General features: G+C 50.8%; 108 protein-coding genes and 1 rRNA gene. 15 read left to right on the forward strand and 94 right to left on the reverse strand.

The features are described 5' to 3' along the window. The 3 genes from ACFVSO_RS10270 to ACFVSO_RS10280 form a co-directional block, all read right to left on the reverse strand. Positions 1 to 577 (reverse strand): 16S ribosomal RNA (locus ACFVSO_RS10270); the annotation flags it as partial. An 834-nt stretch (positions 578 to 1,411) separates the two neighbouring features. Further along, positions 1,412 to 1,606 (reverse strand): S-layer homology domain-containing protein, encoded by a 195-nt coding sequence (locus ACFVSO_RS10275; RefSeq protein ID WP_387474245.1) that lies wholly within the window; start codon positions 1,604 to 1,606, stop codon positions 1,412 to 1,414. Between the two features lie 43 nt (positions 1,607 to 1,649). Further along, positions 1,650 to 1,841, reverse strand: a complete 192-nt coding sequence (locus ACFVSO_RS10280) for a hypothetical protein (protein ID WP_387472890.1) — start codon at positions 1,839 to 1,841, stop codon at positions 1,650 to 1,652. A gap of 828 nt (positions 1,842 to 2,669) precedes the next feature. Between ACFVSO_RS10280 and ACFVSO_RS10285 the strand changes: the two genes are divergently transcribed. The 6 genes from ACFVSO_RS10285 (at position 2,670) to ACFVSO_RS10310 (ending at position 9,815) form a co-directional block, all read left to right on the forward strand. Next, complete coding sequence (locus ACFVSO_RS10285) at positions 2,670 to 4,106, forward strand: PTS mannitol transporter subunit IIBC (protein ID WP_387472892.1); 1,437 nt, start codon at positions 2,670 to 2,672, stop codon at positions 4,104 to 4,106. A 72-nt stretch (positions 4,107 to 4,178) separates the two neighbouring features. Continuing rightward, a complete protein-coding gene (locus ACFVSO_RS10290) occupies positions 4,179 to 6,242 on the forward strand; it encodes a BglG family transcription antiterminator (RefSeq protein WP_387472894.1) in 2,064 nt (687 codons plus the stop codon). Continuing rightward, a complete protein-coding gene (locus tag ACFVSO_RS10295) occupies positions 6,239 to 6,670 on the forward strand; it encodes a PTS mannitol transporter subunit IIA (RefSeq protein ID WP_387472896.1) in 432 nt (143 codons plus the stop codon). Before ACFVSO_RS10290 ends, ACFVSO_RS10295 begins: the two co-directional genes overlap by 4 nt. Next, a complete protein-coding gene (locus ACFVSO_RS10300; RefSeq protein WP_387472898.1) occupies positions 6,670 to 7,833 on the forward strand; it encodes a mannitol-1-phosphate 5-dehydrogenase in 1,164 nt (387 codons plus the stop codon). Before ACFVSO_RS10295 ends, ACFVSO_RS10300 begins: the two co-directional genes overlap by 1 nt. After that, the gene (gene ptsP / locus ACFVSO_RS10305; RefSeq protein WP_387472900.1) at positions 7,830 to 9,542 is read left to right on the forward strand and encodes a phosphoenolpyruvate--protein phosphotransferase; all 1,713 of its coding nucleotides are present in this window, start codon (positions 7,830 to 7,832) and stop codon (positions 9,540 to 9,542) included. Before ACFVSO_RS10300 ends, ptsP begins: the two co-directional genes overlap by 4 nt. Positions 9,543 to 9,554: 12 nt before the next feature. Next, positions 9,555 to 9,815, forward strand: coding sequence for an HPr family phosphocarrier protein (locus ACFVSO_RS10310; RefSeq protein ID WP_387472902.1), 261 nt, complete (start codon positions 9,555 to 9,557; stop codon positions 9,813 to 9,815). Positions 9,816 to 9,999: 184 nt separating this feature from the next. Here the strand turns inward: ACFVSO_RS10310 and ACFVSO_RS10315 are convergent, their stop codons facing one another. The 3 genes from ACFVSO_RS10315 to ACFVSO_RS10325 all read right to left on the reverse strand — a co-directional run bounded on the left by ACFVSO_RS10315 (position 10,000) and on the right by ACFVSO_RS10325 (position 13,617). Further along, positions 10,000 to 10,944, reverse strand: a complete 945-nt coding sequence (locus ACFVSO_RS10315; RefSeq protein ID WP_387472904.1) for an alpha/beta fold hydrolase — start codon at positions 10,942 to 10,944, stop codon at positions 10,000 to 10,002. A gap of 216 nt (positions 10,945 to 11,160) precedes the next feature. Beyond that, the gene (locus ACFVSO_RS10320; RefSeq protein ID WP_387472906.1) at positions 11,161 to 12,342 is read right to left on the reverse strand and encodes a multidrug effflux MFS transporter; all 1,182 of its coding nucleotides are present in this window, start codon (positions 12,340 to 12,342) and stop codon (positions 11,161 to 11,163) included. Between the two features lie 621 nt (positions 12,343 to 12,963). Next, positions 12,964 to 13,617 carry a GNAT family N-acetyltransferase gene (locus ACFVSO_RS10325; protein WP_387472908.1) on the reverse strand — a complete coding sequence of 218 codons (654 nt, stop codon included), beginning with the start codon at positions 13,615 to 13,617 and terminating at the stop codon, positions 12,964 to 12,966. 195 nt (positions 13,618 to 13,812) lie between these two features. Between ACFVSO_RS10325 and ACFVSO_RS10330 the strand changes: the two genes are divergently transcribed. After that, positions 13,813 to 14,694: a deoxyribonuclease IV gene (locus ACFVSO_RS10330; protein ID WP_387472910.1), complete on the forward strand. Its 882-nt coding sequence runs from the start codon at positions 13,813 to 13,815 to the stop codon at positions 14,692 to 14,694. Positions 14,695 to 14,897: 203 nt separating this feature from the next. Here ACFVSO_RS10330 and ACFVSO_RS10335 read toward each other — a convergent pair whose 3' ends face one another. Together ACFVSO_RS10335 and ACFVSO_RS10340 are read right to left on the reverse strand one after the other, a co-directional pair. Continuing rightward, the gene (locus tag ACFVSO_RS10335; protein WP_387472912.1) at positions 14,898 to 16,877 is read right to left on the reverse strand and encodes a GTP-binding protein; all 1,980 of its coding nucleotides are present in this window, start codon (positions 16,875 to 16,877) and stop codon (positions 14,898 to 14,900) included. A 98-nt stretch (positions 16,878 to 16,975) separates the two neighbouring features. Beyond that, a complete protein-coding gene (locus ACFVSO_RS10340; protein WP_387472914.1) occupies positions 16,976 to 17,881 on the reverse strand; it encodes a phosphotransferase family protein in 906 nt (301 codons plus the stop codon). Positions 17,882 to 18,164: 283 nt separating this feature from the next. On the opposite strand from ACFVSO_RS10340, the gene ACFVSO_RS10345 reads away from it, so the two are divergent. Beyond that, positions 18,165 to 19,094: a tyrosine-type recombinase/integrase gene (locus tag ACFVSO_RS10345; RefSeq protein ID WP_387472916.1), complete on the forward strand. Its 930-nt coding sequence runs from the start codon at positions 18,165 to 18,167 to the stop codon at positions 19,092 to 19,094. Positions 19,095 to 19,381: 287 nt separating this feature from the next. On the opposite strand, the gene ACFVSO_RS10350 is transcribed toward ACFVSO_RS10345, so the two are convergent. From ACFVSO_RS10350 to aroA, 33 genes are all read right to left on the reverse strand, one after another. Next, positions 19,382 to 23,461, reverse strand: a complete 4,080-nt coding sequence (locus ACFVSO_RS10350) for a discoidin domain-containing protein (protein ID WP_387472918.1) — start codon at positions 23,459 to 23,461, stop codon at positions 19,382 to 19,384. Positions 23,462 to 23,603: 142 nt separating this feature from the next. Further along, the gene (locus tag ACFVSO_RS10355; protein ID WP_387472920.1) at positions 23,604 to 25,148 is read right to left on the reverse strand and encodes a response regulator transcription factor; all 1,545 of its coding nucleotides are present in this window, start codon (positions 25,146 to 25,148) and stop codon (positions 23,604 to 23,606) included. Positions 25,149 to 25,783: 635 nt separating this feature from the next. After that, positions 25,784 to 26,320 (reverse strand): flavodoxin family protein, encoded by a 537-nt coding sequence (locus ACFVSO_RS10360; protein ID WP_387472922.1) that lies wholly within the window; start codon positions 26,318 to 26,320, stop codon positions 25,784 to 25,786. Between the two features lie 58 nt (positions 26,321 to 26,378). After that, a complete protein-coding gene (locus tag ACFVSO_RS10365) occupies positions 26,379 to 27,632 on the reverse strand; it encodes an ATP-grasp domain-containing protein (protein WP_387472924.1) in 1,254 nt (417 codons plus the stop codon). Between the two features lie 162 nt (positions 27,633 to 27,794). After that, positions 27,795 to 29,024 carry an MFS transporter gene (locus tag ACFVSO_RS10370; RefSeq protein ID WP_387472926.1) on the reverse strand — a complete coding sequence of 410 codons (1,230 nt, stop codon included), beginning with the start codon at positions 29,022 to 29,024 and terminating at the stop codon, positions 27,795 to 27,797. Next, complete coding sequence (locus ACFVSO_RS10375) at positions 29,014 to 29,961, reverse strand: transketolase family protein (RefSeq protein WP_387472928.1); 948 nt, start codon at positions 29,959 to 29,961, stop codon at positions 29,014 to 29,016. The genes ACFVSO_RS10370 and ACFVSO_RS10375 overlap by 11 nt, the downstream gene beginning before the upstream one ends. Next, entirely contained in the window at positions 29,958 to 30,761 is an 804-nt protein-coding gene (locus ACFVSO_RS10380) for a thiamine pyrophosphate-dependent enzyme (RefSeq protein ID WP_387472930.1), read from the reverse strand. The genes ACFVSO_RS10375 and ACFVSO_RS10380 overlap by 4 nt, the downstream gene beginning before the upstream one ends. After that, positions 30,718 to 32,607, reverse strand: a complete 1,890-nt coding sequence (locus tag ACFVSO_RS10385; protein WP_387472932.1) for a M20/M25/M40 family metallo-hydrolase — start codon at positions 32,605 to 32,607, stop codon at positions 30,718 to 30,720. The genes ACFVSO_RS10380 and ACFVSO_RS10385 overlap by 44 nt, the downstream gene beginning before the upstream one ends. After that, positions 32,607 to 33,659, reverse strand: coding sequence for an N-acetyl-gamma-glutamyl-phosphate reductase (gene argC / locus ACFVSO_RS10390; RefSeq protein WP_387472934.1), 1,053 nt, complete (start codon positions 33,657 to 33,659; stop codon positions 32,607 to 32,609). The genes ACFVSO_RS10385 and argC overlap by 1 nt, the downstream gene beginning before the upstream one ends. Continuing rightward, positions 33,656 to 34,978 (reverse strand): DegT/DnrJ/EryC1/StrS aminotransferase family protein, encoded by a 1,323-nt coding sequence (locus ACFVSO_RS10395; protein ID WP_387472936.1) that lies wholly within the window; start codon positions 34,976 to 34,978, stop codon positions 33,656 to 33,658. Before ACFVSO_RS10395 ends, argC begins: the two co-directional genes overlap by 4 nt. Continuing rightward, positions 34,975 to 35,637 carry a degT/DnrJ/EryC1/StrS aminotransferase gene (locus tag ACFVSO_RS10400; RefSeq protein WP_387472938.1) on the reverse strand — a complete coding sequence of 221 codons (663 nt, stop codon included), beginning with the start codon at positions 35,635 to 35,637 and terminating at the stop codon, positions 34,975 to 34,977. Before ACFVSO_RS10400 ends, ACFVSO_RS10395 begins: the two co-directional genes overlap by 4 nt. Before the next feature lie 20 nt (positions 35,638 to 35,657). Next, positions 35,658 to 36,563, reverse strand: a complete 906-nt coding sequence (locus ACFVSO_RS10405; RefSeq protein ID WP_387472940.1) for a RimK family alpha-L-glutamate ligase — start codon at positions 36,561 to 36,563, stop codon at positions 35,658 to 35,660. 9 nt (positions 36,564 to 36,572) lie between these two features. After that, positions 36,573 to 36,746 (reverse strand): lysine biosynthesis protein LysW, encoded by a 174-nt coding sequence (locus ACFVSO_RS10410; protein WP_387472942.1) that lies wholly within the window; start codon positions 36,744 to 36,746, stop codon positions 36,573 to 36,575. 151 nt (positions 36,747 to 36,897) lie between these two features. Next, positions 36,898 to 38,580: an ABC transporter substrate-binding protein gene (locus ACFVSO_RS10415; protein WP_387472944.1), complete on the reverse strand. Its 1,683-nt coding sequence runs from the start codon at positions 38,578 to 38,580 to the stop codon at positions 36,898 to 36,900. Positions 38,581 to 38,675: 95 nt separating this feature from the next. Beyond that, positions 38,676 to 39,599 carry an ABC transporter permease gene (locus tag ACFVSO_RS10420; RefSeq protein WP_387472946.1) on the reverse strand — a complete coding sequence of 308 codons (924 nt, stop codon included), beginning with the start codon at positions 39,597 to 39,599 and terminating at the stop codon, positions 38,676 to 38,678. A gap of 15 nt (positions 39,600 to 39,614) precedes the next feature. Next, positions 39,615 to 40,565 carry an ABC transporter permease gene (locus tag ACFVSO_RS10425; RefSeq protein ID WP_387472948.1) on the reverse strand — a complete coding sequence of 317 codons (951 nt, stop codon included), beginning with the start codon at positions 40,563 to 40,565 and terminating at the stop codon, positions 39,615 to 39,617. A gap of 25 nt (positions 40,566 to 40,590) precedes the next feature. Next, a complete protein-coding gene (locus tag ACFVSO_RS10430; protein ID WP_387472950.1) occupies positions 40,591 to 41,604 on the reverse strand; it encodes an ABC transporter ATP-binding protein in 1,014 nt (337 codons plus the stop codon). Continuing rightward, on the reverse strand, positions 41,601 to 42,617 hold the full coding sequence (locus ACFVSO_RS10435) for an ABC transporter ATP-binding protein (RefSeq protein WP_387472952.1): 1,017 nt from the start codon (positions 42,615 to 42,617) through the stop codon (positions 41,601 to 41,603). The genes ACFVSO_RS10430 and ACFVSO_RS10435 overlap by 4 nt, the downstream gene beginning before the upstream one ends. A gap of 252 nt (positions 42,618 to 42,869) precedes the next feature. Then, positions 42,870 to 44,201 carry an LLM class flavin-dependent oxidoreductase gene (locus ACFVSO_RS10440; protein ID WP_387472954.1) on the reverse strand — a complete coding sequence of 444 codons (1,332 nt, stop codon included), beginning with the start codon at positions 44,199 to 44,201 and terminating at the stop codon, positions 42,870 to 42,872. Continuing rightward, positions 44,180 to 44,716, reverse strand: a complete 537-nt coding sequence (locus ACFVSO_RS10445) for a GNAT family N-acetyltransferase (protein WP_387472956.1) — start codon at positions 44,714 to 44,716, stop codon at positions 44,180 to 44,182. The genes ACFVSO_RS10440 and ACFVSO_RS10445 overlap by 22 nt, the downstream gene beginning before the upstream one ends. Before the next feature lie 66 nt (positions 44,717 to 44,782). Next, positions 44,783 to 45,265: a DinB family protein gene (locus ACFVSO_RS10450; protein ID WP_387472958.1), complete on the reverse strand. Its 483-nt coding sequence runs from the start codon at positions 45,263 to 45,265 to the stop codon at positions 44,783 to 44,785. Beyond that, complete coding sequence (locus ACFVSO_RS10455) at positions 45,262 to 46,449, reverse strand: amidohydrolase (protein ID WP_387472960.1); 1,188 nt, start codon at positions 46,447 to 46,449, stop codon at positions 45,262 to 45,264. The genes ACFVSO_RS10450 and ACFVSO_RS10455 overlap by 4 nt, the downstream gene beginning before the upstream one ends. A gap of 33 nt (positions 46,450 to 46,482) precedes the next feature. Further along, positions 46,483 to 47,490 carry an LLM class flavin-dependent oxidoreductase gene (locus tag ACFVSO_RS10460; RefSeq protein WP_387472962.1) on the reverse strand — a complete coding sequence of 336 codons (1,008 nt, stop codon included), beginning with the start codon at positions 47,488 to 47,490 and terminating at the stop codon, positions 46,483 to 46,485. Between the two features lie 15 nt (positions 47,491 to 47,505). Then, a complete protein-coding gene (locus ACFVSO_RS10465) occupies positions 47,506 to 48,258 on the reverse strand; it encodes an amino acid ABC transporter ATP-binding protein (protein ID WP_387472964.1) in 753 nt (250 codons plus the stop codon). Beyond that, on the reverse strand, positions 48,255 to 48,965 hold the full coding sequence (locus tag ACFVSO_RS10470) for an amino acid ABC transporter permease (protein WP_387472966.1): 711 nt from the start codon (positions 48,963 to 48,965) through the stop codon (positions 48,255 to 48,257). Before ACFVSO_RS10470 ends, ACFVSO_RS10465 begins: the two co-directional genes overlap by 4 nt. Beyond that, the gene (locus tag ACFVSO_RS10475; RefSeq protein ID WP_387472968.1) at positions 48,962 to 49,747 is read right to left on the reverse strand and encodes an amino acid ABC transporter permease; all 786 of its coding nucleotides are present in this window, start codon (positions 49,745 to 49,747) and stop codon (positions 48,962 to 48,964) included. Before ACFVSO_RS10475 ends, ACFVSO_RS10470 begins: the two co-directional genes overlap by 4 nt. Before the next feature lie 52 nt (positions 49,748 to 49,799). After that, entirely contained in the window at positions 49,800 to 50,600 is an 801-nt protein-coding gene (locus tag ACFVSO_RS10480; RefSeq protein ID WP_387472970.1) for a transporter substrate-binding domain-containing protein, read from the reverse strand. A gap of 183 nt (positions 50,601 to 50,783) precedes the next feature. Further along, entirely contained in the window at positions 50,784 to 51,692 is a 909-nt protein-coding gene (locus ACFVSO_RS10485; protein WP_387472972.1) for a LysR family transcriptional regulator, read from the reverse strand. Between the two features lie 267 nt (positions 51,693 to 51,959). Continuing rightward, positions 51,960 to 52,424 carry a GNAT family N-acetyltransferase gene (locus ACFVSO_RS10490; protein WP_387472974.1) on the reverse strand — a complete coding sequence of 155 codons (465 nt, stop codon included), beginning with the start codon at positions 52,422 to 52,424 and terminating at the stop codon, positions 51,960 to 51,962. 132 nt (positions 52,425 to 52,556) lie between these two features. After that, positions 52,557 to 53,024, reverse strand: coding sequence for an SRPBCC family protein (locus ACFVSO_RS10495; protein WP_387472976.1), 468 nt, complete (start codon positions 53,022 to 53,024; stop codon positions 52,557 to 52,559). Positions 53,025 to 53,224: 200 nt separating this feature from the next. Further along, the gene (locus tag ACFVSO_RS10500; RefSeq protein ID WP_387472978.1) at positions 53,225 to 53,806 is read right to left on the reverse strand and encodes a nucleotidyltransferase family protein; all 582 of its coding nucleotides are present in this window, start codon (positions 53,804 to 53,806) and stop codon (positions 53,225 to 53,227) included. Positions 53,807 to 53,903: 97 nt separating this feature from the next. Beyond that, the gene (locus tag ACFVSO_RS10505) at positions 53,904 to 54,980 is read right to left on the reverse strand and encodes a hypothetical protein (protein WP_387472980.1); all 1,077 of its coding nucleotides are present in this window, start codon (positions 54,978 to 54,980) and stop codon (positions 53,904 to 53,906) included. Positions 54,981 to 55,035: 55 nt separating this feature from the next. Then, the gene (gene aroA / locus ACFVSO_RS10510; RefSeq protein ID WP_387472982.1) at positions 55,036 to 56,391 is read right to left on the reverse strand and encodes a 3-phosphoshikimate 1-carboxyvinyltransferase; all 1,356 of its coding nucleotides are present in this window, start codon (positions 56,389 to 56,391) and stop codon (positions 55,036 to 55,038) included. Positions 56,392 to 56,498: 107 nt separating this feature from the next. Here aroA and ACFVSO_RS10515 point away from each other — a divergent pair, with 107 nt between their 5' ends. Beyond that, positions 56,499 to 57,383 carry a LysR family transcriptional regulator gene (locus ACFVSO_RS10515; RefSeq protein WP_387472984.1) on the forward strand — a complete coding sequence of 295 codons (885 nt, stop codon included), beginning with the start codon at positions 56,499 to 56,501 and terminating at the stop codon, positions 57,381 to 57,383. Here the strand turns inward: ACFVSO_RS10515 and ACFVSO_RS10520 are convergent. The 3 genes from ACFVSO_RS10520 to ACFVSO_RS10530 form a co-directional block, all read right to left on the reverse strand. Then, positions 57,380 to 57,835, reverse strand: a complete 456-nt coding sequence (locus tag ACFVSO_RS10520; RefSeq protein WP_387472986.1) for a GNAT family N-acetyltransferase — start codon at positions 57,833 to 57,835, stop codon at positions 57,380 to 57,382. The two genes, ACFVSO_RS10515 and ACFVSO_RS10520, sit on opposite strands and share 4 nt — an antisense overlap. After that, positions 57,835 to 58,356, reverse strand: a complete 522-nt coding sequence (locus ACFVSO_RS10525; RefSeq protein ID WP_387472988.1) for a hypothetical protein — start codon at positions 58,354 to 58,356, stop codon at positions 57,835 to 57,837. The genes ACFVSO_RS10520 and ACFVSO_RS10525 overlap by 1 nt, the downstream gene beginning before the upstream one ends. 88 nt (positions 58,357 to 58,444) lie before the next feature. Further along, on the reverse strand, positions 58,445 to 58,921 hold the full coding sequence (locus tag ACFVSO_RS10530) for a GNAT family N-acetyltransferase (protein WP_387472990.1): 477 nt from the start codon (positions 58,919 to 58,921) through the stop codon (positions 58,445 to 58,447). A gap of 165 nt (positions 58,922 to 59,086) precedes the next feature. On the opposite strand from ACFVSO_RS10530, the gene ACFVSO_RS10535 reads away from it, so the two are divergent. Next, positions 59,087 to 59,629, forward strand: coding sequence for an NADPH-dependent FMN reductase (locus ACFVSO_RS10535; protein WP_387474247.1), 543 nt, complete (start codon positions 59,087 to 59,089; stop codon positions 59,627 to 59,629). 67 nt (positions 59,630 to 59,696) lie between these two features. On the opposite strand, the gene ACFVSO_RS10540 is transcribed toward ACFVSO_RS10535, so the two are convergent. The 10 genes from ACFVSO_RS10540 to ACFVSO_RS10585 all read right to left on the reverse strand — a co-directional run bounded on the left by ACFVSO_RS10540 (position 59,697) and on the right by ACFVSO_RS10585 (position 75,272). After that, entirely contained in the window at positions 59,697 to 61,391 is a 1,695-nt protein-coding gene (locus ACFVSO_RS10540; protein ID WP_387472992.1) for a TolB-like translocation protein, read from the reverse strand. A gap of 159 nt (positions 61,392 to 61,550) precedes the next feature. Further along, complete coding sequence (locus ACFVSO_RS10545) at positions 61,551 to 62,840, reverse strand: MFS transporter (protein WP_387472994.1); 1,290 nt, start codon at positions 62,838 to 62,840, stop codon at positions 61,551 to 61,553. A gap of 122 nt (positions 62,841 to 62,962) precedes the next feature. Further along, positions 62,963 to 64,723: a glycoside hydrolase family 2 protein gene (locus ACFVSO_RS10550; protein WP_387472996.1), complete on the reverse strand. Its 1,761-nt coding sequence runs from the start codon at positions 64,721 to 64,723 to the stop codon at positions 62,963 to 62,965. 52 nt (positions 64,724 to 64,775) lie between these two features. Then, entirely contained in the window at positions 64,776 to 65,588 is an 813-nt protein-coding gene (locus ACFVSO_RS10555; RefSeq protein ID WP_387472998.1) for a carbohydrate ABC transporter permease, read from the reverse strand. 15 nt (positions 65,589 to 65,603) lie between these two features. Continuing rightward, on the reverse strand, positions 65,604 to 66,503 hold the full coding sequence (locus ACFVSO_RS10560) for a carbohydrate ABC transporter permease (protein ID WP_387473000.1): 900 nt from the start codon (positions 66,501 to 66,503) through the stop codon (positions 65,604 to 65,606). Positions 66,504 to 66,601: 98 nt separating this feature from the next. Continuing rightward, a complete protein-coding gene (locus tag ACFVSO_RS10565) occupies positions 66,602 to 67,924 on the reverse strand; it encodes an ABC transporter substrate-binding protein (RefSeq protein WP_387473002.1) in 1,323 nt (440 codons plus the stop codon). Between the two features lie 218 nt (positions 67,925 to 68,142). After that, positions 68,143 to 69,750, reverse strand: a complete 1,608-nt coding sequence (locus ACFVSO_RS10570) for a response regulator transcription factor (RefSeq protein WP_387473004.1) — start codon at positions 69,748 to 69,750, stop codon at positions 68,143 to 68,145. Then, positions 69,743 to 71,566, reverse strand: a complete 1,824-nt coding sequence (locus tag ACFVSO_RS10575) for a cache domain-containing sensor histidine kinase (protein WP_387473006.1) — start codon at positions 71,564 to 71,566, stop codon at positions 69,743 to 69,745. Before ACFVSO_RS10575 ends, ACFVSO_RS10570 begins: the two co-directional genes overlap by 8 nt. A gap of 92 nt (positions 71,567 to 71,658) precedes the next feature. Beyond that, complete coding sequence (locus tag ACFVSO_RS10580) at positions 71,659 to 74,127, reverse strand: family 43 glycosylhydrolase (RefSeq protein ID WP_387473008.1); 2,469 nt, start codon at positions 74,125 to 74,127, stop codon at positions 71,659 to 71,661. Positions 74,128 to 74,204: 77 nt separating this feature from the next. Further along, positions 74,205 to 75,272, reverse strand: a complete 1,068-nt coding sequence (locus ACFVSO_RS10585) for a GntR family transcriptional regulator (protein ID WP_387473010.1) — start codon at positions 75,270 to 75,272, stop codon at positions 74,205 to 74,207. A 284-nt stretch (positions 75,273 to 75,556) separates the two neighbouring features. Between ACFVSO_RS10585 and ACFVSO_RS10590 the strand changes: the two genes are divergently transcribed. Then, positions 75,557 to 77,152 (forward strand): discoidin domain-containing protein, encoded by a 1,596-nt coding sequence (locus tag ACFVSO_RS10590; RefSeq protein WP_387473012.1) that lies wholly within the window; start codon positions 75,557 to 75,559, stop codon positions 77,150 to 77,152. Between the two features lie 57 nt (positions 77,153 to 77,209). On the opposite strand, the gene ACFVSO_RS10595 is transcribed toward ACFVSO_RS10590, so the two are convergent. The 4 genes from ACFVSO_RS10595 to ACFVSO_RS10610 all read right to left on the reverse strand — a co-directional run bounded on the left by ACFVSO_RS10595 (position 77,210) and on the right by ACFVSO_RS10610 (position 83,402). Next, positions 77,210 to 79,174: a peptidoglycan D,D-transpeptidase FtsI family protein gene (locus tag ACFVSO_RS10595; protein ID WP_387473014.1), complete on the reverse strand. Its 1,965-nt coding sequence runs from the start codon at positions 79,172 to 79,174 to the stop codon at positions 77,210 to 77,212. A 44-nt stretch (positions 79,175 to 79,218) separates the two neighbouring features. Further along, positions 79,219 to 79,767: a GNAT family N-acetyltransferase gene (locus ACFVSO_RS10600; RefSeq protein ID WP_387473016.1), complete on the reverse strand. Its 549-nt coding sequence runs from the start codon at positions 79,765 to 79,767 to the stop codon at positions 79,219 to 79,221. Positions 79,768 to 79,909: 142 nt separating this feature from the next. Then, the gene (locus ACFVSO_RS10605) at positions 79,910 to 81,889 is read right to left on the reverse strand and encodes a M28 family peptidase (protein ID WP_387473018.1); all 1,980 of its coding nucleotides are present in this window, start codon (positions 81,887 to 81,889) and stop codon (positions 79,910 to 79,912) included. A gap of 178 nt (positions 81,890 to 82,067) precedes the next feature. Continuing rightward, on the reverse strand, positions 82,068 to 83,402 hold the full coding sequence (locus tag ACFVSO_RS10610) for a lytic polysaccharide monooxygenase (protein WP_387473020.1): 1,335 nt from the start codon (positions 83,400 to 83,402) through the stop codon (positions 82,068 to 82,070). Between the two features lie 694 nt (positions 83,403 to 84,096). On the opposite strand from ACFVSO_RS10610, the gene ACFVSO_RS10615 reads away from it, so the two are divergent. Next, positions 84,097 to 84,357: an SDR family oxidoreductase gene (locus tag ACFVSO_RS10615; protein ID WP_387473022.1), complete on the forward strand. Its 261-nt coding sequence runs from the start codon at positions 84,097 to 84,099 to the stop codon at positions 84,355 to 84,357. A gap of 46 nt (positions 84,358 to 84,403) precedes the next feature. Here ACFVSO_RS10615 and ACFVSO_RS10620 read toward each other — a convergent pair whose 3' ends face one another. The 10 genes from ACFVSO_RS10620 to ACFVSO_RS10665 form a co-directional block, all read right to left on the reverse strand. Further along, positions 84,404 to 86,323 carry an outer membrane protein assembly factor BamB family protein gene (locus ACFVSO_RS10620; RefSeq protein ID WP_387473024.1) on the reverse strand — a complete coding sequence of 640 codons (1,920 nt, stop codon included), beginning with the start codon at positions 86,321 to 86,323 and terminating at the stop codon, positions 84,404 to 84,406. Between the two features lie 385 nt (positions 86,324 to 86,708). After that, positions 86,709 to 87,635 carry a Gfo/Idh/MocA family protein gene (locus ACFVSO_RS10625; protein ID WP_387473026.1) on the reverse strand — a complete coding sequence of 309 codons (927 nt, stop codon included), beginning with the start codon at positions 87,633 to 87,635 and terminating at the stop codon, positions 86,709 to 86,711. Further along, positions 87,632 to 88,834, reverse strand: a complete 1,203-nt coding sequence (locus tag ACFVSO_RS10630; protein WP_387473028.1) for a M20 metallopeptidase family protein — start codon at positions 88,832 to 88,834, stop codon at positions 87,632 to 87,634. Before ACFVSO_RS10630 ends, ACFVSO_RS10625 begins: the two co-directional genes overlap by 4 nt. Next, complete coding sequence (sdaAA, locus tag ACFVSO_RS10635; RefSeq protein WP_387473030.1) at positions 88,831 to 89,724, reverse strand: L-serine ammonia-lyase, iron-sulfur-dependent, subunit alpha; 894 nt, start codon at positions 89,722 to 89,724, stop codon at positions 88,831 to 88,833. The genes ACFVSO_RS10630 and sdaAA overlap by 4 nt, the downstream gene beginning before the upstream one ends. Beyond that, entirely contained in the window at positions 89,721 to 90,404 is a 684-nt protein-coding gene (gene sdaAB, locus ACFVSO_RS10640; RefSeq protein ID WP_387473032.1) for an L-serine ammonia-lyase, iron-sulfur-dependent subunit beta, read from the reverse strand. The genes sdaAA and sdaAB overlap by 4 nt, the downstream gene beginning before the upstream one ends. Before the next feature lie 30 nt (positions 90,405 to 90,434). Next, positions 90,435 to 91,505, reverse strand: coding sequence for a dihydrodipicolinate synthase family protein (locus ACFVSO_RS10645; RefSeq protein WP_387473034.1), 1,071 nt, complete (start codon positions 91,503 to 91,505; stop codon positions 90,435 to 90,437). Further along, positions 91,506 to 92,522, reverse strand: a complete 1,017-nt coding sequence (locus ACFVSO_RS10650) for an SDR family oxidoreductase (RefSeq protein WP_387473036.1) — start codon at positions 92,520 to 92,522, stop codon at positions 91,506 to 91,508. Positions 92,523 to 92,632: 110 nt separating this feature from the next. Further along, complete coding sequence (locus ACFVSO_RS10655) at positions 92,633 to 93,952, reverse strand: GTP cyclohydrolase IIa (RefSeq protein ID WP_387473038.1); 1,320 nt, start codon at positions 93,950 to 93,952, stop codon at positions 92,633 to 92,635. Between the two features lie 67 nt (positions 93,953 to 94,019). Next, entirely contained in the window at positions 94,020 to 94,832 is an 813-nt protein-coding gene (locus tag ACFVSO_RS10660; RefSeq protein WP_387473040.1) for a GNAT family N-acetyltransferase, read from the reverse strand. 139 nt (positions 94,833 to 94,971) lie between these two features. Continuing rightward, positions 94,972 to 95,373 (reverse strand): GNAT family N-acetyltransferase, encoded by a 402-nt coding sequence (locus ACFVSO_RS10665; protein ID WP_387473042.1) that lies wholly within the window; start codon positions 95,371 to 95,373, stop codon positions 94,972 to 94,974. Between the two features lie 198 nt (positions 95,374 to 95,571). On the opposite strand from ACFVSO_RS10665, the gene ACFVSO_RS10670 reads away from it, so the two are divergent. After that, a complete protein-coding gene (locus tag ACFVSO_RS10670) occupies positions 95,572 to 96,297 on the forward strand; it encodes a MerR family transcriptional regulator (RefSeq protein WP_387473044.1) in 726 nt (241 codons plus the stop codon). Between the two features lie 45 nt (positions 96,298 to 96,342). On the opposite strand, the gene ACFVSO_RS10675 is transcribed toward ACFVSO_RS10670, so the two are convergent. From ACFVSO_RS10675 to ACFVSO_RS10695, 5 genes are all read right to left on the reverse strand, one after another. Further along, positions 96,343 to 96,570 carry a helix-hairpin-helix domain-containing protein gene (locus ACFVSO_RS10675; RefSeq protein ID WP_387473046.1) on the reverse strand — a complete coding sequence of 76 codons (228 nt, stop codon included), beginning with the start codon at positions 96,568 to 96,570 and terminating at the stop codon, positions 96,343 to 96,345. A 41-nt stretch (positions 96,571 to 96,611) separates the two neighbouring features. Continuing rightward, the gene (locus ACFVSO_RS10680; protein WP_387473048.1) at positions 96,612 to 97,796 is read right to left on the reverse strand and encodes an MFS transporter; all 1,185 of its coding nucleotides are present in this window, start codon (positions 97,794 to 97,796) and stop codon (positions 96,612 to 96,614) included. A 181-nt stretch (positions 97,797 to 97,977) separates the two neighbouring features. Beyond that, entirely contained in the window at positions 97,978 to 98,292 is a 315-nt protein-coding gene (locus ACFVSO_RS10685; protein ID WP_387473050.1) for a hypothetical protein, read from the reverse strand. A 44-nt stretch (positions 98,293 to 98,336) separates the two neighbouring features. Next, complete coding sequence (locus tag ACFVSO_RS10690) at positions 98,337 to 98,492, reverse strand: DUF6376 family protein (protein WP_387474249.1); 156 nt, start codon at positions 98,490 to 98,492, stop codon at positions 98,337 to 98,339. Beyond that, on the reverse strand, positions 98,486 to 98,785 hold the full coding sequence (locus ACFVSO_RS10695) for a DUF6376 family protein (RefSeq protein WP_387473052.1): 300 nt from the start codon (positions 98,783 to 98,785) through the stop codon (positions 98,486 to 98,488). The genes ACFVSO_RS10690 and ACFVSO_RS10695 overlap by 7 nt, the downstream gene beginning before the upstream one ends. Positions 98,786 to 98,952: 167 nt before the next feature. Between ACFVSO_RS10695 and ACFVSO_RS10700 the strand changes: the two genes are divergently transcribed. Beyond that, on the forward strand, positions 98,953 to 100,173 hold the full coding sequence (locus tag ACFVSO_RS10700) for an oxalate decarboxylase family bicupin (RefSeq protein ID WP_387473054.1): 1,221 nt from the start codon (positions 98,953 to 98,955) through the stop codon (positions 100,171 to 100,173). Positions 100,174 to 100,240: 67 nt separating this feature from the next. Here ACFVSO_RS10700 and ACFVSO_RS10705 read toward each other — a convergent pair whose 3' ends face one another. From ACFVSO_RS10705 to ACFVSO_RS10730, 6 genes are all read right to left on the reverse strand, one after another. Continuing rightward, a complete protein-coding gene (locus ACFVSO_RS10705; RefSeq protein WP_387473056.1) occupies positions 100,241 to 100,789 on the reverse strand; it encodes a hypothetical protein in 549 nt (182 codons plus the stop codon). A gap of 151 nt (positions 100,790 to 100,940) precedes the next feature. Then, a complete protein-coding gene (locus tag ACFVSO_RS10710) occupies positions 100,941 to 102,092 on the reverse strand; it encodes a serine hydrolase domain-containing protein (protein WP_387473058.1) in 1,152 nt (383 codons plus the stop codon). Between the two features lie 160 nt (positions 102,093 to 102,252). Next, positions 102,253 to 102,810, reverse strand: a complete 558-nt coding sequence (locus ACFVSO_RS10715; protein WP_387473060.1) for a YfiT family bacillithiol transferase — start codon at positions 102,808 to 102,810, stop codon at positions 102,253 to 102,255. A gap of 147 nt (positions 102,811 to 102,957) precedes the next feature. Next, a complete protein-coding gene (locus ACFVSO_RS10720) occupies positions 102,958 to 103,842 on the reverse strand; it encodes a prenyltransferase/squalene oxidase repeat-containing protein (protein ID WP_387473062.1) in 885 nt (294 codons plus the stop codon). Positions 103,843 to 103,874: 32 nt separating this feature from the next. Beyond that, on the reverse strand, positions 103,875 to 104,807 hold the full coding sequence (locus ACFVSO_RS10725; RefSeq protein WP_387473064.1) for a helix-turn-helix transcriptional regulator: 933 nt from the start codon (positions 104,805 to 104,807) through the stop codon (positions 103,875 to 103,877). 76 nt (positions 104,808 to 104,883) lie between these two features. Then, entirely contained in the window at positions 104,884 to 105,852 is a 969-nt protein-coding gene (locus ACFVSO_RS10730; protein WP_387473066.1) for an NAD(P)H-quinone oxidoreductase, read from the reverse strand. Positions 105,853 to 105,935: 83 nt separating this feature from the next. Here ACFVSO_RS10730 and ACFVSO_RS10735 point away from each other — a divergent pair, with 83 nt between their 5' ends. Continuing rightward, positions 105,936 to 106,124: a hypothetical protein gene (locus ACFVSO_RS10735; protein WP_387473068.1), complete on the forward strand. Its 189-nt coding sequence runs from the start codon at positions 105,936 to 105,938 to the stop codon at positions 106,122 to 106,124. Positions 106,125 to 106,181: 57 nt separating this feature from the next. On the opposite strand, the gene ACFVSO_RS10740 is transcribed toward ACFVSO_RS10735, so the two are convergent. The 15 genes from ACFVSO_RS10740 to ACFVSO_RS10810 form a co-directional block, all read right to left on the reverse strand. Beyond that, positions 106,182 to 106,904, reverse strand: a complete 723-nt coding sequence (locus ACFVSO_RS10740; protein ID WP_387473070.1) for a YebC/PmpR family DNA-binding transcriptional regulator — start codon at positions 106,902 to 106,904, stop codon at positions 106,182 to 106,184. A gap of 158 nt (positions 106,905 to 107,062) precedes the next feature. Beyond that, positions 107,063 to 107,713 carry a carboxylesterase family protein gene (locus ACFVSO_RS10745; RefSeq protein WP_387473072.1) on the reverse strand — a complete coding sequence of 217 codons (651 nt, stop codon included), beginning with the start codon at positions 107,711 to 107,713 and terminating at the stop codon, positions 107,063 to 107,065. Further along, positions 107,710 to 108,354 carry an HAD family hydrolase gene (locus tag ACFVSO_RS10750; RefSeq protein WP_387473074.1) on the reverse strand — a complete coding sequence of 215 codons (645 nt, stop codon included), beginning with the start codon at positions 108,352 to 108,354 and terminating at the stop codon, positions 107,710 to 107,712. The genes ACFVSO_RS10745 and ACFVSO_RS10750 overlap by 4 nt, the downstream gene beginning before the upstream one ends. A 25-nt stretch (positions 108,355 to 108,379) precedes the next feature. Next, positions 108,380 to 108,976: a class I SAM-dependent methyltransferase gene (locus ACFVSO_RS10755; protein ID WP_387473076.1), complete on the reverse strand. Its 597-nt coding sequence runs from the start codon at positions 108,974 to 108,976 to the stop codon at positions 108,380 to 108,382. A gap of 153 nt (positions 108,977 to 109,129) precedes the next feature. Next, entirely contained in the window at positions 109,130 to 109,666 is a 537-nt protein-coding gene (locus ACFVSO_RS10760) for a hypothetical protein (protein WP_387473078.1), read from the reverse strand. Continuing rightward, positions 109,641 to 110,135, reverse strand: a complete 495-nt coding sequence (locus tag ACFVSO_RS10765) for a GNAT family N-acetyltransferase (RefSeq protein WP_387473080.1) — start codon at positions 110,133 to 110,135, stop codon at positions 109,641 to 109,643. The genes ACFVSO_RS10760 and ACFVSO_RS10765 overlap by 26 nt, the downstream gene beginning before the upstream one ends. Before the next feature lie 14 nt (positions 110,136 to 110,149). After that, entirely contained in the window at positions 110,150 to 110,989 is an 840-nt protein-coding gene (locus ACFVSO_RS10770) for an FG-GAP repeat protein (protein WP_387473082.1), read from the reverse strand. A 314-nt stretch (positions 110,990 to 111,303) separates the two neighbouring features. Continuing rightward, the gene (locus ACFVSO_RS10775; RefSeq protein ID WP_387473084.1) at positions 111,304 to 112,002 is read right to left on the reverse strand and encodes a class I SAM-dependent methyltransferase; all 699 of its coding nucleotides are present in this window, start codon (positions 112,000 to 112,002) and stop codon (positions 111,304 to 111,306) included. Positions 112,003 to 112,037: 35 nt separating this feature from the next. Then, positions 112,038 to 112,439 carry a GNAT family N-acetyltransferase gene (locus ACFVSO_RS10780; protein ID WP_387473086.1) on the reverse strand — a complete coding sequence of 134 codons (402 nt, stop codon included), beginning with the start codon at positions 112,437 to 112,439 and terminating at the stop codon, positions 112,038 to 112,040. A 24-nt stretch (positions 112,440 to 112,463) separates the two neighbouring features. Beyond that, positions 112,464 to 112,763 (reverse strand): antibiotic biosynthesis monooxygenase family protein, encoded by a 300-nt coding sequence (locus tag ACFVSO_RS10785; protein ID WP_387473088.1) that lies wholly within the window; start codon positions 112,761 to 112,763, stop codon positions 112,464 to 112,466. Between the two features lie 43 nt (positions 112,764 to 112,806). Further along, positions 112,807 to 113,457 (reverse strand): AAA family ATPase, encoded by a 651-nt coding sequence (locus ACFVSO_RS10790; RefSeq protein WP_387473090.1) that lies wholly within the window; start codon positions 113,455 to 113,457, stop codon positions 112,807 to 112,809. Then, entirely contained in the window at positions 113,426 to 113,929 is a 504-nt protein-coding gene (locus ACFVSO_RS10795) for a GNAT family N-acetyltransferase (protein WP_387473092.1), read from the reverse strand. Before ACFVSO_RS10795 ends, ACFVSO_RS10790 begins: the two co-directional genes overlap by 32 nt. Positions 113,930 to 113,935: 6 nt before the next feature. Continuing rightward, positions 113,936 to 114,652, reverse strand: coding sequence for a metallophosphoesterase family protein (locus ACFVSO_RS10800; RefSeq protein WP_387473094.1), 717 nt, complete (start codon positions 114,650 to 114,652; stop codon positions 113,936 to 113,938). Further along, entirely contained in the window at positions 114,649 to 115,137 is a 489-nt protein-coding gene (locus tag ACFVSO_RS10805; protein WP_387473096.1) for a GNAT family N-acetyltransferase, read from the reverse strand. The genes ACFVSO_RS10800 and ACFVSO_RS10805 overlap by 4 nt, the downstream gene beginning before the upstream one ends. A gap of 34 nt (positions 115,138 to 115,171) precedes the next feature. Next, on the reverse strand, positions 115,172 to 115,339 hold the full coding sequence (locus ACFVSO_RS10810; RefSeq protein ID WP_387473098.1) for a hypothetical protein: 168 nt from the start codon (positions 115,337 to 115,339) through the stop codon (positions 115,172 to 115,174). Positions 115,340 to 115,343 lie beyond the last annotated feature (4 nt).

The following is a 115,343-nucleotide window of genomic DNA, read 5'->3' on the forward strand; positions in this document are numbered from 1 at the left end:
GCCCAATAATTCCGGACAACGCTTGCCCCCTACGTATTACCGCGGCTGCTGGCACGTAGTTAGCCGGGGCTTTCTTCTCAGGTACCGTCACCTTGGGAGCAGTTACTCTCCCAAGCGTTCTTCCCTGGCAACAGAGCTTTACGATCCGAAAACCTTCATCACTCACGCGGCGTTGCTCCGTCAGGCTTTCGCCCATTGCGGAAGATTCCCTACTGCTGCCTCCCGTAGGAGTCTGGGCCGTGTCTCAGTCCCAGTGTGGCCGATCACCCTCTCAGGTCGGCTACGCATCGTCGCCTTGGTGAGCCGTTACCTCACCAACTAGCTAATGCGCCGCAGGTCCATCTGTAAGTGACAGATTGCTCCGTCTTTCCCGAATCAGTCATGCGACCGATTCGCGTATCCGGTATTAGCATTCGTTTCCGAATGTTATCCCAGTCTTACAGGCAGGTTACCTACGTGTTACTCACCCGTCCGCCGCTAACCCCACGTTTCCGAAGAAACGTTAGGTCCGCTCGACTTGCATGTATTAGGCACGCCGCCAGCGTTCGTCCTGAGCCAGGATCAAACTCTCCATAAAAGTTAGTTTGAAATGCTCATTACGTTGTTGCTTCGAAGTTCTTCACACTGACCAAGGTCAATGTGAGCTCTTCTTCTATCTATTAATTCCTTAGAATTAACAGGGCAGTTTCGCTCGTTGTTCAGTTTTCAAAGAACAATCTCTTTCGTATCCGCCGTTTGTATCTCGCGGCCGGACTAATAATATAACATGGCTGTTTCACAATAGCTACAGGTAATTAATTACATATGTGTAGGAACGATATTTCTCAGAACAACTCCAATTTTAGTTTTTTAAAATAATATAGCTTGGTGAAGACATATTCATATAAAACGAGTGAGGCTATGCCTGCCTCTATTCCGAACGATCAGGAGCCATAGTTCATGAGCAATTCCACAACCAGAAAGTTGAGAACTTGTCAGCACTAGAACCTGCGAATGCAAAAGGCGTTGACTAAATGAGTATTGGATCGGTATTCAGGTTGCTCGAGCTGGTAGTATAACAAACGATATCCATCCATAACCGACCAATAAGAAGAGATAGGACGAGCATTTTCCTCGCCTGTAATACGCTAGATTTTTCATAACTTTCATGTTGATTGATGGGTTCCGTACCCCAAATCATGCCTAACCCCGTTCGCAGTCAGTAGCCCTGGAAGATCTGCATCATCCCGCAGACAGCAGCATAATTTCGGTCGCTAGTCAGACGATCCAGCCCTGTAGCGGATGATAGTTGTAGTTCTGTTAATTATGCATCCTGTTTTGATTCAAACTAATGTTATGCACCCACTTTTGTTTCAACGGTCAGTATTCTTGTTGTCCCAAGACAAAGAATGAAACCCGTCAAATTAGAGTTTCATCCTTTTCCAATAAAATGAGACATTGATTTGGGGTCATTTGATTTTTTTTCGATAGCTTTTAATATGACAGTTACCGATTCCGCCCTGGTTGCATGGGCTTGGGGTTTCATCGTGTTATCCGGATAACCGGCAATCATTCCATGCTCTACTGCGACAACGACCGCCTTCTGTGCCCATGTAGAAACGCCCAGTGGCCATTCAAATCGTTAAAGTGAACTCCATATTCATTTTCCGCTACAGGTTTCGAAATACTGCAAATTTGGTAAAGTGGTCGGTTGTACCGCTTACGACACCCTTCTCCCATTCGATCCCGATAGTATTCAGTTCTATCCATTCATTCGTTTCTTCATTGAACCAGTAAAGGCTGATTTCAACGTTATCGTCTCGAAGTGATGGAGAGAGATATCTCCCTCTCATTGCTCTCATTCCATTCGCTTCACCTTTCATTGCCGGTTTTACCCCGCCTTTGTTGATAGGTTTGTTTCAACTTCAACCTATCCCCTAATTATAAATGAATTCATAGATCATGAAATCTAACGGCGGTTATCGCTATAAAATGTACGATGGATATGGCGTCAGTAGGGCGCTCTTCAACTATACTCTTTGGAAGGAGCGAATATATCTGAGGCAAACACAAGATATATCCATAATAATGAAGTCAACTTGTTTCATTATTTAACCATATTAATCATCACCCGCTTCATTACCATTTTCCTGTCAGCCACAAAACGGACTCACCATCAATCATAGTGAATGTCCCAACATATTTGGCTCTACTCCCCCGCTTTATCCATCTGCGCATATGAGTGTTCAATCAAATCCAAAGTCTCGATATGCTGAATAACATTGGTGCATAGCGTAACAATAATGAACAAAAGGATCAGGCCGATACTCACTTTCCCTTGGTCCAGCTGCATGACGAACCGGGCGGCCAAATGGAAGAAGTATGGCGCTTAGATTAAAAGTAAATAAAGGATATATAGGGCCGCTCCTCTCATAACGAACGGTTGTCTCTGATATGTCCTTCCTATCGCTTGCATATGTTCAATACTAGCTGCAAAATGCCGCTATAATGCGCTTTCATCTTAAATTATTCATGCTTTTTTTTGCGCCATCATAACATATTGTCAACAGCTTTCATGACGAAAGCTGCTTTTCATTTGATTGAACTTGAAAACGCTTACGTATTATGATGACTACAGCTTCAAGAAAGCATTTATGAATAATTAACCCTATTAAGGAGGTCAACTGATCATGAGTCAACAACAGCACTCCGCTTCCGAGCAAGGCGGTGCCAAAGTCGCTATTCAGAAATTTGGACGATTCTTGAGCGGCATGGTTATGCCTAATATCGGCGCTTTTATTGCTTGGGGCTTGATCACGGCCCTGTTCATTCCAACCGGATGGTTCCCGAATGAAAGTCTGGCGACACTCGTCGGACCGATGATTACCTATCTTCTGCCGATTCTGATCGGCTATACCGGCGGCCAAATGATTCACGGCACGCGCGGTGGTGTCATCGGCGCTGTGGCTACGATGGGGGTTATTATCGGCTCAGACATTCCGATGTTCCTCGGAGCCATGATTATCGGCCCGCTGGCCGCATGGATACTTAAAAAGTTCGATCAGTCGATCGAAGGCAAGATTCCTTCCGGCTTCGAGATGCTGATCAACAACTTCTCCTCCGGGATTATCGGCGGACTTCTGGCGCTCGGTGCCTACAAAGGCATTGGCCCGGTAGTCGAGATGATCAGCAAAGGGCTCGCTAACGGCGTTCAATGGCTGATTGACGCGGGACTGCTGCCGCTCACGAATATCATTATTGAGCCGGCCAAAGTATTGTTCCTGAACAATGCCATTAACCACGGCGTGCTAGGCCCGATCGCGCTTGATCAAGCGACGAAAACTGGGCAATCGATTATTTTCATGCTGGAATCGAATCCAGGCCCGGGTCTTGGCATCCTGCTCGCCTTCTGGCTGTTCGGACGCGGAGCTGCCAAGCAATCTGCTCCAGGCGCGGTTGTCATTCATTTCTTGGGCGGTATTCACGAGATCTACTTCCCGTACATCCTGATGAACCCGAGACTGATTTTGGCAGCGATTGCCGGCGGTGTTGCTGGTACGTTCACCTTCGTTCTGTTTGGAGCAGGCCTTGTAGCCACCCCTTCACCGGGCAGTATCTTCGCTTACTTTGCCATGACGCCAAAGGGCGGATGGCTGCCGATGCTTAGCGGTGTTGTTGTAGCAACGATTGTATCGTTCCTCGTCGCTGCCCTGCTGATGAAGACATCCAAGCAAAAAGAGGATGGCGAAGATCTGGAATCTGCACAGACCAAAATGAAAGAAATGAAAGCTCAGGCGAAAGGGACAGCGGTAGCGTCCCCAGCTCCAGAAGCGGCGCCTAAAACGATCGAAAACGTTCAAAAAATCGTATTTGCCTGCGATGCGGGCATGGGCTCAAGCGCGATGGGCGCCTCCATCCTGCGGAAGAAGATGACGAAAGCAGGCATTGATGTGACGGTCATTAATACGGCGATCAACGATCTTCCAAGTGACGCTGATATCGTCATTACGCATAAGACACTGACAGATCGGGCGCGGCTGAAGGTTCCTGCAGCGGAGCATATCTCCATCGATGACTTCCTGAAAAGCCCGCAGTATGACGAGTTAGTAAGCCGATTAGGCACATAATAAGAAATCGTAACGCTGGCGTGCAGATACGCCCGCGTTACGTTAATTTTCCGTAAAGGAGGCCGCCGGACTATGAAAGTATCCAATAGACAACGCAAAATATTGGAGCTGCTGCTTAGCCGGCAGGACGATATTACAGCCGATCAGCTGGGTCAGACCATTGGGATTAGCTCCAGAACGGTTCATCGGGAGCTTCAAATACTAGACCCCGTACTGGCTGGCTATGATATAGCACTTGTCAAAAAATCCGGCTCCGGCATTAAGCTCATGGGCGATCAGCGCAGCCTCAGCGAGTTTCAAGAGCAGCTGCGGAGATCCGATACCGAGACGTATTCCCCTGAAGAACGCAAGGTGCTCATCCTCTGTCAACTCCTTAGTCAGGATGAACCGATCAAGCTCTTCTCTCTCGCAAGCGAGGTTCAAGCGGCGATTCCTACCGTCAGCCGTGACCTGGAAGAGCTGGAGACATCACTGACGAACAGCGGTCTTGCTCTCGTTCGCAGGCGCGGGTACGGCATAGAGATTACGGGTGAGGAAACAGACCGCCGCAATTTCATTGTCAAGCTGGCGGAGGAATATATCGATGATTTTCTTGGCGCCTTATCCCGAAAAGAAATATGGCCAACCACTCATGAGCTGCTGAAGCTAGTAGGCCATGATGCCTTGTTTTCGGTAGAGCGCACTTTATGGCAGCTGGACGAGAATTGGGTCAGGCGGCTAAGAGAAGCCGACTATAACCGGCTCCTTGTACGGTTATCCGTTGCCTTTATCCGTATCCAAAAAGGACATTTGATCTCGTCTGCTGCCCGTCTATCCTCCGTCCAAATCAGTGAGGAAAGCAAACAAAAGCTGAATGCCCTCTCCTCCTCCCTCGGGATCGACGCAATGCCTGATGAGGAGCTTAGCTATATGCAGTCACTGCTGGATCAGGCCAAAGAAAAAGAAAAGCGCAGCGCATCTGCACTGCTGGAGCAATACGGGCTTGGACTCGCCGAGCGTGCGATATCACTCATACGCTTGATGGAGGAAGAAACCGGTACCCCTTTTCACAAAGATCGAACGCTGCTTGAAGGCTTGATCAGCCATCTGGGACATGCGCTGGAGCGGCTGCAACAGGGTGAAGCGATTCGCAATCCCCTGCTCGCTCAAATCAAAAACGACTATGAATCCTTGTTGGAGTCGACTATTCGCAGTGCTGCGAAAGCATGGACGGACCTTGTTATACCCGAAGAAGAAGCAGGCTATCTAGCTATGCATTTCGGCGCAGCCATGGAGCGTTGGAAGCTTGTTCCAAGACAAGTGCGGGCCTTGCTCGTTTGCACGAGCGGCATCGGCTCCTCCAAGCTGCTTGCCGTTCGCATCGTCAAGGAAGTGCCGCAAGTGGAGCTGCTTGGGCACTACTCCTGGTATGAAGCGTCACGCATGCCGAGTGAGAAATATGATTTGATCATATCTACAGTCGATTTGCCGATTGAGACTGATCGTTATATTAAGCTCAGTCCCCTTCTGACTAAGGATGAAGCCGAACGGCTGCGCAGTCATATTCGCGAGTTATCGGTATCCCCTGAGATCGTGGATGAGAAGGATGATAGGCAAGATGCATGGCAAAGGCTTAATTTGCTCAACCGTTATGCAATGGAAACGGTGATGATTTTGGAGTCGTTCCATGTCTATGAGCTGGACCACGGGCGTACTCCAAAGCTTGATGGGCTGCTGAAGGATGCGCTGCCGCTCATGCTTAAGGAAGACGATCGACAGCATACGAATGCGATTGCCAATCTGCTCATTCAGCGCGAGCAGCAAGGCAGCGTGTTTATCCCGGATACGAGCCTGGCCATGTTCCATACCCGAAGCGAGCTTATCACAAAGCCGTTGATATCGCTGTTCCGCCTGCAAGAGCCGCTTCTCATGAATGAACAGGAACAGCAGCTTGCCTCGCAATTTCTTATTATGCTGGCTCCGGCAGGCTTGAACCGGATCGCATTGGAGCTGCTCAGTGAGATTAGTGCGATGCTGCTTCAGCCAGAGATGAACCAGCTATTGAATGAAGGCATAGCGGAGCGAATCCGCTCCTTCATGTCACGCCAACTAGAGATATATATGAAATCCAAATTGGAATGGAGAGAACCATCATGAGCATACTGACAACAAACACCATTATTTTGAACGCATCCGTTGCCGATAAATTCGAAGCGATCCGCCTTGCCGGACAGCTGCTGGTCGATGCGGGCCACGTACCTGCCGCCTATGTGGACAAAATGATTGAGCGTGAGCAAGTCTCCTCTACCTACCTGGGCGGCGGGCTCGCTATGCCCCATGGCACAAATGATTCCAAAAGCTTGATTCAATCGACAGGCATCTCCGTCGTTGTACTGGCGAATGAAGTGGACTTCGGCGGTGAAGCCGCTCGTCTTGTCATCGGTCTTGCCGCCGTAGGCGATGAGCATCTGGAGCTGCTGTCCAGCCTGGCCGTTCTTGTATCGGATGAAGACGATATGGAGCGGATTCTGAACGCTTCGAGCAAAGAAGAGCTTCTTGGCATCTTTGCAGAAGGTATGGAATAATGAAGGCCGTACATTTTGGCGGAGGCAACATCGGGCGCGGTTTTATTGGCCTGCTGTTGTCTCAAGCCGGCTATCAAGTCACATTTGTAGATGTGGATCAAGAGCTTGTCCGGCTGCTTCAGGAGCGTAGGCAATATTCCGTCGTGTATGCCGGTGACGAGCAACAATCCTTTACAGTAGATCATGTCACCGCCATTCATGGCAGTGACCAGGCGCAAGTCGCCGAGGCGGTTGCCGGGGCCGATCTGGTCACAACAGCCGTAGGCGTGAATGTGCTTAAGCATATTGCCGGTTCAATTGCCTCGGGTATCGTTAGAAGGCTCGAGCAGTCAGGCGGCCCGCTAGTCCTCATTGCCTGCGAGAATGCCATTGGCGGAAGCAGACAGCTTCAAGAGCTTGTCTATAGCCATCTTACGGAGCAGCAACAAGCAGAGGCAAGCCGAATGGCTTTCTTCCCCGACGCTGCGGTTGACCGCATTGTTCCTCTTCAGCAGCATGAGGATCGTCTCAAAGTGCTTGTCGAACCTTACTACGAGTGGGAAGTAGACCGCTCTTCCCTGCCACCCAGTCATAAAGAGATTCCGGGTGTTCACTATGCGGATCAGCTGGAGCCTTACATTGAGCGCAAGCTGTTCACCGTGAATACCGGACATTGCTGCGCAGCCTATCATGGCTATCTGCAAGGCTTGGGCACCATACAAGAGGTTATGAGGCAGCCGTCTATTGTGGCGCAAGTAGAAGGCGCCATGCAAGAGACGGGCAGTGCGCTAATCGCACAATATGGCTTTGATGCAGATGAGCATAAACGTTATACTCAAACTATTCTGGAGCGGTTCCGTAATCCGCATCTGACCGATGAGGTTGTTCGGGTTGGCCGTTCCCCGATTCGCAAGCTTTCTCCAAATGATAGACTCGTACGTCCTGCCCTATCCGCCTATGAGTTTGGGATTGAAACGCCGTACCTGGCCCAAGCGATGGCAGCTGCGCTGCTCTTTGATTCTCAGGATGATCCGGAAGCGGTGCAGATTCAGGAAACGATTAGCCGGGATGGGATCTCCTCTGCGGTGACTGAGTTCACCGGCCTTGATGAGAATCACCCGCTTCATGCCGCTGTACTGGAAGCTTACAATACCTTGAAGAAGGAAAGGAGTGATCGCATATGACACGGTTATTGCAAGGCATTAAGGCATCGCCAGGCATGGCAGTCGCACCGATCTTGATCTATCGCAACAGTCAGCCCGTCATTGAAGAAACAACCATTACAGATACCAAGTCGGAAATCGAGCGGCTGCAGGCTGCGCTGCGCGAGACACGGGCAGAGCTGGAGCAGCTTCGCGACTCCGTGAAAGCTAAGCTTGGTGAAGAAAAAGCGGAAATCTTCGAGGGTCATCTCATGATATTGGAAGACCCCGATCTTATAGATGCAGTTATAGAAGCGATCCAAAATGAATCGGTCAATGCCGAATATGCGGTACACACCGCCTCCTCTTCCTTCATCGAAGTTTTAAAGCAGATGGACGACGAGTATCTGAGAGAACGCGCGGCTGATGTTCGTGACGTATCCGGCAAGCTGATCGGACGCTTGAGCGGCGTCACACAAACCGATCTATCGCAATTAACGGAACCTTGTATTATCGTTGCGAACGATCTTGCACCTTCAGATACCGCTAAGCTGGATATAGGGGTGGTCAAAGGTTTTATTACTGAAATCGGCAGCCGAACCTCGCATTCGGCCATTATGGCCCGTTCGCTGGGTATTCCCGCGATTGTTGGTGTCGGAGCGCTAAGCGATGATATCCAGACAGGAGCGTTGGCGCTGCTTGACGCAACGAATGGGACAGTCACGATTAACCCGAGCGAGCAGCAGCAGCAAGATTTCACAGGCAAAAAAGAACAATACGACCAGCAGCAAGCGGAGCTGGCCAAGTGGGTTAGCCGCCCTTCCCTTTCCGATGACGGCCATCGCGTAGAGCTGGCTGCCAACATCGGCAAGCTGGAGGATGTTCAGAAGGCTCTGGACAATGGCGCTGAGGCGATTGGCTTATTCCGAACCGAGTTTCTCTATATGGGCCGCAGCTCGCTGCCTACAGAAGATGAACAGTTCACCAGCTACAAATATGTGCTGGAGAAAATGAACGGCAAGCCGGTAGTTATCCGAACGCTCGATATCGGCGGCGACAAAGAGCTCCCTTATTTGGAATTACCGAAGGAAGCAAATCCGTTTCTTGGACAGCGTGCATTGCGCCTATGTCTGGAGCGTCCCGATCTATTCCGTACACAGCTGCGCGCGCTTCTGCGGGCAAGCAGCTATGGAAACTTGAAGATTATGTTCCCGATGATAGCCGTATGGAGTGAATTGCGGGATGCCAAGGCGCTTCTGGAAGAAGAAAAAGCCAAGCTTCTGGCAGAAGGAATCCCTGTCTCAGATACAATCGAAATCGGAATGATGGTCGAGATTCCGGCGGCGGCGGTATCCGCTGATTTGTTCGCCAAGGAAGTAGATTTTTTCAGCATCGGCACGAACGACTTGATCCAGTATACAATGGCGGCCGATCGTATGAATGAAACCGTCTCTTATCTGTACCAGCCATGTAATCCCTCAGTCCTTCGCCTTGTTCGAATGGTTATTGAAGCAGCGCGCAAGGAAGGTAAATGGGTCGGCATGTGCGGGGAGATGGCTGGCGACGAGTCGGCTATTCCCTTGCTGCTCGGTCTTGGACTGCATGAATTCAGCATGAGTGCAAGCTCGATTCTGCCCGCAAGAGCACAGATCGGCCGTCTCACCTATGAGCGCTGGTCGCAGCTAGCTGAACAGGCATTAACAAAGGCTACACAAGATGAGATTCAAGACTTCGTTAGAAGCCAATCTTAAGGAGGCAACGTTATGATTAGCAAAACATTTACGATTATCAATCCGACAGGATTCCACGTACGACCTGCCAAAGCGTTTGTTCAAGCGGCATCCGCCTTCCCTTGCACGATTAAAGTCGAAAACAAAGGCAAAAAAGTGAACGGCAAAAGCTCGCTCAGCATGCTTACCCTTGGCATAGCCGCACAGGATGAGGTTACGCTTGAAATTGACGGGGACCAAGAGCAAGAAGCAATGGAGCGGCTCGGCAAGCTGCTGACGGATATTTACGAATAAACAACGAGAATCCCCCTATCACGCTAACAAGCGTTGAATGGGGGATTTGTTTTTTAAGGGAGATTCAGCTCCGTGAATTACGTAATAAATATTATGTTAACTAATACCATTAAATGATTTGTGTATGAAAAAAAGCGAACCGTATCATGCGGTCCGCTCGATCATTTCTCGTCGTCGAATGTGATTAATCAGCTGCAATCTCGCTCATGAACGCTCTGAATTGCTCTGTAATCTCTTTGGAATACTGGTGATGCAAGTAATGAGTACCGTCCTCCATCGTTACGACTTTCCCATTAATCGAATCTTTGACCTGTTCTTCATGCATCGGAATCCAGTTTTCTACATCCGTCGAACTTCCGTCAAGGAAGAAAATGAGTGGCAGATCTGCTGGGAATTGCTTGTGCTCTACCGCTTTGAAGTTATCGTCAAAGTACTTGGATTCGTTGGCGATGTTGGCATTCATCATATTTCGAAGGGTGAGTATTCGAATCTGCTCTTTTGTCTCCTCGTCGACGTCTGGGGCAATCACTTGGTCTGGAGATAATTTTAAAAGCAGACGGTAAAATCCTGAATCCTTCAACATTTTCATGGCATCAACAGGCAGCTCTTCTCCTCCGCCTTGTGCTGGAACACTGGTGTCGATCCCCACAAACGCACTAACTTCATTCCGGTATTGATTGACATACTCTAACCCGTATATACCGGAGATAGAATGCCCCATGAGGATATAGCGATCAATCTTTAACTGCTGTAGAGCTTCATGAAGCTCGGAAGTTATATTCTCTATCGTACGTTCTTTTTCAGTGATATCACTTAATCCGTAGCCGAATGGCTCCACAACAACGACCTTATAGAATGGAGCAAGCTCGTCCACGAGCGGCTTGAAATCAAGTGCCGGCGCTGCAGTGCCATATCCAGGAAACAGCACAATCGTTTCTTCCCCGCTGCCTTGAATGAGCACATTCATATTTTTTCCGTCAACCGTCACATGCTGGCCATACGACTGTATTTTAGCCTCCTCTGACCGGTTGCTAACCGCATTAACGGCATACATAATCACCAATAAAGCGATGATGACTAGCAAAATGATGCCCAATACTTTTAACAAAACGAAAAGTGTCTTCTTCATCACGTAATTCCTCCCTGTATCGTCATGCTTGTGTGAGTCTAATGTAACAAATTAGCTTAAATTCAAATAAAACAGAAGCTTAACGCTATCTTAATTCTCCCTGTAGGATACAATTCCAAAAAAAATAAGCGCCTCCCGCTCCGGCGCTTATCCAATCATGCTCATTTTCTTATTTCTTTTCTGCATTCATAACAGTATCTCTACAAGTCGCAGCCTTTACGGCTTTCTTCTAACCCAGACAAAGCCGATCACAGCCATTCCGATACTTAATGTCATAAAATAAATCGGCATCGTCATCAGTGATCCGGTATGGAGCAGTCCCATTCCCATTGTAATGAGACTGACGAGTACATAATAGCCCGAGCTGAAGATAGCCCCTGCTGTTCCCACCACATCGCGGAAGTCGACAAGCGCCAGACTTAGGCAATTCGGCAATGCCATGCCTGCACCTAACAGCATGATGAATAGTGAAACAATTATCGACCAGAACAAAACGCTATCAGCCATCTCCATGGCATTCACGCCAACCAGCAACAATGCACCGCCTGTCATGACCGCCAATCCTAGATGAATGATCGTCTCCGGACGATAATGAGGCAGTAACCGCCTAGAGTACATCGCTCCTGCTGCTGTCGCTAATGCAACCATAATGCCTAGAAAGCCATATAAGCCAGTCGACAGCTTAAAGTGGTCGATAAAAATAAACGGAGCTTCGGCGTAATAACTGAAGAGCACGCCGTTAATGCCGCCTATTAGCAACGCAAAGGCGATCACCCGCGGTGAGGTGATCATCCGCTTTATAACCGGAACCACAGCTGCACGAACTCTGGCATCAGGCGGATGTGTCTCCGGCAGCTTGGCGTAGGCATACGCGAATAGCCCTACACTTATGGCGACCAGTACGAAGAATACCGCTTCGAATCCCCAGATTTGGTCCACCCAGCCGCCAATAAGCGGCCCTACCGCAGGTGTAAAAGCGATAACCGCCGAGATTTGGGCAAACACGGCATTTCGTGCATTCCCTGAAAAGCTCTCGCGCAGGATCGTCTGCGTAATGATAGAGCCTGTTGCTGCGCCGAACGCTTGTACGAGTCTGCTCACGAGCAGCCACTCGATAGTTGGCGACAGTAAGCACATCAGACTGCCGATGCCATAGCACACAAGACCGGCAAGCATGGCAGGTCTTCTCCCGATCAGATCGGACATCCAGCCCCAGCAGAATACGCCTAGCGCAAATCCGATGAAGTAAATGCTTAACGTCATTTGAACCAGACGATTCGATGCGTCGAAAGCATCCGAGATGTCCGGCAACGACGGGGTATAAATCGTTTCGCTAATTTGCGGAAACGCGACTAATACAATCATTAACAATAAAGATGGTGCTGCCTTTTTATTCACGTTGTATGCCCTCCTACAAGCATGGTCTATTGGTTAGTTATAGGAGGAGCGTAGCTAGGGAAATGGCGGGACCATCGTTAAGATGCGTTCGTACGATGTCATGTCAATCACCTTTTTGGAATGGTTTTAGGAGGGCTTGCTCATTAGGCTACTATATCTTAAATCCTGGCGGGTGAAAAGCACCTTGTGAGATGCGTGGTAGGAGCGGCAATTCATAAGTTCTGTAAAAGGGGAAAACGGGAAGCAGCAATGTACACTTTTTCTCTGGGGAAATGTGACGCATAATGGAAGCATGACAAGAGAAAAGGGAGTTGGCAACCATGTTCATGAATGATTACGTATCGCATCAGCTGTGGAAAGTTCGTGAAGCCGAATGGGAGAAGCAAGTTCGCTTTACCCAAACCTGGTTTACAAACCTGAAACGCAAGCTAAGCGCGTAAAGGAAGAGATGCCGTCCCATACGCTTCAGACATAGATATTTAAAGGTAATCGTAACTAGCACAAAGCCGACGCGTATGCGACGGCTTTTTCTTCCATTCAGCTGATTACGATACTGGCATCCCCCATTGCACCTGAATCCATATCTAACTTCGAACAAATGTTCTCTCCCCCGATTTTTCGCTACTCGTAGCTTCTTTGAAGCCGATCCGTCAAATTCGCACGAACCTCCGGCCACTCTTCAGCAAGTATCGAGTAATAGGCTGTATCCCGTATTCCGCCATGACTTGCGGGCACATGGGCTCTTCGTATCCCTTCATATAACGCGCCGATCCGTTCGATCGCCTGCCTAGACCGCATGTTGCGGGCATCCGTCTTAAGTGTCACACGAACTGAACGCCATACCTCGAACGCATGACTAAGCAGAAGCAGCTTGCATTCCGTATTGACGCCTGTCCGCTGAGCTGTGGCCGAATACCAGGTACTTCCGATTTCCGCTACGGTTGGCGGATTTGCATCAGATGGCGATAACCCTTTCGTTACGCCTGGCGGCCATGGCGGAGGCCAGCCAAACACGTCCAAATCAAGAAATCTCGTTGATCCAATGATACGGTCTGATTCCATATGGCGCACGACAAACGGCAGCATACGGCCCGCTTCCCAACCGGACAAAGCGCCCTGTATGTAAGCTTGCGCTTCCTGAGCACTCTCCGGTACATTGGTATACGAATAAGTTGCCCGGTCCTCCATAGCTGCGGCATATAGATCGCCCGCATGATCGATGGTCATAGGTTCTAGCCGGATAATATTTCCTTGAAGCGTGACTGGAGTTAGCATGGAATCCCTGCTTTCTAGATGAAGTAGTAGTATCTATTCTTCCTTGTGAATGTGCTATTTCCACAGTATCATGAGAGCTTGATCTGCGCCAAGCCCTTTGTCACTGATTTGTTTTGAGCATGAAAGATCCAGCCGTGCTTACTGAATTCATAACAAGGCAACAATAAGAACAAAAAGAGTTGAAGGATGAACGCAATGGCCTTATTAGTTGGTTCTCATGTATCGATGTCCGGCAAAAAAATGCTGCTTCAAGCGAGTGAAGAAGCGGCTTCTTATGGTGCGAATACGTTTCTGATCTATTCGGGAGCCCCGCATAATACGCGGCGCAAGCCATTAACCGAGCTTAATGTAGAGGCTGGGCATGCGCATATGAAGGAACATGGCATTAGCCATATCGTCGTCCACGCCCCTTTCATCATTAATTTAGGCAATACGACAGACCCCGGCCGTTTTGAGCACGGGGTTGAATTTCTGCGTTCGGAGGTTGAACGGACAGAATACCTCGGTTCAGATCAGATTGTCGTTCATCCGGGATCGCATGGCGGAGCGGGTACAGTTCCCGGTTTGCTGAAGATTATAGAAGGTTTAAACGAAATATTAACCGAGAAGCGCAATGTCCAGATCGCACTAGAGACGATGGCGGGCAAAGGAACGGAATGCGGCCGTACTTTTGAGGAAATCGCAGCGATCATGATGGGCGTAAAACACAATGAGCGTTTATCCGTATGTATGGACACCTGCCATATTCATGATGCGGGCTACAAGGTGAAAGAGGACTTTGACGGCGTACTGGAGGAGTTTGACCGTATCATCGGGATTGACCGGATTAAGGTCATTCACGTCAATGATTCCAAAAATCCCCGCGGCTCCCACAAGGATCGCCACGAGAATATTGGTCATGGCTATATTGGGCTTGAGGCGCTGAGATACGTGGTCCATCATCCGCAATTAGATGACATTCCGAAGCTGCTGGAGACTCCATCGATTGGCGAGAAGAAATATAGCAACCCGCCCTACAAGCATGAAATCGCCTTGCTTCGCGGTGAAGTCGACGAGCCGATTCAGAAACCCAAGTAGTTCATTACTAGGGGTTATCACATTCTCACCTTATCGGTTTCCACGCACTAATGTCCATGTTATCTTGCAGCTCTTGCCGGAATCTCTGCACCCATAGCTCTGACGGGATTTCCAAATAATCTAGTATGCGCTCACGACAAACAACCCGAGTGGAAAATGAGCTGCACTCGGGTTGCAAATCCTGTATGTGAACGGACATGGCCTCAATAAGCGCGCAGAATATGAAGCAAATATTCTTTCCGATTCAACGGATTGTAATCGGTTCGCTCTCTTGTCGGAAAATCGCCGTTCATCCTGATGAATCCGGCCGGCTCGACCAGCATGACGCCTTCACCCCGGGTAAATGTACGCAAGCTTCTCTTGAAGCTTTCTGTGGCGGCTACGGGGATGGTGCCTGTTATATAAAACGTGTCGTTATGAATAGCTGTTTCGTGTACAACCGCACGTACTGCGGATAGTTTGAATACCGCTTTGCTCATCATCTCTGCTGGCACCGTTAACTCGAACACAAGAATAGGCTCATATACAGCGGTACCCGCTTGCGCAAGCGCCTCCATCAATACAAGAGGCACCAGCTTTCTGAAATCGCCCGCTGCAGATACCGGGCTGAAATAACCGGTTTGGGTCAAGGAGACGACAATATCGGTGACTTCCCAGCCGTACAAGCCTTGTTTCAAAGTAGTGCAAACCGTCTCCTCAATGGCTTTATGGAAGGCAAGCGGCAGCGAGCCGGGCTCGACTTCCAGGCGGTAGTCGAGCCCGCTTCCTGGAAAGCCGGGCTCGACTTTTAGTCCGACAGTCGCATAAAAAGGGTTATTGCCCTCCATGATGATCTCTAGCGCCTGCCCCGTTCCTGCCGGTTTTTCCAAGCAGATGGTTCTCGTCTCCGAGAACCGGACATCTAATTCATAATCCTCCTGCAACACCGCCTCAATTACTTCTTTTTGCACTTCGCCAAAAATGCGGATATACAGGTCTTGATGAACATCATCTTTCACCACTTGGATTAACGGATCTTCCTCCGACATGCCAATAAGCGCCTGGTACAGCTGATGCGCTTTGTTTGGTTCTACCGGTTCGATTCGCGTCTCCATTTGCGGAACGGCGAAGCTGAAGCGCTTGATCGTATCGGACTGTTCGCCGATGATATCCCCGATCTGCACGTTCTCGAGTCCCCATACTTTGCCCAAATCCCCGGAGGTTACTTTGGCAGCGGGAACTGACTTTCCGTTTATTAGGGCATGCAGTTTTTTGATTTTGCAGATTCGCGTCTCATATTCGTCCTGCTTGTTTTTTCGCTGTAGCTTTATTTGTTCCCTCATGTTCATGCTGCCTGAGAACAGTCTGACATAAGCCGCTTTTTCGCCTGACGGTTCCTTTTCGAGCTTGAACACGACACCCGACAACGCCTCTTTCTCCGTATGCTTATTCACCGGAAACCACTCGGATACACCGACGAGTAAATGGGATACGCCCTTTCCCGTCACGGCGGAACCGAAATAAACCGGATATACATTCCCTTGTCTGACTTGCTTAGCAAATGCTTCCTTTACTTGCCCTTCCGAAATAAATTCGCCGTTAACGTAAGACTCCAACAATTCTTCGTCATACTCTGCCACGAGTTCGATGCATTGTTCCAGAAATGCTGGTTCCGTCTTCCAATCAAAAGAGTGTTCGGAAACAGACGCCAACTTCGTTCCTGCATGTTCAACTCGGCAGAGAGAAATAACGTTGGGGGTCAGTTTGTCGCGGATCCGCATGTTCGTGGCATCGAATTGAGCGCCAGGGAGATCCATTTTGTTCACGAATAGAATCGTAGGAATCCCCATTTTATTCAAGACGGAAAACAGTATTTTGGTTTGCGCTTGTACACCCTCCACCGCCGAAACAACCAGGATAACACCGTCTAATACGCTCAGAGACCGCTCCACTTCCGCGATGAAATCCGCATGGCCCGGCGTGTCGATTAAATTGATCTTCAAACCATGGGCGAAAAAAGAAACGACGGACGCCTTGATCGTGATGCCTCTTTTTTGCTCCAATTCCATCGCATCCATCTGTGTATTTCCATGATCGACCTTTCCCAGCTCGTTAATGACATGCGTATCGAACAAAATACGCTCAGCCAGACTCGTCTTCCCGGCGTCTACGTGCGCGAGAATCCCTATATTCATAATATGCATTCGTTAAAATCCTCTTTTCTTTGTCCATGTCATAATGCTCCTTTCGATTGTGGTTGAATTGCCGCATACCAATCACTCCTATTCAAGTTTTATGCCCTTTAACTGTTTTTGATCGACAAATAAATCCGTTCACGTAACTTTCTCAAACTGTCAATTTCACTTGGCTGTCCAACATGTTGTTCGATAACATGACCGCCAAAATCATGTATCAATAATCCGTTAAAAACAAGCTCGGTTATTTCATCAATACTGTAATTGCCAAAGTAGCCTGTCATAAATGCTGTATCAAATTGAAATAATTCACACGCAATCAATGCATGTTCATAGACAACGGGAGCAAGTACGGCATCGGCAAAATCAATGATATACAGCTTTTGATCAGGGGTAAGTAAAAGGTTATCGCCATTTAAGTCCCCGTGAACAAATACTTTTTCGCCAAATTCATGAGAATGAATATAATTCAGCCGTTCTTTTCTGAAATGCTTCGTGTATTTTTCCCATCGGTTATGTCTATCTTTATCGTGGATAACATCAATACCATTAAACGAACTACAAGGTGTGTTTATTGCATCAGTTATTAAACGTAACCTCTCACCTATCGTAACCTTCTCTTCAAAAGTAAGGCTTTTGTTTAATTTGTTTATTTCAGTACCTTCGATATAGTCCATAATCATATATGAAAATCTGTATTTGTCTTGTATAAATCCGCTTGTGACAAGTTTTGGTACAGAGACACCAAGCGTAAAAGCTCTATGCATAGCGAATGATTCGGTTTCAAAATCTGCTGTGCTGTCTATGCCGGATTCCTTTGGTGCAAATATTTTTATCACATAACCTCCCACCTTAAATACTGCATTAGTACCGGGAGTACAATGTTCTATTTTTGTAAAATGAAGCTTTTCTTTAACAAATATACTTCTTATCAAAGGTTCAAAGGCAGAGATCGTTTGATATAATTTGCCCCATGAATCCCATCCGTTAATTTCGCTCGCAAATAAATTCATATTCATTTTCTCCTCCCTTTCTCAAACTCAGGGTTCCTTTCTTCTATGACAGTTTAACTGTGCTTTCATGTGGTTTCCAGGTATTGTTTGATTTAAGGCAATATTACGGCCTTACTACTGGCGTAACACGGGTGTGAAAGCGAATGAACGAGAGATATGTCACGTAACGTTCTCCAATCACTCATTTTAGGCTCTTTTTTCCGAAAAAAAGGTGTGATAAAATTGCATTAAATCTATATTTAATGCAACTTTGATTACAAACAACGAGAACAGGTGTGACTTGATGACTTATCCATCCGAAACGTATGAGCGAGAGCTTCAATTGTTCCAAATGTACATGAAAGACCGGGAATATGCCAAGGATACCCAGGCGGCTTATCTTCACGATCTGAAGCATTTTCTGATCAACATAGACGGCAAAAAAATAACGGACGTCACGAACATTGATATTATGAACCATCTCACCCTCGTGCGCGAAACGGGAGCGGGTGCCCGCTATCGCAACCGATGCCAATCTGCTATTCGCCTCTTCTATAAGGTGATGATTAAGTTCAACGCGGCATCGGCCAATCCCGCGATGGATATTGAGAAAGCCAAGGTGGACAAAAACCGTAAGCCCGCCTTTCTGGAAAAGCAGTACCTGGATTCTTGCATGGGGCTGATCGAGGGCAAATATCGTGTACGTGATGTATCTATTGTTGCTTTAATGGCTTATGCCGGTCTGCGCGTCAGCGAAATCGTAAAGCTGAATACGATCGATATCAGCGGGAACACGCTAAGCGTTCGGGGCAAAGGCGACAAGTGGCGCCACATCCCCCTCCCCCCGGAGCTGCTGGAGCTGCTGCAGCATTACTTGACTGACGAACGGCTCGAACCGCGCAACAAGAAAGACGAGCATGCGTTTTTTATATCGCAATTCGGACGCCGCATTAGCAAGCGAATGGTTCAGACCGTTACAGAAGCGACATTTGACGCCTTGAAGGAGCAATTTCCGCATTTAAAAGGCATGCCGCTCTCTTCGCATAAGCTCAGACACTCCTTTGCAACCGATCTGCTGCGCAGCGGTGTTGACCTTCGTGCAGTTCAGGAGTTATTGGGCCATGAAGACATATCGACAACGCAAATTTATACGCATGTGCTCGACGAGACGAAGCAGCGTGCGATGAGCAGCGTCCGTCCTTCCATTCCAAGCTTTGCCGCAAGCGAATTATGAATTTAGCTAAAATACAGCTGCAAGCACAAGAGGCTGGACGAGATGATCAGCCTCTTCTTCCAATTATGGAGTTCATGATCCCTCTACACACTTTTTGAAGGGAATCCGCCAATAATTGGGAATAACTTTAATTCTAGTTACAATACACCACTTGATTCATTTTTAAATGTTACTAATATAATAATTGTGAACGTAACTATTTTTATGTAAACTTAATCTCATTAATTAAAATCAACAAACGACCGCACCGATTTTCGATGCAGTCGTCTGAAGCTTACCTTATTTTTTTAATAACCATATACCCCGAAGTTGTACAGGGAGTAACCGTATGGCGTTCCGCGTTCTGTAGCGCTTAATCGTACAAAACGCCCGTTCCCGCTCACTGAAATCGTTTCCGTACCGCCCGCTCCTGTTACAGTGCTGTACAGATCGGTCCAGTCTGAGCCGTCACTCGATACTTGCAGCTTGAAAGACTTGCTGTATGCCGTCTCCCAATTCAGCTCGATGCGGGTCAGCGTTCGTGCTTGCCCTAAGTCTACGCTGATCCACTCTTCATCATTGCCGAGCTGGGATGCCCAGCGTGTAGCGCTGTCTCCGTCGAATGCTAGGCTAGCGTCAAACGGGACTTCAATAGAGGAAGCCGAAGCGGTTTTGCCTTGCGACAGCAAGGACTCCGATGGTAGATTGCCCCCTCCGTATACCTCCAGCTCATAAATGGAATATCCGTAAGGTGTAGCTCGCTCCGTCGCATAGACGCGCACATGACGAGCGCTGCCGCTTACTGCGATCTCGTCGACGCCTCCGTCCCCTGTCGTTGTGCTATAGATATCGTTCCAAGATGATCCGTCGTTCGAGAATTGAATTTTATAGGATTTAGCATATGCTGCTTCCCAGGTTAGCTTGATAGAGCTGATCGTTTTTTCGCTGCCGAGATCGACTGCGATCCACTCCGGATTCGTGCTGTATTGGGATGCCCAGCGCGTGCCAGGGTCACCGTCAACTGCTCCGCCGCCTGCGAAAGGACCTTCAACTGAAGAGACGGTCGTTGGACGATTTAACGCCAGATTCACATCGGGCTGCTCGCCGCCGGAGCCGTCTCCGCCATCCCACTCGACCCAATCGTCTGCGGCATTCGTGTTTTGCAGCGGGTTAACGGATACAAGCGATTTGGGTCCGACAATCGCGGTGCCAGTTGTACCTGAGCTGTTTTTGAACGTTACCGTTACCGCGCTGGAAGTCGGGTTCCAGATCTGAGCGGTATATTGTCCGTTTTTCTTGTATACGGAAGCTCCGCTCCAGCCGGTTGCCCAGACATCCGTTGTTCTCTCGCCAAGCGATGCCATGTTGTTAACGAACCAATACGTGTTGAAAATCTCATTGCGCTGCATAGTCGTCGTTTGCCACTTGGCCAGAACGGCTTGCGGATCGCTTAGCGCCTGAATCGGCCAAATAATATGCTGCCAATCCGTCTCCGGGCCGCCATTGTCGGCTACGAATCCAGCGTACAGATCAGCTGCTTTGGATTTGTTAAAGGCATAGCTCGTCAAATATTCGCTAGTAGGCAGCCAGTGGATGCCGTAGATATGCTCATCTTCACCGCTGAAGAATGTGCCGTAGAAATACGAAGTGCCATACACTTGGCCCACCGACTTATGCGTCCATTCTGGCAGCCAGTTGTCCCCGTCATAATTAAACCAATATTGCTCAATCGCTTTCAGCTCTGTGGTAAAGCCATAGATGGAGGCGTCGCGGTTCGCCGTATCGCCTTGCAGCAAGCTCCACATGTATTGGCCAACCCAGCCGAACAAGGATTCTCCGGCTGCCTCCTGATTGTTGCCGTTCGGATTGTCCGCGTATCCCCCTGCCCATGAATGGCCCTGATACGGATCGAAGGCACGGAAGCGCGGATAGAGCGGGTCGTTGTCCGACGGATTCGCATAATCGCGGATGAGATGATCAATCATTGGCTCATAATCCTGACGGAAGCCGTCATCGAAGGTAGACAGAACAGCAGATGCGAATACGTAGTAGCCATAGGTGAAGTGATGGTCGGTTATGCCGTAGTTGGCGCCAAATTCGCTCGTTTTGTAGTACATCGTGCCCCAATGCGGATCATAGTAGAAGAAGTAGTCCGGTTCGCCGTCGGTATACGTATACCAATCAATTAGGATCAATTTGATCCGGCTTAGGAACTTATCCCGCAGTGTGATTTCGCCCATCTCATTGGCAGCCAGTGCGCTCATTGCCAGCGGATGAAGCCGCTTGCCCTGCCAGTATGCGTCTGCCGCCATCAGATTTCCAGATGTTTCCTCGTCCAGAATTTCCAGATACTCTACCATCTGCGCACGCGAGTATTCCGAATTCGCAGGTTCCGTGAATTGCGGTATCATGCCGTAGAAGCGGTCCACGGTGGTAAAGGAATTGCCCTCGCGCACCTTCAGCGTACCGCGAATGGACGGATACGAATGTGAGGTGAGTGCGGACGTCGTCATTTTCCACTGATGAGGATACAGCGCCAGCAGCGTCTGGTTCGAGAAACCGCTGCGTACGAGCTGCGTCTCTGCTTGGAAATTCGTAGTAACGGTAGCATCCGCTGAATTGTAGCTGTACGTTACACCGGTATCTGTTACGAACGCATAAGCATGCTGGTAATAGAAATCAAGTGCAGAAGCGGATGGCAGTGAAGCCAGCGATACATAGTTGCCTCCGCTTCCGAGCTGAAGCTTCAGCTTGGCCCCCGCTTTTTGGAACACGGTGCCTGGCGGTACGAACATGCCATAATATCTGGTCTGGATCGTACCTTGCGGACTGCCGTCCGTATTGGCAATGCGAATCCCAATCCGGTCGCCCGTGAACGTCGCGCCGTCAGAAGCGAGAATCGGTGTTCCGTTTCCGTCAGTAATTTGCGTAATGAGCGATGAGTACAGTTCTACCGAATTAGCGTCGCTGAACCGGCTGAACACATACGGCGAGCCTTTTACGAAAGTTACTTTCATCTTATCCGTAGTGTCGTCGCTCAGTACAGCATCTACGGCGAAGTCGCTATAGCCTGTTACGCGGTTCGACATTTTGGAGGTGTTGATATTGTTCGCCATCAGATACAGGTCCGGCGGACCGTCTGCGTTCACCGCATTGCCTGCGCTGTCCATCCATCCCGTACCCGGATTCAGAATGCTAAGTCCTTGCGGCGTAAAGCGGGACTTCAGCGGCAACGTAATGATGGGATCACCCAAAGGCTTGATGAGCATCGACTGCCACCAGTCATTGGAGGCGATCGGCGTATTGACGTTTGATGTTTTGTATTGTGGATAATTAGGCTGGGGCATGCCGATATCATTCGTCAGGTAGCTGCCTTCACCGGCCTGCACAATACTGCGCTGCGGTAAAGCCGGGATCGGATGCGAAGGCTGCGGATGGCCCGCCACATAATCGTAAACTTCAAACTCAAAGAGCGAGTAGCCGAAGCTGGTTGCCCGGCTAATGCCCTTCATGCGTACGTATTGCCCGGAGGCATAAACCTGAATATCTTGCTTGCCGCCGGCTCCGTACAGCTCCCTGTAGATCGGCGTCCAGTTCTGGGCATCATCCGACACTTCCAGATCATACGTACGGCCCCCAGCTTCCCATTGAAGCACAATGCGCCCGATTGTGCGCTTGCTGCCAAGGTCGACATAGATCCATTCATTATTCGTGTGGTTCGAACTCCACCGTGTCGCAGGGTTGCCGTCTACCGCATGTGCCGGAAGAGTGGAATTTGGCGGCAAGTATGCGGATTGCTCATAAGAAGAAGCGACGACTGGCCGGCTCAGAGCGACATTGGGACCATATTGCAGAGGCGGTTCGTTAATGCCGCCCGTACCGTATACTTCAAACTCGAAGATGGAGTAGCCGTATGCGCTAAGCGCTCTCTCCAATCCCAGGATGCGGACGAACCGGCCTTGGCCTTCGATCGCCAGATCATCAACGCCCCCATCACCGTTCACTACAGTATGAATGTCTGACCAATTCATTTCGTTATTGGAGGTTTGAATCTTGTATGCGCTTGCATAAGCGCCCTCCCATTGAATTTTGATGCGGTCAATCGTTGCCTGTGCTCCCAGATCGACATAAATCCATTCGTCGTCCGAGCCCCACGCGCTCGACCATCGCGTACCTGAATTTCCGTCAACGGCTTGATTGGGCGTCATGCCGCTTTCACTTGACGATGCGTAGGCGGTCCTGTTTTGTGAAAGCAGGTAGGAATCCGCCGCATGCACCGGATCAGGTGAAGCGAAACTGATGAGCGGCGTCATAAGCGCCGCGGCAAGCATAGTAAGCAGTCCCTTCCGTATCCCGGAAGGTTTCTTTCTCTTAATCGTCTCCATCATGTACCTCCTCATTGGTATTGAGCAAGGCGTTAACCTGCTCACTATGAGTGTAAAAGGATAGAGACCTCGGTTGAACTGCACGAATCAACGGAAATTGTAACAATAATCTGGTGTTCTCTCATCACGTAACGGTCCAGCTCGGCTACATTCTCTTCCGGTAACTACCCGGCGACATGCCGGAATAGGTTTTGAACGCCCTGCTGAAATACGTCAAGCTGTTATAGCCGACTTGCTCCGCCACCTCGTAAATCATGAGTCCCGGAGACAGCAGCAGCTCCTTAGCGCGATTCATCCTTTCCCTGACGATATAATCGCTGAAGCTCACCCCGGCATGCTCCTTGAACAAATAGCTGAAATGGCTTTGTGAATAGGAAAAAGCGTCAGCTACCTCCTTCAGCGACAAGTCGCTCCTGAGTCGAGTTTGCACATAGCTCTCAATTTCCGGAAGCAATTCCCATTGATTGGTTTCTTCCTTCCGCTGCATCGTCTCGGATAGCTCGAAAGCCGTTCGTCTGAGCCAAGATTTGATTTCGCCAATCGTTTCGAATCGTTCTATCGCAGCCATCTCCCTATGACCCCAGTCTCCGCCCTTGTTCACGGACTCCTCGTTTTCTTGAACATAGTCCTCTAGCTTGGTCATTAACAGCATCGTGAAACGGCGGATGCGGACGGGATCACCATGAACACTCGCCTCGTTATATAATTCGTCAATCGTGTCGCATACCGCAACCAGTCGGTAGCCAGTAACGGCATCGAGCAACTGGTCGGTTAATGCTTTGACATCAGTTGAGCCATGAACGGTTCCAAGCCTGATGTGGCCAGGCGGAATAATCCGGTTTTTGCCCGCGAACATTTTGCTGTCCATTGCTTCCGACGCTTCCCGATAAGGACGCGGCAATTCGTTTAGTTGCGGGACATGGCTGCCATACGCCGCCGTTAGCGTGTAGGATGTCTTACTTTGTACCGAGCGGCGAACTTGTTCGATTTCCGGCTCTAAAGAATCGGGAGTTCCCGCATAGACCATCGCAGCCCGATAGACCGATAGCCGGCAGCCGAAGCCAAAAGCCAGTCGGGCTAATTGATTGCTGAATTGAAGCAGCACCCAGTCAATCGTCTTGTGGTTTTCTAAGTCCGCCTCCACATGATCAATCTCAATTAGAACGACATGATAAGGCCCAGTATGTACGACCGGCATATAGGTATCCAGCAGTTGATGCAGCGTATCGTCAGTCATGGTCCCTTCCAGCAGCCGGCGAAGCATGTCCTGTCGTATGATGCCATAGTTAGGCAAGCGTCGTGAAGGTTGTCTTGCTTCTTCCAGCTCAGATAAGATAACGCGGATCTTCTCCGCAATTTCTCGTTCGTCTACGGGCTTCAGCAGGTAGCCGTCCGCTCTTAGATGCAGTGCCTGCTTCGCAAAGTCGAAGTCTTGATGTCCGCTAATAAACAGCGTTTTGAGCTCAGGCTGCAACTCTATGGAAAGCCGGGCTAATTCAATTCCCGACATGAGGGGCATTTTAATATCAGTGACCAGCAAATCAATCTTATGATTTTGGATATAGAGCAGCGCAGCCATCGATTTATTTGTACTAAATACAATCTCGACGCCCAGCGATCGCCACGGCACCAGTTGTTGCATTCCGATTAGATCGTAAGTTTCATCATCTACAAGAACGGCTTTATACATCTGCCAACACGCCCTTCCCGCCTTTATCGCGACCTTCGATTGTTTTTATCTGCCTGAGTTATAACGTTTCCGAAACCGCTATTGTGAACGCTTTCACACTCTAATAGCCTCCTTTCATTATCCGTCCGATGCACGGCAATTGCCCGCCGTCAACGTATTAATAAAGTGCCTTTATTGTCGCTCACCTTCTCCTTTTCCGTCAAACCCGAAATGTGCTCAAGTTATTTGTGATTTTGGTGTCTGATTCATTAGGCCTTATCTATTTTATCGAGGAAATGGAATCCGAAATGAATATGATCCTCCAATAATTAATGTAGTTAAATTAAAATAATTAACATAGTTAAATGATTTATGTGTAGAAAATGAAATGATGCAGTCTAAACCCAGATGAACGAATCGCAACATAACTAATATTATGTTAACTAATATAGGGTGATCAGTCTGGAATGAACATCCATCTCCCCACTTGGAGGCTTTTTGTACGCAGCGACTTAGTCTAGCTATGGCTCGCACAAGCAGCTTCAGTCTTTGCACAACAAAAAACCTTCCCACTTGGGGAAGGCTGAAGGAGTAAAGACGGTATTTGGATGAATTCAACGAGTTAGCCACTAGTTCAAGATTCGCTATCTTTTGTGTTACGCTTGCCAGTTATTACGAATTTCCTCGACGGCTGCTAGTGCTGCGTTGTCCTGCAAGATGTCGCCTGGGCGATTACCTTTGCCTAAAATATAGCCTTCAAACGATATGCCTGTATATTCAAATATATACTGAAATTGCTGTACAAGCGGAATTCCTTTCAAATGCGGCACGTCATCACCAACTCCTATGAGCCAGGCGGATTTGGCGGCTAATCGGGCAAGAAACTCCGTCTTATTTTCCCTGAGCGATTGGGACCAGCGATCAATGAATGTTTTGGTCAATCCTGATGGCCCATACCAGTAGATCGGTGTGGCAAACACGAGTTTGTCTTGCTCTAGCACCCGGCCGATCACATGATGATAATCGTCATCGGGATAAGGTTCCTTCTCGCTGTGGCGGTAGTCTTGAATCGGATGAATGGCATAGTCGGACAAATAAATATGATCGGCGTCGAAGCCGTCAACCAGCCGTTTGGCCAGCTGCTCTGAGTTCCCGTTGCGGCGCGAGCTGCCGTAAATGACTGCGATTCCCATTGCTAGCCACCTTTCCTAAGGAGAAAATTCACGCAAATTTATTAGTTAACGACATTAACTACACAATGCCTGCTTCCTGCTGACGGTATACGACCTGCAAATTCCCCAGTAACTGTAGGGCAAGCTGCTTCGCTTTCTGTGGCGTATCGGCTGTGGTGATGAAGTAGCCGAGACGGTCATCAGAGCTCCTGGCTACGGCAACAGCATCTCCGGGCTCAGCAATAAGATGAGATCGGACAACTTGAGGATGTGCTTGAAGCGCGGCGAATCCATCAATGCTTTCGAACAAGCCATCTTGATCAGCTGTTACGTATGCAATCGCTGCTGCGCGTTCATGCTTTTTCTGAATATCGATTGGACGTTCCAAGTAGTAGTTGACTGTCGCTTCAAAGATATCAACACCGAACGCTTGAACAAGCAAATCGGAGGAGATATTGTCGCCGCCCGGCCTTCCGTTCACCTCAATAATGCGCGGCCCGCCGGGAGTGAGCTTCACTTCGACATGGCTTGGTCCGTTCACGATGCCGATCGCATGAAGCGCGTCGACAGCAGTGCGAATCAAGTCATTCTCCTGCTCCGCATAAGAAGGTGTGGGAAGCGTGTGTACAATTTCCACAAAATAAGGCAGCGGCGAGGTAAGCTTCTCCGTCACTGTGTGGAACAATGGCACTCCTTCGTTCAAGAATAGCTCCACGCTGAATTCAGGTCCTTCCAAATATTCTTCGATCAAATATTCGTCGCGCACCTTAAAGTCCATATACGTGACTTTGAACTCTACAATGATGTCGAACGCGGCTTTCAAATCCGTCTCATCATAAATAAAATAGACGTTTTGACTGCTTGCCGCATTGGTAGGCTTCAGCACAACCGGATAGCCGATCTCCGCAGATGCGGCCAACGCTTCTTCATAGGTTTTCACCTTCTTGAACTTGGCGCTTGGTACGCCATGCTCCGCATAAGCTTGGCGGGCTAGATCCTTATTACGCGCCTTGAGTGCGGACTCATAAGGAATGCCCCGCAGGCCAAGCCGCTCTGCCACTCTGGCAGTCAAGTGCGACGCGTAGTCGGTCGCGGGGATAAGCGCATCCAGTTTCCCTGCATAAGGCGAAGCTTGAATCGCTTGATAGAGCGATTCTTCGTCTCTGATGTCGGCTACGATCAGGTCATGGTAGATGCCCTCGTAGCCGTATTTTTGCGGATTATCCGTTGATGAGACGATAGAGATGACTTGATGCCCCTGCTCGTAAGCGACTCTGGCGAAGCTGACCCCATAAAAGCTGGGTTCCACAAAAGCTACTGTTTTTATTGACATGTTATATCCTCCTAAAAGGTTTTCGAAGAAAACCTACTTCGTAAGCATAAGCTAAGGTTTTCGAAGAAAACCTACTTCGTAAGCAAACTCACATCCATAACTAGGAAGACGCAGCCTGCACTGACGTAATCTTCACTGGGCAAGTCGCTTCCTTCCCTTGATCTAACTCAAATTAGCCTCCACTTCCACCGGTTTCTTTTGCGAGGCTTTGCTATTCAGAACGAAGTAAATAACAAAACCAAAGAACATGATGCCGCTCATGCACAAGAAGCCGATCCCTGGTGAATAGCGGTCAATGATGACGCCAAGTCCAGTGGCCGATACAGTCTGAAGCAGCAGGGAGATCGCCATCCATACGGAAGTTGCCCGGCCCATATACGACTTGGATACCGTCTCCATCAGCGTTGTCGTGATCAATATCCGAAGAGAAGAGTTCGTAAGCCCAATCAAGACGCTGCCAGCGTACAACAAAAGAATTGTGCTGTTCACCGCTACAGCAATTAGATTGAGTACAGCAACCAAGAAGAATAGCACAATGGCGCCGTGCGAAGACAGTTTCTTTGCAAGCGGAGCTGCGAGAAATCCCGACAGAAGTCCTCCTACGCCGTAGAACATATCCGATAACCCGAATACGACAGAATCGCCTCCAACGACCTGACTGACATAACCCGGAAGCACGACGTTGAACACCATGGTCGATACCAGCGGGATGACCGATACAATGCCGAGCAGGAAGATAAACGGCCTATCTGTCAGATAGCGAATGCCTTTTTTGAACGTCACGAGGAAGGGCTCGCCCTCCTGCTCCGCTTGAATAGGCGTATAGCGGATTCGGCTCAGGAAGACGCTGCTCACGATAAAAGCGGCAGCATTCAAGAGCAAGATGATCTCAAACCCAATATATTTGTACAAAATGCCCGAAAGAGCGCCCGCCATAAACATGCCCACCTGCAGGCTGATCTCAATCAACGAGTTACCATGAATCAGATCCTTCTCCGGCAGGATCTCCTGGACGAGACTTCGCGAAGCGGACATATAGAGCGCCCACCCCATTCCGTTAATAGCGGCGAAAGCATACAAATATTCGATACGGAAACCTGTTGTGAAGAAAGCGGCAGCGATCAGCAGCAACGCGGCGGCGCGGACGATATTGGCCCACTGAATAATCGACCTTCGATTCCACTTGTCAATTAGCGTACCGGCAAAGGAAGAGATCAGAAAGCCTGCAATGACATTCAACGACAGCATAAGACCAACTGAAGTCAGCGAGCCGGTCGCATCCATCAGATACCAGTTGGCGCCGATCGTACTCATGCCCACTCCGAAGCCCGACACAATATCCGCAATGAAATAATGCCGAAAGTTCCTCGGCTTCAATACGCTAAAAATCATGCGCTACACCTGCTTCTTCCAATTGGCTGATTTGCTTCCGAAGCGGCGCAAGACCAAAGCCCAAATCGTCCAATACCTCTGAATGGCTGCCGCCGTAGACCGGCCAATGCTCGCCGCAAGCATGCGAATGGATTTCATGCTGCGGGAGAAGCAGTGCCAAGTACGAAGCTGTCCCTCCTGTAGCGCGATGCTCCTCTACGACTAGGAAACGGTCGGCTATGGAGGTCAGCATCGTGCTATAAGACTTCAAGCTGTCAATATCGACATAGCAGAGATGGGCATGCGCAATCGATGGATTTTCCTCCACAATGGTTTTGCATAGCTCAGTCGCTTGCTCTCCTACCGAGATCAGGCATAAGCGCGAGCGAGTTCCGCCTCCATCTGCTCCGCCTTGCAGCAGAAGCTCGCGGCAGCTTGCTTCCTCCGGACGGTAGAGACTCTCGAACGTATCGTTGCGGGATAGCCGGATATAGTAAGGCTCCGGTGATGCGGCTGCTTCTCTAATGACCCGTCTCGTTTCCTCCTCCCCATGGGGGCAAGCGATTCGGATATTTTGGAAGGACTGGATAACGGCAATGTCCTCCAGTGTATGATGTGTCGTGCCGAACCAGCCGCCTGATACTCCCCCGTATGCTGCGACCACCTTTATGTTTTTGCCCATATAACCCATCGCCAGCTTGATGCTCTCGGAAGCCCGCAGCGCGGCAAAGGCGGCGAAGGTCGAGAAGAACGGCACATACCCCGCCTCCGCCAAACCAGCGGCAATGTCGATGCCGGCTAGCTCTGCGATACCCACATTGTAGAAGCGTTCGGGATGCTGTTTTTGAAAGGGGTGATTTTTGCCCCCAAGATCGGCTTCCATACAGATGATTCTCTCATCCGTATACGCGAGTTTCGAGAGTTCGTCCTTGTAGGCGTCACGGCCTGATAGCGTCATGGCAGACTCACCTTCCATCTTCGGGCCAGTTTCTCCGGAATTTTCGCATAATGCGCTTCCGGATTGCCCTCAATGGCCGGTACGCCCTTGCCTTTCACCGTCTGGGCCAGGACGGCGACCGGACGGATGGGATCTGGCTCTAGCGCCTCCAATATATCTTCGAAGCGGTGGCCGTTAATCTCTCTTACGGTGAAGCCGAATGCTTCGAAGCGCTCCCGCAAGTTGGGCATAGGCGAGATATCCTGCACATAACCGTCATTTTGCCCGCCGTTGCAGTCTACGACATAGATGAAATTGGTAAGCGACTGCGCTTGCACGATTTGCGCAGTCTCCCAGCATAGTCCCTCCTGCAGCTCACCGTCACCGCCGATAACGATGCTAATACCGTCCGTCCCCCTCAGCTTCTGGGCAAGCGCCCATCCTGCTCCATACGATATCCCGTGGCCAAGGCTGCCCGTTGCGAACGGAATGCCAGGCAGCTTGTGATTGGGGTGTCCGGTGAAGAGCGAGCCTGCGCGTCCATATCCGGCAGCGGGGTTCTCCGTGATCGTTCCATTCACATAAAGCGCGGCATATAGCGCCGCGGCCGCATGTCCCTTGCTTAACAGGACAAGCGATGCGGGGTCATCGCCTCTCTTCGCATAAGCTCCGAGCAGCAGATCGATGACGGACAGACTTCCGCCGATATGGCAGCCTGTCGGTGTCGCAGCCATATCGATGATCAGCTCTCTGGCTTCTTTCGCTTTTCTCAGCAGCTCAGGAATAGCTTCCCTGCTTGGTGCCGATAACGCTTGCTCCATTTCGAACCTCCGTTCGCAGCCGGAACCACTCGCTCACGGCTTCTCTCAGAATTGATCGCGCGCCTTGCGCCTCAGCATGATGCAAGTATTCATCGTTCGTATGGTCCAGACTGGAATCGCCGGGACCATAAGCAACCATCGGAACATGCTCCCAGGTGGTCGCGAGCGTGTTCATATCGCTTGTGCCGCGTTTCTTAAGATAGCGAATCGACTTGCCATGCTTGGCGAAGCTGCGAACGAAAGCCTTAACAAGCGTATCCGATCGCGGATTGGCAAAACCCGGCGTCGCGCGCAGCACTTCTATCGTGATCCCCTCACCCAAGTACAAGTCTACGCGTTCCTTATAGCTCTTTCCTGCCGCGGGAGAGATGCGAAAGTTCAGCGTACCGGCTACGGTGGAGTAGCCTTGCTCCTGCCGATGCTCGATATCGATCAGGGAGGACAACCCCTCAGGATCGATAGCGCTGACGCGCTGGCGTATTTCGGCCACGACGCCATAGAGCTCGTCGATGACGCTGATGCTGTCCTTGGCTGCCGTATGCTCTTGCGCTCGGCGAATCGCAATGCGCAGCTTGAACAGGCCGTAATAGCCCAGCGTCAGACTGTCTTCCCCGCTCGGCTCACCGATAATGACCGCATCGGCGGTATAATGGTCCCGGATGAAGAAAGCCCCCTTGGAAGAAGAGATTTCCTCCTCCACCGCTCCGATGACAAGCAGAGAGCCATTCTCTGGCACATCCACATCCTCCAGCATGTGCAGGAAGTTGACGAAGCTGCCCTTGGCATCTACGACTCCCCTTCCGCCTACGCCTTCCGCATTGGTCCGAACCGGCCATACATGCGGCACCGTGTCGATATGTCCCAGCAGGAGCAAGGTATTAGGGCCATTTCCTTTCCGAAAAACGATATTGCCCGCGCCGTCAATCTCGCCCGACACATTCGGATGCTTCACTTCAGCCAGCAGAAAACGGGCAAGCTCATGCTCATCGCGTGAGACAGAAGGAATAGCTGCCGTCCAATGAAGCAAATTACGTTCTGCTGTATCGCGGTTGAACGGCCAGAACCAGGTACGACCGCCTTCCAGCGTATGAGGTCCAGCTATGCTGACATCGCTGACTCCGCCTTCTAAGGCAATTCGTGCGGCGCGCACCTTCTGCTTCATCCGGCCTTGCGCCGCGTCGACCTCGTCGTCAGCATAGACATGCCGGATAGTAGAGAGCGGTTCTTCCATATTACGCAGCAATCCGGGCGTGCCAGTGACGAAGCGCAAATGGTGGGCGCCCAGCTCATTGGCTAGATGGGCAGCCAGCACATCTGCGTCAATATTAATATAAGAAGCCAGCTCGGGGTCCCAGATTGGCGGTGTCAATACGACGGCATCAAAGGCGTCAAGCGCGGACAACAGGAACGGCTTCAGACTATCGGTGAAAGTGCCGAACAGCGAGTCGCGGACAATAATGGTTCGTCCGTCGCGAATCGCCTTGATCGGCTTTGCTTTTCGGCCGTGAATAAGTCCTTGCTCCCCGCCGAGCTGGGCATAGACGGTCAGCCCTAACGCCGATAGCTGATCTCGAATAACCGACAAGATGTTTTCATGATAGGCTTGACGGATATAAGGCATTTCCTCCGGCGAGCAATATCTGGCTTCATCGCCAGACGGCAGCGTCAAGAAAGGCATCGCACGACCAATGGCCTCATATTTCTGGCGAATGGCCTCCGCGCCTCCGGCGACCAGCAGCAGCCGGTTACCACGCTTCACGATTTCATGGATTTCGGCAAAAATACCGGGATGATTCACAATGGTGCTGCTGCCGAGCTTAATGACATACAGGCTTTCTTGTCCCATTAAGGCCACGCTCCTTCTCCGTCGAACCGAAGCGCAGTCTCCTCGGGAAATCCGAAGTACAGGTTAGCCGCTTGCACAGCTTGCCCTGCCGCACCCTTAAGCAAATTATCAATTGTAGCAATCGAGACGCAGCTGCGTCCGTCGACATAAGCGCCGACCTCGGCGATGTTCGTGCCAACGACGGTTTTAATCATAGGCGCACCGTTGCCGGAGCTGAAGTAATGCAAGAATGGCTTGCCGGCGTAAGCGCTGAAAAACGCTTTTTTCACATCAGCTGCCGTTACCTCCTCCTTCAGATAGGAGTAAGACGTCGCCATGATGCCTCGCGGCAAATCCAGGCTAAAGACGGAAAACTGCAAGTCGACGGTCTGCTTCAACTGAAGAGACAGTGCATGCTCGATCTCCGGACGGTGCCGGTGGCCGTGCAGCTTGTGTACACGGAAGTTTTGGGAGCGCTCCGCATGATGCTCGGTCGTCGACTTCCCCCCGCCGCTGGAGCCGGTCTTGGCGTCAGTAATAACGCGCGGCTCGATCAGCCCAGCGGCAACGAGCGGATACAGTGTGTAGATGGTCGCTACCGCCATGCACCCTGGGAGATTAACGACTTTGGCTGAACGGTCGATTTCGCTGAATTCGGGAATAAAGTAATGAGCGCTTCCGTCCAACTCATGCTGAAGCGTCTCCGGATAATACTTTTGCAGCAGATCGGCATCAGACAGCCGGTAATCGCCGCTGACGTTGAAGATGTAATCGGTATGCTGGGCGACACGCTGGGCGATCTTGGGCAATTGCCCTGTAGGCAGACAGGAGAAGATGGCGTCATAATGTCCGTCCAGATCGCTTGCCTTGCTAAATTTCAGGGAACTCGGCTTCTTCTTGTGAATGGAGCCGATAAAGTATTTGTCCACGGGGAAGCCGGCCTTCGACTCCGATGAGACGAAGGCGACCTCGAATTCGGGATGTCTGCCGAGCAGCCGATATAGCTCTGCGCCGGTGAACCCGCTTCCGCCGAGGATGGCTACCCGTTTTTGTCCGTAAGTTGTTTCCGTCATCCCAGCCGTGCGTCCCTTTCGTACAGCACGGTCAAATCGCTGCTTCGCGCGGCCAGTTCCCTGATGGCCTCCGGATTGGCGTCGATTTTTTTGAACGCAAGCGCATAGGCCTGGATTCGTTCGTATTCAATCGGCGTACGCAGCTCACGGCATATCGTAAGCGTATTGCGCAGCATCTTCAGCGTCTCAGGGAAATGGTGAAGCTCATACCCGAAATCCTGACGGTCCGACAATGAGAATGGATAGCCGTTGCCGAAGCCCTTGCGGTTCTTGAATGGCAGATGTCCCGGAATCGGCACATTCTGCCACTCTCTCGCATATACGCCTTCCTGGTTAATGAGCTGCTGCACCGCATCCTTTACCCGGTAGTCCTCCAGATCGTCCAGCCCGAGCCGCTCAGGAGACAGCTTCACGCGATACATATTGTAGCTGTGATTGTACCCCTCCGGTACGAAAGGGCCGCTGAACAGCTTCGTACCTTCCAGCTCCTTCGTCAAATACGCGGCGTTGCGCGCACGAATGGCGTCATAATACGGCAGCCGATCCAGCTGGCTAAGGCCGAATGCAGCGGCAATCCAAGACATGCGGTAATCGATGCCCGAAGAGCGGAGGAAGCTTAGCGCCCGCTCATAATCCGCCTTCTCTCGGAAAAAGGAAATGCCGCCTTCACCCCCAACGGGGAAGTTTTTGTCCGCCATTAAGCTTTGTCCCGCACCGTCCCCGATGGACCCTGCCAACTGACCGTTAAGGGATGCCGAATGCGCATGGGACGCATCCTCGACAAGCCGGAGCGAATAGCGATCGGCTATGATTCGCAGCGCATGCAGGTCTGCCGGTAATCCGTGCACATGCACAGGCATAATCACTTTTGTCTTGCTCGTAATGGCGCGCTCGACCTTCGACGGATCGAGGCAATACGTAACGGGATCAATATCGACGAAGATCGGAATGGCCTTGGCCGCGACGACCGCCTGCGCGGTAGCAATGAAGGTGAAGGCCGGGACGATGACTTCATCACCGGGCTGCACCCCAACACCCGCGAGCGCGAGATGCAGGCTGGACGTGCCGCTGGCAGTCGCTATGGCGTAGTTGGCGCCGACATACTTCCGGTAAGCCTCTTGGAACTCCTCGACGACTTGCTCGCCGTCCTGCTGAATTGAGACGAACATTTGGATCAGGTCTTCCTTTGCAATGATCGGGAAATTAGTCTTCCGGACATCCTCCGGTATAATAGACGGCCCGCCAAGGAAAGCGAGGGGATCGCTCACCCATTCTTCCTTCGGCAGAGCCAGCGGCTTGCGTATGAAGTCGGTCTTCATGAGGCGTTGTTCCTCCTTAGCAGCGTCAGCTTCACGCATGCGGCTACGAGCGGACTAAGCCGGTAATTGAACTGAACCGCCGGCTGCAGCTCTGGCTCGCTCTCTTCCTGGGTCCACATCGTCTGCAAGTCGAAGGCGCCGAATATTTTCAGCCGCTCCGCTTTCTTCCATACCAGCTCGTCGGAGGCGGCGATTGCGGCGGCCGGACCGAAGCCCAACGCCGTAAAGTCCAGCACCAGCACGGGGGCTGCAGCGCGCGCTTGCTTGACCGCGGACTCCAGCTGCTCCAGATTGTCCCAGCTCACCTCCACGGTTGCATAGGCGATCGGAACCTGAGTGTCATGTACAAGGTTTATGCCGAGCCATTGAAGGAAATTGCGCTCTTGCTCGCTTGGATGAGCCAGCCTGGCAGAAGAGCCGTGGACGAGGTCCTGGCCCCAAAGCGCACCGTGCAGCGCGCCTGTATACGTATTGAATAAGGAAACATAGCGGGTCTGAGTCAGCTTGGCTATGCTTTTCTCCAGCCCTTTAAGCTCTTGATCGTTTTTTTCGATACTCATAATGACGCCTGAATTCAGTACGCGCGATAGAACAAACGATAATGAGAAGTAATGCTCCTTCTGAATGACCGATTTTGGTTTTGTCAGCGTCTCTCCCATGAATCTAGCTCCTCTCTCTATCAGGTATGAATCGTAACGTTAGCGGGCTGATGGCTATGGACTTGTTGATCAATCGTTTCCTTTACGTATTGGGCGATATGATAAGCGACATCTACCCCATGCACCTTCCATGACTTGGCGAATTCCGGATTCTGATTCACTTCGCATACGACATAACGCAGGTTTTTATAATCGAAAAACAAATCTGCGCCGTATATGCCCTCTCCCAGCACCTCAATTAGCTTGCTGCTAATAGAGGCAATCTCGTCGTTAATCTCGATGGGCTCAATCTCTGCGCCTAGATGAGTATTGGTCTTCCAATTCTCCGCGGATACCCGCCGGAACGCTGCAATCGGCTTGCGGCCGACGATGACGACCCGTATGTCATAATCCCCTTTCTCGACATACTCCTGTAGCAGTACCGGGAACGATTGGTGGCTGGGGTCTACTGATTCTCTGGCCGCCATCCAGCCGTCCAAACATTCTTTTCCCGTTATTCTTGCAATCCCCCTCCCCCATGACGACGTCGCCGGCTTAATCACATACAGGCCGTCAAATTCATTCAGCGCGTCATAAAGCTTGGCGGGCGTAAATAGGACTTTGAACCTTGGCTGCGGAACGCCGTGCTTCTCGAATACAATCGCCTGATGGATTTTATTCGTGCAGATCGTAATGGCCTCAACCGAATTTAAAGTAGGCAGGCCCGATAATTCCAGCAGCCGCGACCGATGCAGTGCGCTCCTCTGTGACAGGCACCGTATCAGGGCGATGGCGAAGGAGGATTCTTCTCCTGTGCCAAGGGGCAGCTCCATTGAATCCAGATTGACATGAACGCGCACGCCCAGCTCGCCTAGATAGCCGGCAATTCGCTGTTCCTCTTCCCTGAGCTTCGTCACGCATAAAAGCACTGCATGTGTTGGTGTCATAGTGGTTGATTACTCCCCCCAGGTTTCTTCAATTTCCGGAGCCAGGGCGATCGAGACCAGATGGGACTCGACTTGCACTTCATGTTCTTGTCCGCAAGAAGCGCATTCCACAATCTCGCCTGTAGAAGCTTGCTCCTCCACCTCAATATCCGACCTGCATACCAAACAATTCAAATTTGCCATGTTTCTTGCACCTCCTATAGGATGGGTTAAAGCGATTTATTATAAAGGAAATATCCTCTACAATCGTAGGTTGAAGCGCATGCGCGGGCTTGGGAGGCTGACGCGCATGCGCAGCAATGGCTTGCCTAAAATCTATGATTCATGATGATAGCTACTTCACAGCGATATCCCACTGATTGACATTGTTGAACGTGCCCAGATTAAGCGGCTTGCCGACCAGCACATCCTTGGACACGACCTGAAGCCGCTTCTCGGAATAAACCGCCAGCGTCGGCACGTCCTCGTGAAGCACTTCCTGCAATTGGTTGTAGATTTCGTGGCGCTTCGCTTCGTCAATTTCCCTTTCGCCCTTCTGGATCAGCTCATCCACGAGCGGATTGCTGTACCGGATGACGCTTTCGGGATCATCGCTCTTGTAGGTCGTGAAGTATAGGCTAGGTTCGATATAGTAGTCCCTTGTGAATATCGTAATATGGTGCTCGCCCTTCTCAACCTTGTCGATGAGCGTAGGGAAATCGAATTTCTGCACGTCAATCTTCAAGCCGACGGCCTCCAAATTTTGAACCAGAATGTCAGCTGCTTGCTCTCGTACTTTGTTGCCGACCGGAATGAGAAATGTGAGTTTTTGATTTGTATCCCAATTGGCTTCTTTCAGAAGCTGCTTGGATTTCTCCGGGTCGTAATCATAGTTTTTGATCTTCGCGTTGAAGTAGGGATGCTTGCTCGGAATGCCGCCGTCAATAATTTCGGCCTGCCCTTTCAGCAGCTTCTCAACAATCTGAGGACGATTAAGCGCATGGGCAATCGCCTGTCTGACTTTCTTATCCGGGAGCTTCTCGATATTGAAGAACAGCTCGGCGGGCTCGGAGGCTGGTGCTGATGTGACATTCACATTGTCGAAGCCGGTTACTTTATCGTAATCCGTAATCGGGACAAGCCCGACCGGCAGGGAGTTCAACTGGATCTCTCCGGTCTGCAGCTGCGCAACGAGGTTCGCGGCCGGAAGCACTTTGATGAAGATTGTTTCGATCTTCGGCACATCGAGATAATAATTTTCATTCTTCTTCACCTCGACATGCTGGCCTTGCACATAGCTGGCGAATTTGTATGGCCCGATCGTCACCGTCGGCTTCTGGAAGTACTCATGGGTGGCAAGCTGCTCCGGGTTGACGTCCTTCAGAATATGCTCGGGCAAGAAATTGACCTTCACGCCAAACCGTTCGTTGAATACGAGCGGATCAATAGGCCTCTTCGTTTTAATTTCGAAAGTCGTCGCATCGATCACCGTGAGACCCGCAATGTCGGTGACGCCTTCATCAAGCTTGCCTGCATCGTTCAAGCCTTCAATGAAGTTTAGCTGGAACGAGGTATCAACCTTCGGGTGCAGCGCAGATTTCAAAGTGAATGCGACATCCGCAGTCGTAAAAGGCGTTCCATCGTTCCACTTCGCGCCCGCTTTCAGCTTGATGTGGTACGTTTGTTTGTCCTGCGTCTCAATGGAATCCGCCAGCTTCGGAATAAACTCGGCTTCATCCGTCACATCGAGCAGCGCATCGTTCAGCAGATTGATCGGAGCAAGCGACGCAGAGCTGCCTTGCGTATTAATCTGGTTCAGCGTGACCGGCGCGTTGACGATGCCGATCGTTAACGTTTTTGGAGCTGCATTCGTTGCGTCAGGTGTTTCTTGGGGTTGATCAGCGGTTTTCTCTCCGGCTGTATTGACCGATGAACTAGCCTCCGGAGTTTCCGGCTTGCTGCAAGCCGACAGCAGCAGTGCGAATATGGCGGCCATCAAAATCATTGATTTTCTTGTTCTGAATCTTCTTTTCAACATGTTGTCTCTCCCCTTGTCTGTGTTTCATGAGTATGATCTTTTGTGATGCAATCCGGTATTCCGTCGGTAATGGTACAAGCTATGTTAAAGCTTCGTTACGATTGCCTGCCGTCCAGCGCGTCCCTCAAGCCGTCGCCGACAAAATTAAAGGCAAGCACCGTAAGCAGGATAACAAAGCCTGCCGGAAGCCACAGCCATTGCTGCTCTGTGAGCACCGTGAGCGACTGGGCGTCATGCAGCATATTGCCAAGGCTTGCTTGCGGAGACTTCACTCCCATGCCGAGGAAGCTAAGTCCGGCTTCGCTCAGGATGGTGCTGGCGACGCCGAACGTCGCGTTGACGATAATGGCGCCCGCTGCGCCAGGCAAGATATGGCGCAGTAGAATGCGCGGCGTGCGGTATCCCAAAGCGACGCCTGCCCGGACATAATCCGCTTTCTTGAGCGACAAGACAATGCCTCGGACAAGCATGGCAATCGCGGGCCACTTGAACAGAGCAAGCACAATAATAATGGTCCACAGGCTTGCGCCCATCACGCTGACAATGACGAGCACGACCAGCATGTAAGGAAAGCTTAAGAAAATATCGGTAATGCGCATGAGCAGCATATCAACCCACTTGCCGTAATATCCAGCGATCATGCCGATGAACGTGCCGAACGTTACGTATATCGCGACCGTGGTGAAGCCGATCAGCAAGGATACTCTCATTCCGTAGAGCAATCGGCTCAGCACATCGCGTCCCACCTGATCAGTGCCTAGCAGATAGCCCGCAGACGGACTAGCCGAGAAGGAATCGGTAATTTCGTTCGGCTGATAGGGCGCAAGCCATGGCGCCAATAATCCGGCAGCGAGCAGCAGCAAGGTCGTGCCAAGCCCCCACACGGCGAGCTTATGGCGCATGAACCTCCGCCTCACTTGCCCGGCGTAGCTTTCGTAATGTGGCGATATCGGATCGCTATCGTTCCCTTTCTTCGAGTCCAGGGCATCCTTGCTCCATGCAAGTTCCGTCGCATTCATCGTCTGCCCTCCTCTTTAGTTAAATTCAATCCGCGGATCGGCTGCCGCATACAAGACGTCCATGATCAGATTGGTCAGGAGCACGACGCAAGCAGCTACGAGATTAAGGCCCATCAGCGTCGGATAATCCCGCGACAGGATCGCTTCCATGGTGAGCTGTCCGATTCCGGGCCATTGGAACACTTGCTCGATAATGATGCTTCCTCCCAGCAGCAGCGGGATTTCGGCTCCGATGACAGCTAGGATCGGGATAAGCGCGTTGCGCAGCGCATGCCGGTTCGTAACGGCCCATTCGCTTAAGCCTTTGGCCCGGGCGGTCCGCAAGTAATCCTGCTGGAGCACATCCAGCATGCTTGCGCGCACATAACGAACCTTTTTGCCCGCTATCGTAATCCCGAGCACCAACACAGGCATAATCAGATGAACGGCGATATCCCCGATGCCCCCGTCACCGCCAAGCGTCTTCATTCCGCCCGTAGGCAGCCACTTCAGTTCAATGCCAAGCAGATAGATAAGGCCAAGCCCAAGGAAGAATGGCGGTATGGACGTGCCGAGAAACGATAGCCCTGTCAACATATAATCCAGCTTTGAATTTTGCTTGACCGCGCTCAGAATCCCGACCGGTATGGCGATGAGCAGGCCGATGGCCAGCGAAGATGACGCCAGCAGCAGCGTCGGGCCGATACGTTCTCCGATTAATTGAGTGACGGGCGCGTATGTGCTGAACGAATAACCCAGCTCTCCCTTCAGCAATCCGCCCAGCCACTTCAAATACTGTAGATAGACCGGATCGTTTAAGCCCAGCAGCTCCTTCCTCAGCTCTCGCATCTCAGGCGGAACATTCGGATTTATAAACATGTCCACGGGATTGCCCGGCGCCATATTCATAATGAGGAAGCTGAGCACCGTGATGCCCCAAAAGACAGGAACGGCGATAAGCAAGCGTCGAACCAAGTAAGGACCCACTGTAAGCCTCCTTTCTGCATGAGCTTCAAGCTAGCGGGTAATGGCATGCTACGGCATGCCGCTGATCGGTCAACTGGGGCGGGTCGATCCGACATCGCTGCTCGGCGTATGGGCAGCGGGTATGGAACCGGCACCCTGCCGGCGGATTGGCCGGGCTTGGCACGTCGCCATGAAGGATTACGCGGGCACCCTTCCGCCTGAATGACGGATCGGGAGGCGGATAAGCGTCAAGCAATAGCCGGGTATAGGGATGTCGCGGATGACGGAACAGCTCTTCTGTATCGGCAAGCTCTACGATTTTCCCCAAATACATGACAGCGACGCGCGTGCTGATCTGCTTCACCGCACCAATACCGTGTGCGATGAACAAGTACGTGAGTTTAAGCTCTTCCTGCAAATCCTGCAGCAGGTTCAGAATTTGCGCTTGGATCGACACATCCAGCGCGGATACCGGCTCGTCGCATACGAGCAGCTTCGGCCTGAACGATAATGCCCGGGCAATGCCGATTCTTTGCCGTTGTCCGCCCGAGAATTCATGGGGATACCGATTGCCGGCCGAACCCGGCAGTCCGACCAGCTCCAGCAGCTTGTTGACCTCTCGCCGCACTTCGTACCGGCTTATTAGCCGATGGACAAGAAGCGGCTCGGACAGCGTGTCGATAATGCGCATTCTGGGATTGAGTGAAGCGTACGGGTCCTGGAAGATCATCTGCATGCGCATCCTTGCGGGAATAAGCTGCTTAGTCGAGGCGTTCGTAATGTCGTTGCCTTCGAACCGGATTCGTCCGCTATTTGGCTGCTCCAGCCGAAGGATCGTGCGCCCCAGCGTCGACTTGCCGCAGCCGGATTCCCCAACTAGCCCGACCGTTTCTCCTTCGTACAACGTCAGGCTGACATCGTCCACTGCTTTGACCGCACCCTTCCGTCTTGTGATTAAGGAACCGCGTATAGGGTAATGCGTGCTTACCCGCTCAATCTGCATGAGCGGCTTGCGCTCGACAGCCGGCTCATCATGAAGAATGGATACCGCTTCGGTCATAGGGCCACCTTCTGCCTTGCAGGTGCCTTGGCTTCATCTGGCTCGGAAGCGACAGTCAGCCAACACCTCACATGATGATCTTCGCTTGTCAGACTGAGCTCGGGCTGCTGTTCCCTGCATCTCGAATCCGCATAAGGGCATCGCGGATGAAATCGGCAGCCTGCCGGCATTTCATGAAGCGAGGGAACGTGCCCCGGTATAGCGGGTGCTCGCCCTCTGTCATTCGTATCCAGCCGGGGAATGGAGTTCAGCAGGCCTTGCGTATAGGGATGCCGGGGCGACCGGAACAGCGTGTAGACATCCGCCCTTTCCACAATTTGCCCGGCATACATAACGGCAACTTGGTCGGCCATTGCGGCAACGACTCCGAGATCATGCGTGACCAGCAGAATAGCTGTGTCGTTCTCGGCCTGAAGCGACTTCATCAGTTCAATGATTTGCGCTTGAATAGTGACATCAAGCGCCGTAGTCGGCTCGTCGGCGATAAGCAGCTTAGGCTGACAGATGAGTGCAATAGCGATCATGACCCTCTGCCGCATGCCGCCGGAGAGCACATGCGGATAGGCCTTTGCGATGAATTCCGGCCGCGGAATGCCGACTTTGCGCAGCATGTCGATTGCCAGTCGCCTGGCTTCCTTGCGTGAGCTGCCCTGATGCAGCCTGATTGCTTCCTCGATCTGCCGGCCGATCGTCATCACGGGGTTCAGCGAGGTCATTGGCTCCTGAAAGATCATAGAGATTTGGCTGCCTCTCAGCTTGCGAAGCTGCTGCTCCGTTGCCGCGGTCAAGTTCTTATCCAGAAAGCGAATGCTGCCTCTTGCAACGGAGCCACTTGATCCCAGCAGCCCCATTATGGCTAATGAGGTTACACTCTTCCCGCAACCGGACTCGCCGACAATCGCCATCGTCTCGCCATGCCGGATCGTGAAGCTGACGTCCTCTACCGAGACGGTTTCCCCTTGATCGTTGCGGAACGCAATTTGCAGCTGCTCCACCCTTAACAGTTCCCCCATGTCGATTCACCTGCTTTCTTAAGGGGATTCGCATATTTACTAATCCTTATAATTCCTATGAGATTAATTAACTTTATCTGTATTCAGCATACCGCAGCGGACAGGGTTTGGATAATAGAATAAATCTATCTATGAATAGAAAAGTTTTCCTTCATTTGATTAAGAAGATTGGCTCTATGTTGCAGTAAAAAAGCCGCTAACCCCGGTCCGGCGTTCGTGTGAACGGGATCGGTGATGAGCGACTGTTAAGTGCTACGTATTCAGTTGAACGGCTGCCGTATAACGGTTGGCCGGGACGCGCAGACCCAGATTGCCGCGCAGCGTGTCGGATTCGTATTCGGTGCGGTAGAGTCCTCTCTCCTGCAGAATCGGTACGACAAGGTCGACGAAATCCTTCAAGAATCCCGGCAGCGGCGGCGAGATGATAAATCCGTCAGCCGCTTCCTCCTCATACCATTGCTGAATCAGGCCCGCAATCGCTTCCGGCGTGCCGATGAACGGCGTTCGCGGCGTTGCAGAACGAAGTGCTGCCTGGCGGAGCGTCAGACCATACTCCTTCGCATACCGCTTGATCTTGTCCGTACCGCTTCGGAAGCTGTTCGCTCCGATTTCTCCCAGCTCCGGGAACGGTTCGTCCAGCGGGTATTGCCTGAAGTCGTGATGATCGAAGAACCGGCCTAGGTAGTCCAGCGCTTTGTCGATGCTGACAAGGCTGGCCAGCTCCTCATACTTGCGGTCCGCCTCCTCCTGAGTGCGTCCGATGATTGGGCCAATGCCCGGCAGAATGACAATATCGTCCCGCGAGCGTCCAGCTTGGACGGTCCGGTCTTTCACTTCCTTGTAGAAGGCCTTCGCTTCTTCAATCGTATCATGTCCGGTAAAGACGGCGTCTGCGCTCTTGGCGGCGAGCTGCTTGCCGCTTTCGGAGGAACCGGCCTGAAAGACGACAGGGTGGCCCTGCCTGGAACGAGCGAGGTTAAGCGGTCCTTCCACGGAGAAATACTTTCCTTTATGATTCAAGCGGTGCAGCTTATCGGGAGTGAAGAAGACGCCGCTTTCCTTATCACGGACAAAGGCATCATCCTCCCAAGAGTCCCACAGGCCGCGGACGACCTCCAGATACTCCTCGGCTATCTGATAACGTTCATCATGGGACGGATGCTCCGCTTTACTATAGTTGCGCGCGGAACCTTCCAGTGGAGAAGTGACTACGTTCCAACCAGCGCGTCCGCCGCTAATATGGTCGATGGAGCCGAACTGGCGGGCAACGGTGAACGGCTCGCTGTAAGAGCTGGACAGCGTGCCGACCAGTCCGATATTGGTAGTCGCAGCTGCCAGTGCGGATAAAATCGTAATCGGCTCAAACCGGTTCAGAAAATGCGGAATCGACTGTTCGTTAATATACAGGCCGTCGGCAATAAACAGAAGATCGAACTTCCCGGCTTCCGCCGTCAGAGCTTGCTGCTTGTAGAACGGGAAGCTGACGCTGGCATCCACTGGCACATCGGGATGCCGCCATGCCGTAATATTTCCGCCAACGCCGTGAATCAGCGCGCCCAGCTTCAGTAGCTTGCGGTTACCCATGAATATTCACTCCTTAAGAGAAGCCGATAGCTTTTTACTACGGAATCTCCTTTAATGATGTCCTTCTCGTATGCTCGCTCAAAGCCTAGCCGCTCATAGAGCTTAATGGCTGAACTCATCATGTCATTGGTATGCAGATGCAGCGTCTCGGCCCCCCATTGCAGCGATCGGTTAACACTGGCGCGTATTAAAGACGTGGCTACGCCGTGACCGCGCGCTCCTGTCGTGACGGCCAGCAGGCGCATAATCGGTGAATGAATGCCGAGCTCCGGCAGCCCATAGGCCGCTTCGGATGAATCATACAGGAATACGCTGCCCACAAGCTCTCCGTCAAGCTCGGCTACTATTCTCGCTTTCACTTTCTCATTATGAACTGCATTCTTCATATCCTCCTGATATTGCTCCCAGCGGTCTTGCGGCAGATGCTGCTCATACTGGTTATAAGCATTCAGAATAATGGATTGAATCCCTTCCGCATCGGTCTTCTCCGCTTCTCGTATGACAATACGGCTCATGACACTCACCTGCCTTTCCTGGTATGGTGGAGACGCTTGTTCCTGAAATCGGGAACAAACCTGTCCTTACTTCGTGGTCTCAGCTGCTAGAGCGCTCTTGATTCTCTCCAATTGTCCCAGATGATTCTGGACATGGGCGATGAAGGACTTCACAATCAAAGGCAGCGCAACGGTATCCCCCTTGGCGTTCACCCCGGTCTTCTCCCAATCCTCCGGCGTTAACCGATTGAAGATCCCGCTGTTGTATTCCAGCAGCGACTGGAACAGCTTTAGGGACTCATGAACATTCCCGTCGTTCGCCCGTTGCCCGGCAACCCAGGCGTCTTGGCTGAAGGCGGGCAAGCGTACTGTGGAATCGGATAGGATCTCCCGGAGCCGGAAGGCAATGACAATGCTATGATCAACAAGATGGGCAATCACTTCCGTGACGCTCCAAGACTCCGGAGCTGCCTTCCACTTTAATTGTTCTTCTGCTAATCCTCCGATGGCTTTGCTTAGCTGCTCATGCGTATGCAGATAAGCTTCGATATCGACTGGCAATTGACTCATTGCGGTATCTTCCCTTTCGTACTGGATTGGGCGGTATGTGTTAACCGGTTCAAGGCGTCTTCGGCAAGCTTTGCAAAAAAAGCGGCTCCCAGCGGCAATGCCTTCTCGTCGACATCGAACGCGGGATGATGCCATTCTTGCGGGCCTTCTGTTCCGAGAAAAGCGAACAATCCGGGTACTTCTCTCAAATAAAATGCAAAATCTTCCCCCGCAGGAGACGGCAATGGGGTAATGGGCGTCAGTCCGACAGCCCCCGCAGCAGATCGAGCCGCTTCCGCCCATGCTCCGTCATTCACTACGGCCGGCGGTCCTTCAAGCCAGCGGATGTTTGCCGCTCCGCCGAATGCTTGGGCCACACTTGTTGCAATTCGCTCGAAGCGCTCGCGGACGGCTGTGCGCACGTTCTCGTCGAACGTTCGAAGCGTGCCGTCGAACAGCGCCTTGTCAGGAATGACATTCCAAGCCGTCCCGCTGTTCAGCCGGGTGACGCTGACGACGGCGCTCTCCAGTGCTCCGACATTGCGGCTCACGATCGTTTGCAAGGCGGTAATGATATGAGCGGAGATGACGAGAGGATCTACCGATGCTTCCGGTACGGCTGCATGGCTCCCCCGTCCCTCTACTTCCACCACAAAGCCGTCAGCGGCAGCCATTATTGGCCCTTCCTTAATGCCAATCGTTCCAACCGGCAGGTCTGGTTTGTTATGCAAGCCGAAGATGGCTTGCACGCCTTCAAGCGCGCCGCTGGCGATCACTTCAAGCGCGCCCCTCGCCTTCTCTTCCGCCGGCTGGAACAGGAAGCGAACCGTTCCGGGCAGCGTCTCTTCACGCTCTTTCAGCAAGAAAGCCGTCCCCAGCACGGCTGCTGTATGAAAGTCATGACCGCATGCATGCATGCGACCGGCAACTTGGGACGCGAATGGCAGGCCGGTCTCCTCATGAATGGGAAGCGCGTCGATATCTGCGCGAATGGCGATGAGAGGTCCTTCCTTACGCCCTCCTACCTCAGCGACAATGCCGGTTCGCAGCGGGAATGCCGCAATGCGAATGCCTGCCTCTTGCAACTGCTCGCGTATATATGCTGTTGTCTCCACTTCCTCGTGCGACAGCTCCGGATGAGCATGAAGATGCCGCCTGATCACGACAAGTTGTTTCTGAATGGATTGTGCAGCAGATGTGCTCACGTTGTATGCCTCCTTATGCTGTGTCCGTTGATATTAGACAACCTGCTCTGCCAATGCTTCCTTGAGCAGCGTGAATGAACGGACACGCTGATCAAACTCACCGACAGCCGTTGTGATGATAAATTCCTCAACCCCATACAGGCGGCCTAATTCCAGGATTCGGCTGCGCACGGACTCCTTAGTCCCTTTCGTAATATGGGCTGCGCGAACCTCTGTCGTATAGGACTCGCCCGCTTGACGCGCGAACTCTTGTGCCTGTTCCTCAGTGCTGACGTTTACCGTCTTGCCGCTGGTCAGCGTCACCCGGACACTCTTCAGCTCGCCCGCCAGCTCCGCAGCTTCCTCGTCGGAATCCGCGGCAATGACAGATAACGCGAGAATGGAGCGAGGCGTTGAACCTGCCGTACTAGCAAAGCGGCTGCGGTATATATCGAATGCCTGCTTGGCGGCGGAGGGATCGTTGTTGATGAACAAGGCAAATACATAAGGCAATCCGCGTTCGGCGGCTAGTTCCGCGCTGGCGATGCTTGTGCCCAGTATATAGATGTCCGCCGGCTGCTCCGGGATCGGGCTTGCCTTCAAGCCCTCAAGAGGATGGCCGTCCGGCGCAGGCCCGCTCATATACGTCTCTACTTCGGCGAGCTTATCGCTTAATGATCGTGCGTCATCGTTCCACTGCAGCGCTTTGGTCGAACGCGGTAATCCGCCCGGCGCGCGTCCGATGCCCAGCTCTACGCGTCCAGGCGCAAGCGAAGCCAGTACATTGAAATTTTCCGCAACCTTATATGGGCTGTAATGCTGAAGCATCACACCGCCGGAGCCGATTCGAATCCGCTCCGTGCTTGCAAGCAAGTAGCCGATCAGTACTTCCGGCGAGGAACCCGCGAGCTGAGCCGAATCATGATGCTCCGACACCCAGAAGCGCTCGTAGCCGAGCGCCTCTGCCAGCTGAGCCAGCTTCACGGTGTTCGCAAGCGCCTCGGCTGGCGACTGGCCGGCATACGCAATGCTTTGATCCAAAATTCCGAGCGTGATCGTCATATACATCCCCTCCTCCTAGATGGAATAGACACCGTCAGGCGTATACCGTTTCAGAAATTGCCGCGTCCGCTCCTCCTTCGGGGAATTGAAAATCTCGGCCGGAGTCCCTTCCTCCACAACCAGGCCGTCATCCATGAAGATGATGTGGCTGGCCACATCCTGGGCGAACGCCATCTCATGCGTCACAATAATCATCGTGATGCCTTCCTTGGCAATCTTGCGGATGACCGACAGCACCTCGCCGACAAGCTCCGGATCAAGCGATGACGTCGGCTCATCCAGCAGAATGACCTTCGGATTCAGCGCCAGCGCCCGCGCGATGCCGACCCGCTGCTGTTGTCCGCCTGATAGCTGGCTGGGGTAAGCGTCCAGCTTGTTCTCCAGGCCAACCTTTTTCAAGAGAGCTATGCTGCGTTCGCGCGCTTCCTCCTTCGGAACCTTCTGCACGACGACAAGTCCCTCCATCACATTCTCCAGAGCTGTTTTATGACGGAACAGATTATATTGCTGGAACACCATTGCGGATTGCTTGCGTAGCGTATGAATATCTGTCTTGCTGGGCCGCTTGCACTGCACGGAGATTCCGTCTATCTCGATCTCTCCGTCGCTTGGCCGCTCCAGGAAGTTGATGCAGCGAAGCAGCGTTGTTTTGCCAGATCCGCTTGGCCCCAATATAGCAACGACTTGACCCTTTTCTACACTTACATCGATCCCCTTTAGCACATGTTGGCGCCCGAAAGACTTTTTGATTTGCTTCAGCCTGATCATGCAACTCCACCCCGGTTATAGAGATTGATTCGTTTTTCAATGGTAGCGGTAATTCGTTCGATCAAGATCGTAAGCCCCCAATAAATGATTGCTGCTGCAATGTAAGCTTCGAAGAACTTCCAGTTCGACGAAGCGATAATTTGCGATTTGGCGTTAATGTCGACCACCGATATGGTGAAGGCGAGCGTCGTGCCATGCAGCATATTGATCGTGCTGTTGGACAGGCTGGGCAGCAGGATCGCGAAGGCTTGGGGGAATACGATTCTTTTCATCGCTTGTCTGGTCGTCATGCCGAGGGAATACGCCGCTTCCAGCTGCCCCTTATTCACGGCAAGCAGCCCGGAGCGAATGACCTCCGACAAATATGCGCCTGCTGTAATCGAAAACGAGATGTAGGCGAAGCCGATCATCGGAATGGACACGGAGCGGAACGACCATCCAAGCTGAATGGCTAGCCCATCGATGAGATACGGCAAACCGAAGTAAATAAGCAGCAGATGCGTCAGCATCGGCGTTCCGCGAATGAACGTCACGTATGCGGCAGCCAGCTGATGCAGCACAGGCACACGGTAGATTCGGATCAAAGCGACCGTTGTGCCGATGATCGTCCCGCAGCCCATGGCTACTGCCGTAATAATTAGCGTTGTCGGGATTGCGGACAATAACAGCGTAAATGCCGTCCAGATGAAGGAAGGATCGAGTTTCATAGTCTGGCCTCCTTATTGCGTAGCTTCGCCGCATTGGTCACCCTGCCGAAGAAAGAACCTTCTATGCGACGCAGCCGTTGCTCTGCTTCTGCGGAGTGCTCATGACGCAGAAGCCTTCTCTCCAGCCGGAAGAACAATCGCTCCAGCACTACGCAGATGATAAAGTACAGAAGCGCGAGCGACAGATAGATTTCGGCGAAGCGCTGCGACAGCGTGCCGATCGTCTGCGCCTTTCCCGTAATTTCGAGTATGCCTAAAGAGAAAGCCAGTGACGTATCCTTCAGATTGCCGAGTACGACATTGGAGAATACCGGTATCGAAATCGCCAGCGCTTGCGGGATAACAATACGGACAAAAGCCTGATAGCCATTCATCCCCATTGCATACGCTGCCTCGACTTGCCCCCTGTCGACCGCTGTGACAGCCCCGCGAATGACCTCTGAGATATACGCCCCGCTATGAAGCGAGTACGTCAGAATGACAAAAAACAAGGTTGGCGTCTTGCTGACATCGATATGGATCAGCTTCAGCAGCTCTGGCATGCCGTAATAGAATAGAAACAGCTGGATCAGAATCGGTGTTCCCCGGAAAAAAGAAATGTAGATACGCGCCAATCGCTGCAGCACCGGCACACGGTACAACTGCGGCAGCGCGACGAGCAGACCGACAATCAAGCCGAGAAGGATCGAGCTAACTACGATATAAAGCGTAATGCGCAGGGACGGCAGCAGTCTGACGAAATATTCGAATACATAGGAGATATCAAATGGATGTTGCCCCATCTATCGTCCTCACCCCACTTTCGGCAGCCCGGCTAACGGGCTGCCTGGCGCATTATTTGGAGAAGTCCTGGCCAAGCCATTCCTCGCTTATCTTCTTGAGCGTGCCATCCGCTTTCAGCTCTTTGACTGCAGCGTCTACCGCATCGGCAAGCTTCTTGGAATCTGGATCATCCTTGCGGAAGACGTACTGTATGTTTCCTTCGTTCAGCGATTCGCCTACCGTCTTCAGCTTGCCCTGCGGGTCCTTGATCGGGAGCAAGAAATCTGCGCCGAGCGTCGCGTAGACGCGGCCGGAAGTAATTTGAATGACATCGTCATTGGCGTCGTTTTGCTGATAGACGATATGAATACCTTCCTTATGTTCCTTATTGTAGTTCTCCAGAATTTGAGCTTGTGCGCTGGTAGGCCCGACAAGCACCTTCTTCCCTACCAGATCGTCCAGAGTCTGAACGGAGTCGTTGTTGTCTGAAGCGATAATGATTTTGTTTCTCCAATAAGCATAAGGCTCTTCATTAAATAGAAACTTCTCGACGCGCTCCGGATTCTTCTCGAAGAGATGGGCGGCCAGATCGACCTTCTTCGTCTCCAGGCTGAGCAGAATGTTGGAGAAATCCATCGTTTGGAATTCAAACTCATAGTCGTCCAGACGCTTGTCGATTTCGCGCAAAAGCTCGACGTCGAAGCCGGTCAAATTGTTTTTGTCATCCAGGAAAGCAATTTGCTCAAAGTCGTTGCCGGTGCCGATCACAATTTTTTGCGCACCGCTTGATGAAGCAGGGCTGGATTCGCTGGAGCAGGCGGATGCCGCAAGCGTGAAGACAAGTGCTAAAGCGATAACGGATATTTTTTTCAAAACAGGTTCCTCCAATGGTTTTTTATTAAACTCATAAATCCTACAGGTTAAGTGCGGTTTATGGCTGAACTAACTGTAGCACTCGCCTTTCCAGGCGGTCAATCCGTCCCATAATAGAGAAAATCTATACAACGATCCAATAATTTGATAGGAAAACTTGTTTCCATAGATCCCATTCAACTGCTAGCCGATTGAAGCGATTAGTCCATCCCTGCGCATCGACAGCTCCTTGCCGAATTCGCTGATGGCTGAGAGGAACAAGGCGTTTTTGCCGTGGCATGAAATCAGGTTGGTCTGCAGCGAGATGCCCTCCGTATCCGGCAACCGAATCGGAATAAGCTTGCCCTCGCGTGTTTCTTGCTGGACGCTTTGGCTGGGCAAGAAGCTGATGCCTGCCTTCTGCATGACGAGCTTCTTCGCGGTCTCTGAGTTGTCGACCAGGAATTGAATATTGGGCGGTCTGTCCAGACTGCCGAATATGCGGTGGATGCGCAGCCAGTCGAGCGCCCCGCATTCGAAGAACACGAGCGGCTGTGCCGCTATTTCATCAATGGGAATTCGTGTTTCGGACAAGAACGGATGTCCCTCGTAGACGTACAAGCGTATCGGATCTTCAAAAAACTTCACCGATTGCAGATTCGGATGGCTAATGTTGCGAATGAAGCCGATGTCCGCTTCCTTGTTAATGACTTTATGAATAATATCATCGGACGTGCCGGTAATGAGCTTGAAGTGCGTATTCGGAAATCGGTCCTTAAGCCTTGGAAGCAGATCGGGAATGATATAATTCGATACAGACAACGTACTGCCGATCCGCAGCTCGTCGGGCAGCGACTTCTTCTGATTCGTGTGCAGCTTTCCTTTCTGGTAGGTCATCAGGATTTGCTGGGCATAAGGCAGGAATCGCCTGCCTTCCTCCGTAATCTGAATTTGTTTGCCCAGCCTGTCGAACACCTTGCAGTTCAACTCCCTCTCGAGCGATTGGATACGGGCCGTTACAGATGGTTGTGACAGGTACAGCACTTCCGCTGCTTTATTAAAGCTCCCATAATGATTAATGAACACAAATGCCTCGATATTTTCCAAATTCATAGCGCACACCTCCTGTTTTGATGATTGGAATAGATGATCCCTCTCGCCAGCTAGATTTTCTGAAAAACAAAAAGAGACTTCTTATGGCGGTGCATAAGAAGTCTCCGGTCATCCGGTAGACGCAAGTATGTCGGGTATCGCATCCCTATGTGGTTCATGATTGGCCGTTTCATTTATCCAATAATTCCAATGCAAATACTAAGCTTTAATCGATTATATGCTCGCTACCCATTTTCTGTCAATGGAATCATTAGCAAAAAGGTTTTGCTATAACGTTAAGAAGTAATGAAGAAAGGTCTCATCGCGCTCATAGCCATTTTTCTCATACAAAGCTTGTGCGATTAAGTTATCCGGTGCAGTTGACAGCTCGATTCCTTTCGCCCCCGTAAGCTGTCCATGACGCTTCGCTTGCTCCAGCAGCAGCTTGGCTGCGCCGCGGCCTCGTTCTTGCTCCAGCACGTACAGATCGTTTAGAATCCAGGCGCGTCTCATTGAGATGGAAGAAAAGACGGGATATAATTGCGTGAATCCGATAGCCTTTCCGCTTGCTTGTTCGATGGCGATGAAGATAACGGATTGTTGATGTTCGAACCGGTTGAACAGGAATTGCCTGGCGCCCTCCAGGTCGGATGGCTGTCCATAAAATATCCGGTAAGCATCAAAAAGCGGGGCGATTTCCTCCAATTGTTCCAACGTAGCTTGATGCACGATCATAGATGATTCTTGCGACATGTTCCTTGCTCCTCCCTGCTTTCAGGTAATGCCTTTAGCATACACCTCCGGCAGGGAGCCGCCTATGAAGTTCGTGACGAATTTTTTGCATTCTTCCTCCACTTAAGGGGGATTGCTGCGTTGATGCGTTAGCTATCCCTGCACATGGGCATCCGGCGCTTTATCCGCAACCAGATTCAGAATGATGCCATGCTCCAGGTAAGCTTTGAGACCGCACAGCACCATCGTATATCCGCCCATGGAGTCAATCGCTTGCTGGAGGATTTCATCACCCGTGCCGGTGAAGCCCGAATTCGCAATCGTGACAAATGTGCCGTCCTCATCCCGTGTGGCAAATACCCATTCAATCAGTGTACCGTCCGACGATTCGAGCAGGATATAGTCGTTCTGGCGAATTTCCTTGACGTGGAGAACATCGGATACGCCATACATCTCCCACTCCCAACGAACATGGCTGCCCGCCAGGAGCCTTCCGCTGCTTTTGGTAAACCAGAACTTGGTCGTTATGTCCGGGTTCGCGAATGCTTCAAACACTTCATAGGTTGGCCTGCGAATAAGCATCTCTGCTTTTACAACCGGAAACTGATGAGCTATCGTCATATCCCTCTCCCTTTCGTCAATAGAAATCGCAAAAACACATGCGCTGTCAGCTTGAATCAAGGTATTCCCTTTAAATTAATGTCATTAATGATTAACGAGTCTAATGGTTTAGTCTTATAAGATAAGTATATCATTTATAGGTATGTGCGCACAAAAGGAACATTGCCTTTACCAGGCCGATAAAGGGATGAAAAAACGCATTACCGAGCTTGATGAATAAGGTGAATATTGATTCTATACCAAGTGCTTACCCAATTTTTCTTGCGAATACGCTCTTCATAGATTCTTGCTCTTTCATTCGTTTCTTGAAAATAAGGCGTTGGCCTCAGGTTCAAGCCCAGTACATCCTCTATGCCGCAAGGAGCGGTGAGAACTACGTTGCCGTTCTTATCTAAGGATAGCCCCAGGGCTGTTGCCGTTTCTGGAAATTTGGAGATGGCATCAACTGAAGAATCATATGGCGGGATGTTATTTACAACATGCATTCTCGCTTCGTTTTTGACAGACCACGGGATGGTAGAGTCTAACTGCTTAAGCTTTTGTTCCAGCTGCTTTTCTGCTTCTTCATCAAGATTGCGCTTATCAAAATAGATGACATCAATATCAGGCAGATGCGTTCTTGCCGTAAAACCATGCAACGTATCCCATATCTTAGATCGAACGAAACCGGCACAGACCCACCAGTCAGGCAATTGAAGAGATTGGGCATTGTGCAAAATGTCCATCATCCACTTATCCTCTTTTACTAAACGAATGATGTCGCTCTCATTTTCTAGTTTCATGATTATCCACCCCTTCGAACATACATTCCCATTATATCATGTAGGCAAAAAAACGTCCCTTCGATTTCATCATCGATAGGGACGCCTTATGGGTACGCTATAACATTTTGATACCAAACTGTGTGCCATACCTTAAGCTTACATTCCATACTTGTTTCTTTCCCGTCGTTTCATTAAGAAGATGGATTTTCTCAGGGATGACCAGCGAGGCTAGATAATCACCGGGTTTGACTGTACCAGTTTCATCTTTCATGTACCAAGGAATAGTAAGATCAAACGCTTCGTCAGGGGCAAGCTTGCCCTTCAGAGGCGGAAGCTTGTATTCCGTCACCTTTTTCGGATTAGAGCCATCCGGGTCTGTTTTGTACACGATAAAAGATAATGGCGTTTCATCCAGTACGAGAGTATCATCGCTAACATTAGTCAAGCTAAAGGAGAATGGCATAACGGCTCGATCTGCAATAGAGTATCCGTCACCAGAGCCAAACGGTGGCGTTATCCCTCCATATAATGGGGCTGTGTAGTACTCTGCTTCTCGTCCCATAAGCTCCCCTATTGGATTAGACTTTACATGTACGAAATTAAGCACTTTCAATCTGAATGTGACCTCTTTATGAGGATAGGCAAACGATAAAAAAGTTTTGAACGATCTGATGTCGCCAGGCTTTGGCGGATTAATATTTTCATTATCGATATAGAAATAATCGGATTCGCCAACCACCACATTATCCTTTAAGGCTTCTAATACGATCTGCTTGCCCTTCATCTCTTTATTGAATTTGATAATTCCGCCTTCAATATATCCGTTGTCATTCTTGCTCGTCATCAAGTGACCTGCCGACGCATAGCCTTCATTGCTCTGCAAATGGAGCCCTGACAAAGTTAATGAACTAAAAACTTGAATTTGATTCAAATTGCCATTGGCTGAAGATGCAGATTGAAAGTTGACTTTGGATCCCATGGATTCGGAGAAGAGGCGCAATGGAATGTACGTTTGATTTTTGTAGTTTATGACCACTGTACCCTTTGTCGTACTGAGTTCCTTCACTTGTGCGCCGTTATAAATCGTAATTTTACTCGGAAAGAGCGTACCTTGTACCGCCTTTGATGCCACTGCTGCCGTGGCAAAACAAAGTATGATTCCGCAAATCATGCCTATCCAAAACTTTTTCATGTTTTACACCACTCTCCTTTTTCTATTCATAACGTTTTTTAGAAATATTTGTTGCTTATGGACTAATAGATATTGAATATACACCGAGTCCGCGAAGCCGCTCGAAGTAATCGGGACAAGTCTTCGACACACAGCCCGGATCGAGAATGGTGATGCCGTCCACTCTTAAACCGATGAGCGACAACGCCATGGCCATGCGGTGGTCGTCATACGAATCCAGCACAGCCGGGACCGGAGCTCCCGGATAGACGGTCAATCCGTCATGATGCTCCTCTACGTTTACCTGCAGCCTGCGCAGCTCGGTACAAATGGCTGAAATTCGGTCGCATTCGTGATGCCGGATATGGGCAGCGTCCTTCAACGTGATAGGCGCATCTGCGTACAGCGCAAGCACCGCCATCGTCAGCGTCTGATCGGACCATCGTTCCATGCTGATCTCGAAGCCCCCACGCAACTGAGCCGCTCCCTCTACTTCGACATAACCCTCTCCGCGCGACACCGTGCAGCCCATTTGCTCCAGTACGCCTAACATCTCAATGTCGGGCTGGCGTGTACGAGCCGCATCAATGCCTTCTGTCCGTATGTGCCCGCCTGTCAAAGCTGCCACAGCCCAGAAATAACAGCTTGTTGATATATCCGGCTCTAATTCAATGGAACGAGCCGCATAGTTTCCTATCGGAATAGTGTATGAGCCGCCCCCTTCTTCCACTTCTATGCCAAATGCGCGCATCAATTCTATCGTCATGTTGACATATTCCTTCTGCACCGTCGACCCCTGAAGTTTTAGAGTTATCGGCTGACGAGCGTATGGTGCAGCTAAGAGCAGGCCGCTTACGAACTGGCTGGATTGATCACCAGCTATCTCGACAGTCCCTCCTTTCAAACCGCTGGCTTCCAAGACAAAAGGATAGGCATGCTCTTGATTCAGATAGCTGATATAAGCGCCTTGATTCATTAATGCCGTTAATAAAGGCGCAATCGGACGCTCTTCCATCCGCTTGCTTCCCTTGAAGGTCCAAGAACCGTGTCCAGCCGCCAGCGCGCCTGGCAAGAATCGGGCTACTGTTCCTGCCGCGCCCACATACAGTTCTCCCTCCTTTACTGGCCAGTTTCCTCCGCATCCGTCTACAATTGCGGTTTCTCCCTCAACAGTAATGCTAATACCCAGACTCCTCAAATTTTCGATACACCAATACACGTCATCGCTTCTGAGGATACCGCTTATTCGAGACGTGCCTTCCGCCATCGCAGCCAGGATTAAAGCGCGGTTCGTAAGGCTTTTGCTTCCCGAGACACGGATGGTGCCTGCTATCTTCTGCTGTGGAGGGCTAATGCTCACTTGCTTGAATCCTTGATGGGATGACCATGGTGTACGGGCTTCCATATCGGGAATGCTTTTTGGTTGTTCCATACTCTCACCTCTACTCATTGATTGACTGTCTTGAGTTGATTATAATGAGAGCTATGAAATAGAGGAAATGCCAATTCTTTATCTCTGTTATAAAGGGGGTCTATATCATGATCAATCTGGAATGGTATCGTATTTTTCTGCAAACGGCGAAGCAAGGGAATTTGACGAAGGCTGCCCAGCAGCTTCATATTACCCAGCCATCTGTGAGCTATGCGATTAAGCAAATGGAGGATGCTCTTGGACTGAAGCTCTTCCACCGGATGTCCAAGGGGGTATCGCTTACCGAAGAAGGCAGATCGCTGCTGGCTTATGTGGAGCAATCCTTTTTGTTATTGGATGCCGGGCAGCATTATATTCGGGAGATGAAGCAGCTGAATGAAGGCGAGCTGCGGATCGGAGCGAGCGATTCATTGATTAAGCATGTGCTGCTTCCTTATTTGAACCGATATCATCAGCAATATCCGGGTATCCGCATCCGGCTGTCGCACGGCAAATCGCCCGATATTGCCAATCGGCTGAAGGACGGGCTGCTGGATTGCGGCATTGTGCATATGCCGCTGATCGACCCTATGCTTCAAATACGAGAGCTTGCCTCGTTCGAGCATTGTTTCGTCGTTGGCAAGCGATTCAAGGAATGGTCGAATCGGACCTTGGCTTCGCAGGAATTGGCGCAATTGCCGCTGCTCATGATGTCACCGGGCAGCAGTACAAGAAGCGCGATTGATGAGTGGCTGAATCGAAGGGGCGTGGAGATGAAGCCGGATATCGAGCTTGGAAGCGTCGATCTGTTAGTTGAATTCGCCATGCTGGGATATGGAGCAGCATTCATCAACCGCTCTTTTATCCAAGAGGAAGTAAAGGCTGGAGAGTTATTCGAGCTTCAACTGGAGGAAGCACTCCCCTCCCGCAGCATCGGACTGGCCCTGCGCCGCGACATGAACCTGTCGTTAGCGGCAGACTCCTTTGTCCGGATGCTAATGGACCAGGACTAAGCGTTCGTTTTGGCGAGATAAACCAAAATAAGATTGTCATTCACCAGAAATTCCTTGAATCTGCAGTAACCTAGCCGTTCATACAACGCCAGGTTCTTCAAGCTCTTGTGACCGGTGAACAATTCGAAACGACGGGCTTCGGCGTCCCAAGCCTCAATGGCCTTCATGAGCTTGGTGCCGATCCCTTGATTTTGATGGGACGGAGCGACGATCAGCTTGCCGATCGACAGAATACCCTCCTGTAGGTGTCCCCTCACCGAGCCGATAATGCGTCCGTCTTGCTCGGCCTTCAGCAAGATACCATCTGCAAGCTCCAGCTCCAGCTCCTCAATCGTTTGTGTAAGCGGCTGGATGCTGTAATCTTGATACAGCTCCGCTTCGCTTTGGTAGGCTTCGATTTGCAGCTGCAATATAGCAGACAAATCTGTACATTCCGCTGCACTAATGTTCATCACGGATTCCCCCATACTTCTAATAACAGGACATGCGTGGCATATCCCAACAAAAAGGCTGTTCCCATCACGATGGCATAAATGATTCTGCCGATAAAGAAAATATTCCATAACGAGCCTAGCTCTTGTCCTGTCTTCCTGGTGAGGAATGCCACAAACTTGCGAAGCAGATAGAAGGTATAGATCATATAAGGCAGTGAGGCCGTGATGACCAGCAAGATTTCATGGTCTGCCCCATCCATTCGTCCATAGATGACTCGTGACATGATTGTGCTGCCTGCAAAAAGGGTAAAGAAAAGAAAACGGTTGGCACTCTCTCTCGGCTTCCCGTCGATATATCCATCCAGCCACAATGCCAGAATGACGGTGACGAACAGATAGACGATGGTGCCGCTCGTTTTCATATAGTCAGCCCAAAAAGGATACTGGTAAAAGCTCACCCAAAACGATAAAAAGGAAAGGAGCAGACCATAACTGATGAGGCGGATAACCGTCTGGTAACTAATCTGTTGTCTTGTCAAATTCGTGTTTCTCTCCCTGTCCGCAAGTTTCTACTCCCATTTTATACGGTATAGGAAATTTGATCCAGCAAAAAGTTGTGATCCCTGCCTACAGTTCCTTCATAAACCAAGCATCGCATGCATAATGCTCTGAGCCGGCAAGAGGCTCGTCAAGCTGCTTGAATCCGTGCTTGGCATAGAAGCGATTAGCAGCGCCCATCGTCTGAAGCGTCTCGAGATAACAATGTCGGTAATGCAACTTCGCAAATTCCAGTGCCGTTTGAAGCAGCGAGCCAGCTATCCCTGTCCCTCTTATTTGAGGAAGCAAATACATCTTCTGCAGCTCGCAGATCATCTCCGACTCCGCGAACGGCGCAATCCCGCAGCCGCCGACAACCTGTCCATCCAGCTCCACTACCCAATATGAAGCATGTGGATGTTCATCATAATAGTGAAAAAGATCCTCTAAGCTAGCATCCTCCCACGCCAGTCCGGCCCTGTTGCCGCCGAATTCGATCAGGCAGCTGCGAACGACCAGCTCGATCGCCGTGTTATCTTCCTTGCGCAAATTTCGTATGATTGCCATGATGTCTCCCCTGCTGGCTGATTTACCATTAAATCATGTATGAAATGAGGCATACAGCCGCATAATCTATAAGTGTAAAAGATTGGTTGAAACGGAACTGGATGCAGCGACTCATCGCTTACAGCCAGCACCGCATCTAATAATGATAATAAGGAGGACATCATGATGTCAAAGCTGAATATCGGAATTATTCTCGGAAGCACCCGTCAAGGGCGTGTAAGCCCGCAGGTAGGCGAATGGGTAAAAGGAATTGCGGATAAACGCGGCGATGCCAACTATGAAATCGTCGATATTGCGGACTACAAGCTGCCTCTTCTTGGCGAAGAGGATGCAACGGAGCAAGCGACCAAGTGGAATACTAAGCTGGCGAGCCTGGACGGCTTCGTCTTTATCGTGCAAGAATACAACCATAGCATCTCCGGAGCGCTTAAAAATGCGATCGATTATGCTCGCGACGCGTGGAACAACAAAGCGGCCGGCTTCGTCAGCTACGGCTCCGTCGGTGGCGCACGCGCCGTAGAGCATCTGAGAGGCATTCTGGGCGAGGTATCCGTCGCCGACGTTCGCGTTCATGCGGCATTGTCGCTATTCACAGACTTCGAGAACGGCACCGTATTCAAGCCTGCCGACCTGCACTTGACCAATGTGAATGGCATGCTGGATCAAGTCATCACATGGAGCGGCGCTCTGAAGACGATTCGTACTTAGTCCTATATGAAAAGAGCAGCACCCTGTATGTGATTGTACAGGGTGCTGCTTGTTCCATCGCTACGAGCTAATCAATGGAAATAAAGTCCGCAGACATTCCTTCAGTAGTATGCCAGTAAACCACATGCCCCTTGGGCGTCCAGGCAATTACCGGCCCTGATCCGAGCTTGCGTGCTTGCTGCTCCTCTCGATCAATCAGCCAGCTGCCTGAGCCTGCCAATGTGATGGCAACATAACGCTCGCCGGCTGCTTCGGACCTTGGAAGCACACGAAACAGATCCATTTCGTCCCATCCGTCAATAGATGCCTTTAGAATCGCAATGTCAGCCGCAGACAAAGTCTCATTCCCCTGCTTCTGCTGCAACCCCTTCTTATAATGGAACGCCGCTTTGCCTCGGAAAAATGCTTCTCCCGAGCTGCCGATTATAGGCACCTCTATCCTCTCGTTGTCCGTCCATCTCACCGGATATATGAAATACCAGCCGTCGCTATGTCCGATGTATGCCGCCTCCTTGAATTCGGAGACCAGCTTCCCGTCGGCATCGATTACCCGCAAATCGGCATAAGGCCCCAAGCCCCCGCTCGAATCGGTCAGTACCGCTACATGCTTTCCGTCTGGCGATGCGGCCATGCCATAGATCGGCCGGTCCGAGGTATAAATCAATTTCTTCTGGCCGCCGTTTGTCTCCACCCGGTAGACGGTTTCCCATCCATGCAGCATGTAAAGCCGTTCCTTATTGTCACAGTAAGAAAATATAAAGCCTATTCCGTTATCGTTCACTGCAAGCTCAGATACATCGATTGGCTCCTTGGTCAGAATATCCTCAACATGACCAGATTTCAAATCCAACCGATACGCCGGTATATCATGATTATAAATGATGATCTCCGAATCATGAGATGAGGAGCTTGCCGGCATGATGGACACAGCTGTTTGAAAAGCATGCTCGCGTACCCTTTTGCCCCCTGGATCTACCCATTGCAGACCACTCCAAGCAAGCCCTTGATGAATCGTTATCAACCGGCCCTTCAGCGGCGAGTTAATCTGGGATGGCTTCCCCTCCTGCGTCAGCACGCCGTCCAGCTTGAATTCCGCAGCTGACCCTTCCGGCAACTGAGGAAATCCGATGACGACTCTGCGAGGGTCCGTCCAATTCAGCCTGTATACAGATGCAGCATCTCCTGCAGGCGGATAAATCATCATATAGGTTTTTAGAGCTTCCTCTAGGGACGTCTTGTCAATCGCACGATTCGCTGCAAGCGTGACAGAATCATTGACCTGATCCAGCGTCAATTGAATCACAGGTTCAGCCTCTGAGTGCAGCAGGTTCTGTATCCATTCGGACGGCAGAGACCAAGCCCTCGCCCGCTCTTCACCAGGCAAGATCAGGTATACCTTGGCGCTGACATCGGTTGAAGCGGTTGCTATCAGGTCATTCAGCTCCAAGACTAGCTTTTTCTTCGGAGCAGCCAATTCAACCCTATATTTCGTACCGCTGTATTCAGGATCGCCGATATAGGAAGGCTTCGCTTGCTTTAACCCCTTGAGCAGCACTTCTATCGAATCAGAGGCAGTATGCTTAACAACGACTTGATTGAGATGTTGCTCGAAAACGGTAATAGACCCGATATTCGCTGGCAGCGGGATTGGAACAAGTTGGTCATTTTGCTCAACCTCCGCTTTTGCGCTGCAAGCCTGCAGGATCAGGAAGAACAATAGGAAAACGACCCCATACCGCAGCTGTAGACTTGCAACCATCATCCGTTCCTCCTCCCTTGATAAATCCATCATTTTCTACTATTTCCTAAACGAAACAACTTGGTTTAAGGTTGCTGGAATACCAAAAAGCAGCCATCCGTCAAGAATGGCTGCTTTTTTCCTATCCGCCTGCAGGTTGCCTGGACAGCGTAACGCAACCTGCTATTTGGATGATCTGGATGACCAGAACATAACCGGTATAAGCAGCAGAGACAACAATCCCCCTGCCAAAGCAAGTGTCGCATAGCTGGATTGCGCTACGATCATGCCCGATAACATGCCCCCGGAAGCACCGGCGAGTGCAATCAGCACATCTACCGTGCCTTGTGTCTTCGCTCTGGTCGCTTGGCTAGTGGAATCGACAATGAGGGCTGTTCCGCTAATGAGTCCCAGATTCCAGCCAAGACCCAGCAGCGCTAGTGCCGTGATTAGCGACAACATGGAATCTGCTGGACCGAATGCTGCGAGCAGTCCGGATGCAAGCAAGACGACGCCGGACGCGCAAGCCATCTTGATTCTTCCGATGCGATCAATCAGCATACCGGTGAAGAGCGACGGCAGGTACATCGCGCCCACATGGATGCCGATGACGATGCCCACTTCGCCGAGTCCGTGGCCATGATGAGTCATATGGATCGGTGTCATGGTCATGATGGCGACCATGATGATTTGTGTCAAGATCATAATGGCTGCTCCCAGCTTGATCCCCTGACGGTTGCCCGCTTGAGCCTTGCTGTTCTGCGATGGATGGGCAGCCGCTTGCGTTTCCGCTATCCTGCTGGCGACCAAGAACGGATCAGGACGCAACAACACAAGAATGATGAGTCCGGCAAGCGTAAAGGCTCCCGCCGCTAGGATGAACGGTCCTGCCAGTCTCGGGACGCCGATCGATTCGGCGAAGTTCCCCATCACACTGACCAGATTAGGGCCGGCTACCGCTCCGAATGTCGTAGATACCATGGCGATGCTGATTGCGGTTGCCCTTTGCTTCGGCTTCGCAAGATCGGTACCTGCATAGCGAGCTTGCAGGTTGGTGGCTGTGCCCGCCCCATAGATAAAGAGTGAGAAATACAATAGAGGAATGTTCGCAGCCACGGCTGCCATAATAATCCCGATTGCGCCTATTCCCCCTGCAAGGAAACCAGTTGCCAGACCGGACCGTCTTCCGAATCGTTGGGTTAGACGTCCCATCAGGAAGGATGCGAGTGCGGAGCCGAGCGTAATCAGAGCTGCCGGAATCCCGGCATAACGCTCCGTGCCAAGCATATCTTGCGCGAGCAGCGCGCCTACGGTCACGCCTGCCGCAAGTCCCGCACCACCGAATAATTGAGAACATACAACAATGGCTAGCGTGCGCTTGTAGAGCTGCTGCTGCTTGCCGGGAGTTGTCCACTCCTGGAGCTTCCCGGCCTTGCTTTCTTGATCGACTTTCGTGTTGGCTTGAATATGCATGGACTCGAGTCCTCCTCCTATTCTATCGTGTATTATGGGGGATTGGCCTATATAGTTCAATAGAAAAAAAAGACCGCACACGAGGGCGCGGTCCACAGTCTTACCTGAAGCACAATGAATGGCTACGGCTTATTCAATTCCTTGATGGCGTCAAGCGGAACCTTAAGATCGCGGTTCTCCGCAAGCAAGCCATTCACTTCTTGCTGAACATCGGTAATTTGCGTATAGCAGTAGCCGACAATATAGTCTGTCGCCTTAACCGCCTCATGAAGTTCCTTCAGCCGATTCAGATAGGACTCCTCCGTCGCTTCCTGATTGCCATAGCCCCATCCTGCATCGTTCTTGAAAGCGACGCCTCCGAATTCACTCAGGATGACCGGCTGCCCCTTATACTGATATCCGTCCGCATAAGCGTATTTCCTGTTGTTGAAGGCAATCCGGTTGTGAACAATGTTTTCCTTGTCACTGTAGCGCTGGCGGAATTCATCGCCGCTCTCCACATAATCGTGAAGCGTCAGAATATCGGAGACCGTATGCTCCCATCCGTCGTTAGAGACGACCAGGCGCATCGGATCAAAGGATTTGGTCAGGTGGTAGATTGATTCCGTGAATGCTTGCTGCCTGCGGTCCTTGGCCACATTCATGATGCCCCATGACTCGTTGAACGGCACCCACGTAATGATCGAGGGATGATTGTAATATTGGCGCACAATATCCATCCATTCACTGGTAAACCTCTGAATGGCATCATCATTAAATTCGAAGGTCGCCGCCATCTCCGACCAGACCAGCAAGCCGAGCACATCGCACCAATACAGAAAGCGCGGGTCCTCCACCTTCATATGCTTGCGTACTCCATTATAACCCATCGCAAGCATCGCATGAATGTCCTTCAGAATCGCTTCCTCCGACGGCGGCGTGAGATGGCTCTCCGGCCAATAGCCTTGATCCAGCAGCAGCCTCTGGTAAATCGGTTCATTGTTCAGCAGAATCTGTCCGTCCCTGGTCGAAATCTTTCTCATACCAAAGTAAGAATAGACATGGTCCAGCTTCTCATTCCCCTTGTACAGAACAAATTCGATATCGTACAAATGAGGAGTCGCCGGCGTCCAGTAGCTCATCTTCCACGGGCCGTTCTGCTCATGCAGCAGATCGACATCGAGCTGAAGCCAAGGACGATCAATCGCCAGGCTCAGCTGCTTCATGCGATTTCCTTTCAGGCTGATGATAGCCTCCAGACGGATATCTCCAGAGGTCAGATCGCCTTGAACCTGATATTCCAGCCTCAGGCTGCGCGTGTCGATATCCGGTGTCATTTTGACCGCTTGGATATGTACCGGATTCACATATTCCAGCCACACGGATTGCCAGATGCCAGTCGTCTGGACATAGAAGCATTCGAAGCTGTCCTTCGTCCAGCGCTGCTTGCCGCGCGGCTGGGCGGCGTCCATGCTGTCTTCGGCCTTAACCGTCACACTGTTGCTTCCTCCATATACCACATATGGCGTAATATCAAAGGAAAAGGCGCTATAACCGCCTTGATGCAGACCGACATACCGGCCATTCACCCATACCTTCGAGATGTAATCCACAGCCTGGAAGTGAAGGATAACGGACTTCCCTGCTTGTTCAACCGGAACCTCCATTGTCCGTTGATACCATACATAACGATGGTGGTCGTGCTCGTTAATTCCGCTTGCTTCGGTCTCATACGTGAACGGCACGATTATCGTACGGTCACCGCCGAATTGCGACGGCCACTCCTCGCTTTCACCGATATTGGTGTCATCGAAGCCGAACGCCCATTCCCCATTCAAATTCGTCCATTCATCCCTGACGAACTGCGGCCGAGGATAATCTTTGATATATCTGCTCGTTGTCATAGTCGCATCCTGCACTCCTTTGTCGTAGTCAATCTATCCAAGCAGCAATCCGTTATCCCTTCACCCCGGTCATGGCCACCCCTTGCACGATATGGCGCTGCAAAAGAATGAAGACAATCATGGTAGGAATCGCCGCTATCGCGCTCGCTGTCATAATGGTATTCACATGCAGCACGTTGTTCGCCAGGAAGGTCGGCAGCCCTGTCGCGAGCACCATGCTTTCCTGCGTGTTGATAGCGATATAAGGCCAGATAAAGTTGTTCCATGACATGATGAAATAAAAAATACCGATCGAAATCATAGCCGAGCGCGTCAGCGGTACGTAAATCGACCACCACATGCGCAGATCCTTGCAGCCGTCTATTTGCGCTGCCTCCTTATAATCCTTCGGTAGTCCGTCCATGAACTGCTTGATCAGGATCAGTCCCAGTGGATTGGTCAGGCTTGGCAGAATGATTCCCCATATATTGTCCAGCAATTGAATGTTCAGCACCGTCTCATATAGCGGAATAAGCATAGCCTCCGTCGGAATCAGAAGCCCGGATACGCATAAGAGAAACCAGAAGCCTTTGGTTTTGAATTTCTTCCGTGAAAATGCAAATCCAGCCAGCGAGCTAATTACAATCGTAATAACGGTCGTAATCACACCGATAACCAGGCTGTTCCAGGTCCATGTTAGAATCTGGGATTCTGTCAATACCTTGGCATAGTTGCTAAGCGTCAGATCCGAGAAATCAATCCATTCTTTGATCGTGATGGCGGATACGCCCTCAGGTTTGAAGGAAACAACGAACATCCAGACTAGAGGAATCACAAACACGACGGCCAACAGCAAAGTCAATAAGTAGATGAAGATACGTGCCATACGCATTCCCTCCTTCTAATCTGTCTTGCGATTCATGAACATGTATTGAACGGCTGCGACTAGCAGCATAAAGATGCAGAACATAGTGGATTGTGCGGCCGCTAGACCGAACATATCCTTTTTGAACCCGGTTACGTAGATATAGCGAATAATCGTATTCGTCGCATCGCCTGGACCGCCGTTCGTCATAATTTGCACTTGGCCGAACAGCTTCAGGCCAGCGATAATCTGGAAGAAGATCTGAATCTTCATGACGGGCATTAATCCAGGGAGCGTAATATAACGAAACTTATGGAAGGCCGATGCGCCGTCGATATCCGCCGCTTCATACAGGTCAGGCGATATCTCTTGCAGCCCTGCCAAGAACAGCACCATAACAAATCCGACCGTCCACCATACGGTAGCGATGACGATCGACCACCATGCCGCCCCGGGACTTGTCAGCCAATGGACGGACGGCAAGCCAAGCGAATCCAAAATGACGTTCAGAAGCCCGTTTTTCGAATCGAACATTCGCAGCCAGATAAAGCTGATCACCGAAACGGAGAGCACATAAGGTAAAAAGTAGATCGATCGGAAGGTTGTCTGTAGCGGGATCTTTCTCTGAACCAATAGGGCTAACAGCAAACCCAGCGCAATAATGATCGGCACGATCAACAGCACGAAATAAAAACTGTTCCATAGATAATGAAAGAAGTCGCCGCCTGTCAGCAGCTTCTTATAGTTGCTAAGGCCAACGTACTTCTGCATGCCGAGAATGCCCCATGAATGAAAGCTGATCCATACTCCTCTCAGCAGCGGCCAAATATAAAAGAGTAGCAGCGGGATTAGGAACGGCGCCAAAAAGGCAAGCGCCGACAGTTCAAGCTTCATGTATTTCTTCCATCCGGCGCTGGCAGCTTGCTGAACTTTCACGGTTATCCTCCTCCAATGGCGGCAAGCCGTATCTGTCTCTGTAAGATAAAGCTGTGGAACGGCATCCTTAGCGATGCAATTCCACAGCGGTCAATCGATTAGTTTTGAACGATTTCGTTAATTTCCTTCTCCATGCCTTTCAAGCCTTCCTCAGGCGTGATCGTCTTGAAGATGATGCCTTGCAGAACTTCCTTCACAACGGTATCGATTGCGTTGTATTGGTCGGTCTTCGGCGCGTATTTAACGGTTTGCTGGGACTTGATGAATTCCTCGCGGTATGGCTGGCTCAAGTACTCGTCGCTTGCAATAACAGCTTTGCCCGCTGGCACATGTCCCGCTTGGCCCCAAGTCTTGCCGCCTTCCATCGTGAAGTACTTCATAAATTTCATTGCCGCTACCTTCTTCTCATCCGTTACATACTCCGGAATGACCAGCGTATGCGATCCGGACCAATGAGACTCACTGCCGAAGAAAGCAGGAATGGAAGTAATGCCGACATTGAGGCCTTCTTCGCCCAGATGCCAACCGGCTTCCCATACGCCGCCAAACCAGGTTGCAGCTTTGCCGCTGTGGAAGGTATCCCAAGGCGTCTTGTCGTTAATATCGCTGAGGCCTTGATCATACAGATCCAGGTAAAAATTCAGCACGCTAAGCGCTTGTTCATTGTTAATAGCCGCTTGGCTCAGATCATCGGTCAAGATGCTGCCGCCTGCTTGATAATAGAGGTTGTAGAACGGCTCATGGAAGTAAGGCGTATTGACGCCGAATGGCGTAACATCAGGCACCTTGCTCTTGATCTCGGACAGGAATTGCTTGAAGCCTTCCGGCGAGATGTCATTGAACTTCGGAGTGCCGTCTTCGTTCAGCAGCCCGGCTTGCTCCAGCAAGTCCTTATTGTAGTAGAACATGTGGAAATGCGTGTCGAGCGGTACGGCGTATGGCTTGCCGTCGTAGCTGACGCTCTCGACATTCGCGTCTGTAATTTCTGTGAAGTTGAAATCGGCTTGACCTGCAAGCTCTTCGAGCGGGCTAAGCTGGCCTGCCTTAACAAACGGAGCCAGACGGTCAGCATGTGCGACAGCTACGTCCGGGCCTTTGCCCGAAGCCAGCGCGGTGCCGAACTTGGCGTAATATTCGTTGGATTCCAGTCTTAGCGTCTTGACCGTCACTTCGTTCTGCGACTCATTGAATCCGCTCACAATCTGATCGACGAAGTCGCCTTCGCCGCCGCCGAACAAATTCCAGAACGTAATCTCGACCGGTTGGCCGGATTCACCGCCGTCCGAGCCGCTGTTCGAAGCGGTCGGCGACGGACTGCTCGTATTCGCCGGCTTGTTGCCGTTGCCTGAGCAGCCCGCCAATACGAGCATGACTGCAAGCGATGTCAGAAGCATGTTGACCCATCTTTTGTTTCTTGCCATGGATGTACCCCTTTTCCTTATCGAATTCGGACGCGAGTCAGCGCTTTGTCTCATGATGTAAGCGCGTTCACCGCGTTCCTGTATCCATCATAAGGGTTGAACTGTCATACAGAAACGTTAGGATCAACGGTGTCTGTCGTAAAATATGATGGAATAAAAAACCGCACGAATCCTGCTATCGATCCGTGCGGTGGAATATGTATCGGCAGGTGTCAAATCTACAGATGCGATGCCGCATGAACGGCTTCCCGATACTCGCTGGGCGTCACGCCAGTCATTTTTTTGAATAGCTTGGAGAAGTATTTCGAGTCCGGGATGCCTACCCTCTGGCTAATCTCGCCGCTTCTCAGCTCCGTGCCGCGCAGCAGCGACTTGGCGCGGTCGATGCGCACTCTTGTAATGTAGTCGATGACCCCTTCTCCCGTCTCTTTCTTGAACAGGTTGGCCAAATAATTTTTGCTAAGGTGGACATGCTCACTTAAAATTTGCAAGGAGAGCTCTTGATCATAATGCTGGTCAATATACGCGACTACTTTCGGAATAGAGCCTTGGTCGCTGGTATAGACGCTTCGCACCTTCATAATAAGTTCCTCATACACCTGAACGAACCAGCGCTTGCGGTCAGTCAAGGTTTCCAGCTCCTTAATTTGGTCGAACAGCTCCTTCTTCCGATCATACAGCCACTCATGATCATGGGTTAAGTCGGCATACATATTCGTCAGATTAAGCAGCAGCTCGATGGAGATGAGCTGTGCTCTCTCCACATCGAGCCTCCCCTCTGCATCGTTGAAGATATGGTCGATGTATGTTCTCATCGCGTCGCTGTCCAGTGAATACAAATATTCGTTCAGCTTTTTGTTCGTGATCGGCGCTGGTTGCTGAGACGTATCCTTCATGTGATGCGCCTCTGCAACAATGACGCTGCCGCAGCCAAGAAACAGCTTTAATCGGCAAGCTTGCTCTGCTTGCAGGTAGGCGTCGCGAATCTCCTTCAAGGTATGAAATGCGCTGCTCATCCCTACTGTGGCGGATACAGGCCATGCTGCGGATAACCGGTCAATAATCTCTCTCCCTGCCGATTCGACATCCTCCGTATGCTTGACCAGCACGTTCCATTCTCCGGTGCGTCCTGAGAAAGAGTGGACGCCGTTCAGCTTCTCCAAGCAGATCTCGCGCACGAGTCCCGCTCCCCCGGTATGCAGCTCCAAGAGCTCTTGCTCCGGCAATTGCCGGCAGACCTTCTCTATGTAGTCCAGCTCGATATGAAGCAGAACAACCCCTTCCGCAGAGTCAAGGTCCGATGTTCGCTGCATAACCTCTGATAGATGACCCGCTGAGAGTGTCCCGTGCGCCAGGCCGAGCAACAAGGCGTCAGTGGCGATGGCCTCTCTTGCTTCCGCTGCTGCAGCATCACTGGATGCAGATGGCCGATCATTCATTCCGCGTTCCTCATCCAGCAAGCCTTTCAAATGATGCATCACTTGCTCCATGTCCTGCGGCATCATATTGGATTTAATCAAATAATCAGTGGTGCCGAGGCGAAGCGCCTGTTGGGCATATTCAAAGTCCTCCAGGCAAGTCAGCAAGATCAGCTTCGCGTCCCGGTCAATCATGCGTACCTGCGCGATCAGCTCCATGCCGTCCATGACGGGCATTTTAATATCCGTGATCAGCACATCCGGCGCCAGCTCCTGGAATGCTTGTAAGCCTTCCCGGCCGTTGCTGGCCTCTCCGACGACCTGGAAGCCGATGCTCTCCCAATCGATCATCGCCTTTATCCCGTAACGGACCAAATGCTCGTCATCGACGATAACAACTTTATACATGGCTGCTCTCCTCCTTCATGACCGGCAACGTAATGATTACCCGGGTGCCTTCGCCGATCTTGCTATCAATGCTTAACCCGTATTCCTCGCCGCAAATTAACTTGATCCGCTCTTCGACATTCGATAGCCCGACGCCCAGGAACGTTGCGCTCTTCGGCATATCTTCTATTTGATGGCTGAAGCTATCTGCCAGATCTGACTCGAATCCGTGCCCGTTATCTTCAATACTGAAGAGCAGACGGCCTTCCGTGCTCCGGCATCCGATCCGAATGACAGCTCCTTCATGGCGGTCGGCGAAGCCGTGGAGGACGGCATTCTCTACGATCGGCTGAAGGATCACCTTCGGAATCCGATAGAGCTTCACTTCCTCTTCGATGTCATACACCATCTCGATACGGCCTGTAGCGCGCAGGTTCTGGATGCCCATGTAACATTCCACATGCTCCAGCTCTTCCTGTACAAGCACGGTGTCTCTGCCTTTGCCGATGCTGATGTGCAGCAGCCTGGACAGCAGTCTGGCCATCTCTGCGGCATTGTTTGCCTTCTGGAACAAGGCCGTCCACTTAATGGCATCAAGCGTATTGTACAAGAAATGCGGGTTAATCTGCGCTTCCAGCGCCTTTACTTCCGCAATGCGCTTATTGTTCTGTTCCTGATAGACGGCCTGCACCAATTCTTCAATTCGTCCGACCATATCGTTGAAATGGTATTCGAGGCTGCCGATTTCGTCGATGCGCTTGTCATCCCGTTTGATTCGCGTGGACAGATTGCCGATATGCACCTGCTTCATGGCTTTCACCATTCGTTTCAACGGGCTGGAGACGGAATTCGCCATGGCATAAGCTGCGATTATCGAAAATAATGCGCATACCGCCATCAGAATCGCGATCACTTGAATAACCTGATCCGAATCCTTATAGAGACTGGACCGCTCAATAACGTGCACGACCCGCCAATTATTTGTTTTCAGCTGCTGATAGTTGACCATTACTTCCTTGCCTTTGTAATGGGCGACAAAGCTGTCTTCTTTGCCGCCGCTTATGAGTATGGAGGCTTCTTCCGCTTCGAACCAATTCTCGACGGGAGTAAGCAGCATCCCTTTGTCCCCGTGGGACAATATGTAGCCGTTCTGATCGATGACAAAGCTCTCCGTGCGCAAGTCGCCATCCGCATTGTTTCTCAATATCTCGCTGAGCATCTCCTCCCGGATATCGAGCACAACGGCCATGCCGAGCTGGCGCCCGTCATGAATGTTGAACACTTGCTTCGAGACGGAGAAGACGACTTCCTCATGGCTGTCTGCCGTATCGGAATAATAGCCTCGTCTGGTCGGAAACCAGACAAAGTCGTTGCCTGCAGCCATAGTCTTGGTGTAGAATTCGGACTTCAGCTCGGCCTGGTCGTCCCAGCGGAATATGCCTTTGATGTACATCGAATCCGTTACGAAGGACACGGATTTGAACTCTGGGGATACGGCCGTAAAGTACGCCAGCTTCGACGTTAGCGATATATGCTCGGCAGATGGCTCGTCACGTTGACTGATCCGGTGCAGCAGCGACATAATCTCCGGGTTAGTAATCATCTGCATGACGATATCCTTATAACCCGAGAAGCGGATATCGATGTTCTCCGCCGTCTGCCTGATCAGCTGCTTCGAGGCATCCGTCACTTTTTTGTCGATTGCATTTTTGGTGATGGAATAAGAGACCGCACCAAGCACCAGCAAGGGAATCAATGTGATCGCCACGAGCAGCAACAGCCATTTGTACGTAATGCTGGACCGTAATTGTGTTCTGCCTTTCCCAAGAGCCGCCATGTTCATCATCTCCGCATCTGATCTGTCGAACAAAGAAAGACCCGGCCGCATGGCAGGATCCGTCTTTGCTTCAATTCTGCTTGTCTATGAATTTAAGGATTCAAGATGACATTGTCGAACGATGTATGCTTGTGTGCCGTTCTCAGGCCTATCTTGCCGTGAGTGAACGCCGTTGGCGAGTGGTCATTGTAATCCAGCTTCGGTGTCGTCATATCGCCCACATACACCTTAATATTCGTGCCGTTCACGACGACCTTCATCTTATGCCACGTATTAATGGCAAGCGGCGTTGTGAATCCGGCCAGATTGCTCCAATTGTAATTTTGTTTCCCAAGGTAGACCCCGTCTGTCTTGATATAGGCGTAGTAGCCCTGCAAGAAGTCGGCATTACCTTGTGCACGCTCCAGTCCATTAGCCGGATTCTTCCCTCTCACGATAATTCCGGCGTCTCCGCCGCTCTCATTCATTTTGATATCAGCTTCAATTGTGTAATTGGCCCAGTTGTCATCGCCGAATGTCGTCTTCGCGAAGGTGCCGCCTGCCGAATGGTATTGGCCTCCGCTCACCGACCAGTTGCCCTCCCAGCGCTTCCAACCATCGCTGTTATTGTCGTTGAAGTTATCCGTCAAGCTCGGAACGGCTGCATGCTTGTGGAATTCCATGCTGGCGAAATCCGCTTCGCCCGTTACGAACTCCACCCTAAGCTCCCGCAGCCCTTGCGTCATCGGAATATTCGTCACCGTAACCGATCGCCATGCATCCCAGCCGCCGGTATTCGGGATGGCGATAACGCCTGTCAAGGCTGTCGCGCCGTCCCATAGACGAATGCCTACTCCGTTCAACGTTGTTGCCATACGGAACGTAACGTCGTAAGCTCCTGTCGCTGCCACGTTCACCCGGTACTTCAGCCATTCGCCCGTCTGATTCCAGCCAACGTTGTAGCCGCCCTCTGGATTGACACGGATATCTACCGCATCGCTGCGGTATTGACCGCCGAGATTGGCTGGCGTCAAGTCATGGTATCCGACTCCTTCGCCGCCGCTCATGTAGTGGACTGCTTCAATTTTGCCCGGAATCGGCTTATACGCGTCCCAATCGCTGCTTCCGCCTGCTTGATTGCTAAAGGCGACATAAGCGAAGTCGGCATGGGTGTCTTCGGAGACATAGCCTACTTTGCCGCCTCCCAGATTAGCGGTTCTCGTAACCTTCAGCATATTGTCCACGTAAATCTTGAATGAGTTCCCCGACTTTTCTATCCGAATGTTATGCCACTTACTGTAATCAAAGCCAGCCGGCAAAGCCGCGTTCACCCAGCCTTGGGAGACTCCGCCAACAACCATATTCGTCTCTAGTTGATTGTTCTTGGAGCTTAGCATCGCTACGCCATAATTGTTCTCATCCACATAGGAGAAGGTCGCGCCATACCGAGGTGCTGCGCTCGTTCCTCTCGCCATCTGCTTCGCGTGGAATTCAGCTGTATAATTAGAAGCGGTTGCAGCATTGGTGATTTGCTTGTATGCCGTTGTCGTCCCAATCGTATCTTGCCACATAAGCTCTTGATTGTAGATGCCCCAAGTGCCGCCATTGACATTGGCCCAGCCTGATCCGATTGTTGTCCGATTGAAACGGTCCTGGAAAGCAGGAAGCGCTGGGTCAGGCTGTGAAGTCGTCGTCGGGCCAAGGACGGTCATCTTGTCGCCGTTCCAGACGACCCGGTCCATATTAATGCTGCGAATCGGCCAGCCTTCAGGCGTATAGCCCTTCCAGTCATGATAGAACATGTACATGGAATCCAGATCCGGACCTGTCACCAAGCCGTTATGCCCAAGTCCGATCGTTGGTCCCTCTGTCGAGATGAGCACCGGATTTTGGTTCTGTACAGGTACGAATCCAGTCAGCGGATTGTCGCTTAACGCGTAGTCGACCCGGTAAGCCGGACTGTGTACGTGATTGCCGGTGTACGTCATATAATATTTGCCGTTGCGTTTGACAACTGTCGCCCCTTCGGTCCAGCCGCCGTTCACAGTTGCGCCAGTATTAAAGCCGGGACCGAACGTATAGGGATCGCTCATGCGATGCGCGACCATCTGACCGTGCGCCGCGCGGTAGAAGTACCACTGTCCGTCATCGTCGATGAAGACATGGCCGTCAATCGTCAGTCCTTTATTCGGAGTCTGGATGGTGAAAGGGCCTGTCGGGCTTTCACTACGCAGCACATAATGGCCTCCGCCGCCCGGGGAGGTATACATATAGAAATATCCGTTCCAGTAGATGACCTCCGGCGCGTAAGCAGCCTTTGTAATGGGGTCTGTCGCCACCAATCCGGCATAGGTCCAGTTCACCAGATCAGTGGAGCTCCAAGCCTTGATACCAGTCTCGGAATCTTTGGTGCTGACATACAAATAGTAGACGCCTTTGAACTTCAGAATGTACGGATCGCCGGAGCCATAGGTCGGCCATTCGTTGCTGAGCGGCCTAGGGTTCTGGTACGCGGTTGCCAGTGAAGCGGGCAACATCAGGCATAAGACGAGGAGTGCTAGCAATAGCTTCGATTTCTTCATAACGTCCTCCCTTTCCATCGATTGATGTAATCGTTTTCATATTACGCCTACATCGTACCACCATGGCCCCTCCGGTTTTATATCTTATTAAGTATATTTTTGTGAAAAAGCGTGACGGGCACCGCCACTCTTCTAGGGTTATAGGTTCCTTGAATCTGCTCCACCAGAAGCTCGATCGTAATCCTGCACATCTCCTCTACATTTTGCTTGACATAGCTCACATCGGAAAGCTCGGATTGGTCGAAGCTTACCAGCTCCAGTCTTCTCCCCCCCGATTGGCTGAGCGTGCTCATGGCTCGATAAGTATATCCCGTCAGCTCCGCATTGCAAGTGAACACCGCCGTAATGCCGGGATTGTCCTCCAAAAACTCTTGTATAATCGAAACGCTCCTTCCCGATGCGATATCCTCAATGCCCAGCGTGCACCACAAGCTTTTATGAATAGGCAGATTGCGCTCCAGGAACGCCTTCTCGAATCCAGCCGCCCGATCCGCCGTCGCAGAGTTGGTCACCTTCACGGTGACAAATGCGATGTTCTCGTGACCCTTGCTGAGCAGATGGCCGACTGCGCGGCAAGCTCCGTCCAGATTATCCGCAGAGACGCTGTACGTCTCAATTTCCTTCAGATAACGATCGATCAGCACAAGCGGGAACCGATTCAACGTCAAGCGCAATATATCATTGTTGTACATTTCTTGCTCAATCGGGAAGATGATAAGCCCCTTCACCCGCAGCAGCATAAAATCATCGATCGCCCTGCTCTCCTCAAGCGGGGATTCCTGGGTAATCTTCACCAGCAAGTAGTAGCCGCTTTCTCTGACATATTGTTCAATCGCATTCATAATGCGTTGGTCGACCTTTGTTTTCATGCTGGGTAAGATCAGCCCGATGAAGCCTTTATGACGGCTCATCGCAGGCAGATCCTCATGATTGGCATTGACGAAAGTTCCTTTGCCGCGATGTCGGACAAGTATCCCCTCTTCTGCTAGACCGTTAATCGCGTTTTTGGACGTAATCTGGCTGACATGGTAGTGCTCCGCCAGCTCTTTCTCCGACGGAACGCGGTCCCCCGGCCTGAGCTGCCCTGTCCGAATTTGAAACCGGATATCTTCTTGAATTCTCTTATACAGCGGAAGCGATTTCATATTTACCCCTCGTTGTAAGCTTAATAGCTTGCGGATTGAGTGCGATGATGTGCTGCTTTAGTAGGATTATAACATGATCTCTGTTATATTCCGCTCCATAATTTAGGAGGTTAAAATTTAAGCCTATAAAGTAGTCAGAGGAGTGCCCTCCTTTTATTTACAAGAAATACACTATGAGAACTCGACTTTATATGATATATTTTACATATTAGTTATTACTAGGATCGGGAGGTGAATGGTTTTCGTTTGGATCTTGACCATATAGATAAAAAGGACGTGGAGACATGAAGAAACTGGGAGTACTACTATTGGCGGCAGTAATCGGACTAGGCTTTGGCAGCGATGCTTCTATTCCGACCGCAGCAGCTGCGGAGTCTACAACAACAATCTTGCCTACCAATCTCGCAAAAGACGGAACAGTTACCGCTAGCGGCGAGAATGGCGATCACCAAAGCAGGCACAAAGCATTCGATCAATTTATTTTCTCCAAATGGCTTACCTTCAGTACGCCGGCATGGCTGCAATATGAATTCGCCACAGCAAAAGTTGTGAATGCTTATTCTATTACGTCAGCAGAAGATGCGCCGGACCGTGATCCGAAAAACTGGGTCGTCAAAGGCTCCAATGACGGAATTGTATGGACGGATTTGAATACGCAGACCAATCAAAGCTTTGCGGGACGTCATCACACAAATACGTATTCATTCGTCAATTCAACCCCTTACAAATATATCAAGTTTGATCAATTCGTGAATCAATACCAGAACGGCGGTCTCTTGCAATTAGCTGAAATCAAGCTGTTCGGCGACGAAGCGCAGACCTACAAAACGATCAAGCCTACCGTTACCGCCAGCGGCGAAAACGCGCCAACCGATGTGAAAGCTAATCTGGTTGACGGAAACAGCAATACCAAATGGTTGACTTACAATAACACGGCATGGCTGCAATTCGACTTCGGCGAAGCCGTAACCATCGACGGTTATGCGCTGACTTCGGCCAAGACCCCTAATCATAGTCCTGATGCAGACCCCAAGAGCTGGGTGCTCCAAGGATCTAACGATCTTGCTAACTGGACAACGATAGACACGAAAACGAACGAGAACTTCAGACTCCGGCATCAGCGAAAGCATTATTTGCTGGAGAACCATACAACGGCTTACCGTTACTACAAGCTGAACAATATTCAAAATCATAGCGGCTGGACCGTTCAGCTTAGCGAAGTAGAGTTCTCTCGTACCGATGATTTGTGGCATGCTGTTAATCCGGCCATTGAAATTCAGAATCTGGCGGGCTTTACGCCATTCGAACAGGCGCTTCCCAATGCCGAACAAGAGATATTGGCGATTACGCGCAAAGTAAATGAGCTGCTGTATCTAAGTCCGGCAGATGCTCCCCTTGAGGTGAAGAAAATACTAGTGAAAATCGAGCCTACCGGTCCGGTCGCTTCCATGGGAGGAGACAGCGAGCTCAAGACGCTAACCTTCAATTCCCAGCATCTCGCGAACGTGGCGGCTAATCCTAATCAATCTTTACGCGATGAGATTATCGGTATTCTGTATCATGAGATTGGACATGCCTATCAATACGGCAATTTCGATGTGGAAGCGTTGACGGACAGCTTGCGTTATACTACCGGCTATCATGACCGGTACGGCATAACGCAAGGAGGCAGCTGGCACACCCATGGCACCGCCAACTTCATTCGTTGGATTGACGATACCAAGCATCGCGGATTTATTCGCCAATTAAACGAAGCCTCTTTGGATACTTATGGTCTTACAGAAGCTCAAATCTTCGCATGGAAGGAAAGCCAGTTCCAGCTTATCACCGGCATTCCGGTTGGCACCTTGTGGACGCAATATCAGCAATCGCTAGCTTAATAGAAGAGAGGGGGCTATCAGCCCCCTCTCTTCTATTACATATCTCTATATAATGGCTTATTTTAATCCGTAAACCTCATCATACGCGTCGAATATTTTGCGTGCGATTGGCGCGGCTCCCCGGCTTCCGAATCCGCCTTCCGGTACGACTACGGCTACAGCCAGCACAGGATCATCCGCTGGCGCAGACGCGATGAACACGGAATTCTCCACAATCTTTCCGGCAACGCTTTGCTCCGACGTGCCGGTCTTCCGCAAAAACTCATGCGGGAAATCATCGAAGCCCGTCACTTTAACTTTCCTCATGCCGGCTTCAATCTCTTCCCAGTAGCTGTCAGGGAAATCCACTCTATTCAGCACGACCGGCTCAAACTTCTGCATGACAGTGCCGTCCGAATCTTTGATTTCAGTAACGAATTGAGGCTTCATGCGTTTTCCCCGGCTTGCGAGCGTTGCGGTATATTGGGCTAATTGGAGCGTTGTGTAACGGCCTTGCTGCCCGAAGGATGCATAGATCAGTGCGGATTGCGTGCTTGCATTTTTGGCTTCGTTAAAATATTCAATCGTGCCAGGCCATTCATTCAGACCGCTGCCCGTCGAGACGCCAAGCCCGAACATCTTCATATATTCGTCCCACTTCTGTACGCCTTCCTCGCTTCCTTTATATTTGATATTCAGCGCATTGCCGATCTTCTCCGTCATAAATGGGTTGGATGATTTCTCTATCGCACGCGCCGGGTCCATCAGCCCGTATACAGCATTCTCCGCGTTACGGATGCTTTTGCGGTGAATGCCAGCCTTCCCGAATTGGAAGATGCCTGTATCACTATAGCTCGTAGTCGGCGTTATCAGCTTCTCGTTCAAGCCGACGAGAACGGTCAACGGCTTGATGGTTGAGCCTAGCGGCACAATAGAGCCAGGGTGTTTGGCGCGTTCTTTATCATCATGGATGGGCTGATAGACCTCTCTGATTGTGCCATTGACCATATAAAACAGAATTTCCTTCAGTTCGTCGTTGTTAACGCCGCCGCCTTCCCAAATATTCGTATCGTAATCCGGCATACTGGCCATTGCGATAATGTTCCCGGTCTTTACTTCCATCGCGACCGCATATCCCGTACGGGCATTTTTGCTTCGGGGGTCGCCTCCCTCCTGCAAGATCTTGAGCTGGTCCATAATCGCTTCTTCCGTAAGCATTTGAACCTTTTTATTAATCGTCAGATGAAGATTATTTCCTTTAACAGGAGGCGTTACTTGAGGTTCGCCATTCACTCTCCCCATAGAATCGATAGGTATCAGCTTCAGTCCGTTTTTTCCCCTCAGCTGCTCTTGGAACATATATTCCAAGCCGTCGAAGCCAACCTCCTCCTCTTCGATGTAATTAAGGAGTGGATTATCCTGCACCAGGTTCTTATAGAACGACAGGTCCTTGGAGCCTCTGAATTTCTTGAGATAACCGACAAGCTGAACGGCTACCGTATCCGGATCATAATGGCGAATGCTCTCCTCCACGATATCCACACCATCGTACTTCGCCAGATTTTCAGAGAAATAGGCGACTTCTTTTTTAGTCAGACCAGACTTAATTCGGCGAGGCACAGATATATTGTTTCTGCGGTAGGTCAAGTCCATATTTTCTTTGATCTGGTCAATCGTCATGCTTTTGGCAGGATCGCCGTATTGGTCGAATACCTCTTTGAGCCTTGAGGCAAACTCATTGGCATCCTTCGCCTTGAAGCCGCGCTCAATGGAGAAGTAAAGAGACTGCACAGATGTCGAATACGCCAGCTTCACGCCGTCAGCGTCATAAATATTGCCCCGGATGGGTGCGATTCGAACAGGCGTATTGCCCATCTTGTCCTTTACTTGCTGCAGGATGGTAGGACCTTCGACAAACTGCAGGATAGCAAGCCTAATGATCAGGATGGCGAATAACACAAATACCAATAGAAAAAACAAGTTAAGCCGAAAAAAATGCTGCCGCCGTATCGCAATCGCCTTCTTTTCTTGCTCCTCTGACACAGCGTTTGCCTCCCTCATCCGATCAGTTTAGATGCTGCTGCTTTCTATTCCAACGCTTCATTCAAGAGGACCATATGCACATGATCCTCCCATTTACCGTTAATTTTCAAATATTTGCGGGCCAGCCCTTCATGCTGGAATCCAAGCTTCTCCACTACCCGGAACGAAGCCGCGTTATGCGGCATTATATTCGCCTCAATTCGGTGCAGCTTCAGCTCCTGGAACGCATAATCAATCAAAGCTTGAAGCGCTTCGGTCATGTAGCCCTTGCCCTCTTCTTCTCCATCCAGCCGGTAGCCGAGATGGCAGGACAGGAATGCGCCATATACAATGTTGCTCAGCGCTACCGAACCAATGATTCGATCTTCTCCCTGCTTGCTGATCCATAGCTTACTGAGTTGGCCAGCCGCCGAATAATTCATGTCATTAAATAAAATGTCCTGCTGTGCTTGCAGCGTATAGAAGGAATCTTCTCTGACAATCTCCCATGCCGCCAGGAAGGATTTATTCCTTTTAAAATAATCGAGTACAAGCGGCACCTTTGCAAAATCGTCCAAGGTAAATAGCCGCAATCTGGATGTCAGTCGTTCCATTTCGTAATCCCGCCTTTGCTTACTTATAAGTGATCGACGTTATACAGATGTTATAACGAGAATTCCCATTATAAGGTTGCTGCAAAGGATACGCAACTAAAAAAACTCCGTGTTTCGTTCCATTTACTTCGCAAAGACAGGATCAGATGCCCATCTCTCGAATGATGGCCTCGAGCGGAATGGACTGTGCCCGTTCTACCAGCGTTTGCTTTTCCGCTAAGGAAGAATTTCTCCCGTAGCTTGCCTGGTCATTTTGTCTCACCAGCTCATAAATTCTCGTGTAGTAAATCTGACCGTCGATCTTCATTATTTTAATATAGGTTAGACTGTTATCGTCTTCCGGGTAGTACTCCAAATAATAGTGATCGTCTTCGCTGGCATTATACTCCTCTACTTTAACGATTGCAGAAGAATAATTCATATCATAGAACATATCATCGCTGAGTGGATACAAATAGACATATATGCCTTGTTCTCCTTCAGTATATTGAAGGCCGAGCGCGGTAATGTCCTTCGCTGAAAGATCTTCAACGGTATAGATAACATCCAACTCAGGCGCTTCTACAAGCCTGTCAAACAAATGGCCAAAACTCACATTGGCAAGCTGAAACGGATATCCTGCGATCTGCTCTGGCAACTTCATGCCTTGCAATTGCTCTTCAAACTCACGCGCGTTTTCGATAATAGATTCAAATTTATAAATCGGCTGGTTCGTGAATGTAATAGGATGCACAAAATACTTGTACTGTCCCAGCTTAAGCTGGGCAAGATGGCGCTCTGCTTCTTCTTTCATGATCCGAAGTTGTTCTTCCGTAAATTCATCTTGGTTTTGCTTAAGGATCTTATAGGATCTGAACAGCTCTGGATGATGCTTCTTGGCAAGAAGAAAATCGGATAAAGCTTGCACCAGTCGCTCCAGATAGGCATAATCGATGTGCTCTGCTGTATCTTGTCGTGTATGAATGACCTCTAGATTATCGTCAGAAATCGTAACGCTTTGATAGATGTCCTCTGAAAAAGACAGATGATCACTAGAGCCGGCATCCTCGCTATATTCGACGGAAATGCCACTCTGCTTCAGCGATTCGCCTACAGCCATGGCCAGTTCGGTGCTATTATTCGCCGACGAAATCATAGTAGAGCCTCTTGAAGTGCCGGCAATCGAGTCCAGGTTAATATTGTAGACGATATCATAGTAGTCTTTTAATTGCTGGACAAAAGCGTTACTGCCCTGCAAGCCGGATTCTTCTCCGTTGAACGCTGCAAATACAAGATCCGCCTCTCCCCGCTCCTTGTCTTTCAGCCCGGCAGCAAGTTCCAGCAATACGCTTACGCCGGATGCATTGTCCAGCGCTCCGCTGAATGCCGTATGATTCGTCCAGCCTACGGCATCGAAGTGGGCAGAGACCACGATGGCTGAGCGTACTGGCGAATCGTTTTCCCTGTGACCAGACAATACCCCAATCACATTATCCGCTTGAATTTTCTCTGGCTGAAGCTGAATACTTAGCCTGATCTGCTCCAGCTTATCCTTCTCCTTGAACAGCTTGCGATAAGTCGTTGGACTGATTTGTACGATGGGGACATCTATATACGAATGGTGACGTATTGTATTTTTCTTAAATTCTGCTGTTTTCACTAAAATAGCTTTAGGCTTGATATTGAGTTGGCTGAGATACACTTCCCGGTCTGTAATTAATATTTTACTGGCAAGCTCAGGGTCGTTCACGTTGGATGTGATCGGCGCGGACTCGTCGAAGCTCTCAGCATAAGCTTGGACGATAAAAGAAACGCCGTGCTTGAAGGTGCTGCGCTGTTCGTTGGAATAGACAGCTTCCAAAGTAATAGACTGCTTATCTGGATCATGGTATACATGATCATAAGATACGGCGAAGCTGTCTCCTTCAAGAGCCGTCAGGCCGATTGTCTTGAATTGTTCTTCAATCCATGCTTGTGCCCTCTCATTTCCTTCCGTGCCCGCCAATCTTCCCTTCATCTCCGAGGCAGTCAATGTTTTGACCGATTGCTCGAACGGATTCTGTGGCGCATCCTCCATACAGCTTACCAGAGTAAGGCTTAATCCAATCGTTGTGATCATGGCTGCTAGTCGTTTCAGATTCAATGAATCTTCTCTCCTGTCGTATTTTGTAAGCAAATCGTCGGTTAATGTCATTATATATAATTCTCTCTATTATGGATATCCTTAACATTCAATAAATTATTTCACTGGTTTCACCTTTCGTAGAAGCAAAAAAACTGCATAGCGGATAACCGCTATGCAGGCCACTGCTTTACTTCTATTAAGGAATAACCTTCCAAACATCGGCGCTGCCCGGCGTTTCGCCTAGCGTCCACCATTTGGCTTCGTAATTGACGCCGTTATGAGACACTTTATTGCCGCCTACATAGACGGTCGTCGAGCTCCAAGCAGGATAAGTCGCAGGAATCGCTGTTGTTGTAACGCTCAGCGAATTGCTTGCCGCCGATACATTGCCCGCTGCGTCAATTGCCTTCACTGTGAAAGTGTAGGCCGTGCTTGAACTAAGTGCATTGACGGTGTATTGCAGCGTCGTGCCCGTTACAGTAGCGACCAGCGTGCCGTTGCGGAAAATTTGATACCCTGTTACACCAACATTGTCTGTCGATGCATTCCACATAAGCGGTACGGAGTTATGGGTGACCGTACCCATGACATGGAGAACGGACGGCGCAGTAGGGGCTACTACGTCTGGTCCGGTAACCGGGAGGGTTGTGAAGGAAACGGTATTGCTCGCATTGGACAGATTGCCCGCAGCATCGAATGCTTTTACCGTCAGATTATAGGCAGTATTTGCAGTCAAACCAGTCAGCGAAGCAGATAGCGCTCCGGTCGTGCTTGCAAGCTCACTCGAACCATTAAAGATTCGGTAACCGGCAACACCGACGTTATCTGTGGAAGCTCCCCAAGAAACGGTTGCCGTTGTTGATCCGATGTTGGAAGCAGCAGCATTCGAAGGAGCAGTTGGAGCAGTCACATCCGCGTTGCCGCCAAAATTCACATCAATGACATTGTAGAACGCATTATTGGTATCATAGATTTCCCATACGGCCAAAATGATTTGGTACCCGGTGCGGCTTGGAATGTTGCATGTATTGGAGTAAGTGCTGCCCGGCATGGCTCCGCCGGAATTTACGCTGCAGAATGGCGTGAGGTCAAAGGAATCGCGAGTGAGCGGGGCATTAGGGTTCCAGTTTTGTTTCGTCATATAGTATTTCCAGCTAGTCGTAGCATGAGAAACCTTGATATTCCAGTTGAAGGTGTATGATCCAGCGTTAATGTTCACTTTGGTCCAACGAGTTGCCGATTGCTGATCCAGTTCAGTGAACCAAGTGTTAGCGCTGGCGATTTTCCCATCCGCCGGTCCTGCAGCCGGGAACCCTTTTGGTCCTTCCAAGCTGTATGGCTCGTAGATAATTTGCCCGCAATTCTGATTCTGACCGCTGGCACATAAACCAGCCCGGCTATTCGTAATGTTGCCATGAGCGGATACTTTACCTGAAGGAATGAACAGCATGGATACGACCATAATAAGTGCAAGCACGCCGGCCATTATCATTTTTGCCCGACCCGGCATGGTCAATTGTAATGAATTCATCTTATAACCTCCTAATATGGATTGGGGTGAACAACCTATCGTGGTAAAGCATAACGTAGAAGCGGGAAGAAGCTCCGCCCTGGGGGAAAACTTAGAGGAATTACTCGTTCTTTCCTATGAAGCCTATGCGAATCCCATTCAAGTTAACCGATGCCACCGCCTTTCTATCCTGCTATTTTTCTAGCCTATCTGTTAAAAAACGACCTCTTCCCTCCTCGCCTGCCAATTGTGTATATAAACTCCCGAAGGAATTTATATCGAATTATGAACATTATTAAAGCGTTTCCAAAACCATATAAGTAAAATAATAGATATATCCCAATAGTAATCCTGAAGCGGGCAAGGAGCAATAAACAAGACGAATCAGTTTTATTCGGAATATTCTGATTCTTGAGTCATGTTGTGAATGTCGATGATATGCGAAAAGGCTTATTCTTTTCGACAAATGAAAAGTGCTTTAGAACTAAAGTAATTTCAACCTGTACTTGCTTTGTTTCCATAATCAGACACAATTTCGTTGCAGTTCCTCCACGATTCCGCCATCACTCTCTCTGCCTACGGGTGGAAAGTTGTGGCAGTATTAAGGTATGAAATCCGGTTTTTCTAGATCCTTCATACACCAATTATGGGGAGGTAACGGGATGGAATATGGGAGATTTATGGCATTAAAGTAAGTGCGATCTGCCCCGGTCACGTGGATACAGCCATATATGACAACGGGTATGCGATCGGTCTTCATAAACCGAAAATTAACGAGACTGTCAAGCAGCGTAAAATGATGAGTCCAGAAGCATTCGCCGCCTTTGCCCTGAAGGGACTGAGTAAAAACAAACCTATCATCTGCCCGATTCCGATGCGCAAAACAATGGAAGTGTTCTTCCACCTCTTTCCCGCTGCACATCGAAAGCTCATGCGCCTTGTCTGCCGCGTCGTGCGGGAAGCGCAGGTGACATAATTGAAATAGAAGAATCGCCCAGGCTTATCAGCTTGGGCGGTTTTTTTTAGCGTTCAGGCTGCAGCTCAATCGGCTTCATTTTGCTGAACCATCCATTCGCTGATCCGATATAGAGAGAGCCATCGATGTCAGTCAGATAACCTTGCATGAATTGACTCGGCGTAATATCGTATCCCCCCACCCTGGTATCTAGCAGCCTTCCTAACGGCTCTAGAGTAACGGGGTCCAGCACGTACACCGTTCCACTCACGGGATAGGCGCTTACCAGGAAATCGCCATAAGCGATAGTTGGTCCAAGATCATAATAATGAACTTGGTATTCGGAGCCGGTTTTCTTTTTAGTTTTCAGATCGAAGGAGGCCGCATAATTATTAAGCCGGTAATACAGCTTATCTCCGATGATAGTGCCGAATGAGGCCCATCCCGGTTCTGTATATAGCTTCTCTCCTGTCATCCGGTCAATGAGGGAACTGGTAAATTTATATTCGTCTCCTGAACGATCCAAAATGACGGAAAACAAGTATTGGCCGTTCAGAACTTCATACCAGCCCTCTTGATGCAGCGGATATTGTTCGATGTCCGCTCCTGTTCTGACATCCGTTAACCATAAACGATCGGTTGTGCTTGTCCATATCCTTCCTGTGCTTTGGGTGATCCCCTTAGGGTCTTCCAATAGGTTGAACATGGACGTGTGGCGTTTCTCCAGCTTCCATTGCTCTTTGCCTGTTTTCGGGTCTAATGCGATTACGGTACCTCCCTCTGGATCATATCCGTCCCTGTATGCCTCGAGGATGACCAGCTCGGGATGGCTTAGTATAGATATATTCTTATAATCTGGCAGCTTTTTAGTCCAGAGTGACTTTCCAGTGCGAATATCCCATGTCTGCAAGGAATAATTCTCCGTCACCGAGCCGTTCAGCATATCGGCATATAAGACAGCCGCCACATTGCCGGATACGGCCAAGCCTTGAACATGAACATCGTCCATCTTATGGCGCCAAGCCTGTTGCCCCGTCTTGGTGTACATGATTTCAAGCATGTATGGGTAAGTTTTCGTACTCAGATCCTGTCTGAGGATAGCCATTAGACTTTTATCCTTTGACATTCCATACATGGTGGCGTGAGGACCAAAATCAAATTGCCAGATCTTTTTCCCTGTCCGCTTATGCAAAGCATATAGGTTCGACTTCATGTGCATGCCGCTGAACCCGCCGTCCTCGCCCGCAATAATTAAAGCGTCGCCTATCGTATCGATCAAAAAATTATAGGCCAACTCAGACTGAAACCGCCATTCCCACTCAGGTACGATAGAAGGAACCAGATATGACTCGCCGGCTAAAGATCCCGCCCATTGGCCCAGGTTCAATAATCCGTCAGCATCTCGATAGTAGGCGGTTTCCAATACGCCTGCTTCGTTCCATCCGATAATCAAATGCGAGGTGTGAGTTTCATATCTCCAAACAGGTAGAGTAATAGGAATAGCTCCTGTCTCCGCAGTGTTACTTGATTGCTCCACATATGTAGGCTCACCGAATAACTTGCGAACTCGTTCCTGTGTGGTGCCAGGAACTAATAAAGATGGTACGGCAGTTGCCAGTACGCGTTTTGCTGCCTCTTCATCCACGCCCTTGCCAAACCAGTTTGGTGCCTGACCTGATTTTTCAGCATTCGCTTTAGGTATCCATAGCATGAACGGACTAGGAGCGTCATCCGTGCTCGAAGCAATGACGCCATACCAATCTCCATATTCCTGATAAGCGTATACCTGTTCTCCTGCTTTTAAGGAAGCTGCTGGCACTTGGCCGTTAGGGAACCAGAGCGCATCTGTACCCAGGCTCATGGACAAAACTTCTGGCTCCAGATTGCGAATATGAGCGGATTCTTCGTTCAAATACCATGTCGGAATCCATCCTCCTTCATCGGAATCGGTACGAATTTCTGAAAAGTCACCCTGTTCATCATTCACGATATATCCGTCTCCGGATTGAAGCAGTAAGTGCGATGCTGGTTCTAACTTCCAATTTAGAGAGACTACTCCGTTTATCGCCTGGTATAAACTTGCAGGTTGAGGATTTTTCACAGTTGGTAAAGGTCTGGCAGAGGGTGTTGCCGCAGGGGGCGGTGTAACGGTGCTGCTTTCGATAGGCGTATTTCCAGACTCGCAACCGGTAAGAAGAGCTGTGCACAGAATGGTTACGAGCATCATCCGCTTTGTTAATTGTTTCATCGACGAACATGCCACCTTTCTTCTATCCTGTCTGTCAGCGCTGCAGATGCTAATCCCTGTTGGCTTCTAAGACGAGACAGGATAGGTAAAGGTTGCCAATATTCAATTGCGTTGCATGGATCGCTTACAATACCCCGACTACAGGCTGAGGAGTGCCCCCTGCCGCAAGGCTCTTTTCGGCTGCTTCAAGGAATACGATGATCTCCACTGTCTCACGCCAATGAACCGGCGAGCGTCCTGTTTGCAGGAATGGTATGATCTTCGCCATTAAGCTTGCATAGAATGGCGTTGCGCTTTGCGCCGCGTCCAGCTTAGTAAGCACGCCGCTCCGGTCCAACTGCGCCAGGAATCGGTCGTCACCATCGGCTCGGCATATAGCCTCGCCTATTCGTCCATCTTGCCAGACGCCAACTAAACGATCTCCTGTCGCATCCCTTTCGGCCCGAACCTCGCGGCAGCCTGGACCCATGATGGCATAGAGCAACTCCACAGCATGAATGGCATACCAGAAATATCTTGACTGAGTAGGCTCTACCGCAAGCGATCCTTGTACGGATGCCGCCGTTACCTGCTGTCGGCCGTTCTCATCAAGATCTTGCACAAGCGGCTCCAGGAAGCGAAGCGAAGAGCTGCTCATGATAGGGACATCCCATTGATTCGCCAGCTCGAATATGCTTTTGGCCTCCTTGATGGACAAGGCTAGCGGCTTATCAATAAAAACAGGCTTGCGACAAGGAACAATCGCTCGCAGTTGTTCGAGATGCACCCGCCCATCAGCCGATAACAGCAGATAAGCGTCGCATTGCCAGGCCAGAGCTTCCAGGGTACCCACTCTCGCTACCCCGAATTCTTTTTCTAGCGTCTCCATGAATCCATCCACTCGTGAAGCGCTAAGCGGAAAGTCCGAAGAGCCGCCGGGATAAGCGGCAACGACCTTTCCTCCTGGAACATAGTGGTGATCGTTAACATCATTAATCATTCGAGTAAAGGCTATGGCATGGGATGTATCCGTGCCTATAATGCCGATTCGAAGCGGCTCCTGAAGCATCATAGAGGACCTCCCGCCAGCTGAGCGAGACGCGTTCGTGCAATAGTAGCGAGCAGTGATGCGCCATAGGGCAGGCAGTCTTCATTCAGCCAATACTTGGGATGATGCAAGCCATACGCTTGCTCGGCATGCTCTTCGGGACCGGAACCAAGCCAGAAGAAACAGCCCGGCACATCGTTCAAGTAGATCGAGAAATCTTCGCCAGCGAGTGTAGGCTGGGCCGTAATGCGGTGCTGGCTGCCTATGGTATCGTCGATAACAGATTCGACGAACTTCACCTGCTCTTCATGGTTCATTAAGACAGGCGTCTGGCGGATATAGTGAAGGGCAGCTTGGCAGCGGTAGCCTTCCGCAATGTTTTGAACGATGCGTTCAATCCGTTCTGGCAGCTTATCTTGCACATCGGGATGGAACGTGCGAACCGTTCCGGTCATTCGGCAATAGTGAGGAATAACGTTATTCGCTTCCCCTGCATGGATGCTGCCGATTGTGACCACTACGGGATCAAACGGCGATACTTCCCGGCTAATAACGCTCTGCAGCGATTGAATGATCGCGGAAGCGCATACGATGGGATCGACGCTCTGGTCGGGAATAGCGCCATGACCGCCCCTGCCTTCCAGCGTGATCTCGATTCGATCTACCGAACCCATGAGAGCACCGTACCGGGTAGCTGCCATACCCGCAGGCAAGTTCGGCAGGTTATGCAAGCCATAGATTTCGCTGACGCCGTCCAGCGCGCCATCCCCTATCATCGCAGCAGCTCCCGCGTTCACCTCTTCAGCTGGCTGGAACAGCAAACGGACGGTTCCTTGAAGCTGCTCCCGGCAAGCCGACAGCAACTCAGCGGCGCCAATCAGCATTGCGGTATGCGCATCATGGCCGCAGGCGTGCATGACGCCGGGGCGCTTCGATGGAAAAGCGATTTCCGTCTCTTCTTGAATCGGCAGCGCATCCATATCGGCTCGCAGCGCGATGATCGGGCCCGGCTGGCTGCCCGTCAGCTCGGCTACTACGCCATGGCCGCCTACATCTGAGCGATATCGGATGGCGAGTCGATCGAGTTCTCTTGCTATTCTGCTTGCCGTCTCGGACTCTTCATGGCTTAGCTCCGGGTATTCGTGAAGCTCTCTGCGCAGTGCGACTAATGCGGGCGCCAGATCAAGCGCTTGCCGCCGCAAATCTGATTTGTTAGCCATCATGTTGGCGATTGGCCTCCCTTCCCATACAACCGATTCATAATGCTGCGGCCTGTAGGTGTCTGCGCGAGTCCGCCCTTCGCCGTCTCGCGATGCTTCTCCGGCATGGCGGACCCGACCTCCAGCATGACGTCGATCACTTCATCCGACGGGATGACGCTCCGCACGCCTGCAAGAGCCATATCCGAGGCGGCAAGCGCTGTAACCGCGCCAAATCCGTTGCGGACGATACATGGTATTTCGACCAGGCCGCCTACTGGATCACAAATGAGACCGAGCGAGTTTTTGAGCGCGATCCCAACTGCATGGACCGATTGCTCCGGCGATCCGCCACGCAGCTCGGTCAACGCGCCGGCCGCCATGCCGATAGCCGAGCCAACCTCCGCCTGGCAGCCGCCTTCCGCTCCGGAGACGAAGGAGTTGTTCGCAATGACATAGCCGATCGCTCCCGCAGCGAACAATCCGTACACCATATGCGAATTCTCCCACTGAAACCGCTCCTGCGTACTGACGAATACGCCTGGAATAATACCGCATGAGCCTGCAGTCGGTGTAGCGATAATCCGGCCCATTGAGGCATTCACTTCGGATACAGCCAGCGCATACGCCATAGCGGTGCATGCATCGGCCCCCAGCGACGGAATGGTCTGATTCATATAGGCAGAGACGCGCTGGGCATCCTTCCCGGTTAATCCGCTGCGAGAGGTCGTATCCTGGTGCAGCCCCCTGTGCACAGCTTCCTTCATCACTTCATAATATGCAGACATTTGCTCGATAACCTCAAGCTCGGTTTTGCCCGTTTCGAGGGCCTGCTCCTTCACCATCATCCCGCTGATACTTAGCGATTCGGCTTTGCACAGCTCTTTCAGCTCTTCCAGAGTGGAGAATCTCATCGTGTTTCCTCCCTGCTCGTTAAGTCGATCACGCTAATCTCCTGAAAATCAGGCAGCAGCTTCAGCCTGGCGACTGCTTCCGGCTTGAACGGCTGATCGCTCTCGATGACGGTCAAGGCTTCCCCGTTTCTCGCTTTGCGGTCGACTTCCATATAGCTTATGTTAATGCCGTAATGTTTGGCGATGTCGGTAATCTCCGCAAGGATGCCGGAACGGTCGCGATGATAGATGAGCAGCGTCGGATAGATCGCAGTAAACTTCACGTCAAAGCCGTTCACGCCCACCAGCTCGATATTGCCCCCGCCAATGGAGCAGCCCGTCATTCGAACGGTACGCTCCCCCTTGCGCAGCAGAATGGCCGCGGTATTAGGATGCGGACCGGGCCTCAGTTCAGATTGAAAGCTGATTGCAATCCCCTGCTCCGCTGCCAATTGGATCGAATTCCGAATCCGATCATCGTCCGTATCGTAATCCATGATGCCAGCGGTAATCGCCATATCCGTGCCATGGCCCATATAAGTGTCCGCAAAAGAGCCATAGAAGCGGATGATCGCTTCCTCGGGCACCAGGCCCAGCGCTTGCCTCGCGCATCGCCCAAGCCTGACGGCCCCTGCCGTATGGGAACTGGAGGGGCCGATCATGCTGGGACCGATAATGGAGAATACATCCTTGAATCTCATGGCCGAGTCCCTTTCTATATGAGTTATGCGCTAGTCGTGACTCAGCCACTTCTCCAGATGAGCCGCAACGAGTGCATCGTCATGAAGATGCGGGTACTGCTCGTAGACGCGATCAATCTCCTCCGATTGGCCTGGAGACAGCTTCTCGTCCGGATTGAGGCACCAGGTTCCCTTCAGCAAGCCCTGTCTGCGCAGCACTTCGTGAATGCCAGGGATGCAACCCTCAAAATGGTTCGCCGGGTCAAAAAACGCCGCATTGGAGTCCGTCACCTGGATATTGCGGGTGAGCCACTCCTTCGAGATGACGCCTACGCCGCGGAACGACTTGATCTCCTCTAGCAGCTCCACCGCTTTTTGCGTCCATACAGCCCAATGGCCAAGCAATCCTCCGACAATCTGCTTCTCGACGGTTTTCCCGTCAACCTGAAAGCGATAGGTCGTGAGCAGATCCGCCACAATATTATCGTCATTGCCTGTATATAGCGCGATTTCGTCTCTTCTGTCCGAAAAGCAGACAGCACGCACCACATCGATGGTTTGATAACGGTTGAACGGAGCCATCTTGATCGCAACGACATTCGGGATATCGGCGAATGCTCGCCAGAAATCATAAGAGAAGATACGTCCTCCGACCGACGGCTGCAGATAAAAGCCGATAACTGGCATAATAGCGGCAATCCGCTCCGTCCGCTTCAAAATATCGGCTTCGCTCCAGCCGGTCAGTCCTCCCATGCTGAGCAGCGCTGCGTCATACCCAAGCGCCAGTGCAATATGCGCTTCGCTAATCGCTTGTTCCATGCCGCCGCATACACCGGCCACCTTGATGAACGGGCGATCCAGCCCCGCTTTGTCCACTTCCTCCGCAGCCATGCGCAGTACCGTCTCGAACAGCCCATGCTCCGGATCCCGAATTTCAAATTGAGTAGAGTGAACCCCCACCGCAATGCCTCCGGCTCCGGAGGCCATATAATAACGGGTCAATGCCCGCTGATGCTTCTCGTCGAGCTTGCGATTCTCATCAAGCGCCAGCGGATGCGCCGGAATGACCAGCCCATCATGAAGTGCTGCCAGTAGCGCAGTCGATAATTGTTGAGTGGTCATTTAGAATTTCCCCTTTCGCTCCTGGAAGTGTGTCGGCTTATTCCAAGTCGCCCCGCCCTGAAGCACCCAATCTGCCGTCCAATCGATCATTTGCAGCAAGGAAACACTTGGATAGCCGAACAGTTGATGCGACTTCGACGCATTGTTCAGCAGGGCAGTCTCCGATTCTGTCCCCTCGAATAGCGCTTCCTTGCCGATTCGCTTCGCAAGCTCGGCTGCCGCCCAGCGAATGGATACGGTCTCGGGTCCCGTGATGTTAATGACTGTCGGTGGGCTGGAGCAATGCGTGAGACAGCGGAGCGCCATTGAGTTGGCGTCGCCTTGCCAGATGATGTTCGCAAAACCCATAGCAAGGTTAATCGTGCGGCCTTCATGGATCGCTCTCGCCAGCTCCAGCAGGACGCCGTAACGCATATCGATGGCATAATTGAGGCGGTACATGACCATCGGCGTTCCGTTGCGATGCGAGTGATATTCGAAGATGCGTTCTCTGCCAAGTGTAGATTGTGCATATTCGCCCAGCGGATCGGGAGATACGCCTTCGCTGGCGCCTCCGCTGCTCACCGGAGTGAACGGATATATATTGCCGGAGGAGAAGACGACGATGCGGGAATCCTTGAATTTCTCGGCCACTCTTCCGGGCAGATACGTGTTCATAGCCCATGTGAAATGCTCATTGCCTGTCGTGCCAAACTTATTGCCCGCCATATAGATCACATTAGCTGCATTCGGCAGCGCCGTTAGCGCTTCATTATCCAGCAGCTCGCAGGAAATAGTCTCGACGCCGAAGGCTTCAAGCTCGGCCCGCGCTTCCTGGTTCGAGAAGCGCGATACACCGATCACGCGTTTGTTAAGTCCGCCTTCGCGAATCGCATTCATCGCAAGTCTGGCCAGGCTCGGCCCCATCTTGCCGCCGACTCCGAGCAAGATCAAATCGCCGTCTACTTTCGCCAAATCCTGAATCAAGGCCTCAGAGGGCTGGGCCAGCTTCGCTTCCAATTCCGCAATCGATTTCATTTTCTCGTACCTCCTTGGTTGTCGTTACCCCCATGATACGGCCTGCTCCGATATAAAGACAAGTCTTTTAATTGACTTTAAATAGTCGTAAAAAAAGGACATGCCGCAGCTTACAGCTGAGACTTGTCCATCAGAAACGGGAAACGGTAGATTTGGCGGGGCCTTCCCTTAGGCACCTTCTCCATGCCTGCAATCTCGGCTAGCCCATTGTCGATCCAAAGTAGCAGGAGGCGATGCGCGCTGCGCACAGATATGCCTAATACGGAAGCCAGGTCATGAACCTTGTATTCATATTTGCCGAACTTGGCCATGTTCGCCAGCAGCCGGCTTAAGTATGCACTCGTCATCCCGGACTCCTCCGCCCGCTTTATGAGCTCAGGTTCTGTTGGCGCAAGGATGGCCTGTACGGGATCAGCCATCTCAAGCGGGCCAATCACGGTCACATCTTCCCTGACGATAAAGCACGTGTTGCCTCCCGCTTCCTTCGACTTGCGCAGCGCGGCTCTCGCATTCGTCCCGGCTTCATTCGCGGTCACTCCGAAGCCGATTCCTACGCTTAACGAGATGCCGTAGCTTTTGTTCACGTCCTTGGCCAGCGGAATCGTCTTATACCCGCCCGTCTCCCGCTCGAAGATGCCACGCGTCGTGAAGAACAGAAATTCATCGCCGCCAAGCGACATCGAATAGCCGTCAAGCGACTCTACATAGCCAAGCACCATCCGGTGAATATCGAGCTTCAGCTTCTGCACTTCATGCTCATTATGCCGCTGCATCACAAGCTTGCCGAAGTCGTCGACGTTAATCATGCCAACAACGATCTGTGATTCCTTGTTGCGCCGGGATTCCGTCGACAGCAGAGCTCTCTCCAATGTCACGATCATATCCTGCTCCGAGGGAAGCAGCCATTCGCTTGGGACTTGCAGCTTCTCCAGCTGTCGGGCGACAAGCTCAACACCAGTGAACGCAACAGAGCAATGACCGGCTGCGAACTGGGACTGGTGGAAAGCAACCAGCTTGTCCGGCGATGCATAGGCCGGCCCATCGTAGACAACGACGCGAGTGCTCTCGAGGCCCAGATCCTTCAATGTCCGCGTCACCATGCTTTTGGTCAGCGTATCGACGGATATGCCGCCTTGGAGTTTGCCCTCCCGCATTGCACGGAACAGCGCTTTGTACAATCCGGCACCCGTAAGCGGCAAATAATGAACCGGTATAGAAGGCGGCAGCTGCTCCTTGACCAAGTGATGCGCCAACGGTCCGGAGAGAAGCAGCACTTCCACCTCACCGGATATCTCTAAAGCGGCAGCGGGCGCATCCTTCTCCTGTTCAATCCTACGCGTGACGGGCACGAAAGTTGGGAATGCCTTCATAACCGACAGAGTCTTCTCGATGATAGACTCCGTCCCGACAACTCCGATTTTGATCTGCATATCCTGCTCCTTTGTCTACGAAGTGTCTCGCTTCTATCGTGAATTAGCCGTTTTTTAGTTAATGTCATTAATAAAAACGAATATCCGTAATTTGCCCCTGTTCACGATATCCCAAACTCCGATATACGCCATTCGAGTGGGGATTGCTTAAATCCGCATACAGCATCGGCGTCAGCCCTTCCTTCCATACCTTGCCTGTAATTTCACCTACAAGCGCGCTAGCGAATCCCTGCTTCCGATGCTCGCGAGGCGTATAAACCGCATTGATCCGGGCATGTCTTGGCGAACGGTGGGCAATATTGGCCATGGAGACTGGAATCCCTTCGTTGATCCATAGGTACAGATGGCCGGCATCCATTAATCTTTCGGCACCGGGAAGCTGGCTCTCGGCCGTAACCGTATAGCCATAGGCATCTTCGGAGAAGCCGGCAAGAAATTCAGCGATAACGCGAGCATCTTGCCGATCGGCCGAGCGCATCTGGCCCGCAACGTTCTCTACAGGCCTTACGGTGGGACATGCATAGGCCTCCATCCTCATCTCGATGCTGGAGCTCATTCCACTCATGGCGCTGTAGGTATGGGAGAATTGATCAGCTGTTTCCGGATCGGACAGGATGCCTGGCAGACGATCCTTTTCCAGTAATGTGCATATTGCTGCAATCCCCTCAGCCCGTTCCTTCTCCGTCAATTCCTGCGAAAGCCATAACCAGCCCTTGTAGCCTGTCGACTGTGCGAACATGACTCTTCCGTCCTTCGACTTCCATCTGTGCGCGCAATCGCCTTGTGTGATCGCATGAAACAATTGATAAGCCGCTTCATCGCGCAAAAAGCTGGGATGAGGGCGTGCCAAATCGTCTGGCAGCAATTCGATTAACGTCATGCGTTCCCACTACACTCCCCTGCCTAATCGAAAAGCTCCTTTCCCTAAGGGAAGGAGCGGCTAATCGAACGGCCATTGATTTTTTTACAAGTGTACTGGCACTGTTAGAAGTTGTCAATCCTCAATAGCTAGTCTATCTTCAGATTGATCGGCTCAAGCTAATCTTGTTTGGATAGGTGAAGCTGAAGCCATGCTTTTGATAGATAGCGATGGATGGCACATCGGCCATGAGAATAATCTCCGCGCCTGCCGAGGCATTCTCTTCAATAAAGTCTGTTAGAGCATGGAGGATGGTGCGGATATTGTCCTCGCTGGCATATTCGGGACGGAGGATCAGATCGGTGATCAGGAAGGTGTATCTCCCGTCACCGATCATACGTCCCATGCCAATCGGCTCTCCGTCCGTTCCTAGCAAGGCAACACCGAATAAGGACCGATTCAGTGCTACTTGGAGCTCCTCCTCCACCTTCTCCGGCACTCCGGCCGCCCGGGCAAGCATGTTGTATTGTTGGGGACTCGGCATGACATGTTGCAGGTACATTATGGCATTCTCCTTTTCAATGGGGATATAGATGATCATACTACCTTGATGCAAGTGCTAAAGCTGACCCTCTCTTAGTGCAACCACACTTGACACACCCTTCTTATAGCACTTTAAGGTTTAAAATGAAGGCTTGCTGCGCATCAATCTGTCTGTTATAGTAGAAATCTACTTTTTTGACAAAGGACGGTGCAGTCCATGCGATTCTACCGACCCATCGATATTGCCCGAGAGCTTGGCATCAGCACAAGCGCTTTACGACATTACGAATCCTGGGGCGTCATACCGAGTCCGGAGAGATCGGCTAACGGCTATCGACAATACACGGAAGTGCATGCCGCGTACTTCCGCTGCCTGCGGGCGATGTTCCCCGGCTTCGGAGTAAGTGTTACCTGCCAGACACTGAAGCTTGTCATGAATGGAGACATTGACGCTGCTTTCTGGCTGGTCAACCGGGAACAAGCTTTGCTGCATGAAGAAAAGTCGGTCGCAGACCAGACGCTTGCCCTGCTTCAGCAGCCTGATCTCCCTCCTATCCGCGGCAAGAAGCGGTTGGGACGCATGAGCATTGGCGAAGCGGCCGCCTATACGAATGTGCAGGCTTCAGCCATCCGTCACTGGGAGAAGGAAGGATTGATCGTTCCCGACCGCGACCCCGAGAACGGCTATCGGATATTTGGCGCCACACAAATTCGGCAAATCCTGCTCATTCGAACATTGCGCCGCACTGTATATTTACTGGACCGTATGCGAGCGATCGTCAAAGCGGTGGAGCATCACGACGTCGAGAAAGCGAAGGAAGTAACCGAGGAAGCACTGCATGTGCTGCATGGCCGCAATCGGATGCAGCTAAGCGGGGTCTATCAGCTAATCGAGCTATGCCGTACGTCTGGACACATCACGACCATGTATGCACATTGGTAACGGTAGTCTCATCAAGTGGTCAGTACCCCTAATAAAAGCCCGAGCTTACCGGAGTAAGTTCGGGCTTTTATTAGGGGTTAATTCCCGTCTCATGGCTTGCTCAGCTAGCGCTTCCTTGAGCACTTTCATCGCATTTGGTCCCATCCCGTGCAGCTTCATGAGCTCAGCTTCACTCTCGCCTGACAACTGTGACAGCTTGGTGTAACCGGCGTTCGCCAGCGCTCGCTGAGCGGGCTTAGCCAGCTTCGGAAAACCGGATGGATCGATGGACATCAGAGTAACCTCCTGTAGCAGATGATAGATGCTGTACCTGCTTATCCTTCAGCCGGTAGCCGTTTTGGCCGGAACAGCAAGCCTAGCAAAGCGAAAGCAAGAAACGCCGCTCCCAATAACAGAAACATGCTGTTTGTTGAAACATATCGGATACCGAAGCCGCCAAGCGTTGGTCCCAGAATACTGCCAATGCTGAAGTGAATGGACGCAATGACGTTCGCGGCAGGCAAGATAGGCTTAGGAAGCAGATCAGCCGCGTAGGCCAGCCCCAATGAATAGAACGAACCTACGACTCCTCCCGCTATAGTAAAGAGTACGAACAGCCAGACGATTTCGTTGCCTGCTGCCGGAATAGCGAGAAAGACGATCGAACCAATGATGCCGCAAGCAATTAAGACCGGCTTGCGCCCGATTCGGTCGCTCCATATCCCTATCGGCAGCTGAAGAATCAAGCCTCCAATGCCGAAAGACAGCAGCAGCAGCGAAATCCAGTGCTGGTCGATAGCAATTCGCAGGCCATACAGCGGGAAGTTGCTGTTCATGGACGATTCCATCAAGCCGTACAAGAAGCCGGGAATAAGGACAAACCACGCCACCCGGTAAGTCGTCAGGAAGCGGTTTTCCGCTCTAACCCTCTTCGCTGCACGCTCCGGCCATTCGTTCGACATACGCAGTACAAGCAACAACACCATAATAAAGAACAGACTCGTAACCAGGAATGGAACCGCTCTGCCAAGTGGCATCAAGTTAATGCCAAGCGGACCGATACTGAAGCCAAGTCCGTACGACATCCCATAGAAGGATATGTAGCGGCCGCGTCGATCAGCTGGCGCCGTGCTTACAATCCAGAGCTGTGACGAATAATGAAGAGCACTGTCTCCCACGCCTACGATCAGGCGCAGTACAAACCATGCCGTTAGCGAATGGGTTAATGGGAATAGCAGCGTTGACAAGGTGACCAACGTAATGCCGGTCAAGATTACTTTCTTATAGCCGAACCGAAGCACCGGCTTTTCGATGAAAAACATGGTACAGAATATACCGATGTACATCGCAGCGGAGTTAATGCCGTTCAGATCCGATGAGACGCCGGCATCTTCCAGCATAATCGATAATAAAGGCAATAACATGCCTTGACTCATGCCCGCAACGACTACTACGAGCAGAAGGGTCAGCAATCGGTAGGAAGACGGATGCTGTGCTGATGATAAAGACGCTGATGACAAGACGATTGCACTCTCCTCATGAATGATGCCTCCCTGAGGCCCTCACACATTGTAACGTGGCCGGACCCGGTTGGCAACACTGGCTTTCTGGAAGAATTAAAGCCAAACTTATCAGTCTATTTGCAATCGAATCAGCCAGCTGAACAGCACGCATGCGACTTCATTTAATTATCCATTTCCCTTATCCATCACCCGTATGCCGCTTGAATGACTCAATAAATGCTGCCGGATCTTCTGGCACCGTATACGCATATACGCCGTGGCCAGTATGCACATAGAGGATGCCTCCCGCATCGCCCATCGGACGGAACGAGAGATCATGCACCTCATTCAGCGGGAAGCTGCGCCGCTTGGTCTGCAGATGCTCGGCATAGAGCAACATTTGCCGCGGCTCCTTGACTGTTTTCATTTCTGTGCCCGTCAAGATTCGTTCGATTTTATAGTAGGACTGCTCCGCAATCCATGACATAGCCAGCCCTCCTTCCACTTGATTCATAAGAAGGAGCCTCCATAACCGTACCATGGAGGCTCCACTATATCTTAGCTTGGATTCAGCGCATTCAATTGACCAAGCAGCTCATTGATTTTGTTCATCGTATCAGGAATGCCCGTTGATTCGAATGCGGCTCTTCCTTGCTCGATGTTTGTGAGCGCCTGGTCCAGTCCCTGCTGAAGCTTGTCGTTATAGCCTACGATGCTGGCATGAAGATCCTTGGCATAATCGAATCGGGAACCTCCAGGTTCTTGTAGCTCATAATCTGATCCTTGAGCGTCAGAAGCTGATTTTTCAGATCCGTTCTTGCATCCAGATCTGTTAACGCTTGCTCAGCCAGACCGTTCATGTCCTGCCTGAAGCTGTCCAGTTTATTCATATATTCAGTCGTTTCAGTTGCAAAGTTAACACCCTGATTGACGCTTTCCAATATGCCGCAGCCGGATGCAATAAACATAGTTAATGCCATTAATAAGGGGACGCTCCACTTCTTCATCTTCATTCTCTCCTTCTCCCTATCCCTTCATAATTTGCGGTTACCTGCGTCTATTTCATTGTACCCATACATAACCATACGGAAACAACGTCGCTACGTTCCGTATTTCGTCCCGAACTCCCTGATCCGGGAACGGAACTTATCGATGACTGAAGGAGGCAACTTGCATGAGTGAGGAGCGTCGACAGCCGGGTTCCGGAGATCCGTCCACTCCATGGCCGATCCCCCAGCCGATCAGGAGCGACGGAGCAGGCGGCATCGACAGAGGACCGCGCGATGTAATGCGGGACCGTCAAAATCCCGATATGCTCGTCCCCCCGGTGACGGACAACGGACTCATACCGAATGTCAGATTTTCGTTTTCGGATACGCATATGCAGCTCAATCACGGCGGTTGGTCGCGGGAAATCACTATTAGAGAACTCCCGATCGCCACCACGCTTGCCGGCGTCAATATGAGCTTGACCCCAGGCGGCGTGCGGGAGCTGCATTGGCATCAGCAGGCGGAATGGTCTTATATGCTTGTGGGGCGCGCACGGATCACAGCCATTGATCAGAATGGCAGAAACTTTATTGCCGATGTGGGACCCGGCGATCTATGGTACTTCCCTCCCGGCATACCGCATTCCATTCAAGGACTGGAGGACGGCTGCGAGTTCCTGCTTGTATTCGACGACGGTCATTTCTCTGATTTGAATACGCTGTCGCTATCCGACTGGTTCGCCCATACGCCCAAGGAAGTGCTGTCTGCTAATTTCGGTATTCCGGAGTCGGAGCTCGCTGATATCCCTCGCGAACAAGTCTATATCTATCAGGGCAAAGTACCAGGACCGATCTCGTCTCAAGCCGTTCAATCCCCATACGGCGAAGTTCCATTGCCATTTACGCATAAGCTGCTGGCACAGCCGCCCCTGAAGACGCCGGGCGGAAGCGTAAGGATCGTCGATTCCAGCAACTTCCCGATATCCAGGACGATTGCCGCTGCGCTCGTGGAGATTCAACCCGGCGCGATGAGAGAGCTGCATTGGCATCCCAATAATGATGAGTGGCAATATTATTTGACTGGCCAAGGCCGCATGACTGTCTTCGGCGCAGAAGGCAATGCGCGCACCTATGATGTACGAGCGGGCGATGTCGGCTATGTGCCGTTCGCCTTCGGACATTATATTCAGAATACCGGCACCGAAACGTTATGGTTTCTGGAAATGTTCAAGAGCGATCGATTTGCCGACATCTCCCTTAACCAATGGCTGGCGTTGACGCCACAAGCGCTTGTGACGAGCAATTTGAATGTAGGAGAAGGCTTCTTGTCCCATCTGCGCAAAGAAAAATGGCCTGTTGTGAAAATGCCAGGCTTCACGTATGACAACCGATCTGCTGACGAGTAACGCCGAATAAGCCTCCTCGAGTGAGGGGCTTATTTCGTCTTGCCTGCTCGAATATGGCCTTGCCATTTCACTTTTTCCATACGGCGGCATACTTTTTGCGGTATTTAGGGTCCAGTTCCAGCTTGATGAGGTTGAGCGAACCTTCTCGAATCTTCTCATCATCCACCCAGTCATAGAGCTGACGGAATCCGACCAAAATATCATACCTGATTAATGTACCGTTCTTCTCATCCGCGCAGTTACGGTAACGGTCGGCGAGCGCATCCAGCACCATGTCCTTCTGCGTATCTCCCGCAATCCCGATTTTCCATAGCGACTGCAGGGTATGCCGCGCCGTGACGAAGCGCTTATCCCATGTCACAGCAAGCAGCTTGGGGAAGTCCTGCAGGATGCGCTTCTCGGGATCGCTCTTCGCCAGATTGCTCAGCAACTGCGCGGCAATAGCTCTGCAGTGATTGTCCGAATGGGACAAGTCCGATACCAGGTCGTCCCATACATCATACGCCCAGTCTACTACCTCTTCCGTTTGGAATTGCAAATCAAGAAAAGCCTTTGTTTGCAGGCTCCGGTCAGTTGATTTCAAATGCTGGATACTCGTTTGGACAGACTTATTCATGCCGATAAACCTCCACGACGTCTTTGCCCCTATTATAACGAAAACGAAGGATAAGCCATAATCCGCAAACGAAAAAAGCCCGCTGACAGCGCGGGCTAATTGCTTATGTGAGCTAAAGCTGCTAAGACAAAGGGTCAGTGTGCCGTAGGTATTATTTCAGACTCGACCAAATAATTTGCTTGGTTCCGAGCACCGATTCCGGCACCCAGGAATAAATCGATGGAACAAAGAACGTAACGATCAAATTCTCCTCAGGATCAACAAACATTGCCGATCGTCCTGCTCCCTCCATCTGATACGTGCCAATAGATTCATAGGACATATGATCAATGGCGAGATCGATACCTAGAGCATGGCCTTTGTCCTTGACTTTACCGCCCCAATGGTAAGCCGGCACTTGGAACAAATGGCGCTTGGTCAGAAGCTCGACCGACTTCCGGCCTAGAATGCGGGTTCCTTCGAATGTGCCGCCATTGAGCAGCATCTGGCTGAATCGCCATAGATCGTACAAGGTCGAGTGCAAGCCGCTTGCCGATCTCGGCGGATAACGAAGGTCCTCGTCTTCTTGATCCTTAAGGGCATCCAAATCATATTGCGAAATTGTTAATACTTCGCCGTGCAAATATTCCGGCACTTGGAAAAACGTGCGTCGCAGATTGAGCGGTTCAATGATATGGTCGAGAACATACGATTCATAGCTCTGACCAGATACGCGGCGAATCACTTCGCCAAGCAGCATGAAGCCTCCGCCTGAATAGTTGTATGCTGTGCCCGGCTCGCAAGCGAGCGTCCCCTGCAATTGCTTGGCAATCCAGCCGTCCATACCGCTCTCGCCCCACCACGGACGAGGATATGGCTCATTGTAATAGCCCGTAACCGGAGCGAGACCCGAGGTGTGCGTCAACAAGTGAAATAAGGTAATGTTCCCATGCATGGGGTTGTCGAATTCCTTCAGAATCGACGCAACCGGCTGATCCAGATAAAGCTTGCCGTCTTCGATCAGCTTGACGATGGCTACAGCGGTAAAAGCTTTCGTAATGGACGAAATCTTCATAATGGCGTCAGGCAGCAATTCGCCGGCACCTGTCGTACCGGTCAATGCGCCCATGGAACGCCATGCCACGATTTTGCCGTGTCTTGCGACCAGATAACTTCCGCCTTGAAGCTTCTCGGCAGCCATCAATCCCTGGATATGAGCGTCCAGCTTAATCAGCTGGCTCTCGTCCATATCGACCGAGCCGGGACTTGCGTCAAGCGCGCCTTCTATGACTCTGGATTCCAACTCCAACTCTACTTCACTCATGTCTCCACCCACCCTTTTATATACTAGAAATTCATTCTAATGGATAGGTTTTGACCAGTCTAGCGGTGTTTCGACAATTCATTGCAAAGTATAAAAGATCATGAAATTTTATCATATTTTTCTTGCTGTGAATGATCAGTCGTCAACACAGTTGTTGCTTTTACCAGCCTTTTCGCTGCTTCAAGACGACAATATGGGCGAGATGATGGAGCCCGTGCCAAGCATACATGCCTAGATTCACATCCAGCGGAATCGACTTCTGCTGTTCGGGATGATAGAACGTACGTTCATAGGCTGCCTCCGGCAGGGACTTGATCAGCGTCGTCCATCTGCGATGCAGCGCATCCAGCAGCACCAATGATGTCTCGATGGGTTCTTGCTCGGTATCCTGCAGCTCTGCCCAACGATCCTCGTGGTACGGCTTGATGGGAGGACCCTCTTCCGTCAGCGCCAGCTTCCAGCGGATATAGGCGTTCATATGGCTGTCTGCGACATGATGAATCACTTGCCTGACTGTCCATCCGCCATCCCGATACGGTGTGCTCAATTGCTCGTCTGACAAACCGGCAACAGCCTCTTTAAGCTGTTCCGGTAATGATGCAATCTGATCGATCCATATTTTCCGCTGAGCTGCGTCTATCCCACCATTGAAACGGAATGTGCCTATCGGGTATCGAACATCTTCCACTTGGCTTATCTCCCCTTTATGAACTATCATCAGCAAGCTTATGCTTATTGTAAAAGAGAGCGGAACGCCCGCCCATGAATAAACGCGATGAAAGTTTGCAGAATTTCGAGCTTATTGTAATGGCTGACTATTACCGGAAACAAGGATTAACGTTATCTTATGATCCTTTAAGCAAGGTTAAAGCTTGCCGAATGAACGTAGTGTCTTCAGCCTATCTACAGTAAGAGATCCGCGCCATTCCAGCTCGCCTAACGGACTTGCCGCCGGGAAGCTGATCGGCCAACCGCCGTCTTCCGACTGCTGCTTAATCAGAGCATCCAGATGCTCATTCAATTCGGCCTGCGACACGAATTTAGCCGCATAGCTATCGGGGGCTGCCACCCAGTCCAGCACCTTCTGCACATAACCTTCCGCATAAGGATTGCGTTCTATGACGCCGTCCTTGGCCAGCCATGTGTCCAGCTTCTCCTTGGCAAACGAGGTTTGTGGTGTAACCGGCGCATGCTCCAGGAAAGACACCCATTGCACGCCTTCATGATATTCACCCGGTTCAGGCTTCTCCATGGCTTGCCAGACAAAGCGAAGGTTTCGCTGAACCCAATCCTCCTGCTCCCATTCCGCCCAGCGCGGATGCTTCATTAGTAAGCCCAGAATATGTCCTGTCGGATTAAGGTTCGGCACATCGTCTCTCTCCGTTATCCACCATGGCGCATGAGGATATGCCATGAGGCTGCGGAAGGCAAGCGGGAAGCCGCCCTCTGGCAATGTAATATTTTTGAGATAGCGAATCATTCCTTCCATTAGCTCTGTATCATAAGCCTCCAGCTCATCGATGATGATGAGCGCGTGCTCGGTCGGAACAGGCTGGCTCTGCGGGCAACGAATATCAGGCTCCAGCGCATGCCCGAATCCGCCATCTTCATTCTGATAGGCCGCCAGTGCTTCCAGCACGCTCGCTTTGCTTCCTCCCTCGAACCCATAAGCGAATCGCTGCCGATCCAGTAATCGCGCATTGCGGTATATGAACTCTCTCGCCTTTTCGAACAGCTGTAATTGTGTCATCGCAATCTACCTCCCTTTGGTCTAAAAGGATTTCAAGATTTGGCATACCGATCGGCCAGCTTGCAGCCCAGCTCATACAATTCGCGCCGCAGCTCATCCGGTTTCAGTACCGTGGCATCCATCCCCATACCATAAAAGAACTTTACCGCCCATTCCCGTTCGCTTGCCGGACACTGGAAGCGAAGCTCCCACTCATCGTCATCGATCTGCTTAACGTAATGACCGACATGTGTATCCTGTTCGGCGAGAAGCGCTCCGCGATAAGTAAGCTTGGCGTGGATGGCAATTGGCGCCATAGCAGGCTTGCTGCTGTCACTGATTGACTCGGAAACCCCAGATTCAGGCGGTGCCGCTTGCTTCAGCTCCAGGAATCGATCCACCCGAAAGCTTCTCTGCTCTCCATGCTCATGAGAATAGGCTTCGCAATACCAGAAGCCGTGGGCCATATACACACGTTTCGGCTGCATATGAAGCCATCGCTGATGCTTCTCCGAGCGGTAATGCGCGAGAATCCATGCAGATTCTGCGGCATACGCCAACAAGCGGTCCAGCAGCGGTGTCCGCTGCGGCCTAGCCGGAATCTCGATCTCCAGCCGATTCAGCACCGGCTCGACCTGCTCCAGCATGCTTGGCGGAAGTATGGAGCGGATCTTGTCCATGACAGTCCAGCGAGCCTGATGGAACGGCGTATCGGATAGCCGCGTTACGGCATTCAGCGCGAACAGAATAACAAGCGCCTCCTCCGAGCTGAAATGCAGCGGCGGCAGTGAATAGCCCTCCATCAACCGATAACCGCCAGCAGGGCCGGACACCGCATAGAGCGGGATGCCAATCTCGGCGAGCGCCTGCATATCGCGCAGAATGGTGCGTTTGGACACCTCCAGCTTATCGGCCAGCGACTGTGCGGTTGCCGGCTGCTGCTGCAAGGCGATAAGAATGGCCATTAGCCTGTCCGATCGTTTCAACCTTGAATTCCTCCTATGTTCCATCAGTATACCGGATGATTGGTGACAGGTTGGGTGTCATCAATTCTGTAACTGATTACGATACCGTCAAAATAATTTTACCGGTATTGCGATTGCTCTCCATGTAGGCATGAGCTTCCTCCGCCTGGTTCCAATCCCATTCCGAATCAATGACGGGAAAGATGGCTCCGCTCATCAGATGCGGCATGAATCGCTCCGCAAACTCGGCAGTCAGAGCTTCCTTGCGGTCGGGCGACAATGTCCTGAGCGAGGTTCCAATCAGTTGCAAGCGTCGCGCGATCAACTGTGACAGGTTCAACTCCTTCGCCTTGGCGCCGCCTAACAAGCCAATCAGGATAAGCTTGCCGTCGAGGGCAAGCGCAGACAAATTCTGTTCCCAATAAGACGCGCCGACAAAGTCCATAATGACATCTACGCCTCTACCGGCTGTATAATCCAGCACCTTCGGCAGAAACGGCCCCTCTTTATAATCGATAGCTCCATCTGCTCCAAGCTTCAAGCAGGCATCCAGCTTCTCAGCAGAGCCCGCTGTCGCGATCACATAGCATCCAGCCGACTTCGCCAGCTGGATAGCTGCCGTCCCCACTCCGCTCGCACCCGCATGTACCAGCACGGACTGTCCAGCCTGAAGGCCGCCTAACCGGAACAAGTTCAGGTACGCGGTCAGGAATACTTCCGGGATGCCCGCTGCCTGAGCATAAGAAAGACCTTGCGGAATCGGCATCGCCATGCCGGCAGGAATGCGTACGCGCTCCGCGTAGCCCCCGCCCGGCAGCAAAGCCATGACTCGATCGCCAGGTTGCCATGAGCCTGACCCTTCCAGTACGGTACCCGCCATCTCCAATCCCAGAATCGGGGACGCGCCTGGCGGCGGCGGATAGAGCCCTCGCTTCTGCAGCAAATCGGCTCGATTGAGCGCAGTAGCCTTTACCTCGATCAACAGCTCGCCGTAAGCTGGATCAGGCTCTGCCGCTTCCCCAACGATCAGGCGGTTCGATTCCGAATCTTGCATAATCGCTCTCATAATGGATACCTCCAGCGCTTTTTTTAATGGAAAAGTTGCCGATAGAGTATGTAGTTTAATCTATTGTACAAGGAGAGACGCTTTTGAACCGACTGCAATCCTTGATGATCTTGCTTGCTCTAAGCTTAATCGTAACGTTATTTCCCCAGAAAAGCGATGCCGCCACGCAAAATGCTCTGTTGCATTATAGCGAGGAAAACCGTTGGACGTACGATCAGCGGGATTACATGAATCAATCCGAGTCCGAAGCCGAAACCTTGGAACAACTCTAATGATATGCCAACAAAGCCGCGACAAACGTCGCGGCTTTGTTGATGGGAGGGGATTAATTAGTCTTCCAGCTCCACGTTATGATAGACCTGCTGTACATCCTCCAGATCCTCCAGCGCATCGATCAGCTTCTCGAATTGCGCCTGGCTTTCGGCGGACGGCAATGCTACATAGTTCTGCGCCAGCATCGTTAATTCAGCAATGTCGAACTCTGTGATGCCTGCTTGCTTGAATGCTTCCTGTACCGCATGGAATTGATCCGGCTCCGCATAGACGATTACCGACTCGTCTTCCTCCACGATATCGCGAACATCAACATCGGACTCCAACATCAGCTCCATCACTTCGTCCAGCGACTTGCCCGATATGCCGATAACAGCAGTAGCATCGAACATATACGCCACAGAACCGCTCACGCCCATGCTTCCCCCGGCCTTATTGAAGGCCGAGCGCACTTCTGGCGCTGTACGATTCACATTATTGGTCAACGTGTCCACGATAACCATCGAGCCGTTCGGACCGAAGCCTTCATATCGCAGCTCTTGATAGTTATCGTCTCCGGCACCTTTGGCCTTATCGATCGCACGGTCGATAATGGCTTTTGGCACGTTGTATGTTTTGGCCCGCTCAAGTACCACTTTAAGCGCGCGGTTGGACTCAGGGTCCGGCTCGCCTTTTTTGGCGGCTACAAAAATTTCAACGCCGAACTTGGCGTATATCCGGCTTGTATTCGCGTCTTTGGACGCTTTCTTCTCCTTAATATTGTTCCATTTACGACCCATGCTGCTCCCACTTTCTTCTTTATGGATTCTTCATCATTATAACCGATTTTAGGCAGATGTGGACAGGCTATCGCGCAAACGGGCTGGAACCTGCTTGAAATCAGTTTCTGGTTGCTTTTGCGCTCGTGGGAGTTGCACGGTTTGAGTTAATAAAGTCGTTAAGCTTTGAGCTTATGGGACAGCATCCACTCTACCCATTCATCCTGATCATAGGCATGATGCATAATTCGATGTCCCTCGCCGGGAATGGGGGTAAATCGGATTTGCGGATTCAAGTCACGCAATGCCTCAAACATCTCGTGTGATCTCTCGAACGGCACAACATCATCAGCATCACCATGGAATGCCCAAATCGGAATAGCCTTCAGCAATTCCGCCTGGTCAGGATTGAACCAGCCCGATAAAGGCGATACAGCTGCGAAAAGACCAGGCTTGTGCGCCGCATAGTACCAAGCGCCATGGCCGCCCATGCTAAATCCCGTCAAGTAGATGCGCCTCTTGTCTATGCTGTAACGATCAAAAATGTCATCCAACAGCAGTATGATACTCTCGAATTCATCCGTCCAAGACGAATCACCCGGACATTGAGGGGTCAATAAGAGAAAGGGCTGGTCATTATCCTGCTGCAATCTGGTGTTCAACCCATAATCCCGAAGAAGCCCGAAGTCGTCACCACGTCGATTGGAACCATGCAGGAAGAGAATAAGCGGCCAAGCTGGCGCACCATCCTGCTCATAAGCATCAGGCAATGCAAGCATGTAATTGATGCTTTTCGAAGGCAGCGCAAATTTTTCTTCCACAATGATCATTCTGAATGCTCCCTTCCACGATTCATAATCAAAGTTAATAGCTCGCTAGGAGAGCTGAGTCGATGCTTCGCATCAATGGCGTCGGAATCGCTGCAGCCCCATAAGGCAAGCGCAAAGTCGACTCCAGCATCACGCGCGCACTGGGCGTCGTAAATCGTATCGCCGATATAGACGGATGATGCAGGGTCTGCTCCGGATAGCTCAAGGAACTTAAGCAACGGATCAGGATGAGGCTTATGTCTGGCTGTATCGTCCGCGCACACCACATAATGCAGCTTGTCCATTAGCCCATGCGGCACGAAGTCCGCTTGAAGCTCATCCGTTGTTTTTGATGTGACGACACCTGTAGTTACACCCTCATTATTTAATGCCATTAATGTGTGATTAATGCCGTTAAATATCGTGATCGTATGGGCAAAATCAACCATATATTCGTTCCATCGCTCATTCGCGCGATCAATATCCTCAATTCCTAGCTGCGGAAGCGCGTCTGCGCCCGGTATGCCAAGCACAAACGATAATTGCTCCGCTTCCAGATGTTGTCCATAATCAAGCTTAAGCATCTTCTGAAGCGAACCAAGCACCGCCTTCTCGGTATCGATCAGCGTACCGTCTACATCGAATATAAATGTCTGATACATGCCCTCTCTCCTTTTAAGCTGCAATCTATAAGAACGACTTTCTGACTACCAAGGTTAAACAATCCGATGCCAGCATGACTGACTCATCGCCCCTGGAAATTTCGAATTCTAACGGTTTGACGAGATGTTTCATCGTCTCCCATCCTTGGTATGTATGTTGAAGCAGCTCATTCATCGCTTCTGTCGACATATTAATCTCGAACATCGGATCAAGTGCTTCATTCGTACGGATAGCCGTTTCCTGTATGTTGGTGCCAATAATGATGCAATGAATACCGCCTGGCTTGGTGCCTAGCGCCATCTCAGCAAGCTTGCGCTTCAATTCATCCTCTGAGCCCAGATGCTCTAGTGTAGATACTGCAATGATCGCATCGAAGCTGTCTGCTTCTATCTGGTAGCTTTCAATATCAGACTGAACAACTTCTATGTAGGGGCATACCTGATGCTCAAGGCTATAGCTCCTCAACCCTTCAATGGCTGAGTTTAGCAAATCCACAGCGACCACCGTTCCGTGGAACGGCTTCAGGTAAGCAGCGATTGGAATCGTATTGCGGCCTACACCGCTCCCTAGATCAAGTACCCGCATGCCATCAGTTTGAATCAGCTCCGGCAGCACTTCCATAACCGTCTGAACCGGCTTATGCAGCCATGAACCGGGCTCGAATAATTTGTGCTGCTCATAGCATTGATCGTGATACCGTTTTTCCTCTGCACGGATACGACCAATTCGGTCCGATTGCTCATGACTGGAATGGCGAAGTATAGCAATCCCCTCCTACTTGAATGGCTTCTCTAATAGATTCCCTGCCATCTCATTTGCTTCTTCAATCGTCGCTGCACCGTTAACAAAATAACTATGATCTACAGGATAACGTTCACTATAGTGTTTAAGTTGCAGCCAGATTTGATTAAAGTCGCTTGAAAGATATATGGAGCCGAGGCCTGTCACATGACTTTCTTTTATTTCAGTTAGTACTGCAAAATAGTAGTGTCTATCTTTCTTAAGCTGGATGTCATACGTCTGATCTCCTGCTGTCAATATTCCTTTTAAGCTGTCACTCCCGAAGAGAAATCGTGAGAGCTCGCCTTTGAAGGAGACGGTGTCTTGAGCCGTAAAGTTGTTATCATTGTCATAAACAATGCCCTGATAGTTTTGTTCAATAGTGATCGGTCGATGAAATGAATACAGAAGATAGGAAGCAACTGCAGCAATCAGCATAATGACGGTTAGAAAAACGTATTTCTTCATAGTAGCTATGTTCACACCTTTACTCGGATGTGCAGACTTACCCATCCTGCGTCTGATTGGCAAGCACAACAGACTCCTCCATCTGCCTTTCCGGCACGTTCCAATATAAGCGAAGCAGCCGCTCTTTCTCCTGTGTGGATACAACTCTGAATCCATGCTTCTCATAAAAACCGATCGCCCAGCTTGCATCCGACCATGTGCCAATAAGAATGGGTTTGTTGGTGCGGGTTATCAAATGATGAAGCAGCTTGCCGCCTATGCCGCCATTGCGGGCAATAGACCGGACATAAGCGTGACGAATAAGACTGACATCCCCTTTGTCTTGCAACCCCATTACACCAATCAGCTCGCCGCTTGCATCTGTGTACCCCCAGAACTGGACCCCGTCATTCCATTCCTGCTCCAACTCCGTTAAGGACATGTAAGGCTCGTGATACCGGTCATCCGGAATAACGCCCTTATAAGCCATTGCCGCATCATTAATAATAGCGCGAACCTTCGTCCATTCATGAGCTTCGCATAACCGAATCATGGCGTTCTCCCTTTCTATTTCATAAGAGTTTCTAGAAGCTTGAACTGATTATTCTCCTTCTCCCAGATATAGCGGTTGGTGAACGTCTTCCCTTCGGAATTGTCATAGTAATCAAGTTCAAAGCCATGATCGCCCCAGGTTTGCAATTCAATAGTGTTGCGGCTTCCGCCGCTGGCAAACAGCTCTTGGCGCCCTGCGATTACTAATCTTTCTATGGAATAGTCCTCTCTTATCGTATAAAGCTGATAGAAATTACCGTTGCTTGTCCCATATTGACCAAGGGCAAAATCCAAGTCGCCATCTCCATTATAGTCTGCGAATGACAGCTCGAAAAACTGATTTACCTGTTGAAAGAAGGAACTGTCGATATCGAATTGTTGCACGATTTGATTAGCGGCATCACGAATAATGAATTGAAAGCTCCCATTCCAATTTCGACCCATTAAAGGACCCGGATTCCAATCTTCAAAATAACGGCCCTCCACCATCGATACATCCAAGTAGATGTCTTCTCCCACATAAGAAAGGAGTGGATTAAGCGAAACTGTCATTGGTCCCTGAATCTGGATAGCAGCTGGATTAGTGTCTACTTCGTGATTCGTGAAGCCGTTATTCGAACGCTCAGGCTCCTTGGCTGTAGGAGCGGATTCTGATTGATTAGGCGACTGGCATGCTGTAAGGACCAATATTACAAAGAACAGCATACGTATTGCTCTCAGTTGGCGCACCACACTTCCACCGCCTCTCAATGTTCGACTGTAATGCCCCTGTTTTCGGCCCAGGCGCCAAGCTCGCTTTATATTACCGGGAAGCGCGCTTTGTCGCACTGAAAGTGTAGGGATCTGTTCAACCACCCGGCATCATTCCGATAGACAAAGAAAGACACTGGCGAATAAAAGCATATTTTTTGAATGTGTTCGGCATGAATCTTCGTATCGCCAAAGCTTAAACTATCATTTTCCCATTGCAGATGATAGTTTCTTTTCATATCTCTTATGCTTTTCAATAGAAAAGGCAGGCTAAACAAGATAAGAACCGCATAAGGTACGGGATTTATCTTATAAAAGGCATTAACGATTGCATAGGCAGAAGTTATAAGTAAAACTCCGCTGAATACATACCAATATCTGCCTTGCGCTAATCGTACCTGGTGTTCCATCCGCTAGCCTCACTTCCTGCTTAATAGATACATGCCTCTGCCGATCAATCCTTTTTCGTCGTACTCCACATGTAAGCCTTCACGGATGAAAAGCTCCGTCAGTTCTTCTCTTGAGAATAAGCCCAGCTCAAGCTGTTCCTGTACATGTTGAATACCGCTGCTGCGACCTATCAAATAATCAAATTGTAGAATAGAAGTTGAACCATTCGTACTTGAATGAGACATTCGGCTAATCTTGCAATCATCCGATTCATATTGAAGGACTGTCACATAACCGGGCTGCCAATCTTCTGGTGTAAACCATGGTTCAATCAGGATAATTCCATCCGGCTCCAGATGCTCCTTGAAGCTGTGCACCGCTTGCTCTACACCTCTCAGCGTTCTCGCAAATCCGATTGAACTGAACAGACAAGTAATGACATCATAAGTTTGATGGAGTTGAAAGCTCATCATATCACCGACGGTAAACCGTGATTTCGGATTTCTTTTTCTCGCCGCCTCAACATGAGACTCATTCAAATCAATCCCATCCACTGCGTAGCTGGCTTGCAGGAAGCTTGCGTGCTTTCCCGTTCCGCACGCAATATCCAGAACCGATCTGGCTTCCGGTCGCTTGCTTTCAATCAAGCTTTTAATTGCAGCTGCTTCCTGTTCATAGTTTTTGAAGCTGTATATCGCATCGTAGAGATCGGACTGCGCTTCTGACATCGTCCTACTTCCTTTCTTGTCGGTAAATAAAGTACCTAGCGCTGACGCCGAATGACAAATGCTTTATCCAAGCGTTCCATGCCAATCCGTTCATAGAATCCGACTGCCGTTGGCGCTGATGTAAGGATGTATTGAACTTCTTCGTTGCCCAGCTTTTCCTGCAGCTTCTTCATCAGACTTTCGCCGATTCGCTGCCCGTGATAATCCCGATCTACAGCCAAATCCGAGATGTAGCAGCAATACGCATAATCCGTAATAGCCCGCAATACGCCAACCAGCTTGCCGTCCGCTCTAGCCGTCAGCAATTCATCGGCTTGGGCAAGCATGCGTCCGAGTCGCTCCAGATCATGTGTCGGCCTGCGGATACCCGACTGCAGGAATACCTCAGCCAGCTCCTCCGGGGTAATGGTATCATCTTCGTGGTATGTTATTGTCATAAGTCATCCCTGCTTTCTAGTTCGTTACCGATCTAGTTGAACCAGCTCATAATGCTCGACTGTCGGGAATGGATCATAGTAATGATGCAGCAATGCTTTCCACTCTTGATAGGGCTGCGACTCCCGGAAGCCGACCGTATGATCCTCAAGCGTCTCCCAATGGACAAGCAGGATATACTGATGGTCATTCTCCATACAGGATTGAAGCTCATGCTTGATATAACCTTTCATGCTGGCTATAATGCGTGACGCTTCCTTGAAGCTTGCTTCGAACTCGCGGGTGAGACCCTGCTTAATATTCAATATGGCTACTTCCAGAATCATCGTTGTTTTCTCTCCTCTTAGTCACCTTAATCCAGGATCAGGTTCAAAACCATCTGATATGTTTGAGCTGAGTCGACCATCTGTCCTTCCACTTCTGAAGCTTGCTTCTGCGATCAGGCTGAAGCTGAATCCCGGCAATAGTCGCAATTTCCTCTACAACCTCATCCATGCTCATACGATCTGTATCGATTTGTTGGAGGAAAGTCTCCTGTTGAAGTCCCTGTACACAACGGTCAATTTGCTGCGCCGCCCAGGAGCTCGCTCCCTCTCTTCTCTTCTTTAACCGAGCCAACAGTACGTCTCTCGAAGCGCATAAGGCCACATGCACAACCTCAATCCCATCCGCTCTCAAGCGTCCTACAAGCTCCTCGAAGTAGCGTGTATCTACAATAGTCATTGGGACAATAATGGGACCTTCATATTCTTCATGGAGCATCTTCAATATGGCATAATTACATTCGCGCCATGCGGGGAAGTCCTGGAAATCCCCGCGTGCAACAGAAGACGGCATATGCTTCCGAAGGAAGTATCCCATATTCTCCGGGTCGTACAAATACGAATCCGGCAGCCTTCTGCATAGCTCATGTGCGGCTTGCGTCTTACCCGCGCCGAAAGCGCCGTTAATCCAGATCAGCTTAGCCGAGCGACAGGATTCATTACGGCTATAAGTCATAAGCCATCCATTGTTCGTCATACCGTTTCCCATCCACAATGAGAGCATTTCGCTCCAAGCCATAGCCTTGGAAACCAAGTGACTTGTACAATTGCGTAGCCCCTGTATTCGTTGTGACAACTGTCAACTGGATTTGCTCAAGCCCCTCCATTCGGCGTGCTTGCTTGATGACCTCTTCAATTAATCCTTTGCCTACTCCATGCTTCCGATAATCTGACTTGACGTACACGCCCCATATCATTCCTTTATGCCTTGTCTTGCGTGCGGTCTGTCTCAAAAATCCCGCTATCCCAACCAGTTGGCCATCGGCGTAAGCCCCCAGTACAAATTGGCTGGCAGTTGCCTGGACTTTCGCCCGCACAGCCTCCGGTGATGTCTCTAGCGCTTCCTCATAGGAGCTGCCGAAAGCCTCAGGACTAGTTCGCAGCGCCTCCAAGCGGAGTTCCCACCATACCGGTGCCTCTTCTACCGTAACCGGACGTATGTGCAGCATATGCATTCACTCCTTTGCTTTCTTGTTCTCTACGCAAGCTGTTTCATAGACTCCATCTTTATACAGAAGCGCATTAAGCTGTAGACCGATCGAGCAGCCACCGTCGATGCCAATTTTATCCCCTGCGAACCATACATCGGGCTTTGCATGAAGCTTTGTCGTGATGGTATGGCCGAAGATGACGGTTTTGTCTACTGTGGTAGGATGAAGATAGAATTCATCTTTGATATACATAAAGTCATGATCCGATTGCAACGTCCAATGGGAGGTTCCTGGCCGCAGCCCGGCATGAACATAGATATGGCGGTCATCTTCCAGATAAAGAGGCAAGCCCGCCAAGAAGTCCAGATGGCTTGAATATTGCTCCTCCATGATTCGCCGCGCTTCCTCCCTGCTGCGCTCTGTTACTTCGGAGAAACCTGTATAGCTTTGCAAGGTAGGCGGGCCACCATGCTCTGCGAATTTGTGAAGTACGACTGGATTGTCTCCCCGGATAAAATCGACAAGCCGCTGATCATGGTTGCCGCGCAGCGCAATGACGCCATGTCGATTCACAAGACTCATCACTGCTTCGACAACTTCGCGGCTTTGCGGGCCCTTATCGACGTAGTCACCAAGCAGAATAAGCTGATCCTGCTCCGGAACATAACGCACCTTCTCAAGCAGTCTCTCCAAAGGCTCCAGGCATCCATGAATATCGCTGATCATAATCGTCCTGCTCATAGCTGCGCCACCATCGTAATCGAAGTGCCCACTACGCCGATCTCTTTGAATCCGTAACGATTATACAGCCGGACTGCGGCTTCATTCGACGGGTCTACGCTTAGAGAGAGCTTGTCATATCCATCCGTCCGAAGCTGGTCGATCAGTCCTTCCATAAGCAGCTTGCCCAGCCCATTTCCCCGGTGCTTCTTCACAATGGCCATTCCCATTTCCGGAACATCGTCGCCGGCATAACCGAACCCTTTGTTCGTCTCGGTGAACAGTCGAGCGGTAATAGAACCTACCGCGGCGCCACTCTCAACTCTTGCAATAAATCCGACATCCCCGCTCCTTCCCCAGCCCTCTACATATTTGGCCATGAAAGGCTCTTGCAAGATTGAACGATCGAACGGCTTTTGACCTGCTGGCACAAAAAGCGACGCGAATAACATATCCCTTAGAAACGGCGTATCTTCTGGTGTTGCTTTGTGTAATGTATAGTTCAAATTGTCTTCACTCTCCACATCTTTTTCTATTAATCTACCGCCTCTGCTTTGGCAGCTGGAATCGTTTGACCGTCATAGGACGGCATAGATTCAGGCTCTGGATGGATCGCTCGCGATACTGGTCCATCAGCCGACGAAAAATTCTGGCAATTCGGAAGCTGTCAGCAGAGAGACGGACAGTCCCAACCACTTTGAGCTTCATTCAC

Source organism: Paenibacillus sp. NPDC057967 (assembly GCF_042887015.1).
Lineage (GTDB): Bacteria > Bacillota > Bacilli > Paenibacillales > Paenibacillaceae > Pristimantibacillus.

Coding starts and splice junctions, on each gene's coding strand:
- ACFVSO_RS10660 (WP_387473040.1), bottom strand. CDS start 94,832: ATGACGTTAATCGAATTGCTGCCAGACGATTTGGCACGCCCTCATCCC.
- ACFVSO_RS10375 (WP_387472928.1), bottom strand. CDS start 29,961: ATGACGCTATCAGGCCGTGACGCCTACAAGGACGAACTCTCGAAACTC.
- ACFVSO_RS10745 (WP_387473072.1), bottom strand. CDS start 107,713: ATGATCATTGTGGAAGAAAAATTTGCGCTGCCTTCGAAAAGCATCAAT.
- ACFVSO_RS10285 (WP_387472892.1), top strand. CDS start 2,670: ATGAGTCAACAACAGCACTCCGCTTCCGAGCAAGGCGGTGCCAAAGTC.
- ACFVSO_RS10580 (WP_387473008.1), bottom strand. CDS start 74,127: ATGAAGAAATCGAAGCTATTGCTAGCACTCCTCGTCTTATGCCTGATG.
- ACFVSO_RS10600 (WP_387473016.1), bottom strand. CDS start 79,767: ATGGAACGACTGACATCCAGATTGCGGCTATTTACCTTGGACGATTTT.
- ACFVSO_RS10325 (WP_387472908.1), bottom strand. CDS start 13,617: ATGCTAACTCCAGTCACGCTTCAAGGAAATATTATCCGGCTAGAACCT.
- ACFVSO_RS10410 (WP_387472942.1), bottom strand. CDS start 36,746: ATGGCAAATTTGAATTGTTTGGTATGCAGGTCGGATATTGAGGTGGAG.
- ACFVSO_RS10490 (WP_387472974.1), bottom strand. CDS start 52,424: ATGTCGCAAGAATCATCTATGATCGTGCATCAAGCTACGTTGGAACAA.
- ACFVSO_RS10775 (WP_387473084.1), bottom strand. CDS start 112,002: ATGTCAGAAGCGCAGTCCGATCTCTACGATGCGATATACAGCTTCAAA.
- ACFVSO_RS10340 (WP_387472914.1), bottom strand. CDS start 17,881: ATGAATTTATTTGCGAGCGAAATTAACGGATGGGATTCATGGGGCAAA.
- ACFVSO_RS10395 (WP_387472936.1), bottom strand. CDS start 34,978: ATGAAGACCGACTTCATACGCAAGCCGCTGGCTCTGCCGAAGGAAGAA.
- sdaAA (WP_387473030.1), bottom strand. CDS start 89,724: ATGAGATTCTCCACTCTGGAAGAGCTGAAAGAGCTGTGCAAAGCCGAA.
- ACFVSO_RS10495 (WP_387472976.1), bottom strand. CDS start 53,024: ATGACGATAGCTCATCAGTTTCCGGTTGTAAAAGCAGAGATGCTTATT.
- ACFVSO_RS10730 (WP_387473066.1), bottom strand. CDS start 105,852: ATGAGAGCGATTATGCAAGATTCGGAATCGAACCGCCTGATCGTTGGG.
- ACFVSO_RS10700 (WP_387473054.1), top strand. CDS start 98,953: ATGAGTGAGGAGCGTCGACAGCCGGGTTCCGGAGATCCGTCCACTCCA.
- ACFVSO_RS10520 (WP_387472986.1), bottom strand. CDS start 57,835: ATGAACATTAGTGCAGCGGAATGTACAGATTTGTCTGCTATATTGCAG.
- ACFVSO_RS10345 (WP_387472916.1), top strand. CDS start 18,165: ATGACTTATCCATCCGAAACGTATGAGCGAGAGCTTCAATTGTTCCAA.
- ACFVSO_RS10515 (WP_387472984.1), top strand. CDS start 56,499: ATGATCAATCTGGAATGGTATCGTATTTTTCTGCAAACGGCGAAGCAA.
- ACFVSO_RS10790 (WP_387473090.1), bottom strand. CDS start 113,457: ATGACGAACAATGGATGGCTTATGACTTATAGCCGTAATGAATCCTGT.
- ACFVSO_RS10440 (WP_387472954.1), bottom strand. CDS start 44,201: ATGGGTAACCGCAAGCTACTGAAGCTGGGCGCGCTGATTCACGGCGTT.
- ACFVSO_RS10290 (WP_387472894.1), top strand. CDS start 4,179: ATGAAAGTATCCAATAGACAACGCAAAATATTGGAGCTGCTGCTTAGC.
- ACFVSO_RS10500 (WP_387472978.1), bottom strand. CDS start 53,806: ATGAAACTAGAAAATGAGAGCGACATCATTCGTTTAGTAAAAGAGGAT.
- ACFVSO_RS10280 (WP_387472890.1), bottom strand. CDS start 1,841: ATGAGAGCAATGAGAGGGAGATATCTCTCTCCATCACTTCGAGACGAT.
- ACFVSO_RS10460 (WP_387472962.1), bottom strand. CDS start 47,490: ATGACGATCACGCTCGGAATTTTGGATCAAAGCATTGCGTATGCCGGC.
- ACFVSO_RS10610 (WP_387473020.1), bottom strand. CDS start 83,402: ATGAATTCATTACAATTGACCATGCCGGGTCGGGCAAAAATGATAATG.
- ACFVSO_RS10565 (WP_387473002.1), bottom strand. CDS start 67,924: ATGGCAAGAAACAAAAGATGGGTCAACATGCTTCTGACATCGCTTGCA.
- ACFVSO_RS10485 (WP_387472972.1), bottom strand. CDS start 51,692: ATGAATTTGGAAAATATCGAGGCATTTGTGTTCATTAATCATTATGGG.
- ACFVSO_RS10550 (WP_387472996.1), bottom strand. CDS start 64,723: ATGACAACGAGCAGATATATCAAAGATTATCCTCGGCCGCAGTTCGTC.
- ACFVSO_RS10750 (WP_387473074.1), bottom strand. CDS start 108,354: ATGTATCAGACATTTATATTCGATGTAGACGGTACGCTGATCGATACC.
- ACFVSO_RS10530 (WP_387472990.1), bottom strand. CDS start 58,921: ATGGCAATCATACGAAATTTGCGCAAGGAAGATAACACGGCGATCGAG.
- ACFVSO_RS10585 (WP_387473010.1), bottom strand. CDS start 75,272: ATGAAATCGCTTCCGCTGTATAAGAGAATTCAAGAAGATATCCGGTTT.
- ACFVSO_RS10370 (WP_387472926.1), bottom strand. CDS start 29,024: ATGATTTTTAGCGTATTGAAGCCGAGGAACTTTCGGCATTATTTCATT.
- ACFVSO_RS10335 (WP_387472912.1), bottom strand. CDS start 16,877: ATGCATATTATGAATATAGGGATTCTCGCGCACGTAGACGCCGGGAAG.
- ACFVSO_RS10655 (WP_387473038.1), bottom strand. CDS start 93,952: ATGCAGATCAAAATCGGAGTTGTCGGGACGGAGTCTATCATCGAGAAG.
- ACFVSO_RS10685 (WP_387473050.1), bottom strand. CDS start 98,292: ATGAATCAAGTGGAAGGAGGGCTGGCTATGTCATGGATTGCGGAGCAG.
- ACFVSO_RS10570 (WP_387473004.1), bottom strand. CDS start 69,750: ATGTATAAAGTTGTTATCGTCGATGACGAGCATTTGGTCCGTTACGGG.
- ACFVSO_RS10355 (WP_387472920.1), bottom strand. CDS start 25,148: ATGTATAAAGCCGTTCTTGTAGATGATGAAACTTACGATCTAATCGGA.
- aroA (WP_387472982.1), bottom strand. CDS start 56,391: ATGGAACAACCAAAAAGCATTCCCGATATGGAAGCCCGTACACCATGG.
- ACFVSO_RS10315 (WP_387472904.1), bottom strand. CDS start 10,944: ATGAAGAAGACACTTTTCGTTTTGTTAAAAGTATTGGGCATCATTTTG.
- ACFVSO_RS10300 (WP_387472898.1), top strand. CDS start 6,670: ATGAAGGCCGTACATTTTGGCGGAGGCAACATCGGGCGCGGTTTTATT.
- ACFVSO_RS10720 (WP_387473062.1), bottom strand. CDS start 103,842: ATGACACAATTACAGCTGTTCGAAAAGGCGAGAGAGTTCATATACCGC.
- ACFVSO_RS10360 (WP_387472922.1), bottom strand. CDS start 26,320: ATGGGAATCGCAGTCATTTACGGCAGCTCGCGCCGCAACGGGAACTCA.
- ACFVSO_RS10630 (WP_387473028.1), bottom strand. CDS start 88,834: ATGATGGCTAACAAATCAGATTTGCGGCGGCAAGCGCTTGATCTGGCG.
- ACFVSO_RS10310 (WP_387472902.1), top strand. CDS start 9,555: ATGATTAGCAAAACATTTACGATTATCAATCCGACAGGATTCCACGTA.
- ACFVSO_RS10670 (WP_387473044.1), top strand. CDS start 95,572: ATGCGATTCTACCGACCCATCGATATTGCCCGAGAGCTTGGCATCAGC.
- ACFVSO_RS10445 (WP_387472956.1), bottom strand. CDS start 44,716: ATGAGCCGTATTGTCATACGAGAAGCGGAGAAGACCGATGCGGAAGGG.
- ACFVSO_RS10470 (WP_387472966.1), bottom strand. CDS start 48,965: ATGAAACTCGATCCTTCCTTCATCTGGACGGCATTTACGCTGTTATTG.
- ACFVSO_RS10295 (WP_387472896.1), top strand. CDS start 6,239: ATGAGCATACTGACAACAAACACCATTATTTTGAACGCATCCGTTGCC.
- ACFVSO_RS10705 (WP_387473056.1), bottom strand. CDS start 100,789: ATGAATAAGTCTGTCCAAACGAGTATCCAGCATTTGAAATCAACTGAC.
- ACFVSO_RS10695 (WP_387473052.1), bottom strand. CDS start 98,785: ATGAAGAAGTGGAGCGTCCCCTTATTAATGGCATTAACTATGTTTATT.
- ACFVSO_RS10785 (WP_387473088.1), bottom strand. CDS start 112,763: ATGATTCTGGAAGTAGCCATATTGAATATTAAGCAGGGTCTCACCCGC.
- ACFVSO_RS10415 (WP_387472944.1), bottom strand. CDS start 38,580: ATGTTGAAAAGAAGATTCAGAACAAGAAAATCAATGATTTTGATGGCC.
- ACFVSO_RS10665 (WP_387473042.1), bottom strand. CDS start 95,373: ATGTACCTGCAACATGTCATGCCGAGTCCCCAACAATACAACATGCTT.
- ACFVSO_RS10540 (WP_387472992.1), bottom strand. CDS start 61,391: ATGATGGTTGCAAGTCTACAGCTGCGGTATGGGGTCGTTTTCCTATTG.
- ACFVSO_RS10555 (WP_387472998.1), bottom strand. CDS start 65,588: ATGGCACGTATCTTCATCTACTTATTGACTTTGCTGTTGGCCGTCGTG.
- ACFVSO_RS10430 (WP_387472950.1), bottom strand. CDS start 41,604: ATGACCGAAGCGGTATCCATTCTTCATGATGAGCCGGCTGTCGAGCGC.
- ACFVSO_RS10755 (WP_387473076.1), bottom strand. CDS start 108,976: ATGGAAGTGCTGCCGGAGCTGATTCAAACTGATGGCATGCGGGTACTT.
- ACFVSO_RS10385 (WP_387472932.1), bottom strand. CDS start 32,607: ATGGGACAAGAAAGCCTGTATGTCATTAAGCTCGGCAGCAGCACCATT.
- ACFVSO_RS10475 (WP_387472968.1), bottom strand. CDS start 49,747: ATGGGGCAACATCCATTTGATATCTCCTATGTATTCGAATATTTCGTC.
- ACFVSO_RS10740 (WP_387473070.1), bottom strand. CDS start 106,904: ATGGGTCGTAAATGGAACAATATTAAGGAGAAGAAAGCGTCCAAAGAC.
- ACFVSO_RS10435 (WP_387472952.1), bottom strand. CDS start 42,617: ATGGGGGAACTGTTAAGGGTGGAGCAGCTGCAAATTGCGTTCCGCAAC.
- ACFVSO_RS10545 (WP_387472994.1), bottom strand. CDS start 62,840: ATGCATATTCAAGCCAACACGAAAGTCGATCAAGAAAGCAAGGCCGGG.
- ACFVSO_RS10420 (WP_387472946.1), bottom strand. CDS start 39,599: ATGAATGCGACGGAACTTGCATGGAGCAAGGATGCCCTGGACTCGAAG.
- ACFVSO_RS10765 (WP_387473080.1), bottom strand. CDS start 110,135: ATGATTCGGTTATGCGAAGCTCATGAATGGACGAAGGTTCGCGCTATT.
- ACFVSO_RS10575 (WP_387473006.1), bottom strand. CDS start 71,566: ATGGCGGCTCTTGGGAAAGGCAGAACACAATTACGGTCCAGCATTACG.
- ACFVSO_RS10800 (WP_387473094.1), bottom strand. CDS start 114,652: ATGAGCAGGACGATTATGATCAGCGATATTCATGGATGCCTGGAGCCT.
- sdaAB (WP_387473032.1), bottom strand. CDS start 90,404: ATGAGATTCAAGGATGTATTCTCCATTATCGGTCCCAGCATGATCGGC.
- ACFVSO_RS10780 (WP_387473086.1), bottom strand. CDS start 112,439: ATGACAATAACATACCACGAAGATGATACCATTACCCCGGAGGAGCTG.
- ptsP (WP_387472900.1), top strand. CDS start 7,830: ATGACACGGTTATTGCAAGGCATTAAGGCATCGCCAGGCATGGCAGTC.
- ACFVSO_RS10645 (WP_387473034.1), bottom strand. CDS start 91,505: ATGACCACTCAACAATTATCGACTGCGCTACTGGCAGCACTTCATGAT.
- ACFVSO_RS10380 (WP_387472930.1), bottom strand. CDS start 30,761: ATGGAGCAAGCGTTATCGGCACCAAGCAGGGAAGCTATTCCTGAGCTG.
- ACFVSO_RS10505 (WP_387472980.1), bottom strand. CDS start 54,980: ATGAAAAAGTTTTGGATAGGCATGATTTGCGGAATCATACTTTGTTTT.
- ACFVSO_RS10405 (WP_387472940.1), bottom strand. CDS start 36,563: ATGACACCAACACATGCAGTGCTTTTATGCGTGACGAAGCTCAGGGAA.
- ACFVSO_RS10715 (WP_387473060.1), bottom strand. CDS start 102,810: ATGATAGTTCATAAAGGGGAGATAAGCCAAGTGGAAGATGTTCGATAC.
- ACFVSO_RS10535 (WP_387474247.1), top strand. CDS start 59,087: ATGTCAAAGCTGAATATCGGAATTATTCTCGGAAGCACCCGTCAAGGG.
- ACFVSO_RS10400 (WP_387472938.1), bottom strand. CDS start 35,637: ATGGGAGAGACGCTGACAAAACCAAAATCGGTCATTCAGAAGGAGCAT.
- ACFVSO_RS10650 (WP_387473036.1), bottom strand. CDS start 92,522: ATGAAATCGATTGCGGAATTGGAAGCGAAGCTGGCCCAGCCCTCTGAG.
- ACFVSO_RS10365 (WP_387472924.1), bottom strand. CDS start 27,632: ATGTCAATAAAAACAGTAGCTTTTGTGGAACCCAGCTTTTATGGGGTC.
- ACFVSO_RS10350 (WP_387472918.1), bottom strand. CDS start 23,461: ATGATGGAGACGATTAAGAGAAAGAAACCTTCCGGGATACGGAAGGGA.
- ACFVSO_RS10675 (WP_387473046.1), bottom strand. CDS start 96,570: ATGTCCATCGATCCATCCGGTTTTCCGAAGCTGGCTAAGCCCGCTCAG.
- ACFVSO_RS10450 (WP_387472958.1), bottom strand. CDS start 45,265: ATGAGTCAATTGCCAGTCGATATCGAAGCTTATCTGCATACGCATGAG.
- ACFVSO_RS10465 (WP_387472964.1), bottom strand. CDS start 48,258: ATGATCAGGCTGAAGCAAATCAAAAAGTCTTTCGGGCGCCAACATGTG.
- ACFVSO_RS10625 (WP_387473026.1), bottom strand. CDS start 87,635: ATGATGCTTCAGGAGCCGCTTCGAATCGGCATTATAGGCACGGATACA.
- ACFVSO_RS10590 (WP_387473012.1), top strand. CDS start 75,557: ATGAAGAAACTGGGAGTACTACTATTGGCGGCAGTAATCGGACTAGGC.
- ACFVSO_RS10810 (WP_387473098.1), bottom strand. CDS start 115,339: ATGAAGCTCAAAGTGGTTGGGACTGTCCGTCTCTCTGCTGACAGCTTC.
- argC (WP_387472934.1), bottom strand. CDS start 33,659: ATGACGGAAACAACTTACGGACAAAAACGGGTAGCCATCCTCGGCGGA.
- ACFVSO_RS10795 (WP_387473092.1), bottom strand. CDS start 113,929: ATGCTGCACATACGTCCGGTTACGGTAGAAGAGGCACCGGTATGGTGG.
- ACFVSO_RS10710 (WP_387473058.1), bottom strand. CDS start 102,092: ATGAGTGAAGTAGAGTTGGAGTTGGAATCCAGAGTCATAGAAGGCGCG.
- ACFVSO_RS10330 (WP_387472910.1), top strand. CDS start 13,813: ATGGCCTTATTAGTTGGTTCTCATGTATCGATGTCCGGCAAAAAAATG.